Consider the following 80,942-nt stretch of genomic DNA (forward strand, 5'->3'; position numbering starts at 1 on the left):
TTTTTGTACCCGGGGTCGGACTCGAACCGACATGTCCGTGAAGACAATGGTGTTTGATGCCGATAGCTATCGGCACATCGTGTCTATCTATACTTAGAAATAAGCTTCTCTACCATTTCAGGATATTTTTTCAGGTTTTGAATGTAATTTTTGCTCTTCATCCGTTTAATATGAGATTCCATTTTTAATGCGGTGCCAAGTGGTAAATCAGAAATTTCCAGATAAAGCTCCCAATCAGAGTATTTTGCTGTATAACTATTTCTAAATTCCCTGGACAGATGGTATTCAATTCGCTTTTCCAGATCTTTAGTCACTCCGGTATAATATTTACCTGCGGTAAAAGAAAAAAGAATATAAACGCTAGCCATTTTTTCGCAAAATTAAAAAAGCAGAGCTCTTTCTGAACTCTGCTTTTTGTACCCGGGGTCGGACTCGAACCGACATGTCCGTGAAGACAATGGTGTTTGAGACCATCGTGTCTACCATTCCACCACCCGGGCAGAATATGACCATTTCAAGGGTCATTGGGTGATTCTGATCCTGGGTTGAACTGGCACCCTTAAAATCAGAACGGGGGCAAAAATAATAAAAGAATCCAAGAAAACAGAAATAGAACAGCATTAGCCTATAAAATGGCCCTTAAAGTCTCCATTTAGGGTAGTGTCGACCCCAATTTCAGTTTTTTTCCACCTGCTCAGGCACTTAGAACACAATTGGCAAGGTTTTCGCTGTATATTTCAAAAAAATTGAATTCATGAAAAAGTTCTTGCTTTCATTGGCATTTTTCGCTCCCGCCCTGATGGTTTGGAGTCAGGAAAACAATGTAATAAAACTACCCACCGATAAAAACGGAAAAATAGAGTTCACTGAGGTGGCCGACCAGGAAGGAATAAAAGCGGATAGCTTAAAAAAGAAAGCCATTGTTATTTTAAACCAATGGAAAAACATCAGCGATGTAAAAGTGGAAGGCAATTCGGTTACTGCAAACGGATTTGAAGATTTTATTGGCGGAGCTAAAAAACAAAAAATGAAAATGAGTTATGGATTGAGAGTAGATTTTAAAGACAATCGATACAAAATTACATTCAGTAAAATAGAATACACGCCTTATCCCGATGCCAATAATCCCACGCAAATGACCACACCGGCAGAATCGTGGTATGGCGATTATCAACTTCTCATCGGAAAAGGAAAAGAAAGCTCATCCAAAGCGAAAATCTACTATCACATTTTCAATACCACCAGCAGAGATATTGAAGCATTAAAAATGCAATTGATCGATGCCATGGGAAGCACGGTTCCCGAAGGCGATGATTGGTAAAAATAAAAAAGCCCCGAACTGTCGGGGCTTTTCATTTCAAAATAATTATTGTTTTTTTATCGTTTTACGCATCACATAGTGATATTCATTTTCGCTGTTTGCACCGGGAACGTTGTAAGCATTTACAAAAACCCCCCCATCTGCAGCCATGAAATTTAGCGCATCGATCATAGAATTGAATTTTTTCGGTTTCCCTGTAGCCGGATCTTTTAGTACATCGTTGTTGATGCCTTCGAACACTTTATTTTCTTGTCCGAAATCCACTTCAATTTTAATTTTTCCCGTAAAGGAAAAGGTAGCGCGACCAACAATTTCGCAATACACTTCTTTGGTGTCTTGTGCACCTGCAGAAAAGCTTAAGCCAAATGCCAAAGCAAAAAGTAAAAAGAGTTTTTTCATAACATGGAGTTTTAATTAGGGCAAATCAGAAGCAATTATTGTGCCAACAAATTGATAATTAATCGAAAAGAGTATGAATCGTATTACATTTTCTTATCAGACCAAAGATTACCGCAATTTTATTAGCGAATACACCTTTAGAGGTCCCAACAAAATGACCAGCTACCGACGTATTTTGATTGCCATTTTTCTGGTAGTCATCTCCATCCTATTTTATAAAACGGCAAAACATCCCTTTGAACTGGCCATGAGCGGAGCCTATTTCATTATTGGTCTTTATTACTTCATATTCCCTATTCTCAATACACGATTCAGAAAATTTGAAGCTTTTCCGGTTGAAATGGAACTCCATGCTAAACAACTGGAAATATCAAATCCCTATTCGAAAACCTTTATTAATTACTCCGTTTTAAAATGGATAGAACTCAAAAACTGGATTGCAATGCCTCTTCCGAATCATCATATTATCATGTTGCCTAAGGACCGCATCTCCGAAACAGATTTGGCAGAAATCCGTAAACGCATCGGATGAAAAAATGGATCCTCTTACTGATAATTTTGAGTATTCCCTTTGCGATTTCTGCAAACGGAGATTCTTTACAAACCGATACGTTACGTTTTATTAAAGTGCATTTCCTCTATGGGAGTAAGCCTGCAAAAGGATTTAAAAAAACAGAAAAAAAACTGTTTGGTGGACTCCACGGCGGACATGTCACCATTGAAGCCGCCGGAAGAAACATTGGATTTAATCCCGTAGGATCGTATCATGTATTCCCGCATAAAAAAAATAAACACGGAACATTTTCTTACGACTGGTCCAACTTTAAACGCGACACGCTGGGGAAAAAATTTCTAACCTTTATTATTCCCGTTTCAGCAGAACAAGAGCGCATCATCGACAGTTTGCATTCTGCCTATTTAAAAACTACACCCTACGATTACGCCATGTTTGGTTATCGTTGCGCATCGGCCAGCTGGGATATTTTAGAGGAAGCGGGTATTCTTGAAAAGAAAAGTAAATTCTGGAAAACACAAGTAATTTTTTATCCGAAGCGAATTCGCAAACGAATGATACGAATGGCTGCAGAGGAAAACTGGATAATGGTCTATAAAGAAGGAAAAAAATCCAGAACATGGGAAAAAGACGTGCATCGTCCTGATAAATAGACCTCTTTCCTCTACTGTAACATATATCACTTTCTTTATATATAGTTCTCGCTATGTTTGTATCGTAAATGAAAAACATGACGGCTATCCGCATCGATAAATTTGAAAGGGCTTCTCAGATTCTAAAAGCTTTGTCTCACCCCGTGAGAATGGCTATGATGGAGATGCTGATAAAGGATAAGCAATTAAATGTAACTACCATTTACGAACAATTGGGGATTGAACAGGCAGTGGCATCGCAACATCTTGCAGTTTTAAAAAAGTATGGCGTTCTTGAAGTGAAAAAGAAAGGTAAAAACGCCTATTACTATATCCGACAACCCCGCTTGTATAAAATCATTGAACTGATAAATAAATGTGAATTATGTTGATTGTTGCCGGATATATTTCTGCTCTGATTATGGGCATAGTGCTCGGCCTCATTGGTGGTGGTGGTTCAATATTAACCTTTCCGGTGCTGGTCTATTTTTTTGGTGTAGATCCCAATCACGCAGTGTCTGATTCGCTCTTTGTTGTTGGAGTCACTTCCATGGTAGGAGCAATCGGTTATATCCGGAATAATCTGGTAAGTCTTCGCTCCGTAATTGTGTTCGGAATTCCAAGTATCATCTCCATTTACCTCACCAAAAAATATGTTTTCCCACCCATACCGGGTGAATTTCCGGTTTTCGGAATCATTGTAAGTAAAGCGGTAGCCATTAAAGTGTTGTTTTCAGTATTGATGGTAACTGCCTCCTACAGCATGATAAAACCCATTAAGGTGATTCGTCAGGACGATTACGAATCGGCTGAACGTTACCGTTATTTACTGATTATGTTTATAGGTTTATCGGTTGGATTTCTGGCCGGTTTAGTGGGCGCAGGTGGAGGATTTTTAATTATTCCCGCACTGGTGATTTTGGCAAAACTTCCCATGAAAAAAGCAATCGGAACTTCATTGGTAATTATTACGCTGAATTCATCACTCGGATTTATTGGTGGATTGAGTCACGACGTGCCGGTGAACTGGAAATTTTTATTGAGTCTGGTAGCTATATCTGTGGTTGGCATTTTAGTGGGAATGACGCTTTCCAAAAAAATACCGGGATCAAAATTAAAACCGGCATTCGGTTGGTTTGTCCTCCTGGTGGGAAGTACCATGCTAATTTCAGAATTGTTTAAAAACTAAAAACTTAGTTATATGATTTTTCGCAAAGGCACAAAAATGTACAGCATTGTAAACAGAAAATGTCCGCATTGCCACGAAGGCGAATTTTTTATGTCGCGCAATCCTTACGATTTATCCAAAGCCGGAGAGATCTATGAAAAATGCGAGGTATGTCACCGCAAACTCATGATTGAGCCTGGGTTTTATTACGGCGCCATGTATGTAGCTTATGCATTAGCCGTTGCTACCTATGTTTCGGTGTATGTGGCTACGATTGTACTCTATCCGCAGGCTTCTACCTGGACCTACATCGGGCTGATTATTGCAACCTTAATTCTGGGCGGACCCTTCCTCTTTATGCTCTCAAAAATCATTTGGGGGAATTTCTTTATCAAATACAAAGGGGTACAACCTACTGCAAAAGAGCTGGAAGAAAAAGAAAAGAAAAAAGCAGAAAAAACGGAGCCGATGCAAAACGCATAATTCCGTAAATTTGTAACCAGATACCAAAAACCATGAAAATAGAACAACTCTATACCAACTGCCTTGCAGAGGCGGCCTATTATATCGAAAGTGAAGGAGAAGCAATAATCATTGATCCACTTCGCGAAACAGATCCTTATATCCGTAAAGCCGAAGAAAACAAAGCGAAAATCAAATATATTTTCGAAACGCATTTCCATGCCGACTTTGTTTCCGGACATGTTGATCTTGCCAAAAAAACCGGTGCTATCATTGTCTATGGTCCCACTGCCAATCCATCCTTTACTTGTCACGTAGCCAAGGACGGTGAACTGTTTCAACTCGGAAAAATTTCCATTACGGTTTTGCATACACCCGGACATACCATGGAATCGGTGAGCTATCTGCTTAAAGATGAAAATGGAAAAGAAACGGCCCTTTTCACAGGTGATACCTTATTCATCGGCGATGTGGGTCGTCCGGATCTAGCCGTAAAATCGGATCTTACCGAAAAAGACCTCGCAGGATTATTGTACGATTCACTGCGCAATAAAATCATGACTTTACCGGATGATGTCATCATCTATCCTGCCCATGGAGCCGGTTCTGCATGCGGAAAAAACATCAGCAAAGAAACGTTTTCCACCCTGGGTGAACAGAAAAAAAGCAATTATGCTTTGCAAAATATCAGTCGCGAAGAATTCATCGATGAATTAACCACAGGTATTTTACCCGCGCCCCAATACTTTGCAAAAAATGCCATGCTGAATAAAAACGGATACGATAGTATCGACGAAGTTATTTCGCGTGGAAATGTTGCGCTGTCGCTCGATGACTTCGCCACACAAATGGCAAATGGAGCGATGGTTTTGGATGTGCGTAAAAAAGAAGATTTCGCCGCAGCACATATTCCCGGCTCGATGTACATCGGCATTGATGGTCAGTTCGCCGTTTGGGTAGGTGCGTTAATTAAAGACCTGAATCAACCCATCATTCTCATCACGCCAGAAGGAAGAGAAGAAGAAACGGTATTGCGACTGGCACGTGTTGGTTACGATCATTGCAAGGGATTTTTAAAAGGCGGTTTCGCAACCTGGAAAGAGGCCGGTAAAGCAACTGCTTCCGTAGAGCAAATTTCTGCCGAAAACCTGGAACAAATGGTTCGCGATGTAACGATTGTTGACGTACGTAAACCCGGGGAGTTTTCTGCCGAACATGTAGAAAATGCCCTCAGCATGCCGCTCGATTATATCAATGAAAAAATGGATTCGCTACAGAAAAATGAAAAATATTATGTGCATTGCAAAAGTGGATATCGTTCCATGATTGCAGTTTCCATTCTAAAAAGAAACGGATTTACACAACTGGTTGATGTGATCGGTGGTTTTGATGCCATCGCAAAAACCAAGGCGCCTGTAACGGCTTATGTTTGTCCTTCTACCTTAAAATAATTTACACCTCATTCATGAAAGGAGCCTCAGCGGCTCCTTTTTTGTTTGATCAGAAGGTATAGGGCAAATCCGGCTAAAATTTAAACCTTCCTTGTAGCTACAATCTTGCCATTGTCTATTTTAGCGGTCCAAATTCATCTATGAAAGACTTATTTTTCCAGTCCTGGCCATGGTATGTAACAGGACCACTCATCGGACTTATGGTACCCGCACTACTGATTTTAGCGAATCGTCATTTTGGTATTTCAACTACTTTTCGTCACGTATGTGCAGCTTGTTTTCCTTCGGGACTAAAATTTTTCCAGTACGATTGGAAAAAGGAAAGCTGGATGCTTTTTCTGGCAGCGGGAATTATTCTAGGTGGATTTATCGGCGGCGTTTTACTTAAAAATCCGGACCCCATTGCACTGAGTGATGCGGCAAAAGCAACTTTATCGCAACAAGGATTTTCCGATTACTCAAAACTCCAGCCTACCGAATTGTTTAATTTTTCAAATGCAACAGGAATAATTCTTCTCATCGTTGGAGGATTTTTGGTTGGCTTTGGTACACGTTGGGCTAATGGATGTACTGCGGGACACGCCATCATGGGATTATCTTTGTTAAGTCTTGCCTCGCTGGTTGCCGTTATCGGATTTTTCATTGGAGGATTAGCTATTACTCATTTTGTTTATCCTTATTTATTTTAAGTATGCGCAATCTTTTGTTCCTCATCATCGGTATATTTTTTGGAATCGTGCTGATTAAAGGCGAGGTGGTTTCCTGGTTCCGCATTCAGGAAATGTTCCACTTTCAAAGTTTTCATATGTACGGCGTAATCGGATGCGCTGTTGTTGTTGGAGCTATTTCGGTTCAACTGATTAAGCGTTTTAATATTAAAACCATTCATGGAGAAACGATTAATCTGCAACAAAAGCCATTGCAATTTAAAGCACAATTGTTCGGTGGAATTTTATTTGGATTCGGTTGGGCCATGACGGGTGCTTGTCCCGCTCCCATATATGCTTTATTCGGCGCCGGTTATCTGCATATGATTCTCGTTCTCGCATCAGCCATTGCGGGCGTGTGGGTGTATGCACGTATCATGGATAAGCTTCCACATTAAGTTTGGGTTTCCAAATTCAATCCTGTTTTTCCTTCGTTTTCAATTTCACAATGGTGCATTAGTTTTAGTTTTGCAAAAAACATTTTTTGTTCATGAAACTCGAGCACTATTTTTCTTCGTTCAGAAACAACATCATTGGTATACAGCAGGAATTTGAAAGTCCCTACGGTACCAAAAAAATTCTGTATGCCGACTGGACCGCCAGTGGGAGAATGTATGCCTCCATCGAGAATAAACTGATGCACGAAATCGAGCCTTTCGTTGGTAATACCCATACTGAAACTTCCGTTTGCGGAACTACCATGACCAAAGCCTATCATGAAGCTTTACACATCATTAAAAAACATGTAAACGCCGGACCGAAAGACGCGATCATTTGTTACGGATCGGGAATGACGGCAGTGGTGAATAAATTTCAGCGCATTTTAGGATTGCGTGTGCACGAAAAATACCGCGATCAGGTGATGCAGCAGGAAGCTAATCGACCGATTGTTTTTGTCACCCACATGGAACATCATTCCAACCAAACCTCATGGCTGGAAACGCTTGCCGATGTGCGAGTAATAGCGCCCAATGCAGAGGGACTCCCCGATCTCGAAAATCTGAATGTGTTATTGGAAGAATTTAAAAATCGTCCACTAAAAATTGCCGCTGTTACTTCCTGCAGCAACGTTACAGGAATCATTACACCATATCATGAAATTGCAAAAAAAATGCATCAGCATGGCGGATTTTGTTTCGTCGATTTTGCATGCAGTGCACCATACATCAACATCGATATGCACCCTTCGGGTGATGAGCAATCATCACTCGACGCCATCTTTTTTTCGCCGCATAAATTTCTTGGCGGACCCGGCACTTCGGGTGTTTTAATTTTTAATACCTCACTTTACACGAATAAAATTCCCGATAATCCCGGTGGTGGAACGGTAGACTGGACCAATCCCTGGGGAGAGCATAAATACGTTGACGATATTGAAGCGCGCGAAGACGGCGGTACACCCGGTTTTTTACAAGCCATACGCACAGCGATGTGTATTCGGTTGAAAGAAGAAATGGGAGTCGGTAATATTCTAAAACGGGAAGAAGAACTACTCGCCATTATCTGGCCCGGCTTAAAATCGATTCCAGGTTTACATTTATTAGCCGATCATCATCCGCATCGCCTGGGAGTTTTATCGTTTTACATTGAAGATTTACATTACAATCTCGCCGTAAAATTACTCAACGATAAATTTGGAATTCAGGTGAGAGGAGGTTGCTCTTGTGCGGGGACATATGGTCATTACCTGCTGGAAGTTTCTTACGAAAAATCACATTCCATTACATCCAATATCAATGCGGGAATATTAACCGATAAACCAGGATGGGTACGTATGTCGATCCACCCCACCATTACGGATGCGGAAGCAAACTACCTGGTGGAAGCAGTACGCGAGTTGTGTGCGCATCATAAGGAATGGTCGCAGGAATACAGCTATTCCCCATCCAACAACGAATTCACGCACAAACAGTTTAACGACGATTCAACGGAGCGGGTGCATAGCTGGTTCGAAAAAATTTAAGTATTGCATTTTTTTGTATTTTGAATTCAGATCTGTGACATGCATCACTTACCCTGCTTCAGATTTGGAGTAGTTTTGTAATTCAAAAAATAAAACATGAAAAAGTCAATTCTTTTCTTCGGACTCATTACCGCCTTTGCTGCTTGCACTTCTAAAACGGAAAGTCACTCCAGCACCAGCACCTCAAGTACCACTGTAACTCATTCCGACGGAACCACTGAAACGGTAAGCTCCAGCATATCTACCGTAGATGCCGGAACCTTTAAATCGCAAATGGAAAGTGCACCCGGAACTGTGCTGGATGTTCGTACTGCAGAAGAAGTGGCAGAAGGACATTTAGCCAATTCCATCAATATCGACATCAACGGCAGCGATTTCGAAAGCAAAATTAACGAGCTCGATAAACAAGCTCCCGTATATGTGTATTGTCGTTCCGGTGGAAGATCTGCACGTGCCGCTGATATTTTAAAAGCTAACGGATTTAGCACCATCGTGAATCTCGACGGAGGAATTACTGCCTGGACACAAGCCGGTAATGAAACCGTAAAATAATCAACTAAATTCTTAGTTATCATGGGGAATTTCAATCAGCTGATTCAATCCGATAAGCCTGTCCTGGTCGATTTTTTTGCTACCTGGTGCGGACCCTGCAAAATGATGAGTCCGATATTGGAAGATGTCTCTAAAAAAATCGGCAATAAAGCACATGTGTTAAAAGTGGATGTGGATAAAAATCCCCAAGCCGCTGCTCACTATGGCGTGCAAGGAGTGCCGACTTTAATCCTGTTTAAAAAAGGAAAAATTGTTTGGCGACAAGCCGGTGTTGTTCCCGCGAATACACTGGTACAGCTCCTTCAACAACATGCTGCCTAAGATTTCCAAAAACAGTTTTGTAGTTATTGCAGGGGTGCTGCTTTTAGCACCCTTTTTTATTGCGGCCTGGTATTGCAGACCCGCCGCTGATGATTTTTGTGCCTCACTCTATTTAAAATCTATTTCCGGTGCCGGCGAGGCTTTGGTTAAATTGTATCATGACTATAACGGAAGATACACGGCCAATTTTATTTTGTTTTTTTCTCCGCTGAAACATCAACTCGAGAGCAATTATCAATGGTGGATTACAGCTCAATTGGTGTTTGTGTCGCTGAGTTTTTTTATGGCGTTTAAAAAATTCAATGATCATTTTCTTGAAGGCGAACAAACTTCGCTCTTATCGCTGATTCAGGTCTTTTTAGTGTTTGCCTTAATGCCCAATAGTGCAGAAGGTCTGTATTGGACAACCGGAACTGCTGCATATTTAATAGGACCTGCATTTGCCTTTTGGCATATTTGGTTGCGGTTAAACACAAATCTGGACCATGCATTAAGAATTACATTGGCAGGAATCGTTTTGTTTTTAGCGCAGGGATTTAGTGAAGTTCAAAGTGTTTTAATTTTATTTTTTCTCACTGCGTTATTATTGCTGGATTCCAAAAACAGAAAAGAAAATTTAATTTATTTAATCATTGCTGCCATTGGTGCATACATCATGTTCTCGGCGCCGGGGAACCATGCACGTCTCCAGCAATATCCGGATGCATTTCGGTGGGGACATAGCCTTTTTTACTCACTGTTGCAAAGTGGACGATTTGGCGGATGGTGGTTGATACATCCACTAACCGTGATTGTAATCATTTATTATGTTTCTGTTTCAAACCATGAAATCAGAAGAGCACCCTTGTCCTTACCCTTATTATTTTTCGTGTTATTCGGAATGGTATTTATCGCTGCCTTCATGCCTTATTTGTTTACGGGAATTTTAGGTCAGCACCGTACCATGAATGCAACACTTCCCTTTTTTATTTTATTACTCGGATGGTTAATGGTGAGTATTCGTTTTTATCTCCCGCGTTTGTATCAGCCTAAAATTAAATTAATAGTGATGTTCATTGCACTGGCAGCTTTTTTCTCGAATAACTATCACCAGATTTTACTCGATTTGAAAAGAGGAGAATTGCAATCCTTTGCCCAAGAATTCGATGAAAAAACCAGATCAAACCCATTTAGAAAATTAAACCATCAACCCAAATCGGTGTTTGTGCTCGACCCTACGGGAAAGCCCGGCGATTGGATTGGTGATTGCATGAATAATTATTATTTAAGTCATAAAGAATAAGCATGAAAGAAATTATTAATGATTGGAAAATTGTGTTGATGTTAAGTCTTTCATTAGGACTTGCCCCATTTTTCCCCGAGCCGCATATTTGGGGTAAATTACTTTGGGTAGCCGGTGGTGCGGTGGGTATGGGTGCTATGGATTGGTTCGATTTTTTATTCCACGGATTCCCATGGTTCCTACTCATCCGCTTAGGGATATTAAAATTAATTCCCAAAAAGAAAACAGATCAGCCGATGGGGAAATAAAAGGAAAAATGAAATCCATTCTCATTCTTCACTTCTACTTCAGCGTTTAACTGCTTGCATAAATCATTGATTAATCCCATTCCCAGTGAATGACCATCCTTGAGGTGAGTATCCATTCCTTTCCCGGTATCCATACAGGAAACCTGAAGAGAATTATCTTTTACCTGTGTTGTTAAAGCAATCATTCCCTTCGTATTATTCGGGAAACCGTGTTTGATGGAATTGGTGATGAGTTCATTGATGATTAGTCCACATGCCGTAGCCTGGGCAGTAGAAATATTTTGCTGAACGCAATTAACCTTCAGTTCAATGTTTTTCTCTTTCGAAATCAGCGAATCGAAAACATGATGCGCAATGGTGCTGAAAAATTCAGAGGAGTCAACCGCTTCCACCGAATCCGATTTCATGAGCATATCCTGCAATGCAGAAGTGGTATAAAGTCGATTTAAACACTCCGTGAAGAGTTCGCGGTGGAATTCATCTTTGGTTTGCTCACGTTGCAGCGTGATTAAGGAATAGAGAATTGAAAAATTATTTTTCACCCGGTGATTGAGCTCCTTTAACAGCACTTTATTTTCTTCGAGCGATCGTTCAAGTTCATTGCGGTAATTGTTTTTCTCAACCGTTTCCACCACCAGTGCAATCATTTGCGCAATGAGTAATCCGAATTTTTGTTCAAATAAATCCCATTCTTTTACCTCACCCGTCTTTTCAAAACAAACTACGCCACGCATTAATCCGTTAATCCGAACCGGAATTTCGAGCATGGAATAAATGTTATTCGGACGTAAATACGATTCCACCAGTTCACCGGTTTTCGGATCGCTGTAAACATCATTAGTAATGATAATTTCGCGGCTTTCCAGCAATGAAAAATAAGCCGGCATCATTTCTTTGGTCAATACCGCCCCGCTCATTTCTTCGGATCCGGCATTTCCGATGCAGGTGATTCGTGTAAAATCTTTGCTGATTTTCCAGGCATTCACCCGCTCCACACCCATGGCTTTCGATGCATGTTTAAGAATGGTTTTTATCGCCTCCTGTAAATTTCCTTCGCTCGAAATTTTTAAGAGCGACAATTGCTCCACCACATTAATTTTCTGCAATAGGGAATCGCGCAAAAAGAATCGATGCGTAAGATTTTTAAAAAAATACGCTTTCTGTTGCTGATCACCCCAGTGAACATGTTTTACCGAAACCGGAACTTTTGCATCGTCTTTGCCGCGGATAAACAATTGCATGCGTTTATTGGCTCTCGTTTTCTGCAGCTCATCGTACTCCGGAAAAATTTCTCCCATAGTTGTTTTACCCAACGCCACCTTTTCTTTTCCGAATAATTTTTGTGCTGCATTGTTCCAGTGAACAATCCGGTGATCGGATGTTGTAAGGACAATAGCCTCGCTGGAATAATCCAGCAAATGGAGCGTTTCCTTTTCCATAAAACTGAGGAAATTTTACCTCAATATAGAAAAATAAACGACCTAAACAACTGATTAGTATAATTTTATGTCGACCGCTAGTTAAGAGGCAAACAGCGCTTTAAACACCTCTTCAATTTTACCTACCTGCAACACGCGAATGGCATATTGACCGGGGATTACGCCTTTATTGTATTTAGAAATAATGATGGTTTCGTAGCCGAGTTTTTCAGCTTCAGAAATACGTTGCTCAACGCGGTTTACGGGACGAATCTCACCGGATAAGCCAACCTCAGCCGACAAACATGTTTTCGAGGATAAAGGCATGTCGACATTCGACGATAAGATGGCACAAACAACAGCAAGATCAATGGCGGGATCATCAACTTTTAGTCCGCCCGCAATATTTAAAAACACATCTTTAGCTCCCAGTTTAAATCCGCATCGTTTTTCTAAAACGGCCAACAACATGTTCAATCGTTTTACATCAAATCCCGTTGCCGAGCGCTGCGGCATTCCATAAGCAGCAGTACTCACCAGGGCCTGGACTTCGATTAACAGTGGACGCATCCCTTCGAGTGTGGCAGAGATGGCAATTCCACTTAAGCCGTCATCATTCGATGAAACCAAAATTTCAGAAGGATTCTCCACTTCACGTAATCCAGCCCCGCGCATTTCGTAAATACCCAATTCGTTGGTGGAACCAAAACGATTTTTTACACTGCGCAATAAACGATAAACGTGATTGCGGTCGCCTTCAAATTGAAGTACGGTATCAACCATATGCTCCAGTACTTTCGGTCCCGCAATACTTCCGTCTTTGGTAATATGTCCAATTAAAAACACGGGAGTATTCGTCTCCTTGGCAAAACGCATTAATTCGGCTGTGCATTCCCGAATTTGAGAAATGCTTCCGGGAGAAGATTCGATGTAGGAAGTATGCAATGTTTGAATTGAATCGATGATGAGCAGATCCGGTTCCAATTGTTCGATCTGACGAAAAATATTTTGCGTATTGGTTTCAGTAAGAATGAAACATTCCGGATTTTCGAAACCAATTCGCTCACCGCGCATACGGATTTGCTTTTCGCTTTCTTCACCCGAAACATACAACACTTTTTGTCCTTTGTTCTTCACCGCTATCTGAAGCATGAGTGTTGACTTTCCAATTCCGGGCTCTCCTCCAATGAGAATGAGCGAACCGGGAACAAGTCCACCACCTAAAACACGATTCAGTTCTTTATCGTTTAACAGTACACGTTCTTCTTCCTGAAGCGTAATAGAGGAAATCAATTGCGGTTGCGCAACACGTTTGGATCCGTTGCTTCCCGTTCTGAAATTTCCCTTTTCTTCTTTTTCAATTACTTCTTCTACAAATGAATTCCACGCCGAACAGGAAGGACACTTACCCAACCACTTTGCCGATTCGTATCCACAACTCTGGCAGAAATATGCCGATTTAACTTTAGCCATGGAACGAAAATAGAAACAAAGCACGCAATGTAAATGCGTTGTGGAAAAGGAAATAAAAACAATTTTAACCATTGACCTGAAAAACAAAGCCTTTCACTAAATGGATTTAGATAAGAGTTCAAGAATGGTTAGTTTTAGGTTTGGCCTAATGTTATTTCGGTCCTATTTTTATTGCAATGCTTGCCTTATGAATAAATGGATTTTTGTTTTTGCGCTGTTTACAATGGCTCAATGGGCTTCGGCCACCAATGGTGATACTACAGTTGTTACTAGTCACAATAATGTTTTAGTGGTCACCAATCCGGGTGCAGGTTGGAATGAATACCGGCAATGGGCGGACTTCCCTGCAGCGGGTACCGACTACCGGAAGGTTTGGGTGAAGATGAGTTATGAATGTCCCACCGGACAAAACTGCGGCGAGTGGGATTACATCGATCAGATTTGGTTGCGCAGGCAAGGGAGTGTGGACAGTGTTTCGATGGATTTGGAAATGGTGCGCTTTATTACGCCCTACGGAAATTCATTCACCGGATTGTGGAATTTTCAGTGGACGATGGACATTTCCGACTTCGCATCTTTTCTTCACGACAGTATAGAAATTGGTTATGTGCATACCGGTTATGAAACCAACGTTGGAAGAGGATGGATGGTAACCCTCGAATTTTTTATGGTTGAGGGAACACCGGTTTCCGATTTTATTTCTTTATCACCACTGTGGAATGGAAGTTATACCTATGGCAATGCAGCAGATCCCATCGAAAATCACCTGGTGAACGTAAATAAATCATTCGCCTCTAACGCTGCACGGGCGCACTTGCGAATCAATCATACCGGTCATGGTTCCGACAATAACGGATGCTCTGAATTTTGCAATGCCTATCGCGATTTATATTACGACGGAAATTTTGTAGAACGCATTCAACGCTGGAGAACCTGTGGCGATAATGCCTTGTATCCGCAAGCAGGAACCTGGGTGTACGACCGCGGGAATTGGTGTCCGGGAGCAGTGGTTTATCCTTATCAAAAAGATTTTGATGTTGCAGCCAATTCATCTCATAGTTTCGATATTGATATGGAAGCCTACACCATTACTTCTCCTTCGGGAAATGAATATGTAGTGGGATATTTATTTGAATACGCAGCGCCCAATGCGGCAGTGGATGCTTCCATTGAAGAAATTCTTGAGCCAAACGATATGAAGCAATTCAGTCGGCATAACCCCATTTGCGCCGAACCGCGCATTGTCATTCGCAATAACGGATCTCAGAATTTAAGCTCAGCAACCATTGCTTACGGATTTAATAATCAACCACAGTTCAATTACAACTGGAGCGGAAATTTATCGTTTGGAGAAAGTGATACCGTTACACTTCCTGGTACTCTGGTGGCACAGAGTGGACAAACAACCTTTACGGCTACATTGTTAAATCCCAATGGCACGAGTGATGAATATCCGCTCGATAACAGTCATTCAGCAAATGCAGTTATTCCGCCATCCTACAATGTAAATACGATCGTTGTAGAATTTAAATCGAACAATGAACCGCAGGATAATGCATATCGTTTACTGGATGAAAACAACAATGTTATTCTTGAACGCACACAAGGATCGATGGCCGCTAATATTACCTATAAAGACACTTTAGTCCTTAGCAACGGATGTTACCGTTTAATCGTAGATGATATTAAAGACGGCGGAGGTGACGGTCTCGCATTTTGGGCCAACAACAACGACGGATCAGGTTATGTCCGCTTAAGAAGTCTGAACAACATTTTAAAAAGTTTTTCGGCCGATTTCGGATCATTGATCGATTACAGTTTTACGCTTGGATCGGTGTTTACATCCACAGCAAACATCGAACAGCAGGTGGACATCGTTATATTTCCGAATCCAAATTCCGGCGTATTTTCCATTGATTTTGCATCCAACAGCAATGGAATTGCACAGGTTGAAATTTATGATTTGAAAGGTTCGAAAATTATGGGAGAAAATTATGCCTATTCGCAAAACACCCGCCAAACGATAGATATGTCCTCCCAACCCAACGGAATTTATCTTGTAAAAATCACCGGAGAATTTGGAATGAAAATGCAAAAGGTGGTGTTGAGCAGATAATTAATCCAACACTATTTTTTGAAACGATTCATTGATCCTCAATAGATAAATTCCTCTGCTTAATCCAGAAGTGGATAATGAATAAGTTTTCTGAACGGCAGGGCCACCTTCCTCCTGGAAAACTAATTTCCCATAGATGTCAAACAATTCTATTCTGTTGATGTTGGAATTAGTTGTAATCTGAATTTTATCTTTAGCAGGGTTCGGATATACTTGAAAGGATTCTTTTTCATTGGCAGAAATACCAACCGTGTTTAAATCGAGTCTTTGTAACAGAATGGAGCCTTCCGGAGATTTTTTTGAAAACAATAGCTGAACGGGAAGATTACCGCAAGATGCAGATATCATTTCTGAATTATAAGCGAATGACACCACATAAAAATAATACCTGTTACCCGGCACAAAAGGGCCGTTTGTAAACTGGTCAGTATATAAATCAAAGTAATTCGTAACTCCCGCATTAACCGAATCCATTGCCTGAAAATAATTACAGGAAAGACTGGAACCGATTGCCATTCCTGAATAAATACTATCCTGCAAATCCATTTGTGCGGCTAAGCGGCTTTTCGTTGTGTTATTTATAATTTCAAAAAAATCGGATATGGTATCATTGACCTGATAAACATGATATCCTTGAAAGCGGACAATATTATTTGCAAAATTATTATTGTTAAAATCCAACTCCTGATACCAATTGTTATAATTGTTCGAATTAGGAGGATTGTCGAGCGTTAACTTAAACCCGTTTGGAGGAATTAAACTCGGAATAACCATTGGCGCATCTGGTCCATCCATAACAAATTGCGCATTGCTACAAACACCGAAAGCAGCAAAAAAATAAAGTAACAAAAACACTCTCATTATTTTTCTTTTTGCTAATCAACGAAAAAAAGAATGGAGGGTTTTTCAAAAATTTCTCAATAATATACCTGTCCAACTTCCATTTCATCCCTTTTTCAGATCTTCAACAATCTCAAGTACAGCGGGACAAACCATGGTGTTTTTCCAGGTGAGATCTAGCAACTGAATCATTTTACGGCGATCCGTATGCGGATATTCCCGGCAGGCAGTTGGTCGTCCCTCATAAACCGAGCAGTAATTATCTGCGCCTAAAAATGGACAAGGCGAGCTTTTCATGATGTAGGTCCCGTCCTTCTCGGGCAGTAAAAAGCGATCGATTAATTCGGAGGGACGAATCCGCATATGTCTGGCCAATCGTTCAACATCACTTTCTTTCACCATGGGCGAAGTGGTTTTGCAGCAATTGGCACATTCCAGACAATCGATTCTCGAAAAAACTTCATCATGCAATCCATGAAATCGTTCATCCAGCTTTCTGGGATCCGATTTTTTTAATGCACTCAGAAACTTTTTATTTTCTGCTTTTTTATCCTGCGCCTTTCGGGCAAACGCAAGCAGATCAATCATAACTAAGATTTTAGTTTTGCAATGGTAGAGGTAGTAGAAAATCCGTCAACCAAAGGAATGGTTACCACTTTTCCGCCTTTCGATTTTACCAGATCAGAACCCACGATGTATTTTTTTGAAGCTGGATTGCTTTCTTCCGCATCATAATCTCCTCCCTTCACTAAAACATCCGGCATTAATGCACGAATAAGTTCCAGCGGAGTGTCCTCATCAAACAAAACAACAGCATCTACCAAATGAAGTGAAGCCAAAACAATGGCGCGCGATTCCTGATCATTCACCGGCCTGCCCTCTCCTTTTCCCTGGCGACGAACACTGGCATCGGTATTTAATCCCACCACCAGTTTATTCCCCAATTCGGCAGCTTGTGCAAGATAGGTAACGTGTCCACGATGCAAAATATCGAAACAACCATTGGTAAAAACCACCTTATCGCTTTTTAAATGCCAGCTGCTCATTTGGCGTTTCATGGTGGTAAGATCGTGGATCTTGTGTTTTAAAATTTCGAATTTCCCTTCCATGATGGTGACGGTATAAAAATTATAAATCGTTATTGATACGGGGCATCAGATAAAATGAAATAGCGCCTGCTACAACCAATAAAATCGTTTGAGCTGCCCAGGTAACCCAACCCAATGCAATGACTATATCATGATCTGCACCATACAAGGTGAGCGCAGATGCAACCAGCATCGGATAAACACCAACACCTCCCTGCACCAAAATTATTCCCAAACTTCCTCCTAAAAATCCGAGCATTAACCCTTTAAATTCAATCTGACTCGTTTCCTCAATGGAATAAAAACAAACAATGTATAATCCGATATACAAGACCCAGATCAATACGGTTAATCCGATAAACTCCCAGCGTTTTTTCAGGCGAAGAATAGCTAATAAACCATCAGCGAGTCCTTTTAAAATAGCATTGACTTTCGCTCTTATTTTCGGATTAATAATATAAAGCACCAAACCGGCGATAGCTAAAGCGGCAACTACATAAACAATGTAGGAGGTCCAGGACGAACCTGAATTTTTTGTTTGTCCGCTCCCCAAATCATCCAGTTTCTTTTTGAGTAGTTCAAATTTATCGTACTGCATAAAAATGGTAATCAGCGAAATGGTTCCCAGCATAAACACATCCACCACCCGCTCTGCGAGAATGGTACCGAATGCTTTTTCGAAAGGCACTTTTTCGTAACGGGTCATCATCCCTGCGCGACTTACCTCTCCGGCTCGTGGAAGCAGTAAATTCATAAAATAACCGATCATCACTGCGTGATAATTATTCCACACATTGGTTTTATAGCCCATCGGTTCGAGCAGGTATTTCCAGCGAAGGGCACGGGTAAAGTGACTGAACCAGGAAAATAAAACAGAAAAAGCGATGAATAAATAATTGGCGCGATTTAAAACCGAAGCCACTTTGTCTTTGTCCTGAATGGAGTCGAAGGAGTACCAGGCTAAATAAATTCCTAAGGAAAGCGGAACTATTACCTTGAGAGCTCCAATCAGCTTTTTCACGCTTTCAGAGAATTGGTTTCAGGATCGGGGAAAATTACCATTGGTTTAAAGCTTTTAGCCGCTTCAAATTCCATTCCCGCATAAGAAATGACAATTACATCGTCGCCCGGACTAAACTTCAATGCCGCCGGACCATTCAGGCAAATCACGCCACTGCCGCGGGGGCCTTTGATCACGTATGTGATGATGCGTTCACCATTTCGGTAATTGAGTACATGCACTTGTTCGTTCTCAATAAGATTAGCAGCATCCATCAGATTTTCATCGATGGTGATACTTCCGATATAATTCAGATCAGCCTCTGTAACACGACAGCGGTGAATCTTGGATTTCATAACCTGGATTTCCATGGGCTCAAAGTTAGAAAGGAAAATTGGATTGAATAGGGAATTGCGTGAAAAACAATTGAATTATCGATTGAGGATAAAAATCAGAGCGAAAACAGCTCCATATTATCGATAAGCCGAACCTTTCCCACAAAAGCAGCCACCAATGCCACAGCAGGTTCCGATTCCGGATGTAAAACGGGTTTCAGTGTTTTACTGTTACAGATGGAGAAATACTCCAGACGGAGTCCCTCAATATGATTCAATTTTTCGATCGCCGATTTTTCTGTTAGCTCAACACCCTTTTGGGAATACTCCGCTTTCGCCTCACGCAGCACCCGGCTCAAATGCAGCGCAATTTGCCGATCCGTTTCCGATAACAGAAGATTTCTGGAGCTCATGGCTAAACCGTCGGCTTCCCGCTTGGTCTCCAAAGCCACAATCTGTATAGGAAAGGAAAATTTCTTTACTAAAGCCCGGATAATCATTACTTGCTGAAAATCTTTTTTACCGAAAAAAGCTACATCCGGCTGTACAATTTCAAAAAAGCGTTTCACCACCATGCCCACTCCGGAAAAGTGACCCGGACGATGTTTCCCTTCGAGCACGGTTTCGATATAACCGAAATCTATCTTTAGCCTCGACGATTCATCCGGATACATGTCTTTCACCTCCGGCAGAAAAACAACATCACAACCTGCTTCCTCTAACATCGTGGCATCTTTTTCAACTACACGAGGGTAGCGCTCAAAATCCGAAGGGTCGTTAAATTGGGTGGGATTCACAAAAACGGAGGCGATAACCACATCACACGTGGCTTTTGCCGCCTGAATCAAAGAGATATGTCCCGCATGCAAAGCCCCCATCGTGGGGACAAATCCAACTTTTTTACCCAGCGCCTTTTGTGAGCGGGAAAAATCTGAAATTTCATTGGGGGAACTTAATCTTTTCAAGGGCAGAAATAAGGGTCCGATTTCGTCGGGGGGCGGCAAATCTAAGGCGATTTGTTGAAAGTCCGATTTTTTTTCTATATTTTTGTACCCAGTTTTTCAACTACCGTAAGAAATCGCAAAACCAGTATATGGAAAAATTACGAGTACTATACGTTTCCCAGGAGATTACTCCATTTCTACCGGAAACAGCAATCTCGACTATTGCAAGAAAATTACCACAAGGCGTACAGGAGATCGATAAGGAGGTTCGCGTCTTCATGCCCCGCTATGGTTGTATCAATGAAAGAAGACATCAACTTCACGAAGTGATACGCCTGTCCGGTATGAACATTATCATTAATGATAACGACCATCCCTTAATTATTAAGGTAGCTTCGATCCCTTCGGCACGTTTGCAGGTTTATTTCATCGATAACGAAGACTATTTTAAAAGAAAGCACGTTGTTAATGACGACAGCGGAAAGTTCTTTGAAGACAATGACGAGCGTTCGATTTTCTTTTGCAGAGGTGTACTTGAAACCGTAAAAAAACTAGGATGGGTTCCCGATGTTATTCACTGCCACGGCTGGATGACTGCATTGATGCCCGCTTATGTGAAAAAGTTTTATGGTGATGATCCGCACTTTGCAGATACGAAAGTGGTTTACTCAGTTTATGATAACGGATTTGCAGGTTCTTTCGATAAGAAACTTGCCAATAAGATGAAGTTCGACGGATTCAGCGAAAATGAATTAAGCGTTCTTAAATCGCCCGATTTCGTAAACCTGACTAAAATGGCAATTAACTTCTCCGACGGGGTAATTCTCGGAAGTGAAAAAGTTGATGCGAAAATTTCTTCTCATTTAAAGGAAACCGGAAAACCGGTACTTAATTATCACAATGAAGAAACCTACGTAGCCGCCTATAACGAATTCTACGACAAAGTCGCCGAAGAAATGCTGGTCGACTAACCCACCATGAAATTGAAAACATCATCTCTTAAAGCTCAGCGGTCCTATTTGGCCGCTGTCTTTTTTGTATCACTCACCCTGTTCTCCTGTAGAAAAACAGAAGGCGATTTAGGATTGCTGGTTCAACCCCAGGAGGACCAACTCCATGGAGACGTATTAGACACCTTAACGCTCCAGACTTATACCATTCTATCGGATTCGATACGGACCGATGAATTGCAAAACAATTTACTGGGCAGCATGGTAGATCCGGTATTCGGAAAAACAAAAGCCGGATTGTTTACACAAATTCGTCTCGAAGCAAATGCCCCAGCGTTTAATCCTTCGGATATCATTGTAGATTCCATTGTACTATCGATTGCTTACCAATCGTACTACGGCGAACTCGATGCGCAGAATTTTCATGTGTACGAAGTGTTAGATACCATGAATCAAGATTCGGTATATTATTCGAATCAGGTTTTGGATTACGATCCAACCGATCTGGTTATGAGCGGATACAATACGCAGAATCCCGACATGTTTAATTATTATCACGACGCTATTACCGGAGATTCATCCAAACCACAACTGAGATTACGTCTCGATAATAACCTTGCACAACGATTTGTAAACGCAGGAGGAACCGCAGATCTGGCCGACAATACCGCATTCACCAATTGGTTTAAAGGTTTATATGTTACGGTTGACAATCCCGCACAAAGCACAGGTGATGGAGGGATTTTGTATATGGACATGGGCGATGCCGCTACGAAAGTGACTATGTATTACCGTGAAATCACCAGTGGAGACACCATTCGCTTTACCTTTTTAATCAACGACCGTTGTGCCCGCTATACCACCTTTGAGCATGATTACAGTGGTACCGTAATTGAACAGCAATTATTGGATTCAACCCGCGGAAATAGTCAATTCTATTTACAAGGAGGAGCAGGATTGCAGGCGATGATTCACGTTCCGCATTTAATGAATGTGAACAACCTCGGTAATTGCGTGCTTAACCTGGCAGAATTAATTATTCCCGTAGAATATTTTAATCTCGATCCATTGGCCCCCGCACCACAAATTATGCTGAGTGGAATTAATGATGATGGAACAACCTATGTTCCTCTCGATATTCAATTGGGCGATTTGGTGTTTGGCGGATTTTACGATGCAAGCAATAAAGTTTACCGCTTTGCTATTACGCGCCATTTGCAGGAAATATTATTGGGACACAAAAACAACAACGGAATGAAATTATTTGTGGTTGGTTCTGCCGTATCTGCTTACCGCAGTGTAATGGCGGGTCCGAATTCAGATAATCGCCGGCAACCTTCTTTAAAAATTATTTATACCAAATACTAATTTACCATGTGCGGAATTGTAGGATACATTGGAACCAAAGAAGCATATCCGATTATTGTAAAAGGATTAAAACGTCTCGAATACAGAGGTTATGATTCTGCAGGAATTGCATTGCTGGAAAACGGCGAAGTAAATGTGTACAAGAAAAAAGGAAAAGTTGCCGACCTCGAAGCTTTTTGCAATGGAAAAGATATTACCGGTAATATCGGAATCGGTCACACCCGCTGGGCAACGCATGGTCAACCTAACGACGAAAACGCACATCCGCACACCTCCGGTGATGGAGAATTGGCTTTAATTCACAATGGAATTATTGAGAATTACGCCATCATTAAAGAAGAACTTTTAAAACGCGGACACCAATTCAAATCGGAAACCGATACTGAAGTGTTGGTTCATTTTATTGAAGAAATTAAACGCAAAGAAAAAGTAGATTTATTTGAAGCCGTTCGTATTGCCCTCAATGAAGTACACGGTGCATATGCCATTGTTGTAATTGATAAATCGAATCCCAATCAATTAATCGCAGCAAAAAAATCATCACCACTGGTGATAGGAATTGGTGAAGAAGGTGAATTCTTTTTGGCTTCGGATGCTACTCCAATTGTAGAATACACTAAAAACGTAGTTTACCTCGAAGACGAAGAAATTGCAGTGCTGGATCGTAACAGTGGTTTGAAATTAAAAAACATAAAAAATCAGGATAAACGTCCTTCCATCACTGAGCTCGAGTTGCAACTTGAAGCATTGGAAAAAGGTGGCTTTGAACATTTCATGCTAAAAGAAATCTATGAACAACCGCGCTCCATTCGCGATTGTATGCGTGGAAGAATCAGCTCAACACAGGGCTGGGTTCAATTAGGCGGTATCAAAGATTTCGAAGAAAAAATGAGCAATGCCAAGCGCATCATTATGGTCGCTTGTGGCACATCATGGCATGCAGGATTGGTAGGCGAATATCTATTTGAAGAATTAGCCCGCATTCCTGTTGAAGTTGAATACGCTTCTGAATTCCGTTACAGAAATCCGATTGTAGATGAAAATGATGTGATCATTGCTATTTCTCAGTCTGGAGAAACTGCTGATACGTTAGCTGCTATTCAACTGGCAAAATCCAAAGGTGCAACCATCATTGGTATTTGTAATGTGGTTGGATCAACCATCGCGCGCTCTACCGATGCAGGTTCGTATACGCATGCGGGACCCGAAATCGGTGTGGCTTCTACCAAAGCGTTTACTGCACAGGTTACCGTTCTTACGTTAATGGCATTGATGATCGGAAAAAAACGCGGAACAATTCCTGCATCGCGCTTCAATCGCTTATTGGTAGAAATGGATTCCATTCCCGAAAAAGTAGAAGAAGTATTGCAAGCCAATGCACAAATAAAATACATTGCCGATATCTATAAAGACGCTCAAAACGCATTATATCTGGGCCGAGGTAATTCCTTCCCTGTTGCATTAGAAGGCGCCTTAAAACTCAAAGAAATATCATACATCCATGCCGAGGGATATCCTGCAGCAGAAATGAAGCACGGACCTATCGCATTAATCGATGAAGAAATGCCGGTGTTTGTTATCGCAACGCAGGGTCCTTCTTATGAAAAAGTAGTCAGCAACATTCAAGAAGTAAAAGCTCGTAAAGGAAAAATTATTGCTATTGTCACCAAAGGTGATACTGTTGTAAAAGGACTCGCCGATCACATCATTGAAATTCCCGATGCAGATGATGTACTGGTTCCTTTACTGGCAGTAATTCCACTTCAGCTTTTATCGTATCACATTGCCGTGATGCGCGGATGCAATGTGGACCAACCCCGAAATCTTGCAAAATCTGTAACTGTAGAATAAATGAAAAATTTCATTGTTCAATTAGCAGGAGGGGTGTTGATCTCCTCCTTCTTTTTTTCCTGCACCAACCAGGAAACACCAGTCTACGAAAAACGTCAGGCGGATTCCACCCACCAAAAAACAGAAGAGCATGGTCACCACCACCACCAGGATGCGAATGCTTACATGAATGAAAGTGAATTCGAAGAATTGGTTGATCGTTTCGAAAATCCTTCGCGCAATGAATGGCAAAAACCGGAAGAGGTAATTCAACTCCTTGGCGACTTAAAAGGAAAAACCATTTTAGACATCGGAGCGGGAACGGGTTATTATTCGTTTCGTTTTGCAGAGAAGGCAGAGAAAGTAATCGCCGCAGATGTAGATGAGCGTTTTCTGGAATACATGGAGGACAAAAACCTGAATCTGGGCAAAAAAAACATGGAATTCCGCAAAGCTGAAATGAATAATCCCCCCATTCTGGAAAATGAAGCTGATGTGGTTATACTGGTGGACGTGTATCATCACATCGATCGCCGTAAAACCTATTTTTCTGCACTGAAAAAAGGATTGAAAAAAGGGGGACATCTCTTTATCATCGATTTTAAAAAAGGTGATCTGCCGCAAGGTCCTCCCAATGAAATGAAAATTGGTCCTAACACCGTAATACAGGAAATGAAAGAAGCTGGTTTTCAATCGGAATTAATGGACACTACCACCTTGCCTTATCAATATGTGTTAAAATTTGGGCATTAAGTCACTTATTCATTGAATCGCTTGACTCATATCGCTTAGTCGCTATATATTTAGAAAATGAAACAGATCATTCTTCTCGTTCTGCTAATCTCATCCTTCATTTTTACGGATGCTCAAACAGTATGCAGCTACAAATACCGTAAACGCATCACCTTTGATCCTACCAAAGTTTCTGGACCGAGCGACCTGAACAACTTTAATGCTTTAATAAAAATTACTTCCGATAATGATTTGAAACATACAGGAAGTGGCGGACATGTAGAAAACACCAATGGCTATGATATCATGTTTACCGCAGCCGATGGCATAACGGTACTCAGCCACCAAATGGAAAGTTATACATCCACCTCTGGTCAATACACCGCTTGGGTACAAGTTCCAATACTATCTACCTCCGTCAACACTTATATTTATCTCTACTACGGAAATTCTTCGGTAACAACAGACCCCTCCACAACATCCATCTGGTCGAACTATTACAGCGTTTATCATTTCCAGAATAATAATTTTAATGATCAATCGCCCAGTGGTTATAATCTGACCAACCAAAGCACCACCAATCAATCCCCCGCATTTATTGGCGACGGCAGGGCAATGACCGGAACGCAATACATGGATGTTTCTTCATCCTTTCCCAATATTACCGGAAGCTTTACCATTAGCGGATGGATTTATACCACGGCGAATAACACTGCCGGTCAGCGCGTTTTTTGCGACGACAGAAACAATACAGGAGGATATGCATTAAGTCTTGGAGATCCCGGAACAGGCCGGCTCCGCTTTTATTCCCGGTCTACCAATCCGGTTAGTTTAGATATTCCCAGTAATTCCATTGCCAACAATACCTGGTACCACGTTGCCGCGGTGCACGATGCCAGCACTAAAACAAAATACATTTATGTAAATGGTGTATTGCTCGCCTCCGGAACCTATACCAATAGTTGGGGAACAGATGCAGGATTATCTTCGGTGGGTGGAGAAACAGCAGGTGGAGAAACAGCAAATCGTTTCAGAGGAAGACTGGATGAAATTCGTGTTTCGCAAAATGCACTCAATGCCGATTGGCTGCTTACTGAATACAACAATCAGAATTCACCGACCACCTTTTATTCTATTTCCGCAGAACCGAAAGTATGGACCGGCGGAAGTAATACCAATTGGAATGCCTCTGCTAATTGGTTAAACAATAGCCGACCATCCAGCACCGCACCATTCGATGATGTAATCATTACCAACGGAAGCAATCAACCCACCATGAATGGAACAGAGTCCATCAAAGGATTGTGGGTGTATTCCGGTGCTACCTTATCACAAGGTGCAAATACATTGAATGTTTCGTTTGATATTTTGAATTGCGGTACAATCAGCGGGAATACCGGGACCATTGTTTTGAACTCGACCAATAACGAAATTCTCGATCAATATTTATCGGGTAGCGGTACCTACAACCTGAATAATTTAACCGTAAACAACACCTATAGCGGCACCCCAACCGTGCGATTAAATAATTCCGTAAACGTTAGTGGCGCATTAACATTAACGAGTGGTATTGTTTATACTACCAGTTCCAATATTCTAAATCTTGGTTCATCCTCTAGTTCCAGTTCCGGATCGGCAACAAGTTTTGTGGATGGACCCATGACAAAAACAGGGACCACAAACTTCATTTTTCCTGTTGGTAAAGGAAGCAAATGGAGAAGAGCTTCGCTCACGAATATTAGCAGTTCTTCCACCTACTCGGTTGAATATTTTAATACGCCCTATTCAAGTCTGACTCCAGTTAATAGTCCACTCTACAACGTAAGTCAGGTAGAATATTGGCAAATCAACAGAACATCCGGAAGTGGTGATGCAAACGTTGCGTTGTATTGGGAAGATGCCGCTGTTTCGGGTATTACCAATTGCGCTGATTTAACCATTGCGCGCTGGAATGGTGCAAGCTGGGATGAACAAGCAGCAACTACTGTTGGTGGTTCTACCTGCACAGGAAGTGGCACAGGTTCTGTTTTAACGAATTCATTGATCTCAGCATTTAGTCCCTGGACCTTTGCTTCCAAATCGGCCGGCGTTAATCCATTGCCTGTTGAACTATTATTTTTTGATGCACAATTTGATGGTGCGAATGTAGAATGCGTTTGGCAAACTGCCAGCGAACAAAACAGTGCACATTTTATTGTACAACGTTCAGCCGATGGAATTCAATTTGAAAATATCGGATTAATTCCTGCGGCAGGACACAGCAACATCTTGTTGAATTATCATTTTACCGATACAAATCCACTCAACGGAATATCCTATTATCGTTTAATGCAAACCGACATGAATGGTGCCGTGGAATATTTTGGTCCTGTAGCCGTACAACGTTCTTCGGAAGAATTATCTGTTCAGGTATTTCCTAATCCAGCATCATCTTCCAATGCAACCTTAGTGGTACAATCGAAATCCAATCTGAATGGTGAAATTAAGATTGTAGATGTTACGGGTCGACTCATTCATGCTTTTCCATTTAATGCGCAAGCTGGATTTACATCTCTGCCGTTAAATACATCTCTTGCTAAGGGACATTATTTCATTTTACTGGAGAGTGCCGGAGAATTAAAAACGGCGCGCTTAATTATCGAGTAAACATCCTGTATTTATTTTAACCTTTTTTAAAGGTTACCTTTTCCCTTTCTCTGGTATTAAAGAATAACGAATCGTTCTTTCTTTATTCTTTCGTGTTCCACATAAACACATGCGGATTGTTTCGATAAGGACTTAAATCTTTTGAAAAACAGATCAGCATTAAATCAATTACAGGAAGAACACCCATTCCGCCACCAAGTGTAAGCGTATAGGCAACCGGTACACCCGGTTTTGTTCCTAAATAAAGACGGTGCGCACCGAATGGTCCAAGGGTTACGCAAAGCAATGCGGCAACCAGACGAGGATGTTCTTTCTTTTGCTTCACCGAATTCTCCTGTGGCACGTCAAAAAAATAAAGCGAGTCCTGAACCTCCAGTAATTCTGCGTGTACAGCAGAATGGTGAATCAGTACCGAGTCCGTCGCTTGTGCACGAAGTGATGATGGAAATAAAGACGATAACAATATCATGAGAACGAACCATACCGATGTTGTAATTCGGTATACCATGCAGGATCCGGCAATTGTTCTCATAAAGCAAAAATACAAATCAAAAATTTCAATACCTTGATTCAAAATTCAGGTTATGAAAAAAGCCGTAAAATACATCGCTATTGCTCTGATTACACTGCTGGTCGGATTTCTTGGATACCGTTATTTCTACACCATGTTTACCGGTCCGAGCGACGAACAGTTAAAGAAAGACAAGGAGAGGGACGATAAAGTAGTTGCCCCTAATGGATTAAACAAACTTGAAGAAGATTATAAAGCATATGAAGAATCTCAAAATGCTTATAACGACAGCATAGCAAATAGTTCTACGGCAACCGACAGTATTCCGAACCACTAAAACTGAATTTCATGAAAAGCACATTATTGACGGCGACATTGATCGCGGTCCTGACCCTCTCATGCGGTAACGGAATGGACAACCGATCCTATTCCGACGATAGTCCAAGCACAGAATATGCAAAATCCGAAGGCGCCGCCATGCCAATGGAAGAATCTTCTCCTGCAGCAACAGAACAAGAATTTGATGCCCAAAAGGATGAGTATTTGCAGCAACAAATTTTATCCGGCAGTACCATGCGTTTTGGAATGAATGATAGTTTGCGCAAATTCATCCGCACTGCCGATATCCGTTTCCGTGTTAAGGATGTTATCCGCTCCAGTTACCGTATTGAAGAAGTTACAGAACACTTAAACGGTTATGTTCAACATTCCGATTTACACTCTACCATCCAGAAAACAGAAGTGATCCGGATCTCTAACGATTCAATTCTGGAGCGCACGCATTACGTCACCGAAAACGTTGTGACCTTACGTGTCCCCGCCCGCAAAACAGATTCTTTACTGAAAGCCATCGCTAGCGAAGTGGAGCATCTGGACTATCGTGTTTTGGATGCAGAGGATATCCGTTATGAATTATTGGAAAAAGATCTCCTGCGAAAAAGAAATGAAAAATTTAAAACGCGCATGAGTTCGAACATTGAGGACAATGGTAAAAAACTTAATGATGTTACCAATGCAGAAGAATCAATTCTCCGCGCAGAAGAAGAAAGTGATGCTGCTTTTGTAGATCGTTTAAGAAGACTGGATTTGGTAGAATATGCTACCATTACACTCACCATTTACCAGCGCGAAAATTTTAAAGATGTAGTACTGGCCAATGAAAAAAATCTGACTGCCTACGAACCTTCGTTCTGGAGTAAAATGGGCGATAGCTTAAAAACGGGATGGTATGCGTTGGAGGAATTATTGGTTGAACTAACAAAAGGATGGTTTTTCATTCTGTTAATTATCGTGCTTTACTATTTCCTCCGAAAAAAATTCCGGAAGAATAAAGTAAATTCGTAATATGAATTTGAAGAAATCAATTTCCAACTTTATACTGATTATCGCGATTGCTATGGGTGTTTCCTGTGGCAATCGCGAGACTTCAGAGCCGCAAACCGAAGAAAGCGATAGCAGTAAAATTCTTCAGGAAAAACAAAACGCACTGGAAGCAGAAATTCTGGATCAAATCGACCAGCTGCCCGAAGTAAAAAAGCGCCGGGAAGTGGTAGACAGCATCACCAAAGGTGAACACCAGTTGATTAGTTATATCGCTATGCGTCCCACCGATGGTGAAGATCATTACTGGGTAGAAGTTTCTGAGGACAACGGTGATGTGTTGGTGAATCATTTTCATTTTTTTTATTACCCCGCCGAAAAAACGATCCGTTATTACGACCCTATCGAAGATCAGATTCTCGAATTAGAAGAATGGCGATCCGACACCCTTCATCTGGGGGGAGCAATAAAAAACGAGAAGGATTACAATTTTTAATCTCCTCAAATAGTGCTATTGTTTAATTAGGGTTAATTCATTCGGCCAAAAAACAAACTATTCCCTGATATTGCCGTAAAAATAAAATATGGCTAAGGGGACTACAATTGATTGGGCGGAACAGGGAGATAAAATCTCTAAATGCATCCGGAAATCTACTTCCGGCAAGAAGGAAGCCGTACATAAACTTCGCGTTACAATTAAAAAAACCAGAAGCTTATTGGCATTGGTTGAGGGTACAAAGAGTCGAAAAAGTAGTTTAGGCAAATACCTGTCTTATATCGACCTGGTGTACATCCCCACAGGAAAATATCGAGATCTGCAGATTTTCGAAGCCTTACTTAAAAAGGAGAAATCGCAACAAGCCCGCGTAGTAGAAAAGTTGATTCGCCACAAAAAAACAAAAAGGAAAAAAGAAATGAAATCGGCACTACGCCACTTTCCGTTCGACGCCTTTCAACAAGTATCTAAAGAGTTTAACCAAACGCAAAAAAACAGGAGCTCAACGCTTCTTGATCAAAACGCAACCCGCCTAATCAGGAATGAAAAAAGTAAAATTAAAAAAGCGTTGAGGTCGGGACGAAAACCTAAAAACCTTCATGAAATAAGAAAGCATTTAAAAACCATTAAGGGTCTGCTCGAATGGAAAAATGATGATAAATCACTCAAGAAAATTCATGATACCGAACAGTTCATCGGAGAATGGCATGATATGGATTTACTGGTGATGAAGATGAAGAAATGGAAAAACAAAAAATCCGGCGAAGCCATTCAAGGACGTTTCATTTCAAGCTTAGAAAGAAAAAACAACAAACATATTACTCCATTGCTCAAAATGATTCGGAACGCTATTCTTTAATGCCGAATTCATTCTTTACTTTTTCGTAGAGCGGACGAAATCCTTCATACAGTTGGGCCGACTTTTTAATCCAGGGAACTGCCAGTTGAATTTCATTGGCGGCAGTAGCAGTAATTTCTGAAACCTTATCCTCGTTGCTGCCTTCCTCAATGGAATTGATCAGAAAAACGGCGTAATTATAATGCCATCTGCCAATCATAAAATGAAACGTTGCATTGTTTGGAAATGACTTTTGTAAAATATGGTAGCAATGCAGTTTTAAATACAAAAAGCTTTCGCAATCCGAAGGAAGGCTGTCCGCGTAAAAATTTACCCCAACAAATTCACGCATATATAAGCGCGCGAGTTCATCATACAGTAAAAAGGAAGATTCAGGTTCATCCAGAATTTTTCCGCACAAAAACTCCTCTTTTTCTTCCTTTGTTTTTAAATCATCGTAACTTTTTGGAACCTGATGCACGATTAATGTATCAGGAGATTCCAAAAAAACTTCACCGCGAAGTGCAAATTTTTTCATGTATTCCATTGCTAACTCAGTGAAATGAGAAACACAATGAGCAATCTTGCGGACCTGCTTTTTTTTGAGATAAGTAGCTAAATCACTTTGTAAACTTTCCGTCCATGCCTCACGCGAAAGAATAAGTGAATCTGCCGCTGCCTTAGATTGCCGGTGTACGCTTAGAATAAACAGTATGAAAAGCAGGTAGCGCATTATGCTACAATTTACGGAATTCCATTGCCAAAAAATAGTAAACAAAAAAAAGGCCGGATAAACCGGCCTCTTCTTTTATGGTTGTATTACAACTTACTTTTTACTTCCACTTCTTCGTAGGCTTCAACAATATCTCCTTCGTTGATATCATTAAAATTATGAAGACTCAATCCACACTCATACCCACTCGCTACTTCTTTCACATCGTCCTTAAAGCGTTTTAACTGATTTAAGGATCCGTCGTGAATTACGATGCCATCGCGAATAATTCGGACTTTGGAGTTTCTTGTAATTTTTCCGTCCTGCACGTAAGTACCGGCAACCGATCCCACTTTGGAAATGCGGAACACCTGACGAATTTCTGCTGTACCGATAATTTTTTCCTGCTTCTCGGGCGATAACATTCCTTCCATAGCATCTTTAACCTCTTCGATGGCTTTGTAGATGATGGAGTAAAGACGGATATCAATTTCTTCCGTTTCTGCTAAGCGACGTGCCGAAGCTGAAGGACGTACCTGGAATCCGATGATAATCGCATTGGAAGCTGAAGCCAGCAATACATCGCTTTCTGAAATAGCTCCTACACCTTTGTGTACAATTTTCACCTGAATACGGTCGGTAGATAATTTTAATAAAGAGTCGGATAATGCCTCAACAGATCCATCCACGTCACCTTTAATAATGATGTTAAGCTCTTTAAAGTCACCAATCGCAAGACGGCGACCAATTTCATCCAGCGTAATATGTTTATGCGTACGCATTCCCTGTTCGCGAATGAGTTGCTGACGACGTGTAGCGATATTTCGCGCTTCGCGTTCATCGTCCATCACATTAAATATATCACCGGCATTCGGTGCACCATCTAATCCGAGAATGGAAACCGGAGTAGAAGGACCTGCCTCTTTAATGGCAACACCACGTTCGTTGAACATCGCTTTTACGCGTCCGCTAAATGGACCGGCAAGCAACACATCTCCAATACGCAATGTACCTGTAGATACGAGGATGGTAGATATATATCCACGTCCCTTATCGAGCATGGATTCGATTACTGTTCCTTTTGCTAAGCGATCAGGATTAGCTTTTAATTCGAGCATTTCTGCTTCGAGCAATACTTTTTCAAGTAATTCTTTTACACCTAATCCTTTTTTCGCAGAAATTTCCTGGCTTTGGTATTTACCGCCCCATTCTTCAACAAGGAGGTCCATATTAGCAAGGTCTTCTCTTAATTTATCGGGCTTAGCTTCGGGCTTATCAATTTTGTTGAATGCAAAAATCATGGGTACACCCGCAGCCTGAGCATGCGCAATAGCTTCTTTGGTTTGCGGCATCACAGAGTCGTCGGCCGCGATTACGATAATAGCAATATCGGTCACCTTAGCACCACGAGCACGCATGGCCGTAAAGGCTTCGTGACCCGGAGTATCGAGGAAGGTGATTTTTTTACCATTATCCAATTGCACCGAATAAGCTCCGATGTGCTGGGTAATTCCACCCGCTTCACCGGCGATTACATTGGCTTTACGGATGTAATCGAGCAATGAAGTTTTACCGTGGTCAACGTGACCCATTACAGTAACAATTGGAGGACGAGAAGCCATTTGATCGGCATCATCATCATTATCTTCATCGATGGATTCCTGAATATCCGCAGTTACAAATTGTACCTGATAACCGAATTCCTCTGCGATAATAGCAATGGTTTCTGCATCAAGTCGCTGGTTAATCGAAGCAAAAATTCCGAGTGTCATACACGCAGAAATAATTTGCGTTGGTGTAACATTCATCATCTTCGCCAAATCCGAAACGGTAACGAATTCGGTCAGCTTAAGAATTTTATCTTCTTCTGCCTGACGAATCATTTCTTCCTCGCGCAATTGAGAACGGATTTCACGTTTCTCGCGACGAATTTTGGAAGCTTTGGATTTACCACCCTGGCTACTTAAGCGGGCAAGTGTTTCCTTGATTTCTTTTTGAATATCTTCTTCAGAAACTTCAGGTTTGGCAACACGCTCCTGGCGCTTTTGTTTGTTTTGCTGATTCGATTGTTGTTTGGCCGCCTGATCAATATTTACCTTCTTAATGCGTTTGCGTTTCTTACGCGATTCAGCATTTTGATTGGAAGAATTTGAACTTTCTTTGGCAACCGGTAAAACAATTTTTCCGAGAATTTTTGGTCCGGTAAGTTTATTTACTTCCGCACGGATGGTTTCAATCTCTGCCGGTTTATCTTCTGCCGGAGGCGTTTCAACTTTTACTTCTTCAACCGGTTTTTCTTCAACCACAACTGGTGTTACCACTTCCTCTACAGGAGCTTTAACCTCTTCTGCAGGTTCTTCCTTTTTAGGTGTTTTAGCAGCAACTTTCTTCTCTGGTTTTACTTCTTCCTGAATCGGTTTTTCTTCGGCAGCTTTAACAGGTTTTTCTGTTTTTTTCTTTTTGCCAACGGTAGATAAATCGATTTTTCCTACAACAGAAACTTTCATATCAGTTTCTACTTTAGGCTTCACTATTTCCGGTTCTGGTGATCCGGAAACATTTTTAATCATGATTTCCTCCGTCTCTGCTTCAGGCTCATCTACAGGACGCTTAACATCAGCAATGGTAACGGTTTCTCGTTTTTCGCGACTGCTGGATGTCACTTTGCGCGATTTTTCTTTTTCAGATTTCTCTGTCTGGAATTCGCCCAACAGCACATTGTAGATCTCATCGTCGATTTTTGCGTTTGGATTGTTCTCAACGGTGTAGCCTTTCTTGTTCAGAAATTCTACAATCGTCGACAATCCCACGTTTAATTCGCGTGCGACCTTGTTCAGACGTATGGCTTTGGCTTCGGACATGTGTTTCTTTCCGTAATTAAGTTTTATTCTTTAAGACCGTAGTCTTGGGTATTATTCAAATTCAGCTTTTAAAATGCGGATAACTTCCTTCACTGTTTCTTCTTCCAGATCGGTACGTTTTACTAAATCATCCGGATTTAATTCCAACACTGAGCGTGCAGTATCACATCCGATTGCTTTAAGTTCATCCAGAATCCATGCATCGATTTCGTCGCTGAATTCATCCAGATCAACGTCATCCACATCTTCTGCTCCTTCGCGGTACACATCAATTTCGTAGCCGGTTAATTTGCTTGCAAGTTTGATGTTGTGTCCGCCCTTACCAATAGCGAGCGATACCTGATCCGGCTTCAGATAAACCTCAGCGCGTTTATTTTCATCGTCGAGATTAATTGAAGTAACCTTAGCGGGAGAAAGTGCACGGGTGATGAGTAATTGATTATTGTTAGTGTAATTGATTACATCGATATTCTCGTTGCGCAACTCACGAACAATTCCGTGAATACGCGATCCTTTCATACCCACACAAGCACCAACCGGATCAATACGATCGTCATACGACTCAACTGCCACTTTTGCACGCTCACCTGGTTCGCGAACAATTTTCTTAATGGTAATTAAACCGTCGAATACTTCAGGTACTTCAAGTTCAAACAAGCGCTCAAGGAATACAGGAGATGTACGCGAAAGAATTACAACAGGACTTCCGTTACGTAAATCCACTTTGTAAACCACTGCACGAAGTGAATCGCCCTTTTTGAAGAAGTCTGTAGGAATCTGTTCACTTTTAGGAAGTATCAATTCATTTCCTTCATCATCAAGAACAAGAATTTCTTTTTTCCAGATCTGATAAACTTCACCGGTCATAATTTCACCGATACGTTCTTTATACTTCTTGTAAACATTGTCTTTCTCAAGTTCAAGAACGCGTGAAATCAGATTCTGACGAAGCGCAAGAATATTTCTGCGTCCGAAATCATCGATTTCAATTTTTTCTGAAACCTCTTCACCGATTTCGAAATCCGGTTCGATTTTCACCGCATCGCTGTATGCAATTTGAGTGGAAGCATCTTCCAGCTCTTCATCGCGAACAATTTCACGGTTCATCCAGATCTCGAGGTCACCCTTCTCAACGTTCAGGATGATATCGATATGGTCGTCGGTGCCATACTTTTTCTTCAGCATTCCGCGAAATACATCTTCAAGAATGCTCATCATGGTCACTCTGTCGATGTTTTTGAATTCCTTAAACTCCGAAAAGGATTCGATTAGATTCAAACTATTCATAGTTTGTCATTTAAATGAAATAAGAACTTTAGTTTGTTTTATATCGCTCATTTTTATTGCATGCTTGCGGATCACTTCCTGTTTGGATTTTTTGCCTTCTACTTTTTCCTTCCCTTTGGTTTCAACTTCAATTTCAACTTCGGTTGCGCCCAATAATTGACCTTCAAGTTTTTTCCCGTCGATTAACTCAACCGATACTTTCCGACCAACATTTTTCAGGTACTGCGGAAATACTCTGAAAGGCTTTTCAAGTCCCGGTGAAGAAACAGTTAATTCAAAATCCTCCTTGTCGCGATCCAATCCGGATTCCACCTGCCTGCTGATCTTGCGGACCTCCTCAATGGTGATTCCATTTGGACTATCCAGCTCAATATTGATTTTAGCTCCCGGATTTACAGCGACTTCCACCAGGAAATAACTGCTTCCTTGAATGGCCTCTTCTGCCAGTTGCTTTACCAATGCTTCGTTGATCATGTCAGGGTTTTGAAATAAAAGAGGGGACGCTGTCCCCTCTGCCATTAATCCGTATTTGATGCTGCAAATATATAACGAAAAAGCGCTGAAAGCAAACTTTTTTAACTGAACAGCAAATTATTTCTGAGGCAATTTATCCTTGATCACCTTTCCGTTCTTATAAACGAGATGTTTCGACAACTTTCCTTTGGAATCCCAGATTTTATACTCCCCGTTAAACACTCCTTGCTTATAGTGTATTTCGCTGATTTTCTGACCTTTCTTATCATAACTGATGCTTACGCCATCCAGTTCACCCATTTTATAATTCATCTCTTGCGCAATCAGAATTTCGCCGGGTTGAAAAAACAACCATTTACCATCCATCACCCCATCGGTGTAATTACCTTCTGCGGTTTTTTCGCCGCGTTCATCGTAAGAAATCCATTTACCGTGACGAACACTTTCTTCGTAAGTCTGAGGTGCAGGCGATCCTTTTTCAAGCACTGCTGTTTTCTTGAGTAATTTGTACTCGCCCTCATCGCGTTTTTTGCCGTTGGAGAAATAATAAATCCATTTCCCCGATTTTAATCCCCGGGTGTAATATCCCTGATAGGTTAATTTTCCGTTGGGAAACCAGCCTTTCCAAACGCCCGACATGGATCCCATATCGAAACTTCCTTCGTCTTTGGTTCCGCCATCCTGGTACCAGCTGGTCCATACGCCATGCTCTTTACCTTTCGAAAAATTTCCTTCACTGAGTCGATTGCCATTTTCAAAATAGGTCGTCCATTGCCCATCTTTCAGGTCAGCATGAAAACTGCCTTTCATGTAGGTTTGACCTTCCGGGTAAAAATAAATCCATTCGCCTTCGCGTTGCCCGGCAGTAAAGCTTCCTTTATAATTGATTTTTCCATTGTTATAACCGAAGTACCATTCGCCTTCCTGCAAGTCGTTTTCAAAGGCGCCTTTCATGTCGACCGTCCCGTTTTCGAATTGCCACAACCAAATACCCGTCTTTTTTCCTTCGCGGTATTCGCCTTTCACATTCAAGGTGTCGTTTTCAAAATACTCCACATAACTGCCGTGCAAAAGATCATTGTTGTAATTGGAGATCCGCTTGATTTTTCCATTGGCATTTTTGTAGGTCCATTTCCCTGTTTTCTTTCCCATTAAATGTTCACCACTGGTGACCACTCTACCCAGTGCATTCTTTTCGTAAAAAGGTCCGTTTCTTAGTCCTTCGCGATAGCTGTATTCCTCTTTCACCGAGCCGGCGGTGCTGTAGATATACATTTTACCTGTGCCGTTTACAATGGTTTGCTCACCATTTTTATCCCAATACGAAATCACCTTTTCTACACCATTGTGATGCTCTTCTTCGAGTAATTGTTTGCCGGATGCATTGTAATATTTCCAAACACCTTCCTTCTTACCCATCAGGTAAGCGCCGGTTTCCTGAAGTTGTCCGTTATTAAACCAGAAGTTGGAAACTGAATCCTGGAGGCCCATTTTAAACCAGCCTTCCTGCATTTTTTTTCCGTTCTCATAATATTTTACCAGATATCCATCCAGCTTTCCATTATGAAAATTGATTACCCCTTCGAGTTGACCATTTTCGTACCAATATTTCCATTCGCCTTCTTCCAGACCAATACCCGAAAAACCGTCCTCCTTGTATTTCCCCATGGAGCGGATTTTTTTCCGTTGTTTGTCCCAATACGTTTTTTCAACTTCTCCTTTTTTCTTCTTCGGATCATCTTCTCCGGTTTGCGCCAAAAGTGGTGCACTCAGAAAAAACAACATCAGCAATGCAAATAATCTGTTCATGTTTTTATTTTGATGGGCTAATACAAATGCCATGCAATTTCAGTTTTTAAAGGGCGATGCCGACCCTCAAGTGGAATAAGATTTTAACAACGTATTCTTATATGAATGCGAAAGGGAAAAGGTTACGCTCAGGCAAAGAGTTTCATGCCTTTCACCATCATTACTGCCCCAAATAGCATAAGAATAACACCAATTGCGCGATTGAGGTGATGCATAAATTCCGGCGTAACCACTTTTTTTAACTGACGAGCACCAATGATTTTTAATACATCGATGGAGAAAAACGAGGCCATAATTGCACAGAGAAACATAATCATTTCATTGTCGGTAAAGGCATTTTTAGAAAAGCCTACGAAAATCATCCCGAACCAATACAATAGAATGGTGGGGTTGATTATGTTAATCAGAAATCCTTTTAAAAACAGACGCAAATCTTTGCTTCGGGTACGGATTAAGTGTTGCGGTTCATGCATGGCCTTTTTCTTTTTCTTTCCCAGAAACTGATAAAGACCGAAAAACACCAGCAGAATTCCCGTAACCAGGGTAATGGAATGCTCGTGCTCCATAATGGAGTCGCGCTGACTAAAGAAGTGCAACGCGATATAGATATAGAGCACATCACTTAAAAAAACTCCGAAATCCAACAATAAAGCAGCCCGGATTCCCTCTTTGATGCTGGTCTCCAAGATCAAAAAGAAGCTCGGGCCAAGCATAAAACTTAGCACGAAACCAAAAAACAATCCTTCAAATACTGCTTCTAACAATTTACAGGTAGTGAGGGGCTAAAGATAAAAACAATCGTTGATTTCAAAGCTGATTCTGCTCAGACCAGGCTCTTAAATGCGTAATTCTGCTTTGAAAAATAATCCAACACCCTGGGCAAGGCATAGAGCATACGGTCAGCCGCTTTTAGACTATCGTGAAATACAATAATGGAACCGGGAACGGCGTGGTCCACCACATTCCGGTAACATTTTTCATAGGAAATACTCGTATCGAAATCGGCACTGAGCACGTCCCACATGATGATGCGATAGCGTTTTTTTAAAGCTCTTGCCTGAGAGAAGGTGATTTTACCATAAGGCGGACGGAACAATTCGCTTTGAACCAATTGCTGGCATTTCTGTGCATTTCTGAAATAAGAAAAATCATTGGTTTTCCATCCGTTAAGATGGTTAAAGGTATGATTACCGATGGCATGACCATCCTTCTTTACGGCTTCAAAAATAGCGGGGTGTTTTTGTACATTATCTCCAATGCAAAAAAAAGTGGCTTTGGCCTCATAGCTTTTTAAAATACGGAGAACTTCAGGAGTGATTTCCGGTATGGGACCATCATCGAAGGTGATAAAAAGATCACGACCCTGAACGGTTTTTTTCCATTCAAGGTCGTGATACAATGCTTTTACGATATACGGTGTTTTAGCTGTATACAGTTGCTTCGTTTTTATTTTTCGAATACCTCGGGGAATGTCTGATACAGTTTCATTCCTCCGATTTTACTATCGTACTTAATAATTGCATTCATCCAGGAATAGAATGCCGCATCCTGGCGTTGAAGTACAGCTTCTACTTTTGCTGCCACTTCAGGTTTTTTATACGATTGGGTGGTAATTCCATACATCATCATCAAAATACGACGGGACAATGAAATATCATCCATCATGTTAATGGAGAAACGCTCACCGGCATTGAAATAATACGTGAGGTTTTCATCGTGCATTTTAACCAGCGATTCAACCAGACGATTCCCCAGGGTGTCGTCGCCCACTTCATAACAAAGCGGAACATACGAAGGAACGATACGGTCGAGCGGAACATTTTCTTCCGGCATTACTTCAAAGGCTTTATTCAATACCTTTTTCGCTTTATCGTATTTTTCTGCCTTCAGGTTTTTGTTTTTATCCAATTGCACCTTAAGATTAGCCAATCGTTTTTCCATCGCCTCGCCACCTCCGCGGTTCAGTGAATCTTCGGTGATGCGAACCATGTTTTCATAATACAATCGTTTTTGGTCTGCTTCACGTCCTTCATTCACCAAGGCTTCGGCAAGATTCAGGAATTGCAGGCGGTAATTGTTGGTAAGGCGACGCGTGTAATAATCCACATAAACCCCTTTTCCATTCATATTCCCCCAACGATATACATCCATAAACATATGATACATGGTATCGGTATCAACTTTACCAAATTCCTGACGGGAAGGATTTGGATTGTAGAGTGGAACAAATTTGTAGTTGAGTCCTTTTAAAAGGAAATAATCGCCGAGACCAAGATACGTTTCCGCATCGGCTGTACCGGCGAAATAAACCGGACGCTTCCAATCGAAATGTGCAAGGAGATCAAGAATCATTACATCATTCTTAAACATGTATCCTTTAGGGACAACGAATTTGATGGTATCCACCACATTATTCATATCCTCATCACGCACTACATGGTTCTCTTTGATTTTATTTTTATCGATCACCATATACAGTTTATTGGTATTCATCATACCAAAGGTTCTTCCTTCATACGGCATATGGTTATCATCATTTGCCAGTGAATCCATAGCGAAGGTAAGGTCTTCCCATTTTTGTGATCCGGAATTGATAAATACCTGATCGATGGCGCCGCCCTGACGATAAATATCTTCCGTAATGGTAAATGGCACCGGTTCACTTTCGTAGGCTTTACGTATCATTTGATCGATGTACCAGTCGGTCCCCAATAAAGAAAGGTTAACTACACGTACATCGCGACGGATACCTTCCACTTCCTGTGCATACCAAAGCGGGAAGGTATCATTATCACCATGGGTGAAGAGAATAGCGTTCGGCTCGCAGGTTTGTAAATAATTCCATGCTAAATCCAATGCCGCCGTTCTGTTTGAACGATCGTGATCATCCCAACCTTCTGCGCCCATCAGATATGGAGCGGGAATACAAATAATGGTAGCCAGTGTTGCAGTAACCCGATCTTGCTTTAAGAACATGCCAACTGCAAAAATCACAGCGATCATGGCAAAAGAAACTAAGGCGATGTACAACATTACATGCGAGAAAGCGTGTCCTTCGGAACCTTCCATCACATAAATTATTCCTGAAAGCGCAAAAACACCGCCAACGAAATAAGCGAATTCGCGCAGTTTTAAATTCTTCGCCATGTCGAACAAAGCATATACTGCTAATCCAACCCAAATAGCGAATGCATAGAATGAACCGGCATAGGCATAGTCACGTTCACGTGGTTCGTATGGTTTCGGATTGAGGTATAAAATAATGGCTATTCCGGTGAAGAAAAAGAGAAGGAATACCACAAACCAGTTTTTCGGATCACGCAGCATTTGCCAGAAGAACCCGATTAATCCGAGTATCAATGGCAACATATAAAAACGATTATAGGATTTATTCGCTTTCATATGCGCAGGAAGATTTTCCTGATTTCCGATCAGTTCATTATCCACAAAATTTACTCCCGAAATCCAGTTGCCTTCCAATGGTGTTCCGTCGTAACCCTGCTCATCGTTTTGTCGACCCGAGAAGTTCCACATGAAGTATCTCCAGTACATCCATCCCATTTGGTATTCCAGCATGTAGGTAAGGTTGTTTCCAAAAGTTGGTAATCCTTCCACCTCTCCTCTGGCATTGGTCACTTTTACCCGGCCTTTTCCATCGTAACCCGACCAGTTTTTATAACCGGCAATGTGACGGGGATCGCGGCTGAACATACGTGGCAGGAAAGTAGTCTGCTCATAAACATATTCTGTTCCTTTACGGTCATCCGCAATAAAGTATTCCTCATTCACCTTTACTCCGGTGAGTCCTTTTTTAGCGATATAACGATTTGCTTCTTCTTCTGTACGGAAACCTTTAATTAAACGGTCGCCGCGTTTAACCGCAAAACCGCGCATAAAAATGGGATTACCATCTACCGATTTCTTGATTTCGGAATTCCAGTATGGTCCGCTAAGAATAGGCCATGATCCGTACTGCTCACGATTAAGATAAGAAAGCAGCGTTACGAAGTTCTCCGGATTATTTTCATCGATAGGGGTGTTGGCTTGTGAACGAATGATGATCATTCCGAAACAGGAATAACCAATAACCACCACTGCAAATGAATTTAATGCAAGATTTAAAATGTATTTGCTATGCTTATGCGAATACATGATTCCCCAAACCAATAATCCGATCAGCACCAGGAAGAAAAACCATGCACCGAAATTGAAAGGCATTCCTGAATTGGAAAACACACGCTCGAAAAAGGCAGGCATACTTACCATTCCCGGAATGATCAGTGCCTGAATTACGCCAAGTATAACAATGGAAATAACTCCGGCCATAATAAATCCTTTATTGGAATAGGTATAGCGACGGAAATAATATACAAAGCCCATTGCCGGGATAGCAAGTAAGTTCAGTAAGTGAACTCCCACCGACAAACCGATCAGGAACATGATGAATACAATCCAGCGATCCGATCCGGCTTCGTCGGCCACTTCATCCCATTTATAAATCGCCCATACAACCACGGCGGTAAAGAAGCTCGACATCGCATAAACCTCACCTTCAACAGCCGAAAACCAGAATGAATCGGAAAAGGTGTAAGCCAGCGAACCCACAAATCCACTACCGATTATGGCAATGATTTTCGAATCATTTAAAGGTTCACCATTACGGGTGGCTAATTTTCTGGCGATATGGGTGATGGTCCAGAACAAAAACAAAATGGAGAATGAAGAGGACAAAGCCGACATGCGGTTAATGGCCGCTGCCACTTCATGCGGTTCAGAAAAGGCCGAGAACAAACGCCCGATCATATTAAACAAAGGAGCTCCCGGAGGGTGACCCACCTGTAATCCGTTTGCAGTTGAAATGTACTCTCCGCAGTCCCAGAGACTCACCGTCTCTTCCATGGTTGCGAAATAAACCCAGGTGGAAATGGCAAAAACCAGCCAGCCTGTAACGTTGTTCAATAGTTTATAATTCATCGTTTCGAATGATAGCGTTGCGAAAATAGGAAAATAAATCCCCCTGCCTCTCATCGTTAACGTAAATTAACCCCAAAGCGCTGTTCACTTAATTTTTCTTAATCCGTGAAAAAATTTTGCTAACATCATCAAGTTCCTTACTTTTGCACCCGCGATTGCCCGATCGTCTAATGGCAGGACTTCAGATTTTGGTTCTGACTGTGTTGGTTCGAATCCAGCTCGGGCAACCAAAACCCCGGAATAAACCCCGGGGTTTTTTATTTTTATACCCCTAAATCGGTTTCGACCAATTTTATAATAGAATCGACCAGTGGACATATTGCAGGTATGAATATTAATTTGTTACTTTTGCGGAAAGTCGAATTTAGATTCTAAATGGTTGGTTCAGAAGAAATATCGCGTATAGATATGGGGATTCCGGAAGGGGTTTCCGTGTCGGGTGATTTTGGGCGACTCAACTATACCGGTAAAATTCTAACCTGGAGCTTATCCGATTTTCACAATCCTGTGATTGATTTGCCTATGGTTCGCGAATTAATCTCCGTGATGAACCGCATCACCCGTGGTGAAAAAAGCACCTTGCTGATCGATTTGAAAAATTGCGGAATTCCAATGATAACTCCCACTGCAAAAGCAGCATTATTGGGAAGCGATATGACCAAACTTCGTGTGGCTATTGCTTTTTCGCTGGATACCATTACACGGAAAACTGTTTTTTTAAATCTGGTTTCATTTAACAAGTTTAATATTCCCTTGCGCGCATTCGAAAGTGAACAAGAAGCGAATAACTGGTTGTCGGCACTGCACCTTAATTAATTCAGGAGCAGTATATTTGACCTCCGGGCATGAAAAAATCGAGAATACTTTTAGTTTTAATAGCTGGACTACTGGGAAGTATTGCGCTGATGTATATCCTCTGGCCGGCTAAAGTTCCTGCCGAAAAAACAGAACCCGAAAAACTACAAGCTGCATTTCTTGATGTGGACCCGCATTGGGCAGATTCGGTATTGGCAACTTTGAGTCCCGACCAACAACTTGCTCAGCTTTTTTTTCCCATTATTCCGCTGGATTTAATTCCTGCCGACAGTTTTAATTTGAAATCGGACATGGAGCCCGGTGGCGTTTTTTTTAAAGGACACCATACCGAAAATCAAATTCGCATCACCGATAAAATTATCCGTCAACAAAAAGTCCCCCTACTATTAGCCAATCTGGATCCCTTTTCGAATCTCCTGGCCGGCACAAGGGAATTTGCAGATGAAGACTTGTTTGCATCCAAAGACAGTAATTGGGTAAATGAAATTCGTGATTCCATTATTTCGTTTAACAAAAAACTAGGCTGCGATCTGATCCTGTTGCCCGATCCCGGTAAAACGGATTATACCATAAGCGGAAAACGATTAAACAATTGGCAAAAAATAATTTCCGAAGATCATGTTTTATGTTCCGCCGGAAGATTACGGTATCTGCCCGAAAATTCGGACGACAGTCTCTTATTGCGCGACACCTTGTTACAACCTTTTCGGATGTTAGCAGATAGTGGACTTTCGGTAATGGAGCTGGATAGTGCACTTATAAAAAGCCGAAAAACATCAGATAAGATCGACCAGTTTTGCAGGGAGGAATTAGAGTTTAAAGGATTATTAATGGCTCGTTTTCCGGAAGAAAGTAATGCGGAAGAAGATTGGATTAAAAGCTATTTTAACCATGGAGTAGAAATTTTCATTACCGGGAAAAATCATTTTAGCGTAATTGAAAAAACCCGCGGTTTAGTAAAACAGGGAATCATCCCATCTGCAGAAATAAAAAACCGTGCACGAAAAGTACTAATGGCAAAATCGTGGATTCGAAAATACCATTACCGCGACAGTAGTTTTTTCAGCAACAAACCTCAGCTCAATTTCCCGAAAGCAAGCTGGATGAATGAGCTCATGAAGCGAAAGAAAATTGTTTTACTCCATCAGAAAGATGAAGTACTTCCGCTCGTTTTTGAAGAAAAAAGTTTTCCTGCATTTTTCATCGCCGGTAAAAAAACGGAGCGAATGATTCAACGCATTTCTTCCTATGGAAAAATAAAAGTGAAGTATGAAAAAGATTTAAGCGGACTAGATCAATGGCTGGCAACGGAATCGAAAAACACAAAAAAAATGGTGGTACTTGCAATGGATGACTCGTTGCTCATACAACAATTAAAAAATAAAAAAAATCTATTCTCCGATAAACATCTTTTAATCGTTCACTTCGGTGATCAAAAACAATTAAGTGCTCTTTCTGCAGCCAGAAATTTAATTCACATGAATGAGTTAAACGCAAGTGCAGAGATGGCCATGGCGGATGCTTTAAGTGGGACGGATGATGTTTGCGGACAACTGTGTTATCAAATTCCCGGGTATAAAAGTGGACAAGGAATTATCTTAAATCACGAGCGGCTTCGCTATGCAAATCCGGAAGAAAGTGGAGTTAACTACTGGCGTTTTGCAGAGGTGGACGGAATCATGGAAGAAGCCATTCGCAATAAAGCTTTGCCCGGTGGTCAGGTTTTATTCGCTTACAAGGGAAAAATTATTTATCACAAGAGTTATGGGTATCACACCTATGAAAAAAAACAGGTAGTTAGAAACAGCGACCTCTACGATATGGCCAGTGTAACAAAAGTTGCAGCAACCACTATGATGGCCATGCATTTTTATGAAAAAAAGAAATACCATTTAGACGATTCTCTTTACCGGTATTTACCTGACACCTTACAAAAATATTTACCGGGTAAAAGTACCTTATCACACATTACCTTTCGGCAAATTTTAATTCACGCCAGTGGACTACCGGCCGGACATAATATTATTCGCTTTCTTCGTTTTGATGAAGATACCAGTCCCTACGATCTTTATTTCTGCGACGAGAAAAGCAAACAATTTGATTTGGCTGTTGCCGACAGTTTTTACATTGATCATGATTGCTTGGATACCTTGTGGATCGACCTGAATAAAATCTGGGTAGAACCCTCCAAACCTTACCGGTATTCCGATGCCAACATGAATCTCATGTACAGCATGTTGCTACCTTATTGCAAAAAACAAAGCTGGGAAAAATACATCGACTCCGTTTTTTATTCTCCATTAGGAATGAAAAGAACTTGTTTTAATCCCCTGAACAAAGGCATTCCAAAAGAAGAAATTGCTCCAACGGAAAAAGATCGTTTTTGGCGCCGGCAATTGGTGCATGGTCACGTTCACGATCCAACCGCTGCTTTATATGGGGGTGTAGCGGGTAATGCAGGATTGTTCAGTAATGCCTACGACATGGCTGTATTGTTCGAGATGATTTTGCAAAATGGTCGCTATTCCGGGAAAAAAATTCTCGATAAAAAAACCGTTGAACTTTTTACCAGCCGACAAAGCGGCTCGCACAGAGGTTTAGGTTTTAATATGCAGATTAAAGGGAACACCTATGGTTGTTCTCCTTATGCTTCAGAAAAAACGTATGGTCACACCGGTTTTACGGGCACTGCCGTTTGGGTGGATCCTGAAATTGACTTGATCTATGTTTTTATCTCCAACCGCGTACACCCTGATCCGGAAAATAAAACCATTATTCGCCTGGGCACTACCAAACGTGTTCACAATGTGATGTACAAAGCCTTAGGCCTGGCAACTGAAGAGGCCGTTGAAATCTGACCAATTTTCAACAGTCGAACTACCGAGTTCATATTTAGTTAATTTTGCGCCCTATGGCCTACGTTGGAACGGTACTTCAGGAACTGCTCAAGATCAACAAACGTATCCGGAAACGGATTGTGAAGTATGATGAGCGCTTGCAGGATAAGACGCTGCGCAAATTACTTTCCAGAGCAAAAAATACCCGATTCGGAAAAAAATACGGGTTCAAAGATATTTTACTGTGCGATAACGTTCGTGAAGAATTTCGCAAACGTGTTCCGGTTTACGATTACGATAAATTGTACAACGAATTCTGGGTGCACACTTTAAAAGGAAGAAGAAACATTACCTGGCCGGGTAAAATGAAATTTTTCGCTTTAACCTCCGGCACCTCAGGATCCGCCTCAAAGCGTGTACCGGTGAGTTTACGTCAGATCAAAGCCGTTCGGAAAGCCAGTGTCCGCCAAATGCTCACCATTCCAGATTTTAAGTTCAGTCCCGATTTCTACGAAAAAAGCGTGTTAATGGTGGGAGGCACAACCGACCTGAAACGCATTCCAACCGGATACGAGGGCGACCTCAGCGGTATATTACAACGTAATATCCCAAAATGGTTTGATCGCTTTTATAAACCCGGTAAAAAAATTGCTTCCATTCGCGACTGGAATGAAAAACTGGATGCCATGGCGAAAGAGGCCCACAAGTGGGATATTGGAATAATTTGTGGTGTGCCTGCATGGATACAAATGTTGTTCGAACGCATTCTTGCGCATCACCAGGTGAAGAACATACATGAAATCTGGCCTAACCTGAATGTGTACATCCATGGAGGAGTAGCCTTTACGCCCTATCGCGAATCGTTTAAAAAGTATTTAGGAAAAGAAATTCAATACCTCGATACCTATCTGGCTTCGGAAGGTTTTCTCGCATTACAAACTGCAGAAAACAAACAGGGAATGCAGTTAATTCTTGACAACTGGATCTATTATGAGTTTGTCCCCTTTACCGAAGAGAATTTCGATGTTGACGGCAATCTGAAAAAGGATGCCAAAATCTTAATTCTGGAAGAAACGGAAACAGATAAAGATTATGCCATTCTCATTTCCACCTGCAGTGGTGCATGGCGCTATTTAATCGGCGATACGATTCGTTTTAAAGATAAATCAACCTTTGAAATAATTATTTCCGGTCGTACCAAACATTTCTTATCACTCTGTGGCGAGCATTTATCGGTCGACAATATGAACATGGGAATTCGGATGGCCAGTGAAGAGTTGGATGTTCGCGTAAATGAATTTACTGTTGCTGGTGAACCTTATGAAGGGAGTTTCCGGCATCATTGGTACATCGGTGTGGATCGCGAAATCAATAGCGAATTATTCAAGAAAAAACTTGATGAAGCATTGTGTGTGCTGAACGACGATTATGCCACAGAACGGAAACACGCGCTCAAAGATCTTATAGTGGAGCAAGTACCCATTGCAAAATTTTACGCTTACCTCGAATCGAAAGGGAAAATAGGCGGACAAAATAAATTCCCCCGTGTGATAAAAAATTCTCAGTACGAAGACTGGAAACAGTTTTTAAGCAAGCATTAAAAATCGATCCGATAATAGAACAGCGGCAAAAATCCGAGTTGATAATTATAACTGGTGTATTGCGGCGTTCCGTATTTATCGGCAGGAACTGCACCATTATTCGGATTCCAGGTCAAATTCAGAATATTCTGTATCCCTAAAACATTTACGAGATCAAGCGCAAATTCATGCGTGGTTTTCTTTGCGTTGATTTTAAAATTGATCTTGAAATCGAGTCGGTAGTATGGTTTAAATTGAACGGTGTTGTATCCTGAATTTTTAAATACCAATTCATTTTTTGTTGCCGATGCCAATGAATCTACAAATCCATGCCATCTGCCGCCGGCTGTTGTAAATTTTGTTCCGATTCCGAGCGTTGTTTTTTTTCCGGTTTTAAATTCTTTTCCGAAAAGAAAATTTGCAGCATAACGCGTGTTAAAATCAGTATTGCGCAAGGTGTCGTCGCTTCCTTTATATTTAGCATCAAACACCGATGCCGTTGCTAAAAAGAAAAAACTTTTATTAAAGAATTTCTCCAGCGTTAATTCTAATCCATAATTCCTTGCCGTGCCTTTGTTCACCAGGGTGTCGGGGAAAAAACGGACAAATCCTGAGCCCATATTGGTCAATGAAAAGGGCGATGCATTTTTCTCAACGGGAATATGGTAGAGGTATTGATAATAACCTTCAACACGCAGTTTGGTAGTGGCGTTAAAGGAATGATCATAGCCTGCTACGGTATGCAGACTTTTTGTAAAATCCATCCCCAGATTATGCGGCGATTTGTTAGTGCCATCATTGTTGTAGAGATGATAAAAATACGTGTAGTAAGGTTGCGTTTGAGAATGAAGTCCAGTTCCGAAATGCAATGATTTTTTATTATCGATAGCATAACGAATTCCAAATCGCGGTTCCAGGGGAGAGAAACTATTGCTCACGCTAAAAAATTGTGAATGGATTCCGGCCGACATCGATAATTTTTCATTGGGTTTCCATTTCCATTGTACGTAAGCCTGACCTAAAAATCCGGTTCCCAAATAATCCCAGCGGTTATGCCAGGAAGTATCCGTAAAACTTACGGCAGAGTCTTTCATATCGAAGCGTAATACATTGGCGTTTATGCCATATTTAATAACATGATTTTTGCTGATTTTCGTGTTGAACGATATCATGTAAGTGAAGCGATTGGTTCTAAAGCGATATTGCAAAACACTAAATGTTGAATCCAGTACCCATAAATTTTGAGTGCTGTCCACGTGACGAATTACATATTCATGTTCTGCCGCATTTCGTTTGTGTGCCATGGCAAGACCGGTGCGCATAAATGTTTTTCCTCCAATGGTTTTAGTGTAGGAAACACCTGCCATTCCCATTTGTGTTCGGAAATGCTGATCGCGATCGTCTTCGCCGTAAAAATCTGATTTCGGTTTTTTCTGTTCAGAAATCATAATGTTGATTTCCGATTTTCCTCCAATGGCAAACACCGAAAAATTACCGGCCTTCTTTGTCGGGAAATTTAATTTGAATGCACCGTCCTGATACTGCGGTACAGCATCTGTTCCCAATGAAATTCCCAGTGTTTTAAACAAGCTTAATGTTGAATATCGATACACCGCCAGATAGGAAGATCCTTTCGCTTTGTTGATGGGTCCCTCTGCTGCAAGTTCAGTTCCTAAAAACCCGAATTGTCCGGAAAACTCATGCTTGTTATTATTTCCCGGCCGCATTTTTAAATCGAAAACGGCAGAGGTAGAATTTCCGTATTCAGCAGGGAATGCAGAAGTGAAAAAATCGGAATTGGATAACACTTTATTGTTTAAAATAGAGACGGGTCCGCCCGCTGATCCTGCAATGGCAAAGTGATTCGGATTAGGCAAATCGAAGCCTTCCATTTTATACAAAACACCAAGTGGAGAATTTCCTCTAACTACAATATCGTTGCGCGAATCATCTGCTCCCTGTACTCCAGCAAAATTCGAAGCCATCCGGGCAGGGTCTCCTCTAGAACCGGCATATCGTTCCGTTTCGGAAACATCAAAAGAACGAGTACTTACCAGCGACATTTCATTGTTCACTTCACCACGTTGTGATGCTACAACTTCAATTTCCGTTATAATCGTAGAAGACTCTTCCAATTCAATTTGCATTACTGTTTCTTTACCTGAGCTTAACGTAAGATCAATAACACGTTCAGAATAGCCGATAAACGAAATTACAGCCGTGTGTTTACCAACCGGAATTCCTGAGATACTAAAATTACCTTCGCCATCTGTAGAGGCACCATAGTGATGAAGGGAATCATCGGAAAAACGAACATTAGCTCCGGGTAATGGCGATTGCGTTTCTTTGTCTACCACTTTCCCTCTGAACGTCTGAGTAATCTGAGCAAGGACCGGCGAACTACAGCACAAAACAAAAAGAATAACCAGTGGATTCAGAATTTTCATTGCAATGCTTTAATGTGACCTAATATTAAAAAAAATCTGCCAGCTATAACAAAACCGCAGAATAGATTTGCGCAAGTTCAATTTGAATAGAAATCTGTCTTAATTTAGTTGCATGAAAAGATTGAGCAATATCATTTATTACCTGGCTCTGATACCGGCCATTGCCTATGGATTATTTCTTTGGTTTTCAGGAGATGCATATAAGTGGACCGCTCTGTTTTTCACCATTACATTTTTTCTTTCGCTGATTGCTTATGTAATCAATGCGGTGGACCGCTATTCGTCCTTGCTGATTTTTTTACGTCCCCAAAACCAACATTTCCATTTTGTTTCTCCATTGGGCAAGGATGCATTGCGATGGAGTAATATGACGTTTATAATGGGAATTATTTTTGCTTTTGTATTCGGACCATTCCTGTTTATTGCCTATCCCGACACTGAAAAAATTGGCGTGCTTTTATGTATTTCGGGTCTTGAAAAACTTGTGTTTTGGTTTGTATCGCGCAGTATGAAACTTTTTGCGCTGGGACTAAATAAAAATGCGCTGATTATTAATAATGGCGGATTCATTCTTATTCCCTTCGGCGGATTAAAATCGATAGAAAGCAAATACGATGAATTATTATTTCATTACGGAGAACACGAAGTGAAATCCACTTATCGTTTTTTGCCTGTAAAAGAAAACACAGAATCGTTTTTTAATGCGCTAGAATCACTCTGTGCAGAGCGAAACATTCCGGTAAGCATTAATCGTTCGAAATAACCGGCGCCGGATTTTCCGGTTCTTCCGGAGTAACAACTTCTTCTGCAACATTTTCGTCCACCTTACTTTTTTGTCCGAAAAATGTTTTTTGTTTAATGATCAACAGGATTACTCCAATTGAAATTGCAGCGTCGGCAAGATTAAAAATTGGACGGAAGAAAATGAATGGTTGTCCACCCCAAACCGGCAGCCAGTCCGGAAAGGTTCCTTCGATCAGCGGGAAGTAAAGCATGTCCACAACATGTCCGTGTAAAAACCCTGCATATCCACCATCTTCCGGCATAAATGTGGCCACCGTGTGATAGCTATCGCTAAATAATAATCCGTAGAAAAGTGAATCAATAATATTACCGAAAGCCCCTGCCCATACCATGGCGATGCTAAAAATAAGCAGTGGCCGATCTTTGCGCTGAATTAAACGGTAGATATAAATTCCCAATAAAACACAGGCAACAACCCGAAACAGGGATAAAAATAATTTTCCCCAATACGTTCCCTTTCCTCCGATTTCCATTCCGAAGGCCATTCCCTTGTTTTCGGTAAAATAAATCTGGAACCAATCGGTAATGGTAATGGAATCGCCCAGCACCATATGAGTTTTTACCCATATTTTGAGCCATTGGTCCAAAAACAAGACAAATAGAATCGTCAGAAATGCGAGAGCAGTCCGTGATTTCAAGGTGAGAACTTAAAAATTAGTTCTGCAAATTCTTAGCCTCAATAGAAAGTGTAGTGTGGGGCACCAGACGTAAACGATCTTTATTGATTAGTTTACCGGTTACACGACAAATTCCATAAGTCTTATTCTCGATGCGTACCAGGGCACTTTCAAGCGCAGAGATAAACTTTTCCTGGCGACCCGCCAACTGAGCTGTTTCTTCTCTGGATAACGTTTCAGAACCATCTTCCATCATTTTAAAGGTAGGAGAGGTATCGTCTGTACCATGATCATCATTATGGCTTAGTGAACCTTTCAGTAATTCGAGGTCACGTTTTGCTTCATCTAATTTCTTCAGAATAATTTCGCGGAACTCCTGCAATTCTGCATCGGAATAACGGGTTCTGGTGTCGACTTCTTGCGGCTTCTTTGGCTTCTCTACTACGACAGGTTTTTTGGTGTAAACAGGAATAGAAATATTGTGACCAACAGTCATAACTGATTCGCCTGTTGGGGTGACTTCAATTTTTTTCTCCACTTTAGGAACTGGCTTACGTACCGGTTCAGCCATTTTCTTTGGCTCGGCCTCAGTCTTAGCAACAGGTTTTTCAACTTTCGTTTCAACCACTTTTGCAGGAGTAGTTACCTTTTTCGCAGGAACTTCTTTTTTAACGGGAGCGGCCTCCTTTTTTGCTACAGGTTTAACAGGAGCAGGAGCAGGTTTTTTAGCCGGAACTTCTTTTTTAACCGGAGCAGGCGCTGCTTTTTTTACCGGAGCTGCTGCCTTTTTAACGGGAGCAACCGGTTTTTTCGCTGGTGCTGCTTTTTTTATAGGTGCCGCTTTTTTAGCCGGAGCTGCTTTTTTAGCAGGTGCCGCCTTTTTAGCTGGAGCTGATTTCTTTACAGGTGCCGCCTTTTTTACCGGAGCCGCTTTTTTAGCCGGTGCCGCTTTTTTAGCCGGAGCCTTTTTTGCAGGTGCCGCCTTTTTAGCCGGAGCCGCTTTTTTAGCAGGTGCTTTCTTAGCCGGAGCTGCTTTTTTAGCAGGTGCCGCCTTTTTCGCAGGAGCTGCCTTTTTAACGGGTTTCTTTGCTGCCTTAGGCGCAGGTTTCTTTTTTGCCGCCATAACTATCTGGTTTAATGGGCTTTTTCTAGTGCTATACGTGTTTTAATATGGTCATCGACCTCCACCTCAACTCCGTTACCATTCACCGAATCAACGAGTTCGAGACGGGTGGCCAATGTTTCCGAGCAAATATAACTTAAATTGTTATTGATAGCATCATTGATTGCATCGTGACGCTGAATTTCGAGCACGATTTTATCGGTAAGCTCGAGACCCTTGTCCTTACGCAGGTTTTGGATCCTGTTAACTACCTCTCTTGCAAGACCTTCCTGTTTTAATTCGTCGCTTATTGTAACATCCAGCGCCACGGTAACCGCGCCTTCTGAGGCCACTAACCAGCCCGGAATATCTTGCGATTGAATTTCAACATCTTCACGTTCCAGCAGGATGTTTTCTCCATCGTTTTCAAAGGAATAATTTCCGGAACGTTCGATGGAAGCAATTTCTTCGGCACCAAACGAAGCCACTTTTGCGGAGATGGCCTTCATGTGCTTGCCGTACTTTTTACCCAGCGTTTTAAAATTCGGTTTTATGCTTTTTACCAGCACATTGGAACTATCGTCGAGGTACTGCAGCTCTTTAACATTCACTTCCGATAAAATCAATTCTTCTACCGACTTCAGTTGTTCTCCCATTTTTGGATCGAGCACGGGGACCATAATTCTTCCCAGAGGCTGACGGACTTTGATGTCGTTCTTTTTACGAAGAGCCAACACCATGGAGCTTACCTTTTGAGCCAGCGTCATTTTTTCCTCGAGATAAATATCAATAGCCTTTTCATCTACGGTTGGAAAATCAGCCAGGTGAACAGAGTCTACTTTATGTCGACCACTCACCGCATTTAAATCCAAAAACAATCGGTCGCTGTAAAACGGCGCGATGGAAGAAGAAAGCAATGCAACAGTTTCGAGGCAGGTATACAAAGTTTGATAAGCAGCGATTTTATCCTGAGAATATTCTCCCTTCCAAAAACGTCGACGGCACAAGCGCACATACCAATTGCTTAAATGATCGAGCACAAACTCCTCAATATCGCGACCTGCTTTGGTTGGTTCGTATTCATTTAAACTGTTATCTACCGATTTGATCAACGAGTTTAATCGCGATAAAATCCAGCGATCAATTTCCGGACGTTCACTTAGAGGAATTTCTTTTTCCGCAAAAGCAAATCCGTCAACATTCGCGTACAAAGCAAAAAATGCATAGGTATTATGAAGGGCACGGAAATATTTTCGTTGTGTTTCTGTGATTCCTTCCAGGTCGAATTTCAAATTTTCCCATGGAGCAGCATTGGTAATCATATACCAACGTGTAGCATCCGGACCGTATTTTTTCAAGGTATCAAAAGGATCGACCGCATTCCCTAAACGCTTCGACATTTTTTGTCCGTTTTTATCCAGAACGAGTCCGTTTGATACAACATTTTTATAAGCTACTGAATCGAAACAAAGAGTAGCAATAGCATGAAGGGTATAAAACCAACCACGGGTTTGGTCGACACCTTCCGCAATGAAATCGGCCGGATAATATTTCTTATTATCGATAAGCTCCTTGTTTTCGAAAGGGTAATGCAATTGCGCATAAGGCATAGCTCCTGAATCGAACCACACATCAATGAGGTCGCTTTCGCGTTTCATGGCTTGTCCCTTTGAAGAAACAAGAATAATATCATCGGCATACGGGCGATGCAAATCGAAGGAATGATAATTTTCTTCCGACATATTTCCGGGGACAAAATCTGCGAAAGGATTCGTTTTCATCCATCCTTTTGCCACAGCCTGATCTACCTCTGCTTTTAATTCTTCTACCGAAGAAATGCATTTTTCTTCTCCATCTTCACTTCTCCAGATTGGGAGAGGAATTCCCCAGTAACGCGAACGGGAAAGATTCCAGTCGTTAAGATTATTTAACCACTCACCGAATCTTCCGGTTCCTGTATGTTCCGGTTTCCAGTTGATGGTTTTATTGAGTGCAATCATTCTATCCTTTACCGCTGTGGCTCTCACAAACCAGGAATCGAGCGGATAATAAAGCACCGGCTTATCGGTTCTCCAGCAATGCGGATAATTGTGTTCGTACTTTTCCTTTTTAAATAATTTTCCTTCGTTCTGTAATTTCAAGATCAATCGTTCATCAACACTCAGGTAACTGAGTTTGGAAGTATCGGCAATAATTCCCTTGAGCAATTCTTTTTGCTTCGCCAGTTCTTCCGCTTTTTCTTTTTCGTTGAGATAATCTTCTTTTACAAATTCACCGGCAAATCCGAATTGATCATCCTGCATCTCCGGTCTGAATTTTCCGCGCAGATCTACCAATGGAACGGCTTTCCCTTGCTCATTCATCACCAGCATGGGAGGAACACCCGCTTCACGCGCTACACGCATATCGTCGGCACCGAACGTTGGCGCTATATGTACGATTCCGGTACCATCAGAAGTAGTAACAAAATCTCCGGCTATTACACGAAATGCCTGATCCGGATTTTCGCATGGCAAAGCATAAGGCAATAACTGATGATAGTGAATTCCGACTAAATCAGAACCTTTACATTTTCCAAGTACCTTGTAAGGAATTAATTTATCTCCCGGTTTATACTCCGATAAGGCGATTTCCTTTGCCTTTTCATTGAAATGTTTACTCAGTAAATCGGCTGCCAAAACAACACGAACAGGTTGATGCGAATATTGATTGAAACTCTCCACCAAAACATACTCAATATCTTTCCCAACAGCTAATGCAGTATTGGAAGATAAGGTCCATGGTGTTGTGGTCCATGCTAAAATAGAAGCCTCTTCTTTTTGTTCAGATTGAAATGCGCTGAATAATTTTGCAAGTGAATCACTTTTCACTGAAAACATCACCACCGCTGTATTGTCTTTCACATTACGATAGCAGCCGGGCTGATTTAACTCATGTGAGGATAATCCAGTACCAGCAGCCGGCGAATAGGGTTGAATGGTGTATCCTTTGTAAAGCAATCCTTTTTTGTACAAATCGCCCAATAACCACCAAACGCTTTCAATGTATTTGTTTTCGTAAGTAACATAGGGATGATCCATGTCCACCCAATAACCCATTTTGGATGTAAGGTCGTTCCACACATCGGTATATTTCATCACTGCTTTACGGCAAGCGCTGTTGTATTCTTCGATGGTGATTTTTTTTCCGATATCTTCTTTGGTGATTCCTAATTCCTTCTCCACTCCCAATTCAATCGGGAGTCCGTGCGTATCCCAACCGGCTTTGCGTTTTACCTGATATCCTTTTAGGGTTTTATAGCGACAAAAAATATCCTTAATGGTTCTGGCCATCACATGGTGAATTCCGGGCATACCGTTGGCAGAAGGGGGACCTTCATAAAACACATAAGGAGTTTTTCCTTCACGTGTGCTTACGGAACGCTCAAACACCTTGTTCTTTTCCCAATAAGCGAGAATTTCTTCTGCTACGGAAGGAAGATTTAAGGTTTCATAACTACGGTAATTCGCTGACATCGCCTTGAATTTTAAGGCGCAAAGCTAAGGAAAATAAGCCATAAAAACGGCTTTTTCTATTGACCAATTAGGCTTTTACAAAGCGATTCAGCCACAGGTAAAATGCGGGGTCTACAAAAACATATTTACCATTTCGCTTTTCGATAATTTCCTTTTTTACCAGACTATCAATTACACGGATAACCGCTGCAGAAGAACTGAGGCGGTACTTATCGATTACCGGACGGGTGGTGAATCCATCTTCTACCCCATCCAGCAGGAGGCGAATAAAATTAGCCTGCAATACACTGAGGTTTTCATATTCCTTCTGGAATGGAATCAGGTTCCGTTCGATCAATTCATCCACGCAACGCAACACGAGCGGATCGTCCACTTTACCTTCGGAACTGGTATAAACCAAATGGGCCAATTGCTGGGTATAATAGGGGTGACAATTCATGGCCTGACAAATCTTTTCTGCGAACTGCAAAGCACATGTTTTTCCGTTTTCTGCAAAACGATTCATAATAAATGGGGCCAACTCATCCTGTGCAATCCGGTCGAGCATAATTAAATCGCCAAACTGATACAGTGGCATTACCGGATTGGTAAGTGCATCATAGAGAAAAGATGTCTTGGTTCCACAAATGCAATACACCGTTTTATCCTGCCCTTCGATGTATGTTTTTAATTTTTTCTGGAATGAAAGATTGTTTTCGAAACGCTCGATGTTTTGAAAATTATCGATACAAACAATGAGAATAAAATTCTTTTTGCGCGCAATTTCATTTCCCAGATTCAAGGCATCATCGGAGATGTCCTCATCGTTCATTACCGCCAGATTATAATCGCGGGATTGCGTTAAACTCAATGCCAGTTTAGAAGAGGATTTAGCCATAAACTGACGGGAAAACTCGATGGCTTCTTCCATGTTTCCGGCACATGCTTTTATTACCTCAGCGGCAAAATAGCTATAGAAACCTTCTTCATCCTGCACACGAAATGCATCGATGTAACAAAAGCGGTAATAGGAAAGTCCGGAATACTCAGCAGTTATTTTCCGAATGAGCGAGGTTTTTCCTATACGACGGGGACCCATCACCACGGTGTGGATTTTATTTCTGAGATTGCCCGAAATACGTTGCAATTCATTCTTACGATTAGCAAAGGAAGATCCCTCTGCAAGGCGACCGAAAATAAAAGGTGATGCCATAGCATTCAGTTTTTTGGTTCGGAGGGATCCGGTCCTTCTCTTCTGTTTCGCCTCGTTCCGTTTTGTAAACAAATCCGGACACCCTTGTTAACAAATATAAGAACCGAATCCTTAGTAACAAAATTGTTCGCAAGGAAATTTAGGCCTTTCAGAAGATTTTAACAGCCTGTTGAAAATGAGTCGACTAAACCGTTTTTTATGGGGGAAATCCTCAAAACCGATCAAAATACCGCTTCAGGAGATTCCTTTTCTGAAGAAAAACAAAATGATAACTTGCATAAAAAATGAAGTATGGAATACATTGGTATTGTATTGTTGGTGGTGGTAATGGTGGTGATAGCCTGGGTGATTTTAGGATCGGGGAACAAGAAGGAAAAAGCGGCTCCCGCTGAAAAGAAAAAAGAAAACGTATATGAAGATCTTCGTGGATTAGCGTTTAAAACCACGCATCATCAACTGGGCATTGAACTTCCTTTTGATGTAAAAACCCCTTATGGAATAGTGATGGATTGGTACATAGGAAATGGAGTGGCAACGCTAACCTGTTTTTCTTCGGGCGATACTTCACTTTATTTTTCCGGTGGTGCTGCCATCTTAGGCGGTATCGGAATTACGGGGATTCGGGATATGGCCAAAACCTATGTTTCGCAGGCCGTTGAAATTTTGCCTTTGACTTCGAAAACAGAAGAATTCCCCTTACCGGAACCTCAAACGGTGCGATTTTATATTCTTACCAATCAGGGTGTTTATGTTGGGACCGAAAGCATGGCCCAATTTCAAACGGGTCAATCCAAATGGTTCCCCTTGTTTATTTCTGCCAACAACATCATGAGCGAAATGCGCAAGGCCGATGAAGCACGCCTGGCGGCTAAATAATTCTTTGCAGGAAAACGATCGTTTCGTCGTCTGATTTTAATCTCCCGACTAATTCCCAAAGGAAGTCATAAGAATGGGGTTAAATTTAGAATGAAATGCGAAAATTGCTTTTGATACTTGCTGCAACATTGTTTCTGCTTTCGTTTGTACCCTCTAAGCGAATTTCACTTTCACTTTCGATTATACATACCTACCAAGGTAAAATTGTAAAACCGGGCGACACCTTATTTTTTCATAATGGGGCTCCTGTTAAATTAAATGTGTTGAAATACTACATTTCTGATGTTTCTTTTTCAAAAAAAAATGGCGGAAAATATGCTGACTACAACAAAACACATTTAATCGATTTCTCGAGCGACACAACAAATATCGTTTTTGGTGGTTCCGGAAATGCAGACGTAGATACCCTGGCATTTTATTTGGGAATTGACAGCAGCTTGAGTTGTTCCGGTGTACATGAAGGTGATCTTGATCCGGTAAAAGGAATGTACTGGACCTGGCAAAGTGGTTACATCAATTTAAAACTAGAAGGCATTCACCCATTATCACCAACACGGGATCATGGCTTTCAATTTCATTTGGGCGGATACCGAAATCCATTTTCTGCGATTCAACGCGTGGCTCTGCCTGTAAACGAAAAACACATTCTACTCGAAGTTAAGCTTGAACATTTTCTGAATGCTATTTCGGTTGATTCATTACACACGGTGATGTCGCCCGGCGAGAATGCGGTAAAACTATCGAAGCAAGCAATAACCATGTTTAGGGCGCATGATTTATAAATCCAAAATAATTGCTGCATTATTTGTTATCACCGTGGTGATGACCGCTGCAGTTTTGGGGCCCGACAAAAAATTCATTTCCATTTCCTATCCAGAAAGCTGGCCAAAACCGGTGTATGATTTTTCGAAATCTCCTTTGGAAAATGCAAAAGTGGAGTTGGGTCGTCATTTATTTTACGATCCGATTCTTTCGCTGGACAGTAGTATTTCCTGTTCGAGTTGTCATTTGTCCTTTACCGCATTTACCCATGTAGATCATGCGCTGAGTCATGGTATAGGCGACAGTATTGGAACGCGTAATTCGCCCGTGATTTTTAATCTGGCATGGAGTAAAGAATTGATGTGGGACGGTGCCGTAAATCATATCGATGTTCAGGCGCTCGCTCCCATTAATCACCCTTTGGAAATGGGTGAAAGCACTGAACATGTTTTAATGAAATTAAACCGAAATGATTTTTACAAACAACGTTTTAAAGCCATTTACAAAAGCTCAGTAATCGGAAGTAAGGAATTGCTTTCTGCACTTGCACAATTTCAATTGAGTCTGGTTTCCTGCGGATCGAAATACGACCGATATATGGCGGGTGATAAAAAAGCTGAATTCTCGGAACAGGAAAAACGTGGATTAATACTTTTCCGAAAACACTGCAGCAGTTGTCACCCCGAACCGCTCTTCACCACCGGTGAATTTGCCAATAACGGACTAGCCATGGACACGGTGCTAAAGGATATTGGACGAATGCGTATTACGTTGCAGAAAACAGATTCCCTCAAATTTAAAATCCCGACACTGCGCAATATTGAATTTTCATTCCCCTATATGCATGATGGTCGTTTTAAATCGTTAAATGAAGTTTTAAACCATTACCGCAAAGGCATACATGAAAGCAGCACCCTTGCTCCGGAATTAAGAGGTGGAGTATCCATTAGTCCCGAAGAAAAAACCGATATCGTGGCCTTTTTGCTAACGCTCAGCGACCGAAGCTTTTTACTAGACCCCAAACATGCATTTCCAAAAAATTAATATCCCGGCGCAGGATTATAAAAATAAGATCGTCATATACCCACCAAAACAGAAATTGGACCTATGATAAAGAAAACAATTTTAAGCATGGCTGCCCTTTGTAGCCTCTCTGCTCTTCAGGCACAAACCAATCCTGCCATTTTAAATTGGTTGCAAAATACCAGTGTAACAGCCAGACATTATGTGTCCGGCAATTCCACTCCGATTAATGATGCAACCATTGTGAATGTGCAGCAGGTGGAATATTCGGCAAACTATGTTTACATCCATACCAGCGGAGTACCTGCCTATGTAACCGGTCCGTTTTTAGATGGAAATCCTTCCGTAGCAACCGACCAAAGCGTAATTTTTAAATTTCCGCTGAACCCAACTCAAAACACAGGTACTCCAACCTCAACTACCATGGGGAATATTGGCGTGTTTATTAATGGCGTGGCTTTATTTGATTACCGCGATGGAGTGGCATGGAATACGGCTACCAATGCTTATTGCGGCGGACCCGGAAATCCTCCTTGCAGTGGTCAAACCTATTGGAACCGCGATGCTGTAGTTGCAGAAAAACCGGGATTCGATTGTTCCAAAGGACATCCGGCAATGGGGAATTATCACCATCATCAAAATCCTTCTGCCTACAAATTGGATTTGAATGTGATTTCTACCATTTGTAATCTCTATGATGCGGATGGCTTATACACGATTGATTCAACTCAACATTCACCTTTAATCGGATTTGCTTATGACGGCTTTCCGATTTACGGAGCATACGGTTATAAAAATGCGGATGGAAGTGGTGGAATTGTTCGAATTAAATCGGGCTATCAACTCCGATCCATTACCGATAGAACGGTATGGGCCGATGGCACCAATGTTCCCGACGGACCTGTTGTAAACACGACTTATCCATTAGGAACATTTAAGGAGGATTACGAATTTATCAGTCACCCCGGTCAAGAAGATTATCTCGATGAGCACAATGGTCGCTTTTGTGTTACACCGGAATATCCTGCAGGAATTTATTGCTATTTCGCGACCGTAGATGCCAATTGGAATTCTGCTTTTCCTTATGCGGTTGGTCCAACATTTTACGGTGTATATGCTGCATCTACCGTAACCAATATCAGTGAATCCACAACGGTTTATACTCCATCTGCCAATGCTATTTCTGAAGAAGAAATTTCGATGATGCAGATGAACATTTATCCGAATCCCGCCAGCGATTTAATTGCCGTGCAGGTAAACGGACTGGTAAAAGAAAATATGGAGATTTCATTGTTTGATATGTCGGGCCGACTCATTGAAACCAAAACGTTATTTCAGGGAAGCACCATTATCTATTTTGATGCAAAAACACTTTACAGTGGTCAATACATTGTTCGTTTAAATCACAACAATGGAAGTGTTACCGGAAAAGTTATTATTATGAAAGATTAATCAACTAAATTCTTAGTTGTGAAAGGTCCTCTGTTGTGGGGACCTTTTTTATTTAATGATAGAAACGTGTCCCTTGTAATTGTATTCTTTACCCGGATTATCAACATAAACCATCAGCACCCACACGTAAGTATCGATGGGGCATCGCACGCCTTTGTAGGTTCCGTCCCAGGCCACACCCGGTGTAAAACTTTCGAATAACAAGGCCCCCCAGCGATCGAAAATCATAAAATGATACTCGTCTGTTTGTCCCGAAACAATGGGCATAAAATAGTTATTGTAGGAATCGCCATTGGGTGTAAAGGCATTGGGGACATATATAGCGATATCCGGAATTATTTCAATTTCTGCGCAAACGGAATCAGCACACCCCAAATCATTGTATGCCGCCAGGCAAATCTGGTATGGTTCTTCCGATTGAATATCGAACACCAGGTTTTCGTTTTCCTGATTTGAAAAAAACGATGAATTGAGATACCAGAAATAACTTGTGGCATTTGAACTGCTGTTTTGCAATTCAACCTGATTATTAAATGTTGAAACGGAATAAGTGGAAGGAACAAAAGAAGCCGTTGGATTGGGAACAGCACAAATCATTTGTGGAACAGTTACTGACGTGGAGCAACCATCTGTAGTGGTTAATGCATAACTAATATCGTAACAACCCGTTTGTGAAAACGTAAATGTACTATTCATGCAATCATCCGTTGAACCGGCATTTCCAAAGGTCCACACACAATTGTTTCCCGCCATTCCGCTGGTTTCAGAAAATGCAACTGTTAGCGGAACGCAACCTGTAATAACATCTGAAACAATGGTTGGCACTGCTACATTGAATAGTTGAATGTTTACTGTATCATTTACTGTTGCACAAAGATCTTGTACAGAAAAAACAATGCTGGAATTTGCCGATGGAATAAAACTCAAGCTTGTATTATTCCCCAATGAAATTCCTGACTCCATCCAATTCATAATGTATGGCGCACCACTACCGGAAAGGATGCTGGCGTTTAATTGAACTAAACTTCCGGGACAAACAGTGGTATCTGCACTTAGTTGAATTTGTAAACTATCGTAAACCTGCACTATGGAGCAGATTTGTAGTGCAGGACAATTGTTTGCATCGGTCACCGAAACACAAGAAGTAGAATCACTAATAACTGTAATTGTATTTTGCGCTGATGTGTTTCCATTGTCCCAGGCATAAACATAAGGAGCCGTTCCTCCGCTGGCAATAACATCTAAGTTAATGACTGTACCAGGACAAACAGTTTGATTAGGACTTATGGTAGCACTTAATGCTGCAGGTTCTGAAATGATTACACTACTCGTTGCGCTACATCCTCCAGCGTCTGAAACAATTACTGAATAAGTTCCGGCAGGCAAGGTTGAAAGATCTTCCTGCGCAGAAGAAAATGACGGCCCTGTCCATGCAATTACAAAAGGTGCAATTCCATTAACCGTTAAATCAATACTTCCATTGTTCCCTCCGTTGCAACTTACATCCGTAAACACGTGCGATAAGGTGGGAGCTCCGGGTTGAATGAGTGTGATCATTCCCGATGCAGAGCAACCATTGTCATCAGCAACTACCACTGTATAATCACCCGGTGAAAGATTGCTTAAGCTTTGCGTGGATGGTAAAACATTAAATGCATTATCGAACCAGATATATGAATACGCAGTGGCGATGGTTCCTCCGGCGGGATTAGCCTGCACTGTTCCATTGTTGTTTCCGCAGGTAGGATCCGTTCCTGTTACACTTACCGTTATTGCAGTCGGTTCTGTGATGGTGGCACTGGCGCTTGTTGTGCACCCTCCGTTATCGCTTACCGTTACAGAATAGTTCCCTGCACAAAGTGAATTGAGATTGGATGATGAAGCTCCATTGCTCCAGGAATAAGAATAAGGTGTTTGTCCGCCGGTAATCACCAATGAAATTGTTCCATCGCATAATCCGTTACAGGAAATATTGCTGCTATTAACGGATGTTATGCTTGGTGCTGTGGCTGCAGTGAGTGTAAAATTCTGATTCACGCTGCATCCGGAAACATCGGTAACGGAAACAGAATAATTTCCTGCTACCATCGAAGTTGCATTATTCGTGCCTTGTCCTGCACCGGGTGATGGTGACCAATGAATGGTATAGGGTCCGATTCCTCCCGTTGGATTTACACTTGCAGTTCCGTTATTTCCGGCACAACCTGGATTGGTGGTAGTTAAATTCGGATTAATCACTGTTGGTGAAACGATGTTTACCGTTGCCGTATCCACACATCCGATTCCGGAAGTGATGATACAATGATAGGTCCCCGGACATAAATTCGTTGCCATGGATGTGTTTTGTCCGATAGAAACAAAGGCAGAATTGAACCATTGATAAGAATATCCACCCATTGATCCGCTTGCATTGGCACTGGCGGTACCGTCGCACTGACATGAAGCATTAATGGCCACGGCATTTACTACCAATGGAGGAATGGGTAAACAATTATTGTTGAACTGACCGATATAAGCCGCATTAGCCGCATTATTGGGTGCTCCGGGTGTTTGTTCGTTGAGTCCGCAAGTCGATGGATCCGCACAGCCTTCACTCCAGTTGGCTTGTGAATAAGGATCACCATCGTTGAAATACCAAACATTATCCGAGCCCGATCCACCCGAATTAAAATAAATCATCGGATTGGCATTAGCGCCTGCATAACACAAGGAGAAAACTTCGCAGCCCGACAAATCCACCAGACGTGCACAGTCGCCGGAGTTAGCCAGCAGTGTAGTGCTCCAATCGCCACCGTTCACCCATCCAGCGGCAGGATACGAACACGCCACCGCACCGGGAGTTGTTAAGTTGCGATCGAAAAAAGGACTTACCACCGGCGCCACAATTACACAGTTTCCATCATTGAGCGAAACATCCACAGCTGGCATAGAAGTATTGGGATCGGAATTGTTATAAATAACAATGATGGTACCTACAGGTACGCAGGACCACAATGGATCCTGGGCAAAACGAATAGCACCCGCAGCTACACCCGTTGCACCATGGTAACCACTATTGTCGTCGAAAATCCAACCGCGAATGTCCACACAAGGAGGCGTGCTTGAATTGCAATCGTAAACTACCGCTGTATCGATAACTACAAACTCAACATACTCCATGTTTCCGGTAGGACCATTGGAAACTTCATTGATGATAAGTGTTTGCGCATGCAAAGCCGAGTAAGTACTCAGCCAAAGGAGAAAAACGATATTTAGAGCAGTACGCATTTTTACAATGCTTCCTGCGGTTTCGGACCATTCGAAAAAATCGAATTCCTATAGGGTGTTCACAAGGGCGATGTAAAATTAGGGCTTTACGACTAAAAACGGTTTAAATCGGCGTTAAATTTTGGAAACCCTTATTCAGTAAGGCATTATCAAAACTTAAGATTTAAGCGAATTTGTTTAATCTTTCGTTAAAATGAACTCCACTCGTCGGTTTTTTGCCCTGCCATCGGGGCTGGCGTTATCGGCTATGGGATGAGAGTTGCCGAGTCCCAAATGGGTAATACGCTGCGGTTGGATTCCTTTGGAAACAAGGTAATCTGCCACCGATTTGGCTCTTGCGGCGGATAATTCCTGATTGACCTGAGCATCACCCTGTGCATCGGTATGCCCCACAATTTTTATTTTCCATTTGGGATTTTCCTTTAATACCGCAACAAGCCGGTCTAATTCCGTAAAGGAAACCGATTGAATTATGGCTTTACCGGATTCGAACCTCAACTCTTCGAAAACAATGGGTTTTTCCTCTTTCAAGGGTAAATTTTCCGGCTTTTTTTCCGGTTCTTTTTGATTTAATTCTTCCTTTTTCGAAGATGTGAAGGCCGCATATTTATCTTCCTTTTTTTCCACATGAAGGCGGGCGGAGTCAAAAGGACAAGGCTTATCGCTCACGTAAACTTCATCTACATAAAAATAAGCCGCTTCTCCCGGAACCATATTTTTATACTTGGGAGCAATCTTAATTTTTTTTCTTCTGGAAGGATCGAGTTTGTAATTTCCGAAAGGACCAATGGTAATCCATATTTCTCCCCCTTTGGCTTTATACGATGAATGAAACAAATGCCAATTAATCGTATCGGTACTCATCGGCTCTTCATTTTGAACGCCGCTCACATCGGTAAATCGTCGGTCGTTATTTTTTTTCGGCCGGAAATCGGTGAGTGCGATTCCAACCGGTACTGCGTTGTACATGCTATGATCAGCGAGGGAATACCAGAATGAAATATGATACACCTGATCTTTCTTGAGTGGCTCCAATAATTCGGTTTGAATATATTCGCCGTAAAGCGTATCATCTACTGTAAAGGCAAACATTCCCGCATAGCAATTTCCCTCGTGGGCAGCTTGCAATCCCATTCCGTTTTGAGGCACCGTTACCGGTGAGTTGCGGTTATTTTTACAAGCACAAAATAAATCCGGAGTAGCTTTAGTCGGATTCCTCCAACCGGTAGCATTGGTGAGTTCTCCGTTGGACTGCGGACAATTTTCTTTCTCTTCAAAGCCACCATTCGGCACCAAATTCTGAGAGCGGGCACCGGGTGATAAAAAAAGAAAAAAGGCAAAAAAGCAGATGAGCGTCTTCATATAGTGAATTGCTAATGCAATAATAATGCAGGATTATACATTTCCCATCCGTAACTGTGCGTATTGTGACCAAAAAAAATGAAGTAGATTTACCTAAAATTCAACTTTGGAATCCGCCCCGTTTTTCGACCCGAAAGTCCTGCCCGAATTGGTTAAGGCCAAAATGCCCTATGGAAAATATGAGGGTCGGTTTTTATATCAGCTACCGGTAAGTTATTTGGAATGGTTCGGAAGAAAAGGATTTCCAAAGGGAAAACTGGGACAACAACTTGAGTTGATGTTGTTGATTAAATCAAACGGAATTGAAGAAGTGCTTCGTCCCTTCATTGGGAAGGCCTAAGCAACAGGCGCTCTCCCTCCGAATGCAGCAAATACCTCACTAAAATAATTTAATAGTTCGATGGCCAAAAGTAGTTTTTGATCCGATGCTTCGGTGTTTTTAAACTACTTCCATTTTATCTTCTTCAACTCTTATTAATAAGCTACCCGGTCCATGAAATATTTCAATAATAAAATCTGTATTGAAAAATTATATTATAATAAAAACGGGCTTACTCTGTGTGCGTAAATCTTTGTTGATTGAAGAATTTCTATATTCGCCTAAGCCAGCACTTCATGCCCACCGAAAAACTTAAAATAGGATTAATTACTCCACCGTTTACGCAGATTAACACTCCGTATCCGGCGAGTGCTTATTTAAAAGGTTTTTTAAACACCTTAGAAATCCCGTCAGCACAACTGGATCTGGGCTTGAATGTAATTCTGAATCTATTCTCAAAAAAAGGACTTCAGTCGCTATTTGCACAGGTTGATACGGGTAAGGATTGGTCGGAACATGCTCAATTTGTACTTGCCCACCAACAGGAATATATCAATACCATTTCGGAAGTGGTTTTATTCCTGCAAGGGAAAAGAGATTCACTTGCACGACGAATTTCCAATGGAAATTTTTTACCACAGCCGCCTTCCCAACGTACACACCAAGAGGAACTGGAGTGGGCATTTGGTATAATGGGAAATCGCGATAAGGCTCGCCACTTATGTACGCTGTACCTCGAAGATTTAAGTCGCTTTATCGTAGAAACTACAGATGCCGATTTTGGTTTTTCCCGTTATGCGGAACAGATTGGTCGTTACGCGCGTGAATTTGATGAACTGGATCTGGCATTGAAACAACCCATTGGATTTACTCAACAAATCATTTTGGATGAACTGGAGGATTTTATTCAAAAAGAAAAACCTCACTTAATTGCATTTTCCATTCCTTTTCCGGGCAATTTATTCAGCGGATTTTTATGTGCTGCCTATATCAAAGAAAAACATCCCGAAATTAAAACTGCATTGGGCGGTGGTTTTGTAAATACAGAATTAAGATCACTGAGCGAACCGCGTGTATTTAATTATTTCGATGCGGTGTGTCTCGATGATGGAGAAGCGCCCTTGTTATCGGTGTATGAATGGATTTCCGGTCGCAGTACTTCAGATCATTTGCGGCGAACATTTATTCGTGTCAATAACCAGGTGAACTATATTCATTCCGATTTTTATTCAGATTACAAACAAAAAGAAGTGGGCACTCCCGATTATTCCGGATTACGAACGGATGAATATTTATCGGTGATTGAAGTGACTAATCCCATGCACAGTTTATGGAATGATGGACGCTGGAATAAACTCACCCTGGCGCATGGTTGTTATTGGGGAAAATGCACTTTTTGTGATACGAGTCTGGATTACATCCGCGTTTATGAATTCACAACAGCAAAAATGATTGTGGACCGCATGGAGGAATTGATTCATGCAACGGGCGAAACCGGATTTCATTTTGTAGATGAGGCCGCTCCACCGGCACTGATGAAGGAATTGGCACTGGAAATTATCAGGAGAAAGTTGGTGGTAAGCTGGTGGACCAATATCCGGTTCGAAAAAAGTTTTCATTCCGACTTATGTCGCTTACTGGCTGCATCTGGTTGTATTGCTGTTTCGGGTGGACTTGAAGTCGCTTCGGATCGTTTGTTGCAATTAATCGACAAAGGCGTAAGTGTTGAACAGGTAAGTCAGGTCTGCGCTAATTTTACGGATGCCGGAATCATGGTACATGCCTATTTGATGTACGGCTATCCCACGCAAACGGCACAAGAAACGATAGATTCCCTGGAAGTGGTTCGTCAACTTTTTGAAAACGGATTAATTCAATCGGGATTTTGGCATCGTTTTGCATTAACCGTTCATAGTCCCGTTGCACAACAACCCGACAAATTCGGCATTCGTATTCTTCCGGATCAGCATGGTCGCTTTGCCAATAATGATCTCGACTACGAAGAAACTTCCGGCTGCGATCACGCTTTATTTTCGGAAGGATTAAAAACGTCGCTTTATAATTATTTACACGGAAAAGGATTTGAACTTCCATTGTCGAAATGGTTCAACCACAAAACACCCAAAACCTCTCTTCCCAAAAATCTAATTGAAAATTATTTATCTAATATCCCCTTCCGTGAAATAAAGGATGAACAACAAATGATCTGGACAGGTCACTATCACTTAGGTGAATCCAAAATCCGCAAAGGGAAAAAATACAGCAGCTGGGAATTATTCGGTTCAAACGAAAACGTGCATCTGGAATTAGAGGAAGCAACTTCTCAATTCCTTAATACATGGCTACATAATAAGGTGATCTGTGGCTCGGTTAAAACCTTTAAAAAATCATTTGAAGAAAATACCGGTCAAAACCCCTCTTTGTTTTTACACAGCGAAACCATGGACGTATTTCGATCAGCGGGTTTACTTCTTGTATAAGAAATTGGGGTGCTTTTCATGAATTACATTCAGCAACAGCAACGCCATCACAACGAATAAACTTATCCTTCAGAAATAACATTTTATTTCCATAAGAAAGCCTGGTCCATTGGATCAGGCTTTTTTTTTGTTTTTGTGCTTGAAATGAACGGAACTGCTATTTTTGCATCATGATTGCACCAATTTCAGGAGAAGAAAAACAAAAGCGCTACGACCGGGCCTATTTGCGCATGGCCATGGAGTGGGGTAAATTATCACATTGTGACCGAAAGAAAGTGGGGGCTTTAATTGTGCGCGACAACATGATTATTTCCGACGGATACAACGGTACTCCTTCCGGATTTCCGAATCAATGCGAGGATGAAGAGGGAAACACCAATTGGTATGTGTTACACGCCGAAGCCAATGCCATCCTCAAAGTTGCTCGTTCTACCCAAAGTGCATTAGGCGCTACGCTTTACCTTACGCTTTCTCCGTGCAGAGAATGCAGTAAGCTGGTTTTGCAATCCGGTATTTCCAGAGTGGTTTATATCAATCCCTATAAAGACCAAAGCGGCGTTGAGTTTTTAAAGAGTTCCGGGATTGAATTGGTCCACTTCCCAGAGCAGGACCTTTAAAATCTTGCATTTGCCCTTCAACATTTTTATTCCTGCACCGTTTTATTTATTCCTAATTTAGCATTCGGTTATGCAAGATCTTGATCCAAAAGAAATACCTCAACGTTACAGGGCCTATAGCCGTTTAACGTTATTTTACCCCATTCTTTTGGCGCTTGCATTAGCAGCAGGTATTTACCTGGGCGGAAGAATGAATACCGTTACTCCGGGTTCACAAAAAGAAACCGTTTCCAAATTAAATAGTCTGCTTAATCTCATTGAAGAGCATTATGTGGACAAGGTAGACCGCTCTAAATTAACCGAGGACGCCATTCGCGAAATTTTGGATGGACTTGATCCGCACAGTGCCTATATGAGTCCGGAAGATGCCAAACAAGCGCGTGAGGAGTTATCCGGAAAATTTGGTGGTGTAGGTATTCAGTTTTTGGTTTACAAGGACACCCTCACTGTTACACATGTTATTCCCAATGGGCCATCCGAAACTGCCGGCATTCAGGCTTTCGACCGGATTATTGAGGTCGACGGAAAATCGATGGCGCGAAAAAACATTACTACAGAAGATGTTTTTGATCGCCTCAGGGGTGATATAGGCACCGAAGTGAAACTTAAAATTATGCGTCCGGGTCAACGCAAACCGCTCGCTTTTACCATCACCCGTGATGCCATTCCGGTTTCTACAGTGGAAGCCTCCATTATGCTCGATGCGCAAACCGGATATATCCGCCTTTCACAATTTGGTGCACAAACCTATTCCGATTTCCTTGGTGCGGTTCACAAACTTCAAAAGCGTGGTATGAGCAAACTGATTCTCGACCTTCGCGATAATGGAGGAGGCTATCTGGATGAGGCCAATAAGATAGCTGACGAGTTTTTGGAATCCGGTAAATTGATCGTTTATACCGAGGGAGAACATAGTCCGCGACAAACTTATAAATCGACTCAAAAAGGCCGACTCAAAGACACACCGGTAGCAATTTTGGTGAATCACAATACGGCCTCGGCTTCTGAAATTGTTTCGGGCGCGATACAGGATAATGACAGAGGTACCATTATTGGTCGACGTTCCTTTGGTAAAGGACTTGTACAACAAGAAATGAAACCATTTAACGATGGCTCTTCCGTTCGTTTAACCATCGCCCGTTATTATACGCCAACCGGACGTTGTATTCAAAAACCATATGGACAAGGAATCGATTATGAAATGGAGCAGGTGGAACGTTTTGAGCACAATGAATTTTTCGTTCCGGATAGTTCTATTTTTGTTGACTCCTTAAAATTTAAAACGCCAAAAGGAAAAATCGTTTATGGCGGAGGCGGAATTATGCCTGATGTTTTTGTGCCTATCGACACGAGTGGAAGAAGCGAATATTATACCGAACTTTTATATTCGAGAGTGTACTCGGAATTTGCTTTCGACTTCGTAGAGCGCCATAAACCGCAACTGAACCGTTATGCAAATGCCGATGCTTTTGTAAAATCGTTTACCGTAGAAGATGCCGATTTAAATTTGCTTTACGCCTTGGCAGAACGCCAGGGAATAAAATTTAGAACCGCCGAAGCAAATCATTCCAAAGGCTTGATAATTCAGCAGTTAAAAGCAGAAATTGCGCGCTTAATTTGGAATGCCGATGGTTATTATTCGGTAATTATGCAAAGGGATGCGGATGTTCGCAAAGCCCTGGAAGTGCTCAAATAATTTTTTTTTTGCCCTCTTTTTGCCGGTTTAATTTTTTTCTATATTTGAGTATAGCGCCGGTACAGTCCGGACAACAAAACTAAGTCAGATACTCAATTCCTCTAACTTTCTTCTCAGTCAATTCTGACTACGCTCCAACGCAATCTTTAACACAATTCATAACATGAACACTAGTCACACCGGAACTGTAAAGTTCTTTAATTCAGAAAAAGGCTTCGGCTTTATTCGTCACGATGACAATGCAACTGAAACATTCGTGCACAAGACCGGCCTGAAACATGACGTTCAACAAAATGATCGCGTACGTTTCGACCTTGAACAAGGTAGAAAAGGTATGATTGCAGTTAATGTTGAAAAGATCTGATCGTAATTTGACCCTTCAAAAAGCCGTCTCCATTCGGGCCGGCTTTTTTCATTTATAATCTTCCACTTCGGCAGACCATTGTACAGCGCCATCCGAGTGAATGACCTTTACCCGATAAACATATTTTTCACCGGGGTGAAGATCACGATCAATAAAATCGATTTTCGACGTTTTAACTATTTTACAAATCTGCCAGTTCGGTTCTGCAGCTCTTCGCTTATACAAAACCAATTCCCGCGCATTCTGATCGCCCGATTCAATTGAAACAAGCGTTGAGCCCGCCCGCTTTTGAACATGAATAAAAACCGGGAATACAGCAGGACGAGCAGGAGCAACAAACAGGGTGTCGGATACACTTTTTCTACCGGAATTATTTTTACTCATCAACACCAATCGAGTACTCGATTTACCGGTAAAAAGACTTTGTGGAAGACTTAATGATTCTGAATAAACATCCAGAATTTTTGGTCCTGCTTCATTGATTAAAAACAAATAATTCCTTGCAGACCAATCCATAGCAAACTCAAGAAAAAGGGAATCATTCTTTTCTGTTTTTCTTTTCCAAATGGGCTTTATTGGTGCTTGCGAAGACCGAAACGGGAGAAAGAGTTCGTACGATGGACAAGAAGCATTTCTGTTTACATCAACAGCTGAAACAGAAAAATAATAATTGCGCGCCAGCTGATTTTTGTAGGGAGAAAAATTAAAAAAGGTATCCGTAATAATATCCCTGCTCAGCTCCTGCCATTCTTCCTTTTGAGAATAACGTATAAAAATACGGTAACCATATAAATCGGATGCCAAAGGTTTATTCCACCATAAATGGATTAAACTATCCTGCTGAATTTCTCCATTCAAATCATCAACCATGGGAGGCGGACCATCATCGGGTCGAAATACATACACCGAATTTGAAAACAATGTGTCTCCGCTTTCCCGAATCCAGCACCAGGTGAAATAAGCAGAATGTTCATTGGGGCTGAGCGCTGGAAAACCAGAAAACATTTCGGCTGTGAAATCCGAAGATTTTCGTTTTAACCAAAAGGATTTCTTCACCCATAAAGGTAAATTCTGTTGATTTAATTCCAGGTTTAAACGATTGCCCTCCAGCTTCCAGGATTTTATTTCCGGATACAGCGTGTCGTTTTCATAACAGACACAGGATTTAATCAATTCACCTTCCGATTGCGTACCGAAAGAGGTTCTTCCCTTTAAACGATAAAATCGTCGTCCAAACAATTGAGCGGTATCACTAATCCAATGGTGTTTTTGCTGATTAAGCGAAACCAGTGGACGTTGAAACAAATTTTCCCAGTGAAGAGAATCCAACGAATATTGCAAATCCCAATAGGGAAATCCTTCATTAGCAAATTCAATTCGTGTAGTTTTCCGGAAGCATGTCGCCCTAAAATCCGGTAATTTAGTTTCCGCTTGTTCATGAGGATTCACCTTTTCTATAAAGGCTTGCTCGCCGGAATAACGAGAGGTTAATCGAATTTGAAACGTGTTTATATCCTCCGGCATTTTCACTTTTATCCCCAAGGCCATAGCACGAAACAAAACGGAATCTGCGTCGCACAACAGTAAAACTAATCCTGCCAGATTTTTTTCTTTTTGCAAATCTTTTAATTCAGGTTCATCAATAAATTTTTTAAGGAATAAAAATTCCTTTTCCCGCAATGAATCATTCGACATCTGAAAAGCGGAAAGATCAGGAAGTACAGATTCTGTATAAATACGTTTTTGTGATTCTGTATGGATGAATTCCAATAAAAATCCGGCTCGGATGTATTGACGGGCATGGACATAATTCTCCGGGACCCACCTGAAAATAATTTCATCTTTCTTTACTAAATAGCTGAAATGAAGTTGCGCGTTGAGGGTTGAAAAGAGATTCAAGCCCAGTACGACTACGATAGAAATTATTTTTTTCATTGCGTCTGAATCTGACAGTTTTCTCCCAATTCCATATTTAATTCAAGATCTCCGCGAATCACTGATAGAATTTCATATTCACAACGAACTGCGCCATGAAGCCAGGTAGGGTGTGGTAATCTTCCTTCCAATAGCGCTGCCACATTTCCACTGAGAATAATGAGATCGAAATCGTGACCGGAAAATTCTCCTTTTACCCCAATGTTTCCCTGTAAAAAAGCATAAAGTCTCCCTTCAATAATTTTACCGTTCCAACCCACACGATCCGTGGACCCACTGCAATGCGCTGAGGCCCCAAAATCCGCCATCATCATGTCGAACCCTGCTCCATAGGAAAAGCTTCCGTATACCGTGAAAAAATCCCAACCTACCTCGCGATACATTCCTCCACCCAGACTCATCCCCATAGCAACACCACTTGCATCTTCCAGTGCCTGCGGATTACGCATTGCATCCAGTTGGTTGGAGCTGACTAATGGCTGAACTAAAGAAGGAACCGGTGCCATAGGTTCGAGGTTTTTACCCATAAGAAAATAGGCATTGGCAGAAGCAAAGTTCAACACATTCACCTGTGCCGGCTGCGTGGGACGACCAATTGCAACGCTCCAATTCTGCGGATCAAAATGCATATGAACCGATGCATTCCCCTGTACGGCATTAGGCACCCGCAACGAAGCCTGCATGGATGCATCAAATGTTTTTTCCGGAACATCATACAGCAAGGAAACCGTACCATAAACCGAGGCCGGTTTTTGTTGTCGCTCTGCTACAGAAGATAAAAAATATCCATTCCCATTGAGTGAAACCTGATCTAAACCTCCGTTCGAATTAAATGCCACTTCCAGCATCACATCGCCATTGAAAGATTTTTCATTGGGAGAAAAGGCTAGTCCTGCCCCCGCTCTAAAAATGGTTCCATATCCGGGATCAGGAAAATAAAGTTGTGTTCGCGGTGTGGCAGGCGGATTATAAAGCACAAGATTACTCTGCGCGGCATTGGTCCTGGTAGGCCGCATCTTATGAGACACTCCTCCAATTAGCCGGTTTATGATTAATGGTGTTGTTCCAATGGGAATATGTACCGGAACAAAAGCATCCAGTGCGAAATACCTAAAGGTGGATGTTCCAAAGCAAGCCTGAAGCGACAAGGGAGATTCGATGACATTCGGAATTTTTACATCGAGCTGACCAAAAAATCCTCTCCCATAATCCGGATCGTTCCGAAAAAAACGCAAGCTTCCATCCATCGAAAAAGCCTGCGTATGTGCAGCAAGGAATAAGTCATCTAAATAAACACCATCAAAACGATAATTACCTCCCTCTACCCTTGAACGAATTTCCATTCGCGCAGAAGAGGAAACACCTGTTACTTCATCATTCCCCAACTGGAATAAAACATGCATCCCTACTGCAGGAGCGCCATTCGGAGCAATAAAAACACCAATGGAATCTATGCTCACCGGATAATTGGCAAAGGAGGGTTGCCGATCGCTATAACCGAAATATCCACCAGAAATATAAGGGGCTAGTGTGGTAAACCGGAGTTGATTAAAATCTATTTTACCACTTGAAAAATCCTGGTCGCCAAATTCAATTTTCCCATTCAGCAGAAGTTCAGGTTTAAATTTCCCATTGAATCGAATGACCGAAATGGAGGAACTGGAATAAATTTCAGTTGTAGCATTAAACGCATGAAGCCTGACATTTTCTGCAGGGTTCAAACTAAAATTATAGTTGATGTTGTGATTATTATCTTCTAACAGCAAAGCATGAAATTGAAGACGATTGCTGCTGTCGAAAAGAGGGACGTCTATTTCACCATCCATTTCGCCGCCGTAAAACCGGTTTTGTTGAATATGGATGGCCAGTTTATCAATGGAAAAACGCCAGCCGGACATATCTCCCTTTTGATTTCCCATAAAATTTTCCGCAGAAAAAATTCCGCAAATACCCGATTCATCCATTAATACATTGCTTGCCGTAAACGTGGTGGGATTGTCATTGTGATTAAACTCCCGTGGCATGCTAATTTGTAATTGACGAAGAAAAAATCCGGTCCACCAATTCGATTTTTCTCCCTGATAATTGAGGGGGAAAATCATGCTGGGATGATTCATGTTTTGACTAAGATCCAGCACGGCTTCCGTTACGGAAAATTTCCAGTCTTCCATTCCTTTCAGGGTAAAAGGACTCAACTGAATTCCTGCAATAAGTGAATTCAAATCCTGACCATAAAATGTAAACGATGCTTCCACCTGATCTTTACCATCGGTTGGTATGAGGACTGAAGTTGAAAACCGTACGACTCCATGCAGATGTATACCCGAAAATCCATTGCAATCCCATTCCACCCAATTGGATCCGTCCGCCGCCAATGTCAGTTGCCGGTCTTCTCCCCAGTCGATTTGGTGCTCCGAAACTAACATCAATCGCGATCCGGTTCCACCCGCAATTCCGGCTGGTGTAAATGAAACATTTTTCGCAGCAAAAGCCATCTTATGATCCGTTCCGGGAAATTCAACGGCCATATAGGCATGGAATCGGGCATCCTGAGGAAAAAAACGAGCACTGTCCACCGCAATTACATAGCGTGCTCCCCCAATCTCGCGGACAATTCCGACAGGTAAATGATGCAAGGAGTTTTCACTTAGTGATCCAATGTATTTTTCCTGAGAAACAACCTGAGTGGTCGTCTCAATCACCTGCGCATAAGAAAGCTCCTGCGCAAGCAGATTCTCACTGAGCAGACATGAAAAAAGAAAAAGGGTCCTTAAAAACATAGGACCCCAAAACTATTGGAAAAAAATACCGATTCGGAAAATAAAAAAAGCGGAAGTTAAGATTCGGACAATTCAATAAAATCAATCGATCGTGGCAATAACTTTCAGCTCAATGGCAATGGGTGTTGGCAATGCATTAATTTCAACGGTGGTACGGCAAGGTTGATTGTCCTTAAAATAATCCGCATACACTTTGTTGAAGGTTCTGAAGTCGCGTTTCATGTTAACGAGGAACACCGTTACATCCACAATTTTATCCCAGGAAGAACCTGAATCTTCAAGCACTGCTTTTACATTGTTAAAAACGGAATGCACCTGCGCTTCGAAATCGAATTCTGCAAAATTTCCATTGTGATCAAGCTTTAATCCCGGAACATCCGAATCGTTGGCATTGGAATTGGCCACACGGGGACCCACACCGCTGAGGAATAATAAATTCCCAACCCGGCGGGCATGAGGATATAAACCAACCGGTTTTGGTGCATTAGAGGAAGAAATACGCTGATCGGACATAATTCAATTTTTTCCAAAATACGTCAATAATTTCCGAATAGAAAAATCGGCAAGTCGGCAATCGTTTCATTTTCTGATTATATTTAAATCATGAAATATTTATCCCTGATTTTTAGCGCTTCGCTATTGGTGTTTTCCTCTTGTGGAAATGAAAAACCGGAAGCAGAACAAGAAAAAAGTCCTGTTGAGGATTCAGTCGCAAAAGAATCTTACGTCTGGCCGGCTGAAATTGACACCTTGCTACATTCTTTCCCGCTGTTGCAGGATTCCATCATTCACATTGATTCGACGCTAATCCGGAATATTGAAAATAAGGACACCATTACCGGTGATGAAATCCGCTTTCTTTCGGCAAATTATCACAGCAATACCTTGTTTAGTTTTCAGAAATACAGTTTGGAAAATTATTTAGAAATGGATAGCATTATTGCTAATGGTCATTATGATGAATACCTCGAGCACATCGATATCGGCAACACCAAATACGTTAACGGAAAAAAACTTTTTTATCACCCGCTGGGTGATTCTTGTTTACTGTTCTTTTGGGCCATTCATTACCGCACCTATGAGGCTTGTCCCTGGGGCGAAGGCACCTATATTTTCATGACCAATGCCTATGCCGGTCGCATTTGCGAAACCATCTGTATTGGATTAGAGGATGCAGGTGGCGACCCTCCTGTGGCGGGATCTACTGATCGTTATGCGGAGCTGATGAGTGACGGACTTATTCGTATTCGTCAGCGGGACATTGGCGATGAGGACATGGATCAACCCAAGGTGGAACTTACCGAAGGTGAATTTGAATTTAAACTGGAAGGCGTCAAGATTAAAAGTGTAAAAGAAAATCCGGGTAAAGCCAAAATGGTACCCCGCAAATCAGTAGGATATTGATTCTTTATTTTTTGCCGTCCTCCAGCCATCAAACGCTGAAACGGGGCTTTCTTATTTAGCTATATTTGCATCCAAGAGATTTATTTATGTCCATTCAACACACCCTCGCCGGAATTGCTTCGGCATGTATTATTTTATCTTCCTGCACTTCTTCTACCAACGAGAATAAAACTGAAAAAACAGAGGTAAAGGACAGCGTTAAAATTGAAGCAGAGCCCAAAAAACAATTGGCCTTTGATACGCTCCTCACCGATGCCTCGCGTTTTATTGCGGGTATGCCAACACATAAATACCTCAAAGAAGAACAAGCAGCAGAATATTATTCTGAACATAAAACATTTACCGATGAGTCCTGGAAAATTACGCAGGACAGCATGATTAATCCGGTTCAGAAATGGTGCGCTGATAATAAAATTCAGGACCAGCGCGATTCGTTATTGTGTTTTTATCCCTTATCGGGACCCGATTTTTTATTCGGTAACGCTTTCTTTCCAACGGCAGATCACTTTGTGATGTTAGGTCTGGAACCACGTGGAAACATGGTCGATTTTCGCGAATTAAAAGAAGCAGAAATAATAAAATACCTGAGCGGAATTCGTCAGAGTATGAAATACATCAACAGCCGAGGATATTTTGTTACCTCACACATGTCGTCGGATTTCACAAAAGCGCATTTGAACGGCATGCTGCACATGATGTTGTATATGATGGCAAGAACCAATCACGCCATTGTTGATATTTACAATGTAAAAATTGATTCAACCGGAAAAGCAATACGCTTGGCAGAAGGAGAAAAATACACAGGCGATTCTCCGCTTGCTGTTAAAATAGAATTTTTATCGCCCGACGGAACGGAATTAAGAGATGCGTATTATTTTAAAATGAATGCAGCCGACGATTACCTGTTGAAACATACTGAATTTGAAACCTTCGTAAATGGTTTTGGTCACCGTGTTTCCTATATGAAATCCGCTTCCTGTGTTTTACAAAATACCCCATTTTCTGTAATGCGGAAATTGGTATTGAATTCAGACAAAGTATTGCAGGATGATACTGGTGTTCCGTATAAATATTTTCTCGACGACAGTACGTTTTCAATTTCCTTATACGGAACGTATAGTCAAACCATCGATGATCTGGACTGGTGTATGCAAAAACAGCTGAAAAAAGATCTTGAGGCATCCAAACATTATGGCAACCTTCCATTCAAAATTTCCTACAATGGAAATTACGGCGAAGGGATGATGATCTGGGCGGTTAAAAAGTAAACATCGATGCAGCAACTGCCGGTATTCGAAATAACAGATCAACTAAAAACTTCGTTATCGGAACATCCCATTGTTATTCTTCAGGCTCCTCCGGGTGCCGGTAAGAGTACCGGATTACCCTTAAAGCTCCTTCAGGAAACCTGGCTACAAGGAAAGAAAATCCTGATGCTGGAACCCCGCCGCATTGCTGCGCGGAATGTGGCCTTGCGTTTGGCGGAACAACTCCATGAAGAAATCGGAGAGCAAATAGGTTATCGCGTCCGTTTCGAAAATAAGGTTAGTGCAAAAACAAAACTGGAAATCCTTACCGAAGGAATTTTAACGCGCATGCTGCAACAGGACAATGCACTTGAACATGTTGGTCTCGTAATATTCGACGAGTTTCATGAACGAAGTTTACATGCGGATCTTGCTTTCACCCTGTGCAGAGAAATACAATCTGTTTTAAGAGACGATTTACGCATACTCATCATGAGTGCAACACTCGATGGGAAAGAATTATCTTCTCAATTAAATGATGCTCCTGTAATTGTTAGCGAAGGCAGACAATTTCCCGTTACCATAAATTACCGTGAATCGGATGAAAAAATTTCGATTGCAGAAAATGTGGTTAAAACCATTCGCATTGCACTCAACGAAACCAGCGGCGACATCCTCGCATTTCTTCCCGGAAGTGGTGATATCCACCGGGCACAACAAATGCTGGAAGAACAGTTAACAGGAATCAGTGTACAAGCCTTGTATGGCGATCTATCGTTCGATAAGCAACAAGCAGCATTGCTACCCGACAAAAACGGCAGAAGAAAAGTTGTATTAGCTACCAGCATTGCCGAAACCAGTTTAACCATTCAGGGAATTACAACTGTGGTTGATTCGGGTTATTCGCGCATTCCCCGTTTTGATCACAAAAGCGGATTTACAAAATTAGAAACGGTACCTGTTTCGAAAGATACAGCAGATCAACGTGCAGGAAGAGCAGGACGATTGGGTCCCGGCACTTGTTATCGCTTATGGAATGCAGCAAAACATTTACAATTAGCTGAGAAACGAAAACCGGAAATTCTGGAAGCAGATTTTGCTCCCACCTTACTGGAAATATATCACTGGGGTGAAAGCAATGTGGAGCAGTTAAAATGGATTACTCCTCCACCACCTGCCTCCGTTTCATTGGCAAAAAAAGTACTCATTGCATTGCAGGCCATTGAAGGAAATAAAATTACGGCAGAAGGGAAACATTTATTTTCCTTTCCCACTCATCCGCGTATTGCTCATCTTTTGCATCAGTCGCACAAACATCAATTAACTTCACTCGCTTCCGATGTTGCCGCACTTCTGGAAGAAAAAGATCCGCTCAGCAAAATGAATGAGGCCGATATTTCTCTTCG

At 41.6% G+C, this 80,942-nt stretch carries 69 protein-coding genes and 2 tRNA genes; 41 read left to right on the forward strand and 30 right to left on the reverse strand.

Features of this window, described 5'->3' with window-relative positions; all coding sequences use genetic code 11:
- Positions 1-83: 83 nt before the first annotated feature.
- Positions 84-368 carry a GIY-YIG nuclease family protein gene (locus tag K1X56_04705; GenBank protein MBX7093999.1) on the reverse strand — a complete coding sequence of 95 codons (285 nt, stop codon included), beginning with the start codon at positions 366-368 and terminating at the stop codon, positions 84-86.
- Positions 369-417: 49 nt separating this feature from the next.
- A tRNA-Leu gene (locus K1X56_04710) sits at positions 418-500 on the reverse strand.
- A gap of 254 nt (positions 501-754) precedes the next feature.
- On the opposite strand from K1X56_04710, the gene K1X56_04715 reads away from it, so the two are divergent.
- On the forward strand, positions 755-1,321 hold the full coding sequence (locus K1X56_04715) for a hypothetical protein (protein MBX7094000.1): 567 nt from the start codon (positions 755-757) through the stop codon (positions 1,319-1,321).
- 45 nt (positions 1,322-1,366) lie between these two features.
- Here K1X56_04715 and K1X56_04720 read toward each other — a convergent pair whose 3' ends face one another.
- A complete protein-coding gene (locus tag K1X56_04720) occupies positions 1,367-1,720 on the reverse strand; it encodes a hypothetical protein (protein ID MBX7094001.1) in 354 nt (117 codons plus the stop codon).
- 73 nt (positions 1,721-1,793) lie between these two features.
- On the opposite strand from K1X56_04720, the gene K1X56_04725 reads away from it, so the two are divergent.
- The 13 genes from K1X56_04725 to K1X56_04785 all read left to right on the forward strand — a co-directional run bounded on the left by K1X56_04725 (position 1,794) and on the right by K1X56_04785 (position 11,020).
- Positions 1,794-2,252: a hypothetical protein gene (locus K1X56_04725; protein MBX7094002.1), complete on the forward strand. Its 459-nt coding sequence runs from the start codon at positions 1,794-1,796 to the stop codon at positions 2,250-2,252.
- Positions 2,249-2,887, forward strand: a complete 639-nt coding sequence (locus tag K1X56_04730; GenBank protein ID MBX7094003.1) for a hypothetical protein — start codon at positions 2,249-2,251, stop codon at positions 2,885-2,887. Before K1X56_04725 ends, K1X56_04730 begins: the two co-directional genes overlap by 4 nt.
- A 77-nt stretch (positions 2,888-2,964) precedes the next feature.
- On the forward strand, positions 2,965-3,258 hold the full coding sequence (locus K1X56_04735) for a metalloregulator ArsR/SmtB family transcription factor (protein MBX7094004.1): 294 nt from the start codon (positions 2,965-2,967) through the stop codon (positions 3,256-3,258).
- Complete coding sequence (locus K1X56_04740; GenBank protein ID MBX7094005.1) at positions 3,255-4,055, forward strand: sulfite exporter TauE/SafE family protein; 801 nt, start codon at positions 3,255-3,257, stop codon at positions 4,053-4,055. Before K1X56_04735 ends, K1X56_04740 begins: the two co-directional genes overlap by 4 nt.
- Positions 4,056-4,067: 12 nt before the next feature.
- Positions 4,068-4,517, forward strand: a complete 450-nt coding sequence (locus tag K1X56_04745) for a DUF983 domain-containing protein (GenBank protein MBX7094006.1) — start codon at positions 4,068-4,070, stop codon at positions 4,515-4,517.
- Between the two features lie 32 nt (positions 4,518-4,549).
- Positions 4,550-5,947, forward strand: a complete 1,398-nt coding sequence (locus K1X56_04750; protein MBX7094007.1) for an MBL fold metallo-hydrolase — start codon at positions 4,550-4,552, stop codon at positions 5,945-5,947.
- Between the two features lie 140 nt (positions 5,948-6,087).
- On the forward strand, positions 6,088-6,636 hold the full coding sequence (locus tag K1X56_04755; GenBank protein ID MBX7094008.1) for a YeeE/YedE family protein: 549 nt from the start codon (positions 6,088-6,090) through the stop codon (positions 6,634-6,636).
- 2 nt (positions 6,637-6,638) lie between these two features.
- Positions 6,639-7,052, forward strand: a complete 414-nt coding sequence (locus K1X56_04760) for a YeeE/YedE family protein (GenBank protein ID MBX7094009.1) — start codon at positions 6,639-6,641, stop codon at positions 7,050-7,052.
- Between the two features lie 92 nt (positions 7,053-7,144).
- Entirely contained in the window at positions 7,145-8,617 is a 1,473-nt protein-coding gene (locus K1X56_04765) for an aminotransferase class V-fold PLP-dependent enzyme (protein ID MBX7094010.1), read from the forward strand.
- 96 nt (positions 8,618-8,713) lie between these two features.
- Entirely contained in the window at positions 8,714-9,169 is a 456-nt protein-coding gene (locus K1X56_04770; GenBank protein MBX7094011.1) for a rhodanese-like domain-containing protein, read from the forward strand.
- A gap of 21 nt (positions 9,170-9,190) precedes the next feature.
- The gene (gene trxA / locus K1X56_04775; GenBank protein MBX7094012.1) at positions 9,191-9,490 is read left to right on the forward strand and encodes a thioredoxin; all 300 of its coding nucleotides are present in this window, start codon (positions 9,191-9,193) and stop codon (positions 9,488-9,490) included.
- A complete protein-coding gene (locus K1X56_04780) occupies positions 9,480-10,772 on the forward strand; it encodes a hypothetical protein (GenBank protein MBX7094013.1) in 1,293 nt (430 codons plus the stop codon). The genes trxA and K1X56_04780 overlap by 11 nt, the downstream gene beginning before the upstream one ends.
- A 2-nt stretch (positions 10,773-10,774) precedes the next feature.
- Entirely contained in the window at positions 10,775-11,020 is a 246-nt protein-coding gene (locus tag K1X56_04785) for a hypothetical protein (protein ID MBX7094014.1), read from the forward strand.
- On the opposite strand, the gene K1X56_04790 is transcribed toward K1X56_04785, so the two are convergent.
- Both K1X56_04790 and radA read right to left on the reverse strand, forming a co-directional pair.
- Positions 11,002-12,459, reverse strand: a complete 1,458-nt coding sequence (locus K1X56_04790) for an ATP-binding protein (GenBank protein MBX7094015.1) — start codon at positions 12,457-12,459, stop codon at positions 11,002-11,004. The genes K1X56_04785 and K1X56_04790 overlap by 19 nt on opposite strands.
- Before the next feature lie 81 nt (positions 12,460-12,540).
- On the reverse strand, positions 12,541-13,911 hold the full coding sequence (gene radA / locus K1X56_04795; GenBank protein MBX7094016.1) for a DNA repair protein RadA: 1,371 nt from the start codon (positions 13,909-13,911) through the stop codon (positions 12,541-12,543).
- Positions 13,912-14,098: 187 nt separating this feature from the next.
- Here radA and K1X56_04800 point away from each other — a divergent pair, with 187 nt between their 5' ends.
- Entirely contained in the window at positions 14,099-16,027 is a 1,929-nt protein-coding gene (locus K1X56_04800; GenBank protein ID MBX7094017.1) for a T9SS type A sorting domain-containing protein, read from the forward strand.
- Here the strand turns inward: K1X56_04800 and K1X56_04805 are convergent, their stop codons facing one another.
- The 6 genes from K1X56_04805 to panC form a co-directional block, all read right to left on the reverse strand.
- On the reverse strand, positions 16,028-16,882 hold the full coding sequence (locus tag K1X56_04805; GenBank protein ID MBX7094018.1) for a T9SS type A sorting domain-containing protein: 855 nt from the start codon (positions 16,880-16,882) through the stop codon (positions 16,028-16,030).
- Positions 16,883-16,972: 90 nt separating this feature from the next.
- A complete protein-coding gene (locus tag K1X56_04810) occupies positions 16,973-17,455 on the reverse strand; it encodes a YkgJ family cysteine cluster protein (GenBank protein ID MBX7094019.1) in 483 nt (160 codons plus the stop codon).
- A gap of 2 nt (positions 17,456-17,457) precedes the next feature.
- Positions 17,458-17,976 carry a D-glycero-beta-D-manno-heptose 1-phosphate adenylyltransferase gene (gene rfaE2, locus K1X56_04815; protein ID MBX7094020.1) on the reverse strand — a complete coding sequence of 173 codons (519 nt, stop codon included), beginning with the start codon at positions 17,974-17,976 and terminating at the stop codon, positions 17,458-17,460.
- A gap of 19 nt (positions 17,977-17,995) precedes the next feature.
- The gene (locus K1X56_04820; protein ID MBX7094021.1) at positions 17,996-18,976 is read right to left on the reverse strand and encodes a flippase-like domain-containing protein; all 981 of its coding nucleotides are present in this window, start codon (positions 18,974-18,976) and stop codon (positions 17,996-17,998) included.
- A complete protein-coding gene (locus K1X56_04825; protein MBX7094022.1) occupies positions 18,973-19,326 on the reverse strand; it encodes an aspartate 1-decarboxylase in 354 nt (117 codons plus the stop codon). The genes K1X56_04820 and K1X56_04825 overlap by 4 nt, the downstream gene beginning before the upstream one ends.
- An 80-nt stretch (positions 19,327-19,406) precedes the next feature.
- Positions 19,407-20,255 (reverse strand): pantoate--beta-alanine ligase, encoded by an 849-nt coding sequence (panC, locus tag K1X56_04830; protein MBX7094023.1) that lies wholly within the window; start codon positions 20,253-20,255, stop codon positions 19,407-19,409.
- Between the two features lie 128 nt (positions 20,256-20,383).
- Here panC and K1X56_04835 point away from each other — a divergent pair, with 128 nt between their 5' ends.
- Genes K1X56_04835 through K1X56_04855 form a run of 5 tightly spaced genes read left to right on the forward strand, consistent with a single transcriptional unit; the run spans position 20,384 to position 27,760 of the window.
- Positions 20,384-21,205 (forward strand): glycogen/starch synthase, encoded by an 822-nt coding sequence (locus tag K1X56_04835; protein MBX7094024.1) that lies wholly within the window; start codon positions 20,384-20,386, stop codon positions 21,203-21,205.
- A gap of 6 nt (positions 21,206-21,211) precedes the next feature.
- Positions 21,212-22,552 carry a DUF4270 domain-containing protein gene (locus K1X56_04840; protein MBX7094025.1) on the forward strand — a complete coding sequence of 447 codons (1,341 nt, stop codon included), beginning with the start codon at positions 21,212-21,214 and terminating at the stop codon, positions 22,550-22,552.
- A gap of 6 nt (positions 22,553-22,558) precedes the next feature.
- Complete coding sequence (gene glmS / locus K1X56_04845) at positions 22,559-24,403, forward strand: glutamine--fructose-6-phosphate transaminase (isomerizing) (GenBank protein ID MBX7094026.1); 1,845 nt, start codon at positions 22,559-22,561, stop codon at positions 24,401-24,403.
- Positions 24,404-25,135, forward strand: a complete 732-nt coding sequence (locus K1X56_04850; GenBank protein MBX7094027.1) for a class I SAM-dependent methyltransferase — start codon at positions 24,404-24,406, stop codon at positions 25,133-25,135.
- 57 nt (positions 25,136-25,192) lie between these two features.
- Positions 25,193-27,760: a DUF2341 domain-containing protein gene (locus K1X56_04855; GenBank protein MBX7094028.1), complete on the forward strand. Its 2,568-nt coding sequence runs from the start codon at positions 25,193-25,195 to the stop codon at positions 27,758-27,760.
- An 82-nt stretch (positions 27,761-27,842) separates the two neighbouring features.
- Here the strand turns inward: K1X56_04855 and K1X56_04860 are convergent, their stop codons facing one another.
- The gene (locus tag K1X56_04860) at positions 27,843-28,292 is read right to left on the reverse strand and encodes a TM2 domain-containing protein (GenBank protein ID MBX7094029.1); all 450 of its coding nucleotides are present in this window, start codon (positions 28,290-28,292) and stop codon (positions 27,843-27,845) included.
- Between the two features lie 52 nt (positions 28,293-28,344).
- Here K1X56_04860 and K1X56_04865 point away from each other — a divergent pair, with 52 nt between their 5' ends.
- From K1X56_04865 to K1X56_04880, 4 genes are all read left to right on the forward strand, one after another.
- Positions 28,345-28,608, forward strand: coding sequence for a hypothetical protein (locus K1X56_04865; protein MBX7094030.1), 264 nt, complete (start codon positions 28,345-28,347; stop codon positions 28,606-28,608).
- A gap of 11 nt (positions 28,609-28,619) precedes the next feature.
- Positions 28,620-29,615: a DUF4349 domain-containing protein gene (locus K1X56_04870; GenBank protein MBX7094031.1), complete on the forward strand. Its 996-nt coding sequence runs from the start codon at positions 28,620-28,622 to the stop codon at positions 29,613-29,615.
- Between the two features lies 1 nt (position 29,616).
- A complete protein-coding gene (locus K1X56_04875; protein ID MBX7094032.1) occupies positions 29,617-30,087 on the forward strand; it encodes a hypothetical protein in 471 nt (156 codons plus the stop codon).
- An 88-nt stretch (positions 30,088-30,175) separates the two neighbouring features.
- Complete coding sequence (locus K1X56_04880) at positions 30,176-30,946, forward strand: CHAD domain-containing protein (GenBank protein ID MBX7094033.1); 771 nt, start codon at positions 30,176-30,178, stop codon at positions 30,944-30,946.
- On the opposite strand, the gene K1X56_04885 is transcribed toward K1X56_04880, so the two are convergent.
- The 8 genes from K1X56_04885 to K1X56_04920 form a co-directional block, all read right to left on the reverse strand.
- A complete protein-coding gene (locus tag K1X56_04885; protein MBX7094034.1) occupies positions 30,936-31,658 on the reverse strand; it encodes a hypothetical protein in 723 nt (240 codons plus the stop codon). The genes K1X56_04880 and K1X56_04885 overlap by 11 nt on opposite strands.
- A gap of 86 nt (positions 31,659-31,744) precedes the next feature.
- Positions 31,745-34,498 (reverse strand): translation initiation factor IF-2, encoded by a 2,754-nt coding sequence (gene infB / locus K1X56_04890; GenBank protein ID MBX7094035.1) that lies wholly within the window; start codon positions 34,496-34,498, stop codon positions 31,745-31,747.
- A gap of 51 nt (positions 34,499-34,549) precedes the next feature.
- A complete protein-coding gene (gene nusA / locus K1X56_04895; GenBank protein MBX7094036.1) occupies positions 34,550-35,785 on the reverse strand; it encodes a transcription termination factor NusA in 1,236 nt (411 codons plus the stop codon).
- Positions 35,786-35,791: 6 nt separating this feature from the next.
- Positions 35,792-36,259 (reverse strand): ribosome assembly cofactor RimP, encoded by a 468-nt coding sequence (rimP, locus tag K1X56_04900; protein MBX7094037.1) that lies wholly within the window; start codon positions 36,257-36,259, stop codon positions 35,792-35,794.
- A gap of 117 nt (positions 36,260-36,376) precedes the next feature.
- Positions 36,377-38,068: a hypothetical protein gene (locus tag K1X56_04905; GenBank protein MBX7094038.1), complete on the reverse strand. Its 1,692-nt coding sequence runs from the start codon at positions 38,066-38,068 to the stop codon at positions 36,377-36,379.
- Between the two features lie 128 nt (positions 38,069-38,196).
- The gene (locus K1X56_04910; protein MBX7094039.1) at positions 38,197-38,754 is read right to left on the reverse strand and encodes a LysE family translocator; all 558 of its coding nucleotides are present in this window, start codon (positions 38,752-38,754) and stop codon (positions 38,197-38,199) included.
- A gap of 137 nt (positions 38,755-38,891) precedes the next feature.
- Positions 38,892-39,518, reverse strand: a complete 627-nt coding sequence (locus K1X56_04915) for a polysaccharide deacetylase family protein (protein ID MBX7094040.1) — start codon at positions 39,516-39,518, stop codon at positions 38,892-38,894.
- Positions 39,515-43,042 (reverse strand): DUF2723 domain-containing protein, encoded by a 3,528-nt coding sequence (locus K1X56_04920; GenBank protein ID MBX7094041.1) that lies wholly within the window; start codon positions 43,040-43,042, stop codon positions 39,515-39,517. Before K1X56_04920 ends, K1X56_04915 begins: the two co-directional genes overlap by 4 nt.
- Positions 43,043-43,198: 156 nt before the next feature.
- On the opposite strand from K1X56_04920, the gene K1X56_04925 reads away from it, so the two are divergent.
- From K1X56_04925 to K1X56_04940, 4 genes are all read left to right on the forward strand, one after another.
- Positions 43,199-43,272: transfer RNA gene (locus tag K1X56_04925), tRNA-Gln, on the forward strand.
- A gap of 145 nt (positions 43,273-43,417) precedes the next feature.
- The gene (locus K1X56_04930) at positions 43,418-43,858 is read left to right on the forward strand and encodes a hypothetical protein (protein ID MBX7094042.1); all 441 of its coding nucleotides are present in this window, start codon (positions 43,418-43,420) and stop codon (positions 43,856-43,858) included.
- A gap of 29 nt (positions 43,859-43,887) precedes the next feature.
- On the forward strand, positions 43,888-46,716 hold the full coding sequence (locus K1X56_04935) for a serine hydrolase (protein MBX7094043.1): 2,829 nt from the start codon (positions 43,888-43,890) through the stop codon (positions 46,714-46,716).
- A 53-nt stretch (positions 46,717-46,769) separates the two neighbouring features.
- Positions 46,770-48,296 carry a GH3 auxin-responsive promoter family protein gene (locus K1X56_04940; protein MBX7094044.1) on the forward strand — a complete coding sequence of 509 codons (1,527 nt, stop codon included), beginning with the start codon at positions 46,770-46,772 and terminating at the stop codon, positions 48,294-48,296.
- Here the strand turns inward: K1X56_04940 and K1X56_04945 are convergent.
- Entirely contained in the window at positions 48,293-50,722 is a 2,430-nt protein-coding gene (locus K1X56_04945) for a TonB-dependent receptor (GenBank protein ID MBX7094045.1), read from the reverse strand. The two genes, K1X56_04940 and K1X56_04945, sit on opposite strands and share 4 nt — an antisense overlap.
- A 112-nt stretch (positions 50,723-50,834) precedes the next feature.
- Between K1X56_04945 and K1X56_04950 the strand changes: the two genes are divergently transcribed.
- Positions 50,835-51,485, forward strand: a complete 651-nt coding sequence (locus tag K1X56_04950) for a hypothetical protein (GenBank protein ID MBX7094046.1) — start codon at positions 50,835-50,837, stop codon at positions 51,483-51,485.
- On the opposite strand, the gene K1X56_04955 is transcribed toward K1X56_04950, so the two are convergent.
- The 4 genes from K1X56_04955 to K1X56_04970 all read right to left on the reverse strand — a co-directional run bounded on the left by K1X56_04955 (position 51,469) and on the right by K1X56_04970 (position 57,952).
- A complete protein-coding gene (locus K1X56_04955) occupies positions 51,469-52,164 on the reverse strand; it encodes a lipoprotein signal peptidase (GenBank protein ID MBX7094047.1) in 696 nt (231 codons plus the stop codon). The genes K1X56_04950 and K1X56_04955 overlap by 17 nt on opposite strands.
- Positions 52,165-52,180: 16 nt before the next feature.
- Positions 52,181-52,525, reverse strand: coding sequence for a TraR/DksA C4-type zinc finger protein (locus tag K1X56_04960; protein ID MBX7094048.1), 345 nt, complete (start codon positions 52,523-52,525; stop codon positions 52,181-52,183).
- A 752-nt stretch (positions 52,526-53,277) separates the two neighbouring features.
- Positions 53,278-56,760 carry an isoleucine--tRNA ligase gene (ileS, locus tag K1X56_04965; protein MBX7094049.1) on the reverse strand — a complete coding sequence of 1,161 codons (3,483 nt, stop codon included), beginning with the start codon at positions 56,758-56,760 and terminating at the stop codon, positions 53,278-53,280.
- A 67-nt stretch (positions 56,761-56,827) separates the two neighbouring features.
- Entirely contained in the window at positions 56,828-57,952 is a 1,125-nt protein-coding gene (locus K1X56_04970) for a hypothetical protein (protein ID MBX7094050.1), read from the reverse strand.
- A gap of 291 nt (positions 57,953-58,243) precedes the next feature.
- Between K1X56_04970 and K1X56_04975 the strand changes: the two genes are divergently transcribed.
- The 4 genes from K1X56_04975 (at position 58,244) to K1X56_04990 (ending at position 62,065) form a co-directional block, all read left to right on the forward strand.
- Positions 58,244-58,828: a hypothetical protein gene (locus K1X56_04975; GenBank protein MBX7094051.1), complete on the forward strand. Its 585-nt coding sequence runs from the start codon at positions 58,244-58,246 to the stop codon at positions 58,826-58,828.
- A gap of 95 nt (positions 58,829-58,923) precedes the next feature.
- Complete coding sequence (locus K1X56_04980; protein MBX7094052.1) at positions 58,924-59,610, forward strand: hypothetical protein; 687 nt, start codon at positions 58,924-58,926, stop codon at positions 59,608-59,610.
- Entirely contained in the window at positions 59,600-60,634 is a 1,035-nt protein-coding gene (locus K1X56_04985) for a cytochrome-c peroxidase (protein MBX7094053.1), read from the forward strand. The genes K1X56_04980 and K1X56_04985 overlap by 11 nt, the downstream gene beginning before the upstream one ends.
- 63 nt (positions 60,635-60,697) lie before the next feature.
- Positions 60,698-62,065 carry a YHYH protein gene (locus K1X56_04990; protein MBX7094054.1) on the forward strand — a complete coding sequence of 456 codons (1,368 nt, stop codon included), beginning with the start codon at positions 60,698-60,700 and terminating at the stop codon, positions 62,063-62,065.
- 48 nt (positions 62,066-62,113) lie between these two features.
- On the opposite strand, the gene K1X56_04995 is transcribed toward K1X56_04990, so the two are convergent.
- Together K1X56_04995 and K1X56_05000 are read right to left on the reverse strand one after the other, a co-directional pair.
- Positions 62,114-65,332 (reverse strand): gliding motility-associated C-terminal domain-containing protein, encoded by a 3,219-nt coding sequence (locus K1X56_04995; protein MBX7094055.1) that lies wholly within the window; start codon positions 65,330-65,332, stop codon positions 62,114-62,116.
- A 177-nt stretch (positions 65,333-65,509) separates the two neighbouring features.
- Entirely contained in the window at positions 65,510-66,694 is a 1,185-nt protein-coding gene (locus K1X56_05000; protein ID MBX7094056.1) for an OmpA family protein, read from the reverse strand.
- A gap of 106 nt (positions 66,695-66,800) precedes the next feature.
- Here K1X56_05000 and K1X56_05005 point away from each other — a divergent pair, with 106 nt between their 5' ends.
- The 5 genes from K1X56_05005 to K1X56_05025 all read left to right on the forward strand — a co-directional run bounded on the left by K1X56_05005 (position 66,801) and on the right by K1X56_05025 (position 72,170).
- Positions 66,801-67,034, forward strand: a complete 234-nt coding sequence (locus K1X56_05005; protein MBX7094057.1) for a DUF3820 family protein — start codon at positions 66,801-66,803, stop codon at positions 67,032-67,034.
- 275 nt (positions 67,035-67,309) lie between these two features.
- Complete coding sequence (locus K1X56_05010; protein MBX7094058.1) at positions 67,310-69,493, forward strand: radical SAM protein; 2,184 nt, start codon at positions 67,310-67,312, stop codon at positions 69,491-69,493.
- 170 nt (positions 69,494-69,663) lie between these two features.
- A complete protein-coding gene (locus tag K1X56_05015) occupies positions 69,664-70,110 on the forward strand; it encodes a dCMP deaminase family protein (protein MBX7094059.1) in 447 nt (148 codons plus the stop codon).
- Between the two features lie 70 nt (positions 70,111-70,180).
- Positions 70,181-71,806 carry a S41 family peptidase gene (locus K1X56_05020; protein ID MBX7094060.1) on the forward strand — a complete coding sequence of 542 codons (1,626 nt, stop codon included), beginning with the start codon at positions 70,181-70,183 and terminating at the stop codon, positions 71,804-71,806.
- A 163-nt stretch (positions 71,807-71,969) separates the two neighbouring features.
- Entirely contained in the window at positions 71,970-72,170 is a 201-nt protein-coding gene (locus K1X56_05025) for a cold shock domain-containing protein (GenBank protein MBX7094061.1), read from the forward strand.
- Between the two features lie 48 nt (positions 72,171-72,218).
- Here the strand turns inward: K1X56_05025 and K1X56_05030 are convergent, their stop codons facing one another.
- From K1X56_05030 to K1X56_05040, 3 genes are all read right to left on the reverse strand, one after another.
- The gene (locus K1X56_05030) at positions 72,219-74,105 is read right to left on the reverse strand and encodes a fibronectin type III domain-containing protein (protein ID MBX7094062.1); all 1,887 of its coding nucleotides are present in this window, start codon (positions 74,103-74,105) and stop codon (positions 72,219-72,221) included.
- Entirely contained in the window at positions 74,102-76,885 is a 2,784-nt protein-coding gene (locus K1X56_05035) for a hypothetical protein (GenBank protein ID MBX7094063.1), read from the reverse strand. Before K1X56_05035 ends, K1X56_05030 begins: the two co-directional genes overlap by 4 nt.
- Before the next feature lie 81 nt (positions 76,886-76,966).
- Complete coding sequence (locus K1X56_05040) at positions 76,967-77,398, reverse strand: RidA family protein (protein MBX7094064.1); 432 nt, start codon at positions 77,396-77,398, stop codon at positions 76,967-76,969.
- Positions 77,399-77,488: 90 nt separating this feature from the next.
- Between K1X56_05040 and K1X56_05045 the strand changes: the two genes are divergently transcribed.
- The 3 genes from K1X56_05045 to hrpB all read left to right on the forward strand — a co-directional run.
- Positions 77,489-78,289 (forward strand): hypothetical protein, encoded by an 801-nt coding sequence (locus K1X56_05045; GenBank protein ID MBX7094065.1) that lies wholly within the window; start codon positions 77,489-77,491, stop codon positions 78,287-78,289.
- Between the two features lie 86 nt (positions 78,290-78,375).
- Positions 78,376-79,557: a hypothetical protein gene (locus K1X56_05050; GenBank protein MBX7094066.1), complete on the forward strand. Its 1,182-nt coding sequence runs from the start codon at positions 78,376-78,378 to the stop codon at positions 79,555-79,557.
- Between the two features lie 6 nt (positions 79,558-79,563).
- A partial coding sequence (hrpB, locus tag K1X56_05055) for an ATP-dependent helicase HrpB (GenBank protein ID MBX7094067.1) occupies positions 79,564-80,942 on the forward strand: 1,379 nt, incomplete at its 3' end.

It is taken from the genome of Flavobacteriales bacterium (genome assembly GCA_019694795.1).
Taxonomy (GTDB): Bacteria; Bacteroidota; Bacteroidia; order Flavobacteriales_D; family UBA2798; genus UBA2798.

Excerpts from the sequence above, each read along its gene's own strand:
- ileS (MBX7094049.1), bottom strand. The coding sequence starts at position 56,760 with ATGTCAGCGAATTACCGTAGTTATGAAACCTTAAATCTTCCTTCCGTA.
- K1X56_04855 (MBX7094028.1), top strand. The coding sequence starts at position 25,193 with ATGAAACAGATCATTCTTCTCGTTCTGCTAATCTCATCCTTCATTTTT.
- K1X56_05030 (MBX7094062.1), bottom strand. The coding sequence starts at position 74,105 with ATGAAAAAAATAATTTCTATCGTAGTCGTACTGGGCTTGAATCTCTTT.
- K1X56_04950 (MBX7094046.1), top strand. The coding sequence starts at position 50,835 with ATGAAAAGATTGAGCAATATCATTTATTACCTGGCTCTGATACCGGCC.
- K1X56_04970 (MBX7094050.1), bottom strand. The coding sequence starts at position 57,952 with ATGGCATCACCTTTTATTTTCGGTCGCCTTGCAGAGGGATCTTCCTTT.
- K1X56_04865 (MBX7094030.1), top strand. The coding sequence starts at position 28,345 with ATGAAAAAAGCCGTAAAATACATCGCTATTGCTCTGATTACACTGCTG.
- K1X56_04840 (MBX7094025.1), top strand. The coding sequence starts at position 21,212 with ATGAAATTGAAAACATCATCTCTTAAAGCTCAGCGGTCCTATTTGGCC.
- trxA (MBX7094012.1), top strand. The coding sequence starts at position 9,191 with ATGGGGAATTTCAATCAGCTGATTCAATCCGATAAGCCTGTCCTGGTC.
- rfaE2 (MBX7094020.1), bottom strand. The coding sequence starts at position 17,976 with ATGGAAGGGAAATTCGAAATTTTAAAACACAAGATCCACGATCTTACC.
- radA (MBX7094016.1), bottom strand. The coding sequence starts at position 13,911 with ATGGCTAAAGTTAAATCGGCATATTTCTGCCAGAGTTGTGGATACGAA.
- K1X56_04780 (MBX7094013.1), top strand. The coding sequence starts at position 9,480 with ATGCTGCCTAAGATTTCCAAAAACAGTTTTGTAGTTATTGCAGGGGTG.
- K1X56_05020 (MBX7094060.1), top strand. The coding sequence starts at position 70,181 with ATGCAAGATCTTGATCCAAAAGAAATACCTCAACGTTACAGGGCCTAT.
- K1X56_04755 (MBX7094008.1), top strand. The coding sequence starts at position 6,088 with ATGAAAGACTTATTTTTCCAGTCCTGGCCATGGTATGTAACAGGACCA.
- K1X56_04835 (MBX7094024.1), top strand. The coding sequence starts at position 20,384 with ATGGAAAAATTACGAGTACTATACGTTTCCCAGGAGATTACTCCATTT.
- K1X56_04990 (MBX7094054.1), top strand. The coding sequence starts at position 60,698 with ATGATAAAGAAAACAATTTTAAGCATGGCTGCCCTTTGTAGCCTCTCT.
- K1X56_04995 (MBX7094055.1), bottom strand. The coding sequence starts at position 65,332 with ATGCGTACTGCTCTAAATATCGTTTTTCTCCTTTGGCTGAGTACTTAC.
- K1X56_04975 (MBX7094051.1), top strand. The coding sequence starts at position 58,244 with ATGGAATACATTGGTATTGTATTGTTGGTGGTGGTAATGGTGGTGATA.
- rimP (MBX7094037.1), bottom strand. The coding sequence starts at position 36,259 with ATGATCAACGAAGCATTGGTAAAGCAACTGGCAGAAGAGGCCATTCAA.
- K1X56_05025 (MBX7094061.1), top strand. The coding sequence starts at position 71,970 with ATGAACACTAGTCACACCGGAACTGTAAAGTTCTTTAATTCAGAAAAA.
- infB (MBX7094035.1), bottom strand. The coding sequence starts at position 34,498 with ATGTCCGAAGCCAAAGCCATACGTCTGAACAAGGTCGCACGCGAATTA.
- K1X56_04765 (MBX7094010.1), top strand. The coding sequence starts at position 7,145 with ATGAAACTCGAGCACTATTTTTCTTCGTTCAGAAACAACATCATTGGT.
- K1X56_04825 (MBX7094022.1), bottom strand. The coding sequence starts at position 19,326 with ATGGAAATCCAGGTTATGAAATCCAAGATTCACCGCTGTCGTGTTACA.
- K1X56_04800 (MBX7094017.1), top strand. The coding sequence starts at position 14,099 with ATGAATAAATGGATTTTTGTTTTTGCGCTGTTTACAATGGCTCAATGG.
- K1X56_05040 (MBX7094064.1), bottom strand. The coding sequence starts at position 77,398 with ATGTCCGATCAGCGTATTTCTTCCTCTAATGCACCAAAACCGGTTGGT.
- K1X56_04875 (MBX7094032.1), top strand. The coding sequence starts at position 29,617 with ATGAATTTGAAGAAATCAATTTCCAACTTTATACTGATTATCGCGATT.
- K1X56_05050 (MBX7094066.1), top strand. The coding sequence starts at position 78,376 with ATGTCCATTCAACACACCCTCGCCGGAATTGCTTCGGCATGTATTATT.
- K1X56_04730 (MBX7094003.1), top strand. The coding sequence starts at position 2,249 with ATGAAAAAATGGATCCTCTTACTGATAATTTTGAGTATTCCCTTTGCG.
- K1X56_05035 (MBX7094063.1), bottom strand. The coding sequence starts at position 76,885 with ATGTTTTTAAGGACCCTTTTTCTTTTTTCATGTCTGCTCAGTGAGAAT.
- K1X56_04880 (MBX7094033.1), top strand. The coding sequence starts at position 30,176 with ATGGCTAAGGGGACTACAATTGATTGGGCGGAACAGGGAGATAAAATC.
- K1X56_04985 (MBX7094053.1), top strand. The coding sequence starts at position 59,600 with ATGATTTATAAATCCAAAATAATTGCTGCATTATTTGTTATCACCGTG.
- K1X56_05000 (MBX7094056.1), bottom strand. The coding sequence starts at position 66,694 with ATGAAGACGCTCATCTGCTTTTTTGCCTTTTTTCTTTTTTTATCACCC.
- K1X56_04725 (MBX7094002.1), top strand. The coding sequence starts at position 1,794 with ATGAATCGTATTACATTTTCTTATCAGACCAAAGATTACCGCAATTTT.
- K1X56_04785 (MBX7094014.1), top strand. The coding sequence starts at position 10,775 with ATGAAAGAAATTATTAATGATTGGAAAATTGTGTTGATGTTAAGTCTT.
- K1X56_04770 (MBX7094011.1), top strand. The coding sequence starts at position 8,714 with ATGAAAAAGTCAATTCTTTTCTTCGGACTCATTACCGCCTTTGCTGCT.
- K1X56_04790 (MBX7094015.1), bottom strand. The coding sequence starts at position 12,459 with ATGGAAAAGGAAACGCTCCATTTGCTGGATTATTCCAGCGAGGCTATT.
- K1X56_04735 (MBX7094004.1), top strand. The coding sequence starts at position 2,965 with ATGACGGCTATCCGCATCGATAAATTTGAAAGGGCTTCTCAGATTCTA.
- K1X56_04750 (MBX7094007.1), top strand. The coding sequence starts at position 4,550 with ATGAAAATAGAACAACTCTATACCAACTGCCTTGCAGAGGCGGCCTAT.
- K1X56_05010 (MBX7094058.1), top strand. The coding sequence starts at position 67,310 with ATGCCCACCGAAAAACTTAAAATAGGATTAATTACTCCACCGTTTACG.
- K1X56_04860 (MBX7094029.1), bottom strand. The coding sequence starts at position 28,292 with ATGAGAACAATTGCCGGATCCTGCATGGTATACCGAATTACAACATCG.
- K1X56_04720 (MBX7094001.1), bottom strand. The coding sequence starts at position 1,720 with ATGAAAAAACTCTTTTTACTTTTTGCTTTGGCATTTGGCTTAAGCTTT.
- K1X56_05045 (MBX7094065.1), top strand. The coding sequence starts at position 77,489 with ATGAAATATTTATCCCTGATTTTTAGCGCTTCGCTATTGGTGTTTTCC.
- K1X56_04940 (MBX7094044.1), top strand. The coding sequence starts at position 46,770 with ATGGCCTACGTTGGAACGGTACTTCAGGAACTGCTCAAGATCAACAAA.
- K1X56_04980 (MBX7094052.1), top strand. The coding sequence starts at position 58,924 with ATGCGAAAATTGCTTTTGATACTTGCTGCAACATTGTTTCTGCTTTCG.
- K1X56_05015 (MBX7094059.1), top strand. The coding sequence starts at position 69,664 with ATGATTGCACCAATTTCAGGAGAAGAAAAACAAAAGCGCTACGACCGG.
- K1X56_04920 (MBX7094041.1), bottom strand. The coding sequence starts at position 43,042 with ATGAATTATAAACTATTGAACAACGTTACAGGCTGGCTGGTTTTTGCC.
- K1X56_04760 (MBX7094009.1), top strand. The coding sequence starts at position 6,639 with ATGCGCAATCTTTTGTTCCTCATCATCGGTATATTTTTTGGAATCGTG.
- nusA (MBX7094036.1), bottom strand. The coding sequence starts at position 35,785 with ATGAATAGTTTGAATCTAATCGAATCCTTTTCGGAGTTTAAGGAATTC.
- K1X56_04715 (MBX7094000.1), top strand. The coding sequence starts at position 755 with ATGAAAAAGTTCTTGCTTTCATTGGCATTTTTCGCTCCCGCCCTGATG.
- K1X56_04850 (MBX7094027.1), top strand. The coding sequence starts at position 24,404 with ATGAAAAATTTCATTGTTCAATTAGCAGGAGGGGTGTTGATCTCCTCC.
- K1X56_04810 (MBX7094019.1), bottom strand. The coding sequence starts at position 17,455 with ATGATTGATCTGCTTGCGTTTGCCCGAAAGGCGCAGGATAAAAAAGCA.
- K1X56_04870 (MBX7094031.1), top strand. The coding sequence starts at position 28,620 with ATGAAAAGCACATTATTGACGGCGACATTGATCGCGGTCCTGACCCTC.
- K1X56_04905 (MBX7094038.1), bottom strand. The coding sequence starts at position 38,068 with ATGAACAGATTATTTGCATTGCTGATGTTGTTTTTTCTGAGTGCACCA.
- glmS (MBX7094026.1), top strand. The coding sequence starts at position 22,559 with ATGTGCGGAATTGTAGGATACATTGGAACCAAAGAAGCATATCCGATT.
- K1X56_04945 (MBX7094045.1), bottom strand. The coding sequence starts at position 50,722 with ATGAAAATTCTGAATCCACTGGTTATTCTTTTTGTTTTGTGCTGTAGT.
- K1X56_04930 (MBX7094042.1), top strand. The coding sequence starts at position 43,418 with ATGGTTGGTTCAGAAGAAATATCGCGTATAGATATGGGGATTCCGGAA.
- K1X56_04935 (MBX7094043.1), top strand. The coding sequence starts at position 43,888 with ATGAAAAAATCGAGAATACTTTTAGTTTTAATAGCTGGACTACTGGGA.
- K1X56_04745 (MBX7094006.1), top strand. The coding sequence starts at position 4,068 with ATGATTTTTCGCAAAGGCACAAAAATGTACAGCATTGTAAACAGAAAA.
- K1X56_04885 (MBX7094034.1), bottom strand. The coding sequence starts at position 31,658 with ATGCGCTACCTGCTTTTCATACTGTTTATTCTAAGCGTACACCGGCAA.
- K1X56_04705 (MBX7093999.1), bottom strand. The coding sequence starts at position 368 with ATGGCTAGCGTTTATATTCTTTTTTCTTTTACCGCAGGTAAATATTAT.